Source organism: Nostoc sp. (genome assembly GCF_036917435.1).
Taxonomy (GTDB): domain Bacteria; phylum Cyanobacteriota; class Cyanobacteriia; order Cyanobacteriales; family Nostocaceae; genus Nostoc.
The window spans coordinates 1-97,113 of the sequence record NZ_JBALDM010000029.1 but is presented as its reverse complement, the minus strand read 5'-3'; the positions used below and the strand labels follow the sequence as shown (position 1 = coordinate 97,113).

Genomic DNA, 97,113 nt, shown 5'->3' with positions numbered 1-97,113 from the left:
ATAACAAATGGGTACGCCGAAATAACAAATGGGTACGCCGAAATAACAAATGGGTACGCCGAAATAACAAATGGGTACGCCGAAATAACAAATGGATACCCCGAAATAACAAATGGGTACGCCGAAATAACAAATGGGTACGCCGAAATAACAAATGCATACCCCGAAATAACAAATGGATACCCTGAAATAACAAATGCATACCCCGAAATAACAAATGCATACCCCGAAATAACAAATGTGTTTTAGCTTTGTCACGCTAGCGTAATGCAGCGCGAATCTTGGGTGGATGAAGTTTTTGCGACTTGTATCTACACCGTAGCTTCGCTTATAGGGAAGGGTGCTGGGGGGTTAGGTTCTTCACGGATGATAATGGAGGTTGAATGTTGACTGGTTCGGTGTAGCGATCGCCGTTGGGTTTTGCAGCAGTAGAGTAGAGCGATCGCAATAGCTATATTCCTAAGATTATGAAAGCTCATGCATGAGTCATGGATGCCAATGGTAACATTACCCTGGTAGCCCAAATATTTACAGTAAATCCTGTACGTTCCTGGTTATCATTTACCTCTTGTCATGTTTATGACTAAATCAACTAGGATTTTTGGCGCGAATTCTGTAAAAGCTAAAAGGCAAAAGCAATCTGGGCGTTGGGAGAAGAATAAGCTGGCTCACTTTTTACGTTTGCCTTTGTACTTCCTGATGGCTTTGCTATGCATCCTTGGTTCACCCGTGCTGGCAAAGGTTCCTAACTCAATTAATCCCTTATTTAAATTACCAATTAACAGTCAGACATCGCTGGCTATAGTCACCGATCCGACCTCACTACTAGATCAAGGTAAAATTTTATACGATACGGGAAACTTTGCCAAGGCGGTAGAAGTATTAGAACAGGCTGTCCAAGCATATAGACAGGATGGAGAAAGCCTTCCACTGGCAGCAACACTGAGTAATCTTTCTCTAGCTTATCAGCAACTCGGTGCATGGAATCAGGCACAGCAGGTAATTACAGAGAGCTTGAATTTACTCAAAGCACAAGATAAAAACCAAAATCTCCAAATATTTGCTCAAGCACTAGATATTCAAGGTCGTCTGCAACTGAGAACGGGACATGCTGAGGATGCTTTAACAACTTGGCAGCAGACAGAAGAAATTTACAGGCAAGTAGATAATCAAAGCGGTGTGGTGCGATCGCTAATCAATCAAGCACAGGCGTGGCGAAGCCAAGGATTTTACCCCCGCGCTATCAAAACACTCGATCGCGTCAGTCAAACATTAAAATCTCAACCAGACTCTAGAGAAAAGACAGTGAGTTTGCGATCGCTTGGTGATGCCCTTTTAGTAGTAGGCGATTTGAAAAGGTCACATCAAGCACTAGAAGAAAGTCTGACAACTGCTCGAAATCTGCAATCAACCGTTGATATTACCGCCAGTCTCTTCAGTCTGGGGAATCATGCCCGTCAAGAAAAAAATAAAGCAACAGCGATCGCCTATTATCAACAAACTATTGCAGCATCTCCCCCACCCTTAATAAAAGTTCAAGCGCAACTCAATCTCCTCAGCCTACTCATTGAAGATCAACAATGGGCAAAGCTTCAAACTCTTTTGCCATTGATTGAATCACAACTCAACCAACTCCCCCCTAGTCGTGCAAGTATTTACGCTCTAGTCAACTACTCACAAAGTATGACGAAAGTCAAGACAAGAGTATTGCAAGCATCAAGTAATATTTATTACTTTAAAAGTGGCATTCACGACTCAGCAACATTACTCGCCAGTGCCATCCAGAAATCTCGCAGTTTGGGTGACAAGCGGGCAGAAGCCTACGCACTAAAGAGTTTAGGCAGCTTATACGAAAAAACTGGACAATGGTCAGAGGCGCAAGAGCTTACCCAGAAAGGGTTAGCTCTGGCACAGAGCAGCAATGCACCAGAAATTACCTACGCCTTAGAGTGGCAGTTAGGTAGATTGCTGCGGGTACAAAAAAATATTAATGGTGCGATCGCAGCGTATGATGCTGCTGTGGATACTCTCCAATCTATCCGCAGAGATTTAGTAGTCAATAAAGATGTAGTAAACCAGGATCTGCAATTCAACTTCCGGGATAGCGTAGAACCCATTTACCGCGAGTCAGTAGAGTTATTGCTGAAATCCCAAGAAGGAAAATCAGACCAAAAAATCTTAGAGAAAGCACGCCAGAGGATTGAAGAACTCCAACTAGCAGAATTAGACGACTTTTTCCAGGAAGCTTGTTTACAAGGTCAGAAAGTACCCCTCGATCAAGTAGTAGACAAAGATAATCCCACGGCTGCCATCCTTTATCCAATTATTCTTCAAAATGAACTCCAGGTAATAGTCAAAATTCCCAAACACCCCCTAGAAAGCTACACTACTCCTATTTCCCACACAGCAGTAGAAGAACTCTTAGTAGACCTACGAAAAAATCTAGTCAACCCCACCGCTACGAAAACCGTCCAAAAACAGGCGCATCAAGTTTACAACTGGCTGCTTCAACCCATTGAGTCAAAATTGCAAAAAAGTGGGGTAGATACCTTAGTATTCGTCCTGGATGGCCCCTTACGCAACTTACCAATGGCAGCCCTCTATGATGGTAAACAATACTTGGTAGAGAAATATGCGATCGCTCTGAGCGTAGGTCTGCAACTCCTCAACCCTAAACCCCTCGTTCAACAGCAGCTAAGAGCGCTAACCGCAGGACTGACTCAGCCACCACCAGGTTTTTCCGAGTTTGCACCGTTGCTTGCAATCAAATCTGAATTTGACGGCATTACCAAAGCAGGAGTCTCGACAACTAGTTTACTAGATGGAGATTTTAAGAAAAAAAATTTAGAGAGTCAAATTAGTGGTGCTTCATTTAACATCGTGCATTTAGCAACCCACGGCCAGTTTAGTTCTCGCCTTGAAGACACTTTTATTTTGGATTTCGATGGTCAAATTAACGTCAAGGATTTTGATACTCTCTTCCGCAGCCAAAGTAAAACCATTGTAGAGCTATTAGTTTTGAGTGCTTGCCAGACAGCAGCAGGAGATAGCCGTGCAACACTCGGTTTAGCAGGAGCAGCTGTACGAGCCGGCGCACGCAGTACCATAGCCTCCCTGTGGCAGATTGATGATGAATCAACAGCAATGTTTGTTAGTGCCTTCTATCGAGAACTCAAGAGTGGCAAAATCAGCAAAGCCGAAGCTGTCCACCGTGCCCAGCTACAACTTTTGAAACATCCTAACTACAAAGCACCAAGCTTTTGGTCTGCCTATGTGTTGATTGGCAACTGGTTGTAATTTGCAAATTCCCAATTCCCAATTCCCCATTCCCCATTCCCCATTCCCAATTCCCAATTCCCAATTCCCAATTCCCAATTTTGTGGCATAAATTTAGTGAATCCAGATGATATGTACATAGCAGCATTGATCATTAAAGACTGACTTATGAGTAACTACGCCTATCAGCTAGACGATTTCGCTTTAAAATTGCCGATTTCCCAATTAGCTCGTAGAACTGCCCAGGAATTTGCTAACCAACAGCCAAATTCGGAAAAAGGAGAGCAAGTTCGGCTGAATACGCTAGCTGTATGGGTAGTCAATGACTATTTAGAAATGATGGATATTCCTACTAACCTCCAGGCTAGTGACAGTTGGAACCCCATCATGCGTCTCTGTGGAAATATCGCTGACTTAGAAGTACCCTCAGTTGGTCGTCTGGAGTGTCGCCCCGTCCATCAACATCAGCAGATATGTTCCATTCCTCCAGAAACTTGGGAAGAACGGGTGGGTTATTTAGTTGTTCAATTTGATGAATTGCTCCAAGAAGCAAGGCTGCTTGGTTTTATTCCCAGTGTCACAAGTGAAACACTTCCCTTAAAACAACTGCAACCATTAGAAGCCTTTATCGACCACCTAGATCAACTACGCCAATCCCCAGTTAGTTCACTCGTGAATTTAAGTCAGTGGTTTGCTGGTATATTTGAGACAGGTTGGCAGACTGTTGAATCGTTGTGGAACTTGCCGGAACTAAGACCAGCTTATGCCTTTCGCCGTAATGAAACTCTGGAACTTAATGCCCTCAATCGACCAGAATCAATTACTAAACGCGCAAAACTAATTGATTTGGGTATCCAAATTCTTAACCAACCCGTCATGTTGATTGTGGAAATCAGCCCAGAAAAGGATCAACAAACCACTATTCATCTGCAATTGCACGCTACGGGAAATCAAATCTATTTACCCCCAGGAGTTCATCTCACTGTTCTAGATAGTTCGGGAGAAGTATTTCTAGACGCTCAATCGAGAAAATCAGACAACTATATTCAGTTACAGTTTCGCGGTGAACCTACAGAGCAATTTAGCGTTAGGGTAGCCATTAATGATAATAGTATTACTGAACATTTTCAAATTTGAAATATCTAGCTATCTTCCCTCTTTGTCGGTAATTTAGTAAGTGCTAATTGGTTAATTAAAAATTAAAAATTAAAGTCTGCTTTTGGGGATTTTGAGAAAAGTCTGTAAAAGCTTGTGAAGCTTGTTATGAGACATTAGAACAGGGCATGATTTTGCACAGGGAGATAGCGACAGTTATGGGTAAGTTAGTGGTTCTGAAATTCGGAGAGGGTAGTTTTGAGCAAGGATTTGCTGTTACCCTCCAAATTGGTGAAGAACACGAGCGGGCTGCAACAGAAATTACAGGAAGACTACCTTCATTTCCCGAAATGCCTCTCTATTACAGTCATTGGCAGTCTAGTTATCGGCAGATAGGCAATCGTTATCGTCTCCATGCTGACAAAATGCAGGTGACGAATGTATCGATGGTTCAAGACTGCGAAAACACTTCCCATATCTTGCGGGCACGCTTTAATACCTGGTTGCGAGCAGAAGAGTTTCGCCCTTTGAGGGAAAAATGGTTAGAAAAATTGTCGTCCACAGAAGAAGTGCGAGTAATTTTGCAAACAGAAAATAGCCAATTGCAGCTATTACCCTGGCATCTGTGGGAGTTGTTAGAACGCTACCCCAAGACTGAAATTGCCCTTTCTTCACCATCCTACGATCGCATTCACAAGCCACGCACAAAAAATCCATTAGTCAATATTTTGGCAATTGTGGGCAATAGTCAGGGGATTGACACCGAGGCCGATAAAGCTTTACTCCAACAGTGTAATAACGCAGAAATCAGTTTTCTGGTAGAACCACAACGCAAAGAATTAACCGAGCATCTTTGGGGAAAAAACTGGGATATTCTCTTTTTTGCTGGGCATAGTTCCAGTAACAAAAATGGAGAATGTGGACGAATTTACCTGAATAAAACTGATAGTCTCACCATTGGCGAATTAAAATACGCTCTGAGGAAAGCCATTGAAAATGGCTTGCAACTAGCTATATTCAACTCCTGTGATGGATTGGGATTGGCACGAGAATTGGCTGATTTGCAAATACCTCAAATGATCATCATGCGTGAACCGGTTCCAGACCAGGTTGCGAAGGAATTTTTAAAGTATTTTCTCGAAGGTTTTGCTGGTGGGGAGTCTTTATATCAAGCGGTACGTCAAGCACGGGAACGATTGCAAGGACTTGAGGATCGATTTCCCTGTGCAACATGGCTACCAATGATTTGCCAAAATCCAGCGCAGATACCACCCACTTGGGAGGAATTAAGGACTACAACAAAAACTGAAGATAAACCGAATTTAGCTTTGTCTATCAGACGCAGATTAGCAACAACTGTGTTATCCAGTTTGGCAATTACAGCCTTGGTTTATGGGGTGAGATGGTTAGGATTGCTGGAAAGTATAGAAATTCCTGCTTTTGACCAGATGATGCGATCGCGCCCTGCGGAAGGACTAGATTCGCGTCTATTGGTAATCACAATTGACGATGACGATCTGGCAATTCAAAGACAAAATAATGAGTCCTTGATTGGAGCTTCTATTTCCGAAAAATCTCTCAATAAACTCCTGGCAAAACTGAGTCAATACCAACCCCGCGCCATCGGCTTAGATATCTACCGTGATTTTAATGCCAAACAGCCAGATTTAATTACTCGTCTTCAACAAACTCAGAATTTGGTTGGTGTATGTAAAGGAAGTGACGGCACAGAAAATATCACAGGTATTAAGCCGCCACCAGAAATCCCTAAAACAAATCTGGGATTCAGTGACTTTATTCACGATCCTGATGGAGTTATCCGTCGCCATCTCCTGTTCATGAACCAGGAGCCTACATCGTTGTGTCCTGCTACCTTTGCATTCAGTCTACAACTGGCCTCTCTCTATCTGCAACCTTCAGGAATTCAACCAAAGTTAACCCCTGAAGGGAATTTGCAACTCGGTAAGACTATTTTTCCAAATCTGAAATCTCGGACTGGCGGCTATCACGATATTGATGCTAATGGTGGTCAAATCTTACTTAACTACCGTTCTCCAAAACAGATAGCGCAACAGGTGAAGCTAACCCAATTTTTAACTAGTCCAATTAACCCCAGTGCGATCAAAGACAAGATTATTTTGATTGGTGTGACAGCAAAGGGAGATTCTCCAGACACCTGGCCTACACCTTATGGCGCTCCTTTAGATGAGCAAATGCCAGGAGTGTTAGTACAAGCCCAGATGATTAGCCAAATCCTCAGTGCTGTGCAGGATGGGCGGCCGTTGCTGCGGGTTTGGTCGCTGTGGTCTGAGGTGGCGTGGATTTGGGCTTGGTCTTTGGTAGGGGGAGTTTTGGCTTGGCGAAAGCTTTCTTTCCCCTGGTTGGCATTGGCAGTCAGTATTACCTGTAGTGTTCTGTATATAGTCTGCTTTGGTTTGTTAATTTCGGGTGCTTGGGTTCCATTTGTACCGTCTATTTTGTCGCTGGTAACTACCGTTAGTCTGATGTCAATTTATAATTCAGCAACAAAAGTTCAGGTGGAAAGTGGGAAATAGGGAATTGGGGATTGGGAATTGGGAATTGGGAATTGGGAATTGGGGAAAGATTTTTTTGATTAAATTTTTAATATCTAGCAGATAAACTTACAAGGTTTGCATACATAAAGGAAGGTTTTTATGAAGTCAAATTCACAACCAATAAAACTGTTTTTAGTAGTAGCTTTTAGCTGTACCACTTTACTAGTTAGCTTAACTCCAGTCGTGGCAAAACCAACTCTTGGTTTTTCAATTAGCGATCGCTCTAATGCTAAAATTCCCCTTGCTAAAACCAAAATTTTTAATCAACCGGCAATTCCACCTGGCCCTCCTCCTGGGGGTCGCGTTCGTGGTGGAGCGAAGCGTGGCGATTTTCCACCTACTAAACATGACCTGACTGCTTTAGTGCCCTTTACTAAGGAATCTAACTCAGTGATTAATGTCTGGGGACAGACAACACTAGAACACCCAAGTTGGTTTTTCTATGTGCCATATACCAAAGATTCGCGCTATGCAGTTGAATTTGTGCTGCAAGATCAAGACTCTAACGAGATTTATAAAAAAGCGATCGCTCTACCAGATAAACCAGGAGTCATCCGTGTGTCTTTGCCTACAACTGCTCCCGGCTTGCCGCTAAACAAACAATATCGCTGGTTTTTAACCATTAGCTCCGATCGAGAAAAAAATTCTCCCCCGACTTTCGTCGAAGGAGTAATCCAAAGAGTCGAACTCAACCCCGCCGTAGTCAAAGAGCTACAAACAACAGAGCTTCTAAAGCGCTATGCTATTTATGCCCAAAACGGGATATGGTACGAAGCACTGACAATACTGGCTCAACTACGCCAAAAAAGTCCTAAAGATACAGAACTGCAAGCAGAATGGCAAAATTTGCTAGCCAGCATCGACTTAGATGATATTGCCGCAGAACCGATTTTTTTGGAGGAACCTTAGAAACTAGGACTAGCCCTTTCAAGGTGGGTAAAATCTTTGGACAATATATTCCTCTTTTCTCTGTGTCCTCTGCGCCTCTGTGGTTAGAAAAATTGCTTTTAAACCGCAGAGGCACAGAGAAGCCAGTGCGTTGGGCGGGTTCCCCGACTTGAAGCAACTGGCGCAACGCAGAGATTTTAAGAGTCAAAATGATCAACAAGCGTTACAACTTTGTCCCACACTCAGCACAGAAGTTGTGGGTAGGAGCATTTTTTGCATTGCAATTGCTACAATACACTGGCTCTGATGCTGCTTTCGGCGATCGCTTCTGCAAGCCGACCATTTGAGCATTGCTCTTACCAGGAACTACCATTGGATAGCAGTTTTCGTCTCTGGTGACGTGGACATTTAAGATCACTGGGCCTTTGTGTGCCAGCATCTCGGCGATCGCATCTTTTAATTGACTGCGATCGCTGATTACCATTCCCTTAATGCCATAAGCTTTTGCTAAGAACTCTACGTCTGGCATCCCTACTTCCATGTTTGAGCATGAGTAACGCTCACCATAGAAGGCTTGCTGCCACTGGCGCACCATCCCTTGCCAACCGTTATTGATAATTATTATCTTGACATTTATCCCATATTGTGCAAGTGTTCCCAATTCCTGCAAACACATTTGGAAACTAGCATCACCGCTAATACAAATGACTTCTTCATCAGGAAAGGCGACTTTCGCACCCATTGCCGCAGGTAATCCAAAACCCATCGTTCCCAAACCCGCGCTAGAAATCCAGCGTCTTGGGCCGTTCTTGAGAAATTGTGCTGCCCACATTTGATGTTGTCCGACATCTGTGGTGTAGAAAGCGTTGGGTGCTTGGCTACTAACTTCTACCATCACTTCTTGGGGTGAAATGCTGTCGGCATGGTGCGGCACTATTAGAGGATACTCTTCGCGCCAACGGTTAACTAAATTTAACCACTCTTGGTTTTGATTCGGTGTAACCTTAACGCCTGTTTCTTTGCAGCGACGCAATAAGTCTACTAACACGTTACGCACATCGCCGACGATGGGCACTTCGGGAATGCGGTTTTTGCCGACTTCTGCCGGATCGATGTCGATGTGAATTACTTTAGCGCGCGAGGCGAATTCGTCTAATTTACCAGTTACGCGATCGTCAAATCTAGCGCCGACGCAAATTAACAAATCACAATCACTTACGGCAAAGTTAGCGTAAGCAGTGCCGTGCATCCCCAACATTCCCAAAGCGAGGGGATGATGTTCGTCAAATGCACCGATCCCCATTAAGGTTGTGGTGACAGGGATATCGAATAATTCTGCGAGTTCTTTGATTTCTTCGTGGGCACTAGCTGCGATCGCACCACCACCGACATACAGTAGAGGACGGCGACTTTCAGTAATCAACTGAATCGCGGCGTTAATTTGCCGGGGATTTCCCTTTACCGTGGGACGATAACCGCGTAACTTTACTGAACCTGGCTTTACAGGTACATAGTCAAATTCTTCTAAAGCCACATCCTTGGGGACATCAATCAAAACTGGCCCAGGTCGCCCAGTGCTAGCGATGTGGAAGGCTTCGGCGACAATTCGCGCCATATCTTTGGGGTCACGCACTACATAAGAATGCTTGACAATGGGTAACGTAATTCCGTAAATATCGGTTTCCTGAAAGGCATCTGTACCAATGGACGGACGCGCTACTTGCCCCGTCACCACAATCATCGGGATTGAATCCATGTAGGCGGTGGCGATCCCTGTCACCAAGTTAGTTGCTCCTGGGCCAGAAGTGCCAAAGCATACTCCTACCTTCCCAGTTGCACGGGCGTAACCATCTGCGGCGTGGGCTGCGCCTTGTTCGTGTCTCACGAGAATGTGCTTCATAGCACCAGTTGCTTCGACCTTATACAGGTCGTCGTAAATTGGTAGAATTGCTCCACCAGGATAACCAAAAATATAATCAACGCCGTGGCGATGAAGGCTGTCAAGCAAAGCAAAACCACCAGATGCACGTTTGGGCAGAACTGGCGGACTAGAAGCACGAGACTGTTTGTGATTCTCAGTTTGTGTGAGACTAATTGGGGAAAGCGATTCTCCTGCGGAGACACTTTGTGAACGCACGGTCAAACCTCAGACTATAGCTAAAGTTAATGCTGAATTCTGTATTTAAGATTTCATTTTAGTTGAAAACTTCAATCAAAATCTTATTAATTTTTATATTAAATATAAATCTAGATTATTAGCCTACATTAATTAAATTACATCTTGCAAGACATTGCGGGTATTTTTCCAAGCCCAAACACCGACAACTGCAACCACAATACTCATTGCCATAAGGACAATTCGCAAGCCAAACTCTTGATTTAACCAGCCTGTAATCGCCAGTGGTGCGGAAAGTGCGATGTTAACAGCATGATTTTGAAAGCCAAAAACCTTACCATGCATAATTGGTGGAGTCTGCTGTTGAATTAGAGTTTGCATTGGTACACCAATTAGGGAACCACTCACACCCAATAAGACACAAAATCCGATTGCTAGTACTTGACTATTGCTAAAGGGAACCAAAGCTAAAATCAGCGCCATACCTAAAAAGCCCATCAAAGGTAAAGGTTTGTGATGTGTTTTATCCCCCAAATGACCCAAAATGGCCGCACCAATTACTATACCGATTCCGACTGCGGCGATAAAGCGTCCTGATTGTTTGCCTTGTAAACCAAACTTTTCTGCTAAGGGAAGCGCAAGTACCATTAAAGCTGCAAAGACACAGTATAAAACTGTAGTTTGCAGCATCGCATTTAAAACCAAACGGTTTTTCTTCAGGTAGCGTAAGCCTTCTTTAAAATCAGCCCAAAGATCGATGCGATCGCCCAAGGCTTCACTCGGCGATTTTTTCTCCCCAAAGTGAATCGGGAGCATAACTACAGCCGAGAACAGGTATAGTAACGCCACTACTAACTCTGGGCCATACTCTTTAGCTATACCAGTTTCAGCCAAACTCAGCAGAGGATCTCCTAACAAAAAACCGACAATTAAAGCACCCATCATTGTGCTAGTAAACAGCGCATTGGCTGCTATTAAACCCTCTCGCCGCACCAGTAAAGGAATTGCAGCTTGTTCGGCTGGGGCAAAAAATTGGGTAATGGTGGAAACTCCAAAGGTAATGAGAAGAAGTATATGGAAATTCCTTGGTAAAAAGGCAAGTCCGATGACTAATAATCCGCGTAAGATATCAGAGCCTACCATAATTAGCTTTTTTGGTATGCGATCGACAAATACGCCTCCTGCCGAACCAAATAAAACGGCTGGTATAGTAAACGCCACCATCAAAATCGGGTACATCGATTCTTTCCCTACTCCCAAAGGAGGAAGGTAGATACTGTTTTTGTCTACTACCAGATCGACCAACATTAAAAAGAAGACTTTATCTGCTAACTGGGACACTAGTTGCCCAATCCACAGAAGCATAAAACCACGGTTTTTTAGCAGTGCGCCAAACCCGTTATTAACAGCAGCCGGTTCAGTTGGAAACATTAGATACTTTATTTGGGTAGATGGGGCATTGGGCATTGGGCATTGGGCATTGGGCATGGGGCATTGGGTATAGTTTTTATTGACTGTCCCCTGTACGCTGTCACCTGTAACCTCTTCCCTTCCACACTCCTAACTCCTAACTCATAATTCTATTGTCCGGACTAATTTGCTTCATAGCGCTTTAACAGCATAAGCAAAAACTCAGCTGCTGTCAGATAACCTTTGGGTGGATAAATTTCAATTAACGAATCTACCCACCAGCCTTGTACAGTTTGGAGGGTAGATGCAGAGGGGTTTTTTGTTAGACATTGCCACATAGACAAATGATCGACTGCTGGTTGTGCATAAAAGTTATTCTGCCCACAACCTAGCAAACAGGAACTCCAATGAGTGAAATAATCATGACTCATGCGATGAATCGGGAAATTACCCTGTAGTGGTACTCCCCATCCATCTATAGCAATAAATGCTTTGACAGAACCACCCAAGAGTTGCCACAAATGCGCTGCCCCGATCGCTCCAACTACGCCAGCACTAAAGCTAATAAATATAATTGGTGATTTTAGAGAGTTGATCGAGCGATACCTGCGGTGAGCTACGCTAACGCGCAAGAACTGCAAAATGTGCAAAGCTGATAAAACTAAAACATCTTTACCAGGATAAATCAGTATATTTGCGGAGTTGTAGGCGATCGCGCCATCAGCAACCATATCTAATAATCCGACTTTAAAGCTTTCAGTTAACTCTGGTTCATGAATTCCAGGGCAAATAATTATACTTATCTCTCTATTCTGAAAATTGCTCATTTGAAGATAAATCTTTGTACCTGAAAATTTAGATCCCCGACTTCTCAAAGAAGTCGGGGATCTATCTGGGCAGCAACTTTTGCGTAGGGTGCGTTATGCCAAAAGCTAACGCACCACCTCGAATTTTAGGTGCATTATCGCGTAGCGTAACACACCCTACATATACTTAGACTTTTGAAAAAATCAAATACTATTCCTATATACGGATGGCGCATTGATTCAATTTTCCATGCCTAATGCCAGACGAAAGTCTTACTTTTGATGTATTATTTGAATTTTCCCACCTATCCTATCCCCCTGGATGGGATAATAAGTTACAAGTAGGGAAAATGTGCAAACTATTCCCTAACTTTATATTTCTCTGCACTCTGGTTATATTGAGGAACTAATTGTGGTTGCCACGCCGGAAAAAGTACAACACACCCACGAGCATCTATCAGGTAAAGACCGTGTAGCCGTATTGCTCATGGGCTACGGCGAAGTCGAAAGCTACGAAGATTTCGCCAACTATAACGAACAGGCTTTAAATCTACTGACAGCAAAATTTGCACCAGTACCAACCTGGATTTATCCACCCCTAGCAAAGCTTTTGGCGCTATTTGACCGCCATGAGTGGGGACACACACATCACGATTTTATCTCCCCACACAATGCCATCTTTGAACAGCAACGTGCTGGAATTGAGAAGCATTTACAAGAAAAATGGGGTGAGAATGTTCAAGTTTTCAAAGCTTTTAACTTTTGCGCCCCTTTCTTACCCAATCAAGTCTTGGCAGAAATCAAAAACCAAGGCTTCGAGAAGCTGCTAATCTACCCGTTGCTGGTTGTTGATTCTATTTTTACTAGTGGGATTGCGATCGAGCAAGTTAACAATGCTCTCGTTGAGTTAACTGATGGTGAAGAACACTGGGTTAAAGCACAGCGTTACATTCCTTCTTTCTTCAATGAACCAGCTTACATCGATTTGATGGCTCATCTAGTTGAAGAAAAAATTGCTGAGTTAGGCGCAGCTTATCTACCTTCTCAAATCGGTATTGTGTTAATGAATCATGGCTGTCCCCATAAAGCCAAAGGCTTTACTTCTGGGATTGCCGAAAGTGAAGCAATGTACGATTTGGTTCGAGATAAGTTGATAAATCGTTATCCGTTAATCTCGGTAGGTTGGCTGAATCATGACACCCCCTTAATTGATTGGACACAGCCAAATGCAGAGCAAGCGGCAAATAACCTGATTCAATTGGGTGCAAAAGTGGTAATTTTTATGCCAATTGGCTTTGCCACAGAAAACCACGAAACTCTATTGGATGTACACCATATCATCCACGCTTTAGAAAAACAGCATCCTGGTACGAACTACGTGCAAATGGCTTGCGTCAACGATCGCCCCGAATTTTTGTCAATGGTGGCTCAATGGGCTGATGCTCATATTGCAGAGTTGTTGTCAGAGCAAGCTTTGACGGTTAATCCCCAACTCGCTGGCGATCGCCATCATCACCACCATCATCATTAAGTTGAGTTGACTTTAGTAGGGTGAGCAAAGTTTTGCCCACCCTATATTTCCGTACCTATGTACTTAAATTTACTTCTTATTCCAGAGGCTTAAAAATGCTTGAGAGATAGCCGGGGTAATCTGACTTTGTAAGTGATTTAGCGCATCACGATGATTTTGATTGTTGTCATCATAATAAGTGAACAAATTCGTCAGCTTAACAATCTCAGGATTTTGATCGTTCGTCCCTCTCCATTTGTTAGTAACTTTGTGTAAAACGTCCTTGGGTAGGTTTTGTTGTAAGTTATTTAACGCTGCAATGTAAGAAGGATTTTGAGGATTCTTTTTAAATTGAAAGCACAAATCTATCAGCTTGAGTTGTGCTTGTGGCTGGGGCTGGGGTTTATCTGTTAGGTTAGCTTGCTGTAGAATTTGACGCTGTTCAAAAGTGGCAATGCCATTCTCAGTTAAACCCTGAGATTTCTGAAATTTCTTGACTGCTGTATAAGTGGCTGGCCCATAAAAAGGCTTATCTGGAGGAATTTCGGCAGGGGTTGCGAAACCGTGAAACTTCAATCTATTCTGAAGCCCTTTGACTGTCTCTTCCATTAAAGCTCGAGTCTCGGTATCAGCGTTACCATTTACCCCAAGTTTTTGTGAGTACTGTTTCTGAAACTTTTTAATCGCCTCTTCAGTAAGATCGTCTGTCAATGAGTTGTTATTTCGCTTCCAGGGAGCGAATTTAGTCAGATCCGGCTTTGGATCGATCTCAGGGGCTAAATATCCCAACCCGATTAAGATATGACGGATGACTTCAGGACTACTAATAGCCATACTTTTTGGTTCCTTTGCGACTAAACTACCATTTAACGTATCTTGATTTACAAAAGTTAAGTAAGTATAAGTAAATAAATCTAACATATCTTATTTGCAAGGCGTTCTAAAAGTTAAGCGATGTGTAACAAGAGGGTAGAACTCTTTGAGACGTTCGGCGTAGGTGACTACACAGTGGTATATGACTTACGCAAAACTACAGGTTGTGAGGGCAATACCTTGCGGTAAGTAAGAAAGGGGGTTTTAAGGCTTGGTGAGCGATCGCTTATTCTTAACTATTGATGATACTACCTCGTAAGTATACACAGACGTGCATTGCTGCCAAATTATTTGATTGGCGGCGCTGGTATGAGTTCCCTTTACATGTCGAACATTATCTCACCATGACGTATCATTAGGAACATCTGTTTTCATTCGCCCCTAATCTATAAAATACTAGGGGACTTCCAAATAAAAAATATCCCAAATTTTCTTGTGGGATGGGCATCTTGCCTGTCCCCAATATTAGGACGGGCAAGATGCCCACCCCACAAGATTGGATAATTTATTTGTTAGAAGTCCCTAATATGTATTTCTCCAAGTATTATTATTGTGGAATCAAGTTATAGATTTGGTTTATGCAGACAAGAGCGCATCTATGCAGGGTAAAAAACGAATGTCCGTAGTTCAATGCTTTCCCGTGGAGGAGCATCTGCTGGGCTGCTGGGGTCTTCAAAAGCTGTGTGAGCCGCAAAACGTGCTATTCCCTCTTCGGCGGAGTCGAAACACTTAATAAATAGCGCTTCATCTCTGTTCATTTGCGGAAAATAGAACCATTGATGTTGGGAATTATACGTAACCGCGTATGTTTCACCCACGCGATCGCGGTACACTAAATCACCAGCTACAAGGTCTGTGGGGGCGATACTTTGGGCATTACACACTGCTAACGGTGATTCTTGAATAGGTTTAGCGTAGGCGTAGCCCGTCGTAGACATCGCTCGCCAAACATTAATAATGGCAAAGCGTTGTTGTAATAGAGTATCAATATTCTCTATTCCCCGCGCTGCTAATTCTCGACGGGCGCGAGTGTAGCCAGATTTAGCGGTGAAGTCGTTGTGTACGCGCTTGGCAGGTTCTTTAATATCATTCTCACCAGGCTTTGACTGACCAGCGTTACGCAAGGTGTGGTCGAATATCACCACCTGAGTTGCACCCGTCACATCTTTTAATAATTGCTCTGCTTCTGGGTAGTAGACACGATGTAGTTGGTCTTCGTCATAAAAGTTACTGACATTAGTCTGATGCTTAGTAAATGCAAATCCTTCTCGATCTAACAAGATATTTTCAGAGATAGAGCGAGCATTATAGATTGGCAATTTGTGTGTCTGATGAGTTCCATTCGAGCGGGGAATCCCTGCTGGTGGTTCATAAGTGTAGTTGATCGGTTTTTCTGCCATCGGAATTAGGTAAGTGAGGTTAGCCTCTACCGATGGCAAATTCTGAGAAATCGGTCTGTCGAGAACTTGGCTATCTACGCTCATAGTTTTTGTCCTGATTATTTGACCCAACTTTTAATAAATGTCGGGAAAAGGTCAATTTCAATTCTTTGTGTGTGTAAAACTATGCACCTTTCCCCACCTTCTGCCTTACTTTTGGGCAGCACCAACGGGGGTAGGTTGACCGAGAACTTTGGCAAATCTCTGCACATAGTAATCTACAGGATTTGCTACTGCTTGAATTGAATCGCGATCGCGTACAGCATTCCACCATGTTTGCAAACGGGGTGTTTCTGCTGGTAGGGCAAAACTACGGAAGCGATCTAAAACGGGTAAGCGTTCAAACCAAGGATAGAAGCTGATATCCACTAAACTAAACCGATCCCCCAACCAGTAAGGGCCATTCCCAGATAACTTGGCTAATCCTTCTTGCTCAATATATAACAGCGCTTCTGTAAACTCTCGTCGCCCTTGTTCTTGTTCTTGGGCATCTTTACCACGTAAGAACTTGCTAAACGCAGGTACAAAGCGAGTATTGGCGTAGTCAATCCAGATGCGGGCGACCGCCTTCTGTGCGGGATCGTGAGGTAATAACGATGGTTCTGGAAAAACCTCTTCTAAATATTCATTGATAATTGCAGACTCATAGAGTTCAACATCTCCATGTTTGATCGCCGGAACTTTGCCGTAGTGGGAAATCTGCGTGTAACCATCTGGTTTGTTTTGTAAATCAATTTCAATCGCGGTAAAGTCAATACCTTTTTCTAGCAACACGACACGGGTGCGTTGAGAGAAAGTAGAGGCTTTGGCAAAGTAAAGTTGTAAGTTGCTCATGAAATGCTTTCCCCTTTATAAAAAGATGTTGCCAACTCTTTCGAGTTCTAAGGAAGCGAAATGCTTTGATCTGTGGGATCGGACAAATAATTTGACTAGTATCTATTTATGCTAGATATATACTACGGTTTACCGCTAGACTTAGCGTACTCTCAAAGTATCATACAATCTTTCCGAAAAGAAAAGTTTTTCTGAACATAAATTTATCTATAGGACTAGTATTTGATTTTTGAAATATACGTAGGGTGCGTTAGCAAAGCGTAACGCACCAACAGCTTAGGATGGTGCGTTACGCTATCGCTAACACACCCTACAAGACTACCGAGATTTTTTCAGAAATCAAATATGATTCCTATATACCTAATTATTAGATTATCTAAATAAATATTTATACATAACATTACCTTTACTAATTACCAAAACTCCCTCTGATAATAGTGTGTAGGCTTTTATTGAAGGAATTATGAATTAATGCTTGTTTTTTAGCTTAATTGATGCATTAGGTAACAGTTTAATAACATCAATCTTTACATCTATCTTTGGGATGCTCTTTCTTTAGATTAAGTATTAACTCCCTAGAGATAGAGACACTTGTGCGATCTCAGAGGTTATTCTGATGATTACCAACAGTTGGGTAGCAAATAAAACTCAATATTTATCAGCAACATACATCTTTTAACTCATTAAAAACTCTTGTTCTTACAAAGCTTTAGTTTCTCAATATAGTATTAAGGAGTGAAATCAACAGCTATGTCTATTCCCAATGAACACGAAAGCAAAAAGAGTGAAGTCAAGCAAGAATCTTACACTGATACTAATGGTAACAATCACACTGATTTAACACGAACCACTGAAACAGTCAACGAAAGCACAGCTAATCCGAATACTTACCAAAACGGTTATGTAGAAGGTCGAAATAATGAGCGTAGATATCAGGAAGCCAATTTAGCCGAGCGTGATAATAACAATGCTAGTAGTGGTTTGATGTTGGGTATTATCGTTACTTCTCTACTTGGTTTGATTGTAGGTGGATTATGGTACTTCAACCAGAGTAATAAGGCAACAGTTGACAATACTGTGCCGGTTTCGGTTCCTAATAGCAGTCCAACTCCTAGTGCATCTCCTCAACCACAAACGACGATAATCGAAAGAACTAGGGAAGTACCTGTACCTGTAGCTGTACCTGTTCCACAACAGCAAGTTATACCGCCTGCATCTCGTCAACCAAACATTAATATTACTATTCCACCTCAGCAGCCTGCGGCAGAAAAAGCGCCTTCTGCAACCCAGCCAACCCCTAAAGCGACACAAAGCCCAGCGAGTAATACTTCTACTTTGGAAAACAAAGGCGGTACTTCTACTAAGACTGTCGCACCAAGTACCGAAAATGATACCTCAAAAACTACTCCACCTCAAGGAGTAGACCAGTCAACCGGTAAATCTAATAATGGTTCTTCTACCGCAGGTGATAGTACTACAGGCGGTTCTGGTCAATAACTGCTTGTGAACGAGGAGTGAGGTTCCACGACTGGGGACTGAGGACTAGGAATAGTTTTCTTCTCTACAAGACGCGCAACGGATAAAACTTGGTTGGGGTCTAAATCCCCAGTCCCTAATCCCCAATCCCCAGTCCCCGGCCCCTTGTTCAAAGAATCTCCCGCTTTGCCAGATATTGGTACATCTGCCAACGTGCATCTACCTCAGCTTGGGCTTGTTCTAATAAGTGCTTGGCAACGTCGGGTTTACTCTTGGTGAGCATTTTGAAGCGATTTTCTTGATACATTGAATGTTCTACCGGTTGTGTTGGCGATCGCATATCCAATTGCAATGGATTTTTACCCTGGTTAAGCAACTCTGGATTATGCCGATACAGCAACCACCGACCTGATTCTACCAGAGTTTTCTGATGATTCATCCCGGTGGTCATGTTTATGCCGTGGGCGATGCAATGGCTGTAAGCAATAATTATTGATGGCCCATCATAAGCCTCTGCTTCCAAAAATGCTTTGAGGGTATGTTCGTCTCTAGCACCAAGGGCTACACTCGCTACGTAGACATTTCCGTAGGTCATAGCAATCATCCCTAAGTCTTTCTTGGGTGCAGGTTTACCACTGGCGGCATATTTAGCAACTGCGGCTCGTGGCGTGGCTTTAGAAGATTGACCGCCTGTATTAGAATACACTTCTGTATCCATCACCAAGATGTTGACATTTCGACCACTGGCAATGACATGATCGATGCCGCCAAAGTCAATATCATAAGCCCAACCATCACCCCCAACAATCCAGACGCTTTTTCTTACCAAGTAATCTGCAAGAGATTTGAGAGTTTGGATTTGGGCATGGGGAATGGGGAATGGGGAATGGGAGTGGTAATTCCTTTTTTCTAACAGTTCATCTAGCTTTTGTTTCAACAGCGCTACTCGTTCTCGTTGTTCCCAAATATCAGCCTCAGTGTTTTGTTTGGCATTGAGAATAGACTGTACCAACTCGTGAGGTATTTCCAATTCCCCATGCCATTCGCCCCATTCTCCACTCCCCAACTGTTGCAACAATTCCCTCGCAAACTCAGCTTGTTTGTCGAGTGAGAGGCGGAAGCCAAAACCAAATTCGGCGTTATCTTCAAATAGATTATTAGACCACGCGGGGCCGCGTCCTTCGGCGTTTGTTGTCCAGGGAGTGGTGGGGAGATTGCCGCCGTAGATTGAGGAACAACCTGTGGCATTGGCGATGACGGCGCGATCGCCAAACAATTGTGTTAATAGTTTTAAATAAGGTGTTTCACCACAACCTGCACAAGCACCAGAGAATTCAAATAGGGGTTCTTGCAGTTGTTGTTGGCGAATCTGGTTTAATTTTAGCGATCGCCTGTCAGGATTAGGTAAACTCAAGAAGAAATCCCAGTTTTTCCGCTCTTGTTCTTGTAATGGCAACTGCTGCGCCATGTTAATCGCTTTCCGCAATGGCTCAGATTTATCTTTAGCAGGGCAAATATTTACACAAATAGTACATCCGGTGCAATCTTCTGGGGCTACTTGAATGGTAAATTTTTGATTGGCAAAGTCTTTATCTTTTGCGCCAGTTGATTTAAAGGTGACTGGGGCATTGACTAACTCATCGGCTTGATAAGCCTTGGCACGGATGGCGCTATGGGGACAAACCATAATGCACTTCCCACACTGAACGCAGACATCCGGCTCCCATACAGGTATCTCTTCGGCGACGTTACGCTTTTCCCACTTGGCAGTACCTACGGGAAATGTGCCATCAACTGGTAGTGTGCTAACAGCTAAATCATCACCTTCCCATACCATGATTTTGCCTAGCACTTCCCGCACAAATTCGGGCATGGGGAGTGGGGAGTGGGGAGTGGGGAGTGGGGAGTGGGGAATGGAGATTGTTTGTGGGACATCTACTTTATGCAAGTTGTCTAAGGTGTTGTCTACAGCTTGCAAGTTCATGCGGACAACTTCTGTGCCTTTTTTACCATAGGTTTTATCAATCGCTTGTTTGATTTTAGCGATCGCTTCTTCTTGCGGCAAGACTCCCGCTAAAGCAAAGAAGCATACTTGCATAATGGTGTTAATTCTGCCACCCATGCCACTTTCACGAGCAACCTGGCTAGCATTGATTACATATAACTTCAAATGCTTATCGATAATTTGCTGCTGCACCTTCAACGGCAGATTTTCCCAGACGCTATCTGCATTGTATGGACTGTTAATCAGCAAAGTTGCCCCAGGAATAGCAGCTTTCAAAATATCTATGCGTTCTAGAAATCCCCAATGATGACAACCAATAAAATTGGCTTGGTCAATCAAGTAGGTGGAGCGAATTGGCTCTTTCCCAAAGCGGAGGTGAGAGACAGTCATTGAGCCAGATTTTTTGGAATCGTAGACAAAGTAGCCTTGGGCGTAATTGTCGGTTTCTTCACCAATAATCTTGATGGAATTTTTGTTAGCTCCAACAGTACCATCCGCACCCAACCCATAGAACATTGCCCGAACAACATTATCCGATTCTGTAGAGAATTTGGGGTCAAACTTTAGAGAAGTATAAGTAACATCGTCATTAATCCCGATAGTAAAATGATTCTTCGGTTTCGCTTCGGCAAGATGATCAAAAATGCCCTTCACCATCGCCGGAGTAAATTCTTTAGAAGAAAGCCCGTAACGACCACCAATAATTTTGGGCAGAGGATAATCTCCCTTCCCATGCCCCATGCCCAATGCCCCATGCCCCATTTCCCAAGCTTCATGGATAGCAGCCACAACATCTAAATACAACGGTTCCCCGGCGCTACCTGCTTCTTTGGTGCGATCGAGAACTGCGATCGCCTTTACACTACTTGGTAAGGCTGCAACAAACCTTTGCACATCAAAGGGGCGATAAAGTCGCACTTTCACTACACCAAGTTTTTCACCACGGGCGTTAAGATAATCGACTGTTTCATGGACGGTTTCACAGCCTGAACCCATGAGAACGATAACGCGATCGGCATCCTTTGCACCGTAATATTCATAGATTTTATAATGCCTTCCCGTGCGTTCTCCAAACTCATCCATGATGCGCTGGACAATTTCTTGACAAGCGTTGTAGTAAGGGTTTGCACCTTCCCGTCCTTGGAAGTAAACATCAGGATTTTGGGCAGTCCCCCGCAACACTGGACGATCTGGGGTCAACGCCCGACTGCGGTGGGCAAGTATGAAACGATCGTGGATGAGCGATCGCAAATCTGACTCTGAAAGTAATTTGACTTTCTGTACTTCATGTGATGTACGGAAGCCATCAAAGAAGTGCATAAATGAGACTCGCGTCTCTAAAGTAGCAGCATGGGCGATGAGAGCAAAATCTTGACTTTCCTGCACCGAAGCGGAACACAGCAGGGCAAAACCAGTCGCACGAGCCGCCATCACATCGCTATGATCGCCAAAAATTGATAAAGCATGAGTAGCCAAAGAACGGGCTGCAACGTGAACCACGAAGCTAGTCAACTCACCAGCAATTTTGTAGAAATTGGGAATCATCAACAATAATCCCTGAGATGCCGTGAAGGTGGTACTCAGAGAACCTGTTTGTAATGCCCCATGCACGGCAGCTGCGGCTCCCCCTTCGCTTTGCATCTGCACGACGCTGGGAACAGTACCCCAGAGATTAGGACGACTCTCGGCTGACCATGCATCTGCCCATTCACCCATTGCTGAAGAGGGGGTGATAGGATAAATGGCGATCGCTTCATTTAGTTTGTAAGCAACACGGGCGACAGCTTCATTTCCATCAATGGTTGCAAAGGTTTTGTTCATAATCTAATTTTTTTCCCCGTCTTTCAACTGCACGATCGGAACACGTAAATAGAAGACTTAAAAATAGCCATAATCAGGTAGGCAGTGGCAAACAAGCAGTTTATTATGCGCTTTTCAGTTTAAATAAATACTGTATGTAGCGGTTCCCATTCAGATGGATTACATTATGCGAGGCGTAAGGGCACGGCAGTGCCGTGCCCCTACGGGTGTATCTCACTCAACGGAGAATCGCTTATATGAATATCTCATTTGAAATAACGCATCTATTAATATGTCTTAATCATGTACTCAATAGTCCAAGTATTGATTAGATAAGGCTTTGAGATAATTTATTCTTTTTTGTGGGGTATGGGTTCGGGAATCTTTTTGTTCACGAAATCCCAGATTAACTGCGATCGTTTTTCCATTAATATCTTGATGGAGAAAATCGTCAATCTGCATATATAGCGGTTCCCATTCAGATGCAGTATAAGATTATATTGCGAAGTGTAGGGGCACGGCACTGCCGTGCCCTTAACGGTGTACTTCACGTAAACAAAAGGAATTATAATTTTTTCTGGAATATAATAATCCGTGTGTTTCTTAATTAAGTAAAATTTATGCCTTATCGGAGAAAATTTTTAACAAGAGCAGGATACACAACCCTTTCTGCCTTGTTGACTATGGGTTTTTTACAAAAGGATAAGCAGAAGGAAGACGATAGTACGGATTATATTGCAGCAACTAATACAGATGTAAACTCTCCGCTTCGGCAAATAGCTGCTACTAAAAAAAAGCGTTATGGTGCAGCAGTTGATGGTGAATTTTTGTTCAAAGAAAAGGATTACGCTGACCTGATTGCTCGTGAATGTTCGATTGTGACACCCAATGGTGAACTAAAATGGAATGCCACTGAACCACAGCCAGGAAAATTTACCTTTGAATCAGCAGATGCGATCGCTAATTTCTGCCAAAAAAATAATATAGCATTACACGGCCATACCCTTTTCTGGCACATGGGAAACCCAGACTGGCTTCCTTATCCCCCCACTCTTGAGATGATCCAACGGCATGTTACAGGAGTTATGGGGCATTATCGCAATAGCCCCGTTTTAAAGTCTTGGGATATTGCCAATGAAATTATCGCTGACAATGAAAATGAAACTGATGATCCTACCTACGGTTTGCGTAGAGGGGTAAAACCAGAATTAATTCGAGACTTGTTTAAATTTGCCGCTTCCGTTGATCCCACTAAGAAATTTTACCTAAACGATTATGGCATCGAAGGCGCTACATGGCGATCGAGCCGTTTCTTAAAAATGGTCGAATATCTGAAGAATAGCGGCGCTAAAATTGACGGGGCAGGTATCCAGTCGCACCTATGGTTTTCTACTGCTTATGGTTTTGATGCGACAGGATTTAGTTCCGTCTTAAAACGGCTTAACGATCTGGGAGTCAAACCAGTAATTACAGAATTAGATATTATCATTGACACCCCATTACCCGATAGTATCCAAAAGCTAGATCAGATGGTAGCCGACGGTTACAAGCGATTTCTTGACATCTGCTTTGCGGCTGACGTTGATACTGTGATTACATGGGGCATTACTGACCGTCATACCTGGATACGTCATCCCGACTGGATGCCAAAAAAAACCTATAGGGATAATCCAAGTGTGTGGCAATTTCTGCGTCCCCTTCCCTTCGATGAAAACCTGCAACCTAAACTTGCCCGCAATGCTATAGCCCAGGCTTTTATGCAAGCACCTTAAGCAACTCGGAACTACGGTATACCACAAGTTATCCGATTCCCAAAACTTCTCAAAACCTCACCCTGTCCTATCTCTAATCCCTCTCCTTAGTAAGGAGAGGGACAGGTTTTACCTAGTAAAACCAGGGTGAGGTTTTCCGAGACTTAAGCGTAAATTGTCTCACCAAAGACTTCTGTGTACACCCTAGAATGCATCGGAGAAAGCACAGTAACTGTGGGAATCATAACTAAAATTATCTGCTCACTTAACTCCGAATGCGATCGCATGGTGGCGGATATGATCTTCAATAAAACTAGCGATGAAATAATAACTGTGGTCATAGCCTTGTTGATAACGCAAGTTTAGCGGCTGCTTAACATCTGCACAAGCTTGCTCAAACACCTCTGGCAGTAATTCTTCAGCTAAAAATTTATCAGCAGTCCCTTGGTCAATGAGAATTTGACTGTGATATCCTACTTGCTTGACTAATTCTGTAGCATCATAAGCACGCCAACTTTCTTGATTGTTGCCAAGATAACCACTAAAAATCTTTTGACCCCAAGGGCAACGCATAGGTGCTGCAATAGGCGCTAAGGCTGAGACTGATTTGTACAATTCTGGGTTTCTCATCGCACAGACAAGCGCCCCATGTCCACCCATCGAATGACCGAAAATACCTTGTTTATCAGGTTGGGTGGGGAAATTTGCGGTAATTAAAGCAGGTAATTCGTGGACAACATAACTATACATTTGGTAGTTTTTACACCACGGTTCCTCTGTAGCATCAACATAAAAGCCCGCACCTGTGCCAAAGTCCCAATTATCATCTTCACCTGCAATCCCAGTATTACGCGGACTAGTATCTGGTACAACCAGCATCAAACCGTACTCAGCCGCAAAGCGCTGCGCCCCCGCCTTTCCCATAAAATTTTCTTCAGTGCAAGTTAACCCAGAAAGAAAATAGAGAATTGGCACAGGTTTTTGAGTTGCTTGTGGTGGTTGATAAACAGCAAAGCGCATTTCACCCTTACAACTTGAAGAGGGATGACTGTAAAATCCGAGTTTGCCACCAAAGCTTTTATATTCTGAAATGAGATTGAGGTTAGGCATTGATTATATTCTCAAACAACCTGGTAATTAGAACTATAGGAATCATATTTAATTTTTGAACAAAATTAGTATTGTAGCGTGTGTTAGAACGGAGTTCGTAACGCACTATTATCAAGGGTTTGATGCGTTACGCTGTCGCTAACACATCCTACGTATATTTTCAGAAATCAAATACTAGTCCTATATATACCCCAGTTGCGTATGCAAAACCCACTATTCCCATCGCATCTCAATCAACCTTGCAACTAGTACAGCACAACGTAAATAAACCACCCTTATGCACTGCTAATTACGAATTACGAATTACATTACTAGGTAACTTAGTTCCGCACCTTTTACAAAACCCAGCATCTACATCATGGAAAGCTAAACCACAGCCTGAACAAACTGTTTCTATCTGATTAGCAGTTTTCACCACTCGCTTAATTAAATCCCCCACTTGCCAAGGAATCAGCGCAATTCCAGTGAAAATCATCAATACTGTTAGTAAACGCCCTAATTCAGAAATTGGAATAACATCGCCAAATCCCACAGTTGTCATAGTGACAACAGAGAAATAGAATGCATCTAAAAATGTACCGTAATTCTCAGGATTAACCGGATGCTCTACTTGGTAAATTAAACCAGAATAAATAAAAACAATTGCAAATAATGTAAATAAAATTCGCGCAAAAATCATTCCATCTTCGGTGCTGATAGTGGCGAATAAAAATTTTCTATCTATAAATCTGATTAATCGCAAAATCCGAAACCATCGTAGTAGGCGGATAAAGCTAATATCCACCATTCCTAGAAAGAATGGCAAAATCGCCATTAAGTCAATAATCGAATAAAAACTAAAAATATACTGAATTTTATTTTCCGCACTCCATAGACGAAGTGAATATTCCACCGCGAAAATGATGACAATGGCAGTATCGACTAAGTTTAATTGGAACCGCACAGAATCAGGAATATTATAAGTTTCTGCGACAAAAATTCCTGATGATATTAACACCATCGCGGCAAGGGTTAAATTAATCGCTTTACCTATTGGTGTTTCCAGGTCTTTTAAGTAGAATTCTGTTTCTTGTCTGCTCAGTAACATATTCGACCGTTAACTAATCTTAATTCCCAAGTTATAACATTAGAAATACGATATTATTAATTGTTATCCTTATGTTAACATCAGCTTATATGAACCCAGAATATTTTATGCATTTAGCTTTGGCAGAAGCAAAAGCAGGAGATGCGCCTTATGGTGCTGTGATTGTTAAAGATAACGAAGTCGTTGCTGTAGGACATAATACTGTTAGAAGAGACAATGATCCATCAGCCCATGCAGAAATCAACGTTATTCGGAGTTTAACAGCTAAACTTAAAAACTTTTCTTTAGAAGGTTATAGCATATATACAACTGGCGAACCTTGTCCGATGTGTGCAACTGCTTGTATTTGGAGTGGTTTATCAGAAATTGTATATGGTGCTTCAATTCAAGATTTAATATCGATAAATCAATCCCAAATTAATCTATCTTGTGAAGAGATAATTGCTAAATCATTTAGGAATATCAAAGTCACCAAAGGTATTTTAAAAAATGAATGTTTAGATTTATTTAAATAGGCTGTAATTTAATTCGACATTAGTACATCTAAATGTCAGTATTTTCTCACTAATGATTATAGAACCGCGTTGTAGGGGCAATTTATGAATTGCCCCTACAACAGATATGGTTTTTGAGATCATTCATATTTCGTCTTCTTTGTCAATATTACGAATTATTTAACTTGGCTCATTCAAATAAGATAAATATGTATTTGCCCAAATCGCCGCTTGAGTGCGATCGCGCAAACTTAACCGATTTAAAATATTCGTCACATGATTTTTGACCGTACCCTCAGAAATGTAGAGTTTTTGAGCAATTTCTCGGTTACTAGCACCTGTAGCAATTAACCGCAAAACCTCTTTTTCTCTAGGAGTAAGTTCAGCTAAACTTGATGGTACAGGAGGTGACTGGGTTGGTGTAGGATTAGAAAATTGAGTTAACAACTTTCTAACTATACCTGGGCCTAATTGAGTATATCCCTTATAAACAGCACGAATGGCAACAGCTAATTCTTCTGATGGTGTATCTTTCAATAAATAACCCATTGCCCCATTTTGCAACGCTGCTGATACATATTCATCATCATCAAAAGTTGTCAGGACTAATATTTTAGTTTTTGGAAAACGTTTTTGAATTTCTCGTGTCGCTGCAACTCCATCCATAATAGGCATTCTAATATCTAGCAAGACGACATCCGGCTGAAATTCAGCAACTAAATTAATCGCCTGTTCACCGTTTTCAGCTTCTCCCACTATCTCTAAATCTGATTCTAATTCTAATAACGCTCTTAATCCTTGACGAATTAAACCTTGATCATCTACCAACAAAACTTTAATCATTATCTCAACCTTAGTAACGGGATATTAACTGTGATTTTGCAACCACAACCGGGAGCGCTATTAATATTAAACTCGCCACCTAGTGCTAAAGTGCGATCGCGCATACTATGAAGTCCAAAACCAGTAGTATTTTGACTGAAATCAAAACCTCTACCATTATCTTGAATTATCAATCGTAAATTTCCTCTTGTCGTAGTGAGTTCTAGTTTAACCTCTGTTGCTGTAGCATATTTAGTTATATTTGTCAACGATTCTTGAGTAATTCGGTAAATCGCGGTATTAATTTCAGGTGGTAGAGGATATTCCAGATTGATTTGATAAATTGGTAAAATACCATTGGAGCGATGAAAGTTTTCTAAAAGACTAGCGATCGCACCATCTAAAGATTGGTCTTGTAAGGGATTAGAACGCATAGTAGAAACCGATTGACGGACATCTTTTAGCGCTTTAGAACCTAATTCCTTTGCGGTTGCTAGAAATGTTTCAGCCTTACCTGGGTTAGATTGCCATAGTTTTAAAGCAGTTTCTAATTGCAGATTTAAAGCAGTGAGAGAATGTCCTAATGAATCATGAATTTCACGAGCGATGCGATTACGTTCTTCTAAGGTAGCTTGATTTTCAATTCGCATAGCATATTCACGGAGTTTTTCATTAGCGATCGCTAGCTTTTCTCGACTGTGCCGTTCAGATAATACTGCATTCATCATCAACAACACAAAGACCAAACTTAAGCCGAATACCAGCGACCAATTTAAGCTAAGAAATCGAAAGCGATCTTGTGCCTGTAGGGAAGCTTGAAAACTGAATAATTGATATTTTAATTGTGTAGTCAATAGAAATAATGCAAAAGATAAACTTGTAAGAAATAAACGTCCAGGTAAGTTAAATATTAGGCAACTACGAGTAACTAAAATTATGTAAAGAAAGGGGAAAAGTCGAGCAAATCTTTCGCCAAAAAGTCCAGTTGTTAAAATTAACACAATTTCAATAGCTGTGTATATGATTTTAGATTTATTGCTCTTAATAGGTAAGATTAAGCCCATCAATGCAAAAACAATCAGACTATAAATTGACAGTTCTGGCAATAGATTGCAAATTGATAAGTCTGGGAATGTACCACAAATTGATGGTTCTGGAGGTTTGGGACGAAATCGCCGTAATGGAGGTGGTATAACTGCTATCAATGCAGTGATAGCTAGTAGTATCCACTCTAGATAAAGTAGAGATGGAAAAGGATGTTTGTTAATTTTTAGACTATTCATCAGTCATATTTCTCCAGTTGTGAATGAGTTAGGAGTTAGTAATTAAAATTTTTTGGCGGTTGCTTACCTAGTTTAAAATTTTCGATAAGTAAACGCAGGCTATAAAAACATTATGCAATATAGCGATTCCCATTCAGATGCAGTACAACATTAATAGCGAAGTGCAAGGGCATGGCACTGTCGCGCTCCTACGGGTGGGGTGTATCTCACTCAACCAAGAACCGCTATAAGCTAAATAAGGATTTATAAATCAATCATCATAAAAATCTCCATCATTTATAACTCCTAACTCCTAACTCCTAACTCTTAACTCCTAACTCCTAACTATTTATTGTTAATCAAATTTGTCAAAATTCAATCATGACTAAAGTCATGGGTAGAACCATGACTTTCTCCTCATGTAACTACTAAAGATAAGTTCTTATGATGGTGACAACCAACCAGGAAAAACCCACAAGCAAGAATGAAACTCAAAGTATTATCGCTAGTCGCTGGAGCAATTGCTTTAACTCTAACTGCAACCTCCTTTGCTGTTACCGCCCAAACAGCCTCTCCTTCACCCTTATTACTGGCGCAAACTCCACAAAAAGAAAGGGGCCCTTGGAAAGACTTAAATTTAACAGATGCCCAAAAAACCCAAATTCAGGCAATTCGCCGCGATAGCCGCACTAAATTTGAAACAGTTTTGACTCCAGAACAAAAAGCAAAATTAGAAGCAACGAAACAAGCACGTCGGGCTGAGTGGCAAGCACGTAAGGCTCAGGGGCAAACAGGTCAAGGTCAACGGCAAGCTGGCGAACGTCAACATAAGGGTCATTTTGCTGAGTTAAATCTGACTGAAGCACAAAAAACCCAAATGCGAGAAATCAAGGAGTCTGAGAAACAACAGATTCAAGCTGTCTTGACCCCCGAACAACGCCAAAAATTAGAGCAATTCCGTCAAAATGCTCCTTCACGCCGTCAGCAAGGCAATCCTCAATAATCTTTTAAAAAATAATAACTTTGGGGTGGGCAATACTGCCCATCTCATCGCTAAATATATGATGCAACCCTTTACCGCTTCCCCGAATCCCGCTCCTCGCCTGCAACAGATTTTAGATTTAATCGATGGCATGGCTGTAGCACAAGGGCGAGATGTTCCCCCAATTGTGGAAATTGAGAAATTGCGTTTACTCCCTACTGACACTTTTGGCAGAACTTGGGCAAATTTCCTGAATGAACAAAATTTACAACCTTTTACTACTGGTAGTCGCCGTAAACAACTCCATGATGGGATTCATGTCCTTACAGGCTATGGTACTGACTTGATTGGTGAAGCAGAAGTACAGGCGTTTTTATTAGGAACCAAATTTAGCATAACTAATTTGATGCTGGGGTTGGGACTATTGCGAGTCATCCATAAAAACCTAAATTCTCAACAACAATTTAGCTGGGATAGACTCTGGCAAGCATACCAACGCGGGTGTCATTCTCAACTTGACCCGGATACTTGGCAACCAGAATTACTGTGGTACTTACCCTTGACTGATGTGCAGGCATTGTTTTTCCCAGTCAAAAATTAACAGACTTCTTGCAGAAGATGCGGAAAGGGGAAAAACTTCATCCCCTTTCCCTTTCCCTATTTTAGGACTAGCCCTTTCAAGGTGAGTAAAAATTTTGTTGAATAGACTCGTCTTTAACCTCTTAACTCTGTGTTCTCTGCGCCTCTGCGGTTAAATAAAAGATTTTTTAACCGCAGAGAACGCGGAGGGCGCAGAGAGAAAAAAGAGATTTTACAAGTCACCTTGAAAGGGCTAATTTTAGGACTTACACGTTGACAGAAAAGACCAAATATGATTTGTTTGAAAAATCACATCTGTCGTAGGGGCAATTCACGAATTGCCCCTACGACAGATGCCCTATTTGGTAGACTTTCAAGATAGTTATGAGTTATGAGTTATTGAACCTCCTACCTTGATTAAAATGTCTCAAGAATTCGCAATTGGTAGTAAAGTGCGGGTTGTGGCACTACCGCCCTACGTCAAAACTGCCGATCCTATGCCTATGCTGCGCCCCCCTGATGTTATTCACATTGGTGAAGAGGGTATAGTTATTGACCGCCGTCCCGGTGGATATTGGGGTATTCGCTTCACTAGGGGATTCTTTCTGCTAGATAGCCAATACATCGAAAACATAGAGAAATCTCCCGAATCTCAGTCAGGGTGATATTTGCTGCAACCAAGAATTGTAAACTTGTGTAAAGTTGTGATTCTGGTTTGCACCATGATTTCTCGCCGCACTTTTTTTAATATATTATTTGCCAGCTGTATTTCTGTCATCAGCTGGCTGAACTTTACCCCTGTTGCTGATGCTCTTGGTGGTAAACTTCCTGCAATTAATCAACCCGCACCAGAGTTTACTTTGCCAACTAATACAGGTGATGGCAAAATTTCCCTCTCTGACTTGCGCGGTAAGTGGCTAGTCCTCTACTTTTATCCTAAAGATTTCACCTCTGGTTGTACTATAGAGGCTCGTCGTTTTCAGCAAGATTTACCTCAATACCTTGGCAAAAATACCCAAATTATTGGCGTAAGCGCTGATGATATTGATTCTCACGCCAAATTTTGTGATTCAGAGGGACTAAAATTCCCGCTTTTAGCTGACACTGATGGTTCTGTGAGTAAAGCTTACGGTTCGTGGCTCGGCTACTTATCGATGCGCCACAGTTTTATTATCGATCCTCAAGGTGTGTTGCGCGAGACTTTTGTCAAAGTCAATCCAACTGTTCACAGTTCAGAAGTGCTGGCAAGATTAGAAAAGTTACAGTCTACAGATTCTTAGATATCAATTACAGCAGTTTGTTATCAAAGTCAATTTTTCAACGTTCGCGGAGCGTGCCGGAGGCATTACCGCCAAGACGCGGAGGACGCAGAGAGAAGAAAGAAATGCTTAAGTCAAGCATATTATAGCGGTTATCGGTTGAGTGAGGTATGCCCGTAGGGGCACGGCAGTGCCCATTGGTGTCAACTTAACGTGAAACCCTTGTAAAAACTGAATGTTGAGTTTACTGACTACTAATTACGATCCGCGTTACCCCACCCTAACCCTCCCCTTATAAAGGGGAGGGAACTGGAAATATCATTTCCCCCCAATATATCGGGGGGATTAAGGGGGGTAAAACGTCTGTGGGACAAAGCTTTGAGCTTAAGTTGACACCAATGGGCACTGCCGTGCCCTTATACTTTTCGATTAATCTTGTACCGCATCTGAATGGGAACCGCTATACCTTATTCTTCAACGTACAATAAACCCATATTTTTTGAGTACAGTCTTGGCTTGACTATCAGATAAAAACTGGATAAATTCTTTGGCTGCTGGAATATTTTTACTGCTTTTAATTACTGCCATTGGATAGACAATTGGTGAGTGAAATTTATCATCAGCAGTAACTACGACTTTTACCTTGTTGGAAATTTTGGCATCGGTGGCATAAACTAAACCCGCTTCGGCGTTGCCACTTTCTACTGCTGCCAAAACTTGACGCACATTGTTAGCAAAGACTAATTTGGACTTTACGCGATCGTAAAGTTTCAATTTTTTTAAGACTTGCTCTCCATATTGACCGGCGGGTACACTTCTGGGTTCACCGATCGCAATTTTTTTAATTTTACTATCTGTTAAATTGTAGAAACTAGTGATGCCAACAACATCCTGAGCCACAATCAATACTAGACGGTTATTTGCTAAGTTAGTACGGCTACCTGCTACTAAAAGTCCTTTTTGTTCTAAAGCATCTACCTGCTTTTTGCCAGCAGAAATAAAGATATCGGCTGGCGCACCTTGCTCAATCTGTTGCTGTAAAGCACCAGAAGCCCCAAAATTATAATTAATGCTGATATCTGATTTACTTTGTTGGTACAAAGGTTTAATTTCTTCCAGCGCCTCTTTTAAGCTGGCGGCTGCGGACACCAGGATAGTGGCGTTTGACTGTGCTATTACAGGAGAAGGAGTAACTAACGGTAAACCAATTGCCAGCAACAAGCCAGCAAATACTATACCTAAAAAGCCAAAAATTTGTCTTCTTTTCATAGAAAAGGCGTTTGAGAAGTTTCTTCCATAAAATTGATGTTAGGTAAAATAGTACCAAAAATACCAACTTATAACCAACTATATCGGTAATTACTTCAATTCCTTAAAAGTCAGGGTTAGGTTTTGTCGGACTCTATTTGCCCATAGTCAAGTTTGATAATTCGGTTGGCTAAATGGAAATAGCGATCGTCATGGCTAATTACCAGTACTGTTTTGCCTCGCGATCGCAGTTCGGGTAGTAGCTGAGTGTAAAATATTTCTTTGAATACTGGATCTTGATCGGCTGCCCACTCATCAAATAGGTAAATTGGTCGATCTTCCAAGTAGGCTGTCAGCAAAGCCAGTCGTTTGCGTTGTCCTTGAGAAAGTGCTGTGGTGGAAAGTTGCCCATTTTCAACTTTCACTTTATGGTCTAGTTGCAGTTGTTTTAAATATTTTTTGGCTTGAGAATCCAAGTCAGCGTTTTTTAATCCCAAAAGTTCTTCAAATAAATAAAAGTCGGAAAATACCACAGAAAAATGCTGACGATACCATTCTCGATTCTGTTCGCTAATTAACTCATTATCAAACCAAATTTCACCATTATCAGGAATGTAAAGTCCGGTAATTAGTTTAGCTAATGTAGATTTACCGCTACCATTTCCACCAACAATAAATACTAATTCTTCAGGATAGAGTGTTAAATCGATAGGGCCAAAAATAAAACTATTGTCTTCTTGCTCTGTGTTGTAAGTGTGGGTAACACCTTTAAATTTTAAGCTGTGCCAGTCAGATTTCAGAGCAGGTGGAACAGTTGATATTTCAGTCCGACTCGCTAGAGATAAACCCAGTGACTCGATTTTTTGCAAGCCAATACTGGCTTTGCTTAATAGGGGAAGTTTGCTGATGATGTTATCCATTGGTAACACCAAGTAAGTGAAGGTTAAAATGTAGCCAGAAAGAGTTTCAGAATTGATGGTAAGCAGATTCGGCAACACGAACAGTACAAAACCAAGGGCAAAAAAGAATATGAGTTGCCCCCAACTGGAAGTTATGGCAAAAAGGGTCAGTCCTTGAACATTGTGATGACGAAACTCATTAGCAGTTGATTGCAGTTTTGCTTCTAAAAAGTCTTCACGTCGCCGATAATTTAATTTGAGTTCTTTGACTCCTTCGGTAATTGTGCGAAAATCTTTAAATAGCTGATCTTCATCGTCACGAGCTAAAGACAGCAATTTATTTCCCCTGTTGAGTAGCCACTGACAACTAGCGATCGCAACTACTGAAATTCCACACACCATCACCAGTACTAACCAAGACAGCCAAGTTATGTACGCTATGCAACCCAGGACGATGGCTAAATTAATAAAAATGAAAGGCATCTGATAAACAGCATTAGCAACCGCCTGAATGTCTTCTGTGAGAGTTGCCAATAATCGCGGATTCCCTAAGCGTTCTAGATGACTCAACTCAGAAGCGAGAATCTGGCGACTCAAACGCATCCGTAATTGCAAAACTGCATTCTGAGAAAGACGAATCAGCATCACTTGAGAAATGATACTGGTAATCAGTGCAACTATCGCTAGCCCCGCAAAACCCCAAATTATCGATGTCAGACGGGAATCAGAAGTGCTACTTGCAGCATGGCTAATTAAGGCAATCAAGCCAGCGCTACTACCGCCACTCAGGAACCCGGTAGCGATCGCGATCGCTACCATTCCCCACGAAGAACGCAAAACAAAGTAAATCAAATTCATGGCAGTGGCTTGCAAACTAATTCAGTTGCCCTTCTAGGAGAAATTTTATATCTTAACAGTTAAAAACTTCTGAAAGATCGCGCCAAGCTACTTATCACTGCGAGTTTTGTGATATTCCCGAATTATATGGCAACAGTCCCCGGATGAAAACACCAGAGCAAGTAGTTGCAGAGTTAGATGCAATGCGACAATCTGGCAATTTAGGGGCAGTGTATTTTGTCGATGATAACTTTGTTGGCGATCGCCGCGCTGCCATGAGGTTACTTCCTCATCTAATTGACTGGCAAAAAATCACTGGCTACCTGACAATAATTTGTACACGGGTAGGGGCACAACATGTTGTGCCCCTAGGATGATCTGTACCTCACTGTAATTAGTACAGGACTTACGCAAGAACTCTTTGAAACTCTTATTACTTTGTGTCCTTTGCGTCCTTTGCGGTTCGTTTTATCATAATTTTGCGTAAGTTCTATAGTATTACGACAATCATCAAGTAAAATCTGGAAATTGTATTTAATTTACTAATCGTGAATTATTTTTCTGATAAAGTTTACTAAAGTCAAGTTTAACTTCTTCTTTGTTTTATTACTAACACATCGTAATCATACCTAAAACTTTTGATTAATCCTCAGCGAGGAGAAGAGAGAAAAAACCCTGTATCCTTCAAATACAACGTGTAATTTAAGATAATTTTATCTTCGCTAGTTGGTGTTATTGCCGCAGTATTTTCTAAATGTTTTCCATGAGAACTGAGGCAGAGAGAATATATGTTTTTAGACATTTTAGCTAGCTTGCAACGGTTGTTTGTGGGTTACATTCCAGCCGCCGTGTTAGGTAGTTTTATCGGATACTTAATAGGTATGAATAGCATGGTATATCAGCTATTTAGGCTGATATTTCAGATACCACATAGCATCCCCCCTATAGCTTTACTACCTATTGCATTAATAGTGTTTCAAGAGAGCGAATCGGCTGCTACTACAGTAGTTTTTCTAGGAACTCTCTGGACGATGATTATTAATACGGCAATCGGGATGCAACATTTTCGCAGACAGAATAATAACTTTCGAGTAGCTATCTTCCATATATTTCATGCCTTGAAAGTTAGTATTTGGGTAGCCTGGTTTATAGTTATTGCTATAGAAATGTTAACAGGGCCAAAAGGACTTGGATTTACCCTTTGGGAAGCTTATAAAGCTGGTAATACCGATTACATAATTCAGGTGATCCTTTATATTGGTATTATTGGCTTTTTGCTGGATCAGTTACTAGATTTTGCAGCTTATATTCTCTCGCAAATGGTTTCAGATGGGAAGAAATCTTCCTAAATTTTATCAAACAGAATTCAGGAGTCAGGAGTCAGAATTCAGAATGAATTCTGTACGAGTGGCGGATTAATAAACGGGTTTAAGACCCCCACCAAATTTTAAATTTGGTGGTCAACACGACTGATTGATTCTGACTCCTGTTAGCGATAGCGGGGCGTTTAGCCCATTCTGACTTCTGAATTCTTCTTCAACTGGGCTTGCGGATTGTACCCTGCCAGCTAATAGTTTGCTTGGCAGAACGTATTCCCAAAGAACGAGTTGCTATGACTTCAATATCAACATTGACACCAGGGCGTAAAGCTGAATCAGGAATTTTTAGTTTCCCTAAAGCTAGAGTAAAACGGTTGTAGTCACGAGTCACAAGTTCGCCCTGAATATCTCCTTCATATTCAGTTTTGTAGCTAGAAGAACCATACAAGTTATCCTTGGCGCTAAATTTGACGCGAAACTGAGTATTAATCGCATCAGATTTTGCTGCCAAATCAACTATTTTTAAGTTAAGGTTTTGTCCAGATTCGGCGAAATCTGCTACAGCTAACCGGGTAACATCTTTTTTGGGAATGGCATGGTTAACAGTAAATGTTGTTAAGTTAGCCTCACTTTTGATGCTACCATCAACCCATAATTCCTCGGCAAAAGTAACTTCTACTTGTTTTTTGTCAGTTAAATTTAGTGTGACAGCTTGATTGCCAAAGCTGGTGATGGGTTGTCTTTCTTGCCAAACTATTTGAAAAGCCTCTTCTAAACGTTGTTCAAACTCTCGATAATCATCTGCGATCGCAGTTCCAGGCGCAAGTAGAGAAGTTGCCCCAATACGTTGATTCCACTTGTTCTTCGACAGGTTTATTGGTTTGTTTGCCAATTCCAAAATTGCTAGCTGCACCGTTGGATTATCAGCAGCTAAAGCTTCCTTACTATTGACAATACTTAAAGTTCCTAAGCGTCCTTGGCTACCATCCCTACCATCGCTACCGTCGCTACCATCTCGCCCATCGCTACATCGATAAGTCTTATCAGTACACTTATAATCAGGGCTACTGGGAGTACCTTTGCAAGTTTTTACTTCCCAACTTCGCCTGCGACAGTGACAACCTTTCGTTCCGTTCCCACCTCTACCGCCGCGTCCACCTTTCCCGCCAATTGCGCGAACAGAAACGTTTCGTAAGTCTGCCAAATTGCTGTAATACACTGTCAGGGAACCACCATTTCCCCCATCTCCTCCCTTACCACCGTTACCGCCATTGCCACCATTTGGTGCATTTATATTATGGCTGACGCGTTGCCCGTCATAGGCATCGCGTTGATAACCACAATCAGGGCGATCGCTATGTTCCCCATCTTCCCCGTCTTCACCATCTTTACCCGACAAGTCAAGATTAACGGTTGAACCATTAACAAAAATATTTTGGTTGTCACCACTACTACCATCTCTACCCGATCGCCCATTGGTTCCTGTGCGTCCATCTCTGTCATCATTTCTGGCTACTTTATAGTATTCGTCAGAGGCAAAAGCTGGACATAACACTGAACCAGAAGCAGGCAAAAAGCTTGTAAATAAGCAGAATGTCAGTAGTAGTGGGAGCTTACTTCTAAAACCATTATGCATTTAGGTATAACTAAAACCTTAATTTAATTATCTATTCCTGACGCTAAATTTCAACAATTTGCTCCGCAGTTTGCTATTTAAGTGAGGTACAAAAGGCAGGACTGATGCAATACTAATTGGCAAGTAGTGTAATTGCGATCGCTTTCCCAAAAACCCCACCCCGCAAGCGGGGCTACGGTATACACACAAGTCATCAAATCACCCAAAACAAAAGCCTCACGATCTCCTTAGTAAGGAGAGGGACAGGTTTTACGTAGTAAAACCAGGGTGAGGTTTCTTAGGGGCTACCGCAAATCGCTTCACCAAAGACTTGTCTATACACCGTAGGCGTGTGGGGTGCAATGAATGTGGGAATCCAATTATGCGGACATAATACAGCAGATTGCAACAGGCGTGAGGTACAGATCATCGTAGGGGCACAACATGTTGTGCCCTTACCCGTGTACTTCATTTACCCGCAATACGCTGTATTAAGCATTTTTCTCTTCTCTCTGAGTCTTCTGTGCCTCTGTGGTTTAATAAACGGCTTTAACTTTAACCGAACCGTATTGACTTTTAGCTGACTACAAAATTTACCAACTTTCCAGGCACAACAATTACCTTTTTAATCTCTTTGCCTTCGATGTAACGCTGGGCAATTTCTGATTCACGGGCGTATTTTTCCAACGCTGCTTTATCTGCTTGCGCCGGTACTTGAATCGCGCCGCGAGTTTTGCCCATAACTTGAATCACCAAAGTAATTTCATCAGCTACCAAAGCCACAGGGTCAAACAATGGCCAAGTTTGAGTGTGAACTGAATCACTTTCACCCAACAAATGCCACAATTCATCAGCAATGTGTGGTGCAAAGGGTGCGAGTAACATCACCAAAGTCCGAATACCTTCTGCGTAAATTGGTGAATTTTTGTCGGCATCAGTTAAAGCATTACTTAACTTCATCAATTCAGAAATAGCTGTGTTGAATTGATATTCGTCTTCCAAATCTTCTGTCACCGCTTGAATCGCCGTATGAATCGCCCGCCGCAATTCCTTTTCTACCTTAGTTAAATCAGATTGGGCTTTCTTACGAGATACCCCAGCAGCAATATAATCCGTCACCAAACGCCAAACCCGATTTAAAAAGCGGAATTGTCCTTCCACATCGGCTTCATCCCATTCCAAATCTTTTTCTGGCGGCGCTTTGAACAAGATGAACATCCGCGCTGTATCTACACCGTATTTTGAAATTACATCTTCTGGTGCAACACCATTACCCTTTGATTTAGACATGGTGGCGTAGAGACGTTGCAAAGGTTCACCCGTTTGAGGGTCGCGGGGGTCAGATGAATTTACCAGATTAGAAGGAATCCATTTATCTTTACCGCCCTTATTGGGGTTTAGGTAAGTTAAACCCTGTACCATCCCTTGAGTTAATAGACGTTGGAAGGGTTCATCAAAGTTCAGTAATCCTCTATCGCGCAGAACCTTAGTAACAAACCGCGAATACAACAAATGTAAAATCGCGTGTTCAATACCACCTACATACTGATTCACTGGCATCCAGTCATTAACTTTACTGGAATCAAAAACCTGTTGTTCATTTTTAGCATCAGGGAAGCGCAAGAAATACCACGAGGAATCAATAAAAGTGTCCATCGTATCAGTTTCTCGTTTCGCCGGAGTGCCGCAAGTTGGACAAGGCACATTTACCCAGCTTTCCAACTGAGTTAAAGGTGAACCACCACGTCCAGTAAATTCCACCTCTTCTGGCAACTGGACTGGCAAATCTTTGTCAGGTACTGGCACTATTCCACAGTTGGGGCAGTGAATTACAGGTATCGGTGCGCCCCAATAACGCTGCCGTGAAATTAACCAATCCCGCAAGCGATATTGCACCCGCACTTTACCAAAACCTTGTTTTTCGGCGTATTCAATTATTGCTTGTTTAGCATCTGCGGAAGCCATGCCAGTAAAAGCCCCAGAATTAATTAAAATTCCTGGTTCAGTGTATGCCTGCTTATAATCAACTTGGATGAATTGTGTGACTCCATCAATTTCTGATGCTGGAGTTAAGTCAAAACCTGCGACATCATCTGAGGAAGCGATGACAAAATTAATTGGTAAATCGTAATTTTTAGCAAACTTAAAATCTCGGACATCGTGTGCGGGTACACCCATCACTGCCCCAGTACCATATTCATACAGTACATAGTCAGCAATCAAAATCGGCACTTCTTCCCCTGTAAACGGGTTAATTGCCACCCCACCTGTAGGGATACCCCGCTTAGGTTTGTCTTCTGAAGTACGTTCCAACTCAGTTTGATTAGAAACCTCTTTAATAAAGACTTCTACTGCCGCAAGTTGTTCTTTTGTAGTGACGTGCTTTGTTAAGGGATGTTCTGGTGCTAATACTAAGTAGCTGACACCATAAACTGTATCTGGGCGCGTGGTATACACAGCGATTTTTTCATCTAACCCAATGATGGGAAATTCTAAATAAGCACCTGTAGATTTACCAATCCAGTTTGCCTGCATCAACTTGACTCGTTCTGGCCAACCTGTCAACTTATCCAAGTCATTGAGCAATTCTTCGGCGTAGTCGGTAATCTTAAAAAACCACTGCCGCAACAATTTGCGCTCAACTATTGCGCCACTACGCCAAGAACGTCCTTCATTATCAACTTGCTCATTTGCCAATACAGTTTGGTCAATAGGATCCCAGTTTACAGCTGCTTCTTTTTGGTAAGCTAACCCTGCCTGCAAAAACTGCAAGAAAATCCATTGTGTCCACTTGTAATAATCTGGTGAACAGGTAGCAAGTTCACATTCCCAATCAATAGATAAACCAAGACGCTGCAACTGCTGGCGCATCTGGGCAATATTCTGATAAGTCCACTTTGCTGGCGGCACACCACGGTCAATGGCGGCATTTTCTGCTGGTAAGCCAAAGGCATCCCACCCCATTGGGTATATTACCCGATACCCTTGCATTCGCTTCAGACGGGCAATCACGTCACCAATTGTATAATTACGGACGTGACCCATGTGTAGGCTGCCCGATGGATAAGGGAACATGGATAAAGCATAAAATTTTGGCTTGTTGCTAGCTGAAGGTGTCTTATCTAAGCCAAGTTCTACCCATGTTGTTTGCCATTTTTCCTCAATCGCTGCGGGGTTATATCGGGAATCCACCAAAAACTCTCCTAATGGGTCTGTCTAGGTTAACCTGCTATGTCAACCTATTAGAGTGAACTACTCAGACTTGCCCAAGGCTGAAGTCTGAGCTTCCCAATTCATCGGGGATAGCCTCAAAAACTCCGTAGTTTTTTTGGTCTGACATTCCCTCCAAGGGCAGGAGTCCTGGTTCCCAAGACCCAAATCTTTCTCTTGCAACATATACCTATTAGCTTGGTTTTCGCTTGCGGCATTGATGGCCAAGACATTGGTTATCTTACCAGAAAATTTTGGGAATTCGTCATACATCTAGAATTTCTTTTTACCGAGTAAAAAATCAATTCCAGATGCAATCCTCATTCCCCGCTCACAATCCCCATCTTAGGAGTAACTTGAAGATGGGGACTTACGCGATACGTTAACCTATATTGTAGGTCAACTAATCACAGATTTATATAATGAAGCATCAGCGAAATTATGCCTGAACTGCTAGTGTTTCAGGTATGGCAAGAATCATTTCGATAAACGCGTTAGATGCTTGAATCAAATATAAAATTTTCTGATTTGGTGCAGGTTTTTGTCTATGGCACGCTAAAACCAGGTGAAGTTAAGTATTAGGACGATCGCTTAAACTAAGCAGGGCTGAGTTTAAGCGATCGTCCGCGCCAACAGTACTGGACAAGTGGCATTGACTCTAACATAGTCAGATAACGAAGATCCGATGAGTCGATCTATATCAACAAAACTCTTAGCGATAGATGGACGACGATCTGGAGAACCGAGTAATAATAAGTCTATATTTAACTCTTCTGCGAACCGACAAATTTCTTCACCAGGTTTGCCACTGCTGATATAACAACGAGATTTTATGCCTTGTTTTTGAGCTTCTGCAACTGCGGCTGCTAAAACTGGATTTTTATCTGAGTTAACCTCGCTTATTTCCGATTTTTTACCGCCTAAATCTGTACTAACATTTGCCAAAATCAACTGGCCTCCCTGAATATCTCGCAGTAAAAATAGTGCCAATTTCAAGCAGTTTTTTGCAGAATCAGAGTTGTCTATTGCCACCATAATGCGCTTAATTCTTTTAACATAAATGTCATCTTTCACCAGCAACATGGGGCGAGAAGATAGCTGGAAAACATACTGACTGACTGAGTTTGATAAAATAGATTGCAGTCGCTTCAGTCCGCGTGAACCCATAACAATCAAGTCAGCATCGATTTCATCAGCTACTTGGCAAACTACATCTTTGGGGTCGCCTTCGCGCAAAATTGAAGAAACCTGACTAGGATCTAAGTTCAAAGTTTGAATGGCATTAGCCAGAATTTTACCACCATTTTCCCATTTAGTTGTCATGGTAGCAGCAGTATTTTGTGCCTGAACAACATGCAAAATTGTAACTTTTGCAGATTCAATTGAAGGGATTTCTCTCAGGGTTTTGAGCATTTCTTCTGCGTGTCCCAATCCTGATACAGTCAGCAAAATTTTGTTTATCATCTTACGTAATTGTTTTTAAGTTTACTTTTGTTTTCACTGTTAGTATTTGGCTTAGGTCGGATTTTCACCGCCTTACTCGATAACCTAGTAATAAAAAGTTTGTAGTAAGCATTTTAATGCTTAGAAAATCAGGATTGAAGTCCTTACCCAACGGGAAAGTTAGTCGCTTATGGAGGAAACCCCCAAGACTGCGCTAACTCACTACGAACTTTCTTGCCCATCAATTTAAACTTAACAGGCTACTGGTTAGGAAGTTCGCACAAATAAACTTTGTTTCTTAGCATTTAATACTTAAACAAATAGCAAAGTAAAAAAATCTCAACAAAAATTTAAGTTTATTTACACCTAGTTACTTAACTTCTTAACTAGACTCCAATTATTAAGCATACTCTCAATTTAGTCTGATTAACTTAATAAAATATGATGTTAGTTATCATTGTTAATCTATGTTTACTTTTTTTAATTATAAGTTAGTTAACTATTGCAAAGAAATTCCCAAATAACTCTTTAGAATAATTGATTGGCTGTAACCTTGAACAAGCGATCGCTTGCCGGTTGAATATTATAAAGTAATATTTTATACTAATAAAGACCTCTCCCTGGTTTTTCTACGTAAAGCCGTCCCTCTCCGAGTCGGAGAGGGAGAGACTTGAAATTTAGTTGAAGTCAGGGAGAGGTTGATAGAACTGACGTTAACTTAGTTGCGCTCCTGGTTGTCCGTTTTGGACTGTAAACGAAGCTAGGGTTTTGACAGAGGCATTTAAGTCAACGATGCTTGATACAGCGCGGTAGTCAGTCTGCCAGCGTTGTGGAGTAAGGTTGCAACGGACGTATCCTCGGTAAGCACCATCAAAGAACTTAGTATGGGGATTGTTGGGTAGAGCAGCTTGAACTGGAGCAATAAATGATGTGGGAAAGTCAGAGGTAATTGAGGTTCCGACGAACTCAGTGCCTACCGTTGTTGAGTTGGGGTTATTAAAATCAAGCTTCAAATCGTGTACCCAACTAGAATGGATATCTCCGCTAATCACCACAGGATTAGAAGGTTTACGTTGGTTGAGAAAACTCAAGAGCCGATTCCGTGCAGCCACGTAGCCATCCCACTGATCCATATTGAACACCCCGCCGGAGCCTGGAGTACTATTAAAATTGTACTGGCCGAACATCACCTGTTGAGCAATCACATTCCAGCGCGATCGCGACCGGTCTAAACCTTTTCGTAGCCACTGCTCTTGTTCTGAGCCGGTCATGGTAGCATTTATATCAAAAACTTCTGGGCAGAGAGGCTTAAGCCCATCATTACAAGGTTGATTAGTACGGTACTGCCTTGTGTCTAGCACATTGAACTCAGCTAAATTACCAAAGGTGAACCGCCGATAAAGCAGCATATCTGGGCCTTTCGGCAGCGAAGATTCACGTAGAGGCATGTGTTCGTAGTAAGCCTGGTACGCATTAGCTCGGCGTTTCCTAAAAGCCTCTTCGGTTTGGTTATCTTCGGGGGTTAAATTGGCATAGTTATTGTCAACTTCATGATCATCCCAAGTGACAATCCAGGGAAAAGCAGCATGAGCAGCTTGGAGACTCTGGTCTGTTCTGTACAGAGCGTAGCGATCGCGGTAATCTGCAAGAGTGATGATTTCTGGACTGTTATGCTGGCGTGGCCCACCAGATTGTGGCCCGTATTCATAGATGTAATCGCCTAGATGAACCACAACATCGAGGTTTTCATCAGCCAAATGCCGATAAGCCGTATAGTAGCCATTTTGCCAGTCTTGACAGGAGACAAAAGCAAAGTTTAGTTGTTGGGTATAGCTATAAAATGCTGGTGCTGTGCGAGTCCGCCCAATGGGGCTAGCTTCCCTACCCGTTTGAAATTGATACCAGTACCAACGGTTAGGATCTAGCCCACGTACATCAACGTGGACTGAGTGTGCTAACTCTGGCGTTGCTAGCACTGTTCCTTGACGTACAACCTGTCTCATGTTTTCATCAAGGGCAACTTGCCACCGCACTGGCACATTTACCAATGGCATTCCACCTCCAGAAAGTGGATTTGGAGCCAGTCGTGTCCAAATAACAACACCATCCGGCAAAGGATCGCCAGAGGCAACACCAAGACTGAACGGATAATCAGAAAACCTTGAGTTAGCTAATACTGGATGCCATTGGCTAGCGATTGTTAACCCCGTTAAGAATCCTCCTGCACCCAACAAAAAACTCCGCCGTCTGTACCGATTTGCTAGGAGGCCCTTGCCATCTATAAGTTCCATATTCATCTCTACCCAGATGTAAATATTAGGAACCTAGCAATCTATGATCAAGCAGAAATTAAGATTTTATTAAGTTTAACATTGGGAATTGGGCATTGGGCATTGGGAATTGGGCACTGGGAATTGGGCATTGGGAATTGGGCATTGGGAATTGGGCATTGGGCATTGGGAATTGGGCATTGGGTATTAGTTATTTATTCTTTCTCCCCCTGCTCCCTCATCTCCCTCATCTCCCCATGCCCCATGCCCCATGCCCCATGCCCCATGCCCCATGCCCCATTCAATTTAAAACCTGCCATTTCCCTGAACAATGTGCTTAACGGTGGTCAAAGTTTCTAGGCTGATAAATCCTCGGCGATGACCTTTTTGGTTAGACATGCCAAGAAATACTGAATCTCCCCGTGAGGGGTTGCGGGAAAAACGCGGGGAAGTGTTGATGTAGGTAGAGGCGCTGTTAACTCCTAAAGCAAACTGGCGGCTTTCTTGGTAAGATTCAGTAACGATGGAGTCGGCATGACCACTGCTGTGTTCATTAATCCACGCGATCGCACCCTCTAAGCTATCCACTAGTTTAAAAGCCACTGTCTTAGTTAAATAAGGGTTTCCCCATTCGCGCTCTTTCACTAGATGCAACTGGGGAAAGGCTTTTACTAGTTCTGCATCCCCTTTAATTTCAAAGCCTTTTTCCATCAAGCTGTTCCACAGAACTGCTAAGGATGATGGCAAGGCTTGACGATGAATGAGTACCTTTTCAATGGCGTTGACTTGATCAGGTTCGCTTTGATGGCTATCAAGAATTATCCAGCGCACCATTTCTAAGCTGGAATTTAGCGACCAGTAGAGGTAACAGTTACCCATCGCTGACTTTAAAACTGGGCAAGTTGACTGACGTACTACCTGCTGTACCAAGCTAGAACGTCCGTAGGGAATAACTAGATTCACGTACTGGTCTTGGGTAACTAAATCCCGAATTGAAGCACCATGTTCGGCTGCAATCAGTTCTACACAGCCTGGAGGTAGTCCAACTTCTGCGATCGCATTTTGCAATGCCTCAGCGATGACGGCGTTGGAATGGCTAGCTTCAGTACTGCCTTTGAGAATTATACTATTGCCAGTTTTGATGCAAAAACCTGCTGCGATCGCTCCTAAATCCGGGAACGCTTCATAAATAAATGCAATCACTCCCAAGGGCATTAACTGGGTGTAACTCTGGGAATCTCCTAGTTGATAATCAGCAGTTCTAACGCGCCGCAACGGATCTGATAATTCCCCTAACCGTTGTAAAACCTCTACTGTCATCTCTAGCCTTGTGGGAGTCAGCTTCAGCCAGTCCAATATCAACTCTGGCACTGCCATTTCTCGACTGGCTTCTAAATCCAACGTGTTGGCTTCTAGAATGTCGTCAAATGAGCGCTCAAGGGCTTGTGCCATCGCCAATACTGCACGACTCCGGTCTGCTCCCTTGGTGATCCCCAGCTTTAGGGAAGCTTGATAGGCTCGTTGGGCGCTAGTAATCGGTTCGGGGTGGTCATCTAAAACTTCAACAGTCATTGAGTTAACGTCTGTAGGTAAGCCAGACCATTAATGCTGGCAGAATAGCCAATAGTACCGCCACCATTGCCCAAGCAATAATGCTGGAACCATTTGCTAATCGCAGTGCTAATGGCAGCCATATAATCACTAGCACGAAAATAATGCCAAGTGCTATAGGCAGATAGCTTTCTCCCAAGCGGGGATGGACAACATGCCAACTATTTCCCATCCAACGCCAAGCCCGTTTGTAGGGATAGGTGGTGGAAAGCTGTTCTAGGACATGACCATTATCTTCTACTACAAAGATTTGCTGACAGCGATCGCAACCAAATGCTTCTGTCAACGTAATCGGAACTAACTGACCCCGGCGGCGACAGGGACAGGGGTATTCAGCATTAAAATCTATTTTTTCAGGTTTTTGAGATTGCACAAGCGTTCTAGTAACTTGAGCGTGTTTTACACGAACTACGACAATATAATCTTTTGGTAAATGCAATAGAAGCTTCTGCTACTAGATATTGCTCTCTTTGTATACATGGACTAACGACGCAAATATCGCTATGATTGCAAACAGTAGATGCAGCTGACTCTAAGTATCCTAATTTTAATATTAGTGCGGAGTTTCCTATTTGTAGTCTTTCCCCGGATCTGACTATCTTATTTAAACTTTCCTTCTACAGAAAATTTACACACTAATTAACGTTTTAGTGGGAGCATGGGAGCAGTTATCCCTTAACGTCAAAACACGATTTAGCTATCCGTGCATAAGTTTCGATATTATAAAAATCCGAAGCGATTCACAAGAATATAGCGCGAATCGCCAAAGACTTCAATGCACCCTAAAAATACTAAACCCCTTGAGGATTTTAACTTCAAGAGGTTTTAGTTGGAAGCGGGTGACGCGATTCGAACGCGCGACATTCACCTTGGCAAGGTGACGCTCTACCACTGAGCCACACCCGCAATCAATTGCCATATACAAATATCTCAGATTTATCCCTTATTGTCAACCCCTTTATTTAGTTTTGAGTGCCGAGTTTTTTAACTCATAACTCAGCACTCATCACTCAGCACTCATTTAGCCGAGTTCTTCTGACTCGGCCGTTAAATTGCCGATGCTGGCACTTTGAAACGAGGCTGGCAAAGACTGGCTATTACGAGAATATGGCTCTGCTAGACTAGAACGCAGTTGCCGCATCAGGCTTGCCATTTCTAGGGCATTTAGGGCATAATCCCAACCATGATTACCTTTGATGCCGGCCCGTTCTAAGGCTTGCTGCATAGTGTCTACTGTCAAAATGCCAAAAATTACTGGCACTCCAGTTTGAAAGCTAGCGGCAGCAATTCCTTTAGAAACTTCGGCGGATACATAATCAAAATGTGGAGTTTGCCCGCGAATGACTGCACCTAGACAAATTACAGCATCATAACGAAGGGAAAGTGCTAGTTGTCGAGCTACTAAAGGTACCTCAAAACTTCCCGGAACCCAAACATAATCTACCTGACTACCTTGGGGGTTAGGATCGACACCGTGACGTTTCAAGCAATCTTGACATCCCTCTAGCAGCTTTCCGGTAACTAGGTCATTGAATCGACCAATCACCACTGCAAACCGCAAAGGCTCCGTTTGGGTAAAAGTTCCCTCGAAAACTGCCATGACTGCCTCTTAATCAACTATAGTTCTGGTCAATATACATTTCTTATTAAAATGTAGAGGAGCAGGAAAGCAAGGTCATAAAAAAGGAAATAGGAAAAAATTTCTTCTTTTCTCCTTTGCTCAAAGACCATTGGCTTTTCTGCCCCTCTAGTTCTTATATTATGTGCCTGCGCCAGAGCGAAGCCGTCGCCTACACGACAAAAAAGTTTAACAAACCAACTAAAAATACCAAAGCAATCCAAACGCCGGAACCAACCCAGAGGAGTTTTTTAGATTCATTCCAATTTTGGGGAGTGGCGTAAGCAACCGGAACGCCCACAACTAGGACAAAGGACAATAGGACTAGACCTATCAAGGCAAATTGAAATATTATGGTCATTTTTGCTTCTCCCAATACAGCGAAACACTAAGGATAGAATATCCTAAAGGGCGACACTGACACTTTCTTATTATTTTTAAGCTAGCAGAAATTGCAACATTTTAGTCATTTGTCCTTTGTCTAAGTACCGATGACTAATGACTCTTAATACTATGGATTTAATTCTTTGCCACACGACAGCAGATTTTGATGCACTAGGGGCAGCAGTGGGGTTAACGCGCCTAATACCGGGAAGCAAGATTGTGCTGACTGGTGGTTCTCACCCTCCTGTACGGGATTTTTTGGCATTGCATCGGGATGAATATCCACTAATTGAACGCCGTTCGGTGAATCCTGAAAAAATTCGCTCTCTGACTGTGGTGGATACGCAACAGCGCGATCGCTTGGGTAAAGCTGCTGAGTGGTTAGATTTACCCCATCTTGGGGAAATTATAGTTTATGACCATCACTTAGGACAAGAGTCAGATATTCCCGCCACGCGATCGCACATTTCTTCAGTAGGAGCCACCACAACTTTAATTGTGGAGCAATTGCAACAACAGCAAATTTCCCTGAGTTCTGCCGAAGCAACTGTAATGGCTTTAGGTATTCACGTTGACACTGGCTCCTTAACATTTGCCCAGTCCACCCCACGGGATGCCTTAGCTTTGGCTTGGTTGATGCAACAAGGTGCTAGTTTATCGGTAATTTCCACCTACCGAGATCCTGGTTTGTCTTTGCAATTGCAGCAACTATTAACTGAGGCGTTGGAAAATTTAGAATATCTTTGTCTGCGTGGATATACGATTGCTTGGGTAACTCTGAAAACAGATGCTTTTGTGCCGGGGTTGTCGAGTCTGGCATCGCAACTAGTGGAATTAACCGAAATTGATGCCCTACTGTTGGCTAATGAGTATCTAGGTAAAGGGGATTCAAGCTTAAGTGTGATTGGGCGATCGCAAATTCCCAAAACGAATCTTAACCTATTATTCCAACTTCTAGAAGGCGGCGGTCATTCGCAAGCCGCGTCGCTAAATCTAAGAGGAGTTGATTCACAAGCAATATTAAAACAACTCCTTGACGGGCTAAAAGCGCAAATTCCCCACCCCCTCACCGCAAGGGATTTGATGTCATCTCCTGTCCGCACGATTTTACCTGAAACCACAATTGCTGAGGCACAGCGCATTTTATTGCGCTATGGGCACTCTGGTTTATCTGTAGTCGATACTCAAGGGCAACTAGTAGGTATTATTTCGCGCCGGGATATTGATATCGCCTTGCATCATGGATTTAGTCATGCGCCAGTCAAAGGCTACATGACAAGAAATCTGAAAACGATTACACCAGATACAACACTGCCACAAATTGAATCGCTGATGGTGACTTATGATATTGGACGCTTACCAGTATTGGAAAATGGGCAGTTAGTTGGTATCGTCACTCGTACTGATGTATTGCGCGAATTACATCAGGAAAGGGATGAAGACGGAGGAGAGCAAAAATTCAAAATTCAAAATTCAAAATTCAAAATTCCTCTCAGCACTGAGTTACAAAATAGCCTTGCTCCTCATTTATGGCAATTACTCACCATCGCATCGCAAGAAGCCGAAAAACGAGGTTGGCATCTTTATCTTGTCGGGGGTGCGGTGCGGGATTTGCTGTTAGCTGAGACAGCAGGTAGCTTGATGATTAAAGATATTGACCTAGTAGTTGATGGCTTTCACAAATCAGCAGATGTTGGCGCTGGTGTGGAACTAGCAAAAGCACTCCAACAACTTTACCCTGCGGCTCGTTTAGAAATCCACGGGGCTTTCCAAACTGCTGCTTTGTTGTGGCATAAAGACCCAGAATTAGATTCTCTTTGGGTAGATATTGCCACGGCTAGAACAGAGTTTTATCCTTACCCGGCGGCGAATCCAGAAGTTGAGGCGAGTTCCATTCGTCAAGACTTGTATCGTCGAGATTTTACCATTAATGCGATCGCTTTGCGGCTCACCTCTCCCCGCTCAGGCGAATTACTCGATTTCTTTGGCGGTTTACTCGATTTACAAGCTAAACAAATTCGGGTTTTACACCCCAACAGCTTTATCGAAGATCCCACCCGTATTTATCGCGGCGTGCGTTTTGCCGTGCGCTTCGGATTTGAAATTGAACCGCAAACTGAAGAGTTTATTCGCTATGCCATCAACAGTGGCGTTTACGATCGCACTGCTCAAGAGAATAGCAAAACTCCAGCCCTGCAAACTAGACTAAAAACAGAATTAAAACACATCCTAGAAGCCCCTTATTGGAAATCGGCTTTACAGTTACTCGATAACTTAGGGGCATTGCAATGTATTCATCCTACCCTCAAATTAGATGGGTCACTCCTGCGGCAATTACGTTTATTAGAACGTTGTTTACGACGATTTGATGCTGAACAAACTCTCATTCACTGGCAAATCCGTTTAGAAGCATTAATCGCCCACCTAGCACCTGAATATCGGGTTAAAGTAGCAAAAAATCTGCAATTACAAGACGATAGCATTGCTAGGTTGAAAAACTTAACCCAAAGCTATAGTCAAGTGGTAGAATATTCACCCACTTTTCAACGCCCCAGTCAAATAGCACAGTTGCTTCGACAGTATGACTTACCAATGCTGATTTTAATCGCTTTGCAAAGTCGGCGAGAGATTAGACATCAAATTTGGGAATATTTAACAGTTTGGACGAATGTGCAGCCACTGTTGAATGGCAATGATTTAAAGAAACTTGGTTACAAACCAGGGCCACAGTATCGGCAAATATTAGATAATGTAGTTGCTGCCACCTTGGATAGAGTGATTAAAGATAGGGCTGAGGCTGAAGAGTTTTTAGCCAAGCATTATCCCCAGTAATTTATATTTCCCAGATATGTTTTTTATGGAAACACAAACACACAAAAAATACTACACTCCAGAGGAATATTTACAACTAGAGGAGACATCAGAATCCAAAAATGAATATAGAGATGGAGAAATAGCTTCTATGCCTGGTGGTACAACTAATCACAACGAAATTGCTCTGAATTTTTGCACAAATTTTAAATTTACGATGCGGGGTAAAGATTATAAGATATACATGGGTGATGTCAAATTGTGGATACAGCGTTATCGGATTTACACCTATCCAGATGTGATGGTCATAGAATCAATCCGGCATCAGTTATTTATACGTTGATTTTAACAGAGTTGTAGGTAGCGATCGCGTAGCGTACCGTAGGTAATCGCCTATTTTTAGGGTAAGGGTAAATAAACTATTTTGTCTTGATATTCATCGTCTTCTGATGCCAAAGCAACTATTATAAGTTCTTCTATATTTTCACCAATACTTAAATTTGGATTGAGGATAAAAATTCCTGCTACGTGATGATTAACAGCAATATGGTCAGCTAAATGTACTGGCATAGAAGTTCGGTTATTTGTCACTAATATAAAATTATTATCTTCACACCAACATAGGATTTCTGGATCGAGTGTACTTTTTGGTGGAGTTCCTGATTCTCCTACCACTTTGATCGCAATCTCAGGTTCTCGTAGTCTAATTTGATTTGGATATATAGGATTGACATTTTCATCAATCAGATATCGCATTCTCAAGTTAGGCATAAAAAAGAGAGTGCGGTCTTATCTTTCTCACAAACAATATCAGATCCCCGACTTCTCAAAGAAGTCGGGGATCTGTTTCATTACGGTTTGATTAAAGATTCTTCAGACTGACGATATTTAGCAATTAACCTACCTCTTTTCAGGGGAGAATAAAGCAGCATGGAAAGTGCGGGTAAACTGCTTACCGTTAGTGCTAACAAAACTAATGGATTGAGAAAGCCTACTGTTATCCCAGTTCCTACACTAGCCCCAAATCCTAATGTTAGTAGTATTAGTACAATTGTAAATGAGTCTTCAGCCAAATTTATAACCCAATCCCTTACCACACCCACAGCCATACCCACAGTCATACCCACAGCCCCACCCACAGCCATACCCACAGCCCCACCCACAAACCCAACCACAGCCCCACCCACAAACCCAACCACAGCCCCACCCACAAACCCAACCACAGCCACACCCAACTGGGGAGTGTGGAAATAGAAAAGAGCGATCGCATCCTCGCTTTCCGAAATACCTTAGTGCTACACTGTAGTCAATATCAAACCTCATCACAACTCCAACGAGATAGCAGAAATGAAGTAGTACCAAAGACCTGTTGTGCCAAAGCAACAAATGTCAACGAAGAATAAACGCAACTAGTTTGACAGGGTTACTTCACATAGTCATGCACTAAAAATGTTGTCATTAATCCTATCTATATAGAACCGTTTGACGAGTGTCTGCGGCTGAGTTTTTTTGTGTCTAATCTACCCGTGATTTTTGGAAACACGCGGGTGGAAGTTTGCGAATTGAGGTTTGAGAATAATGCCGAAAAAATCAATATTGTTAGCTGAGAATTTAGCATATAAACTCAGCTTAGATAGAACTTTGTTTCAAGGAATTCATCTGAATATTGACGTGGGCGATCGCATCGCTTTGGTTGGCAGCAACGGAATAGGAAAATCAACCATACTCAAGATACTTGCAAGTCAACTCAGCCCCAATACAGGCTCAGTTTTGCGTAATGGTATTGTCTATTATTTGCCACAAATCAGCACTATCAGACAAGAGATTACAGCCGAGACAGTGCTTAATTTTTTGATTTCTATCTCTGATGAATGGTGGAATATTGAGGAAATTTTACAAACACAATTTCACACAAACCTTGACTTGTCACTACCAATTACTAACTTGAGTGGTGGAGAACTTACTAAACTATTTCTAGCAATCGGTTTAGCTCAAGAACCAAACTTGCTATTACTTGATGAGCCAACAAATCACATGGATTTGCAAGCGTTAGAAAGCTTAAAGCAGTTTCTTCAAGATTTTGCAGGTGCTTTTGTAATTGTCTCGCATAAGCCTTTTTTCTTAGACCAAGCGACAGATGTAACCTGGGAACTGACACCTGATGGTTTACAAGTATATGGAGGAAATTTTTCTCAATATCGAGAACAGAAAGAAATCGAATTAGAGGCAGCATTGCGATCGCACGAAGTCGCCAGAAAGGAACTCAAACGTACCCAAGCCACGGCTATCCAAGAACAGCAACGCGCAGACCAATCTAGCCGCAACGGTCGCGGCAAGTTTCTGAATGGTAGTATTGATAGAATGGCAGCAGGACTGATTAAAACCAAAGCTGAGGTGTCTACCGGAACTGCAAAAAAGAAACATGAGGTTGCAGTAGCCAAGGCTAATCAAAAGGTTGCAGAGACGAAGGTCAAAACTACAAAAGTCACAAGTATTCAGCTAGAGGAAAAAAATCAAAAGCGCCGAAATATAATTAATATCCAGGGTGCAAATCTTAGGGTATCAGAACGCCTGTTGATTCAAAATATTCAACTGCATGTCTCCTCTTGCGATCGCATCTCCATTATCGGCGCAAACGGTTCTGGTAAATCGAGTCTGGTAAAGGCTATTTTGGGAAGGGAAAACCAAACAGCAGTTTTAGAATCAGGTGAGGTTTTGCTTGCACCAGCGATAAAAGCTGTATATCTCGATCAAACCTACGAATTGGTAGATCGTCGATGCACAATTTTGGAAAATATGCAAGTTGCCAATCCTAATCTTAGCTATCAGCTTTTGCGTCAACAGTTGGGACACTTCCTTTTTAAATATGATGACGTTCATAAAAGCGCGTCTGTGCTGAGTGGGGGTGAGTTGGCAAGATTAGCGATCGCTATGATCAGCATCTCAGAAATCGATCTGCTGATTCTCGATGAGCCAACTAATAATCTGGATATTGAAACCGTTGAACAAATGGTAGTAGGTATCAATGATTACCAAGGAGCTATTTGGGTAATTTCTCATGATCTAGATTTCCTTAGCCGGATTAATATTACCCAAAGTTTCAAATTGAAAGAGCAAGCCTTGCAAATGACGACTTATTTACCAAGTACACCAGAGCAATATTATCGAGAATTGCTGGAATGTCACAATATATGTTATTAGAGACCGGTGTAACTCTTCTTTGTATGCCTGTAAACTCTGCGAATTATTGAATTGGCATATCGCTAACCCAAATCTCTAACTCCCCAACAGAAGCCGTAAAGCATACAGGCAAGTTATAATTCTCTTGCGGATCAACGTAACAAAAATTTATGAGTAACCCACTAGTACAAGCCTTTTTCGTAGGCAGAGCAGTAGCCGAAGTAGTGAATGAGCGTTTAGAAGTCGCCTTGACCGATGCTTTGAGCGATCTGGGCAAATTTGATGCAGAAGCTAGAGAGCAGTTACGCCAGTTTACAGAAGAAGTCCTAGAGCGGGCAAATCGGTCAGCAGAATCAGCTAATTCTGGTCAAGCTACTACAGGTAATGGACAAACCACTTCTGATTCAGGTGACTTGCAAGCAGATATTGATGAATTACGAGCAGAAATTGCGCTACTACGAACAGAATTGCAACATTATCGCCGAACTTCTGCGTAAATTTTAGTCATTGGTCATTGGTCATTGGTCAAAAATTATTTACAAATGATAAATGACAAATGACACTTAAGAAAAAACAGTTTAGGAATCAGAGTGTCTTTTCTTTCAAGTGATTCGGTTGCAAACCAACGGTACACAAAGGATATGGAACAAGGTTATTCAGAGAAGGCATACCGTTGGAATCGGGAAAAATACTCTAGCAGACGGCGTTTTGTGGACATTTGGTCTTTTGTCTTGACCTTATTGTTCAAACTTTGGCTATACAACAAATCTTGGAGTTATCCGGGTGGCGTGACTGAGGTAAAGCAAGCTGCAAGACGCAAAACCCAAGCGGTCTGGATTCGCAATACCCTGCTGGATTTAGGCCCAACCTTCATTAAAGTTGGGCAACTATTTTCTACCCGTGCTGATATCTTCCCTGGTGAATATGTAGAAGAACTAGCCAAATTACAAGACAAAGTACCAGCATTTAGCTATGAGCAAGTAGAAGCGACCATTGAGAAAGAATTAGGCAAAAAAATTCCTGAACTATTCCATAACTTTGAACCGATTCCTTTAGCTGCTGCTAGCTTAGGGCAAGTACACAAAGCTGTGCTGCATAGTGGAGAATCGGTTGTTGTTAAAGTACAACGTCCTGGATTAAAGAAGTTATTTGAAATAGATTTACAAATTCTCAAGGGAATTACCCGCTACTTTCAAAACCATCCCAAATGGGGACGGGGAAGAGATTGGTTAGGTATTTACGAAGAATGTTGTCGCATTCTTTGGGAAGAAATTGATTATCTTAACGAAGGTCGTAACGCCGATACTTTTCGCCGGAATTTTCGCGGCTACGATTGGGTGAATGTCCCAAGAGTATACTGGCGTTACGCCAGTTCCAGAGTGCTGACTTTAGAATATCTCCCTGGAATTAAAATTAGCCAATACGAAGCTTTAGAAGCAGCCGGTTTGGATCGAAAGTTGATCGCTCGTCAAGGCGCTCAAGCCTACTTACTTCAGTTACTCAATAGTGGCTTTTTCCACGCCGATCCTCATCCAGGTAATATTGCCATTAGTGCAAGTGGCGCTCTAATATTCTACGATTTCGGCATGATGGGGCGGATTAAATCTAACGTGCGCGAAGGACTGATGCAAACACTGTTTGGCATCGCTCAAAAAGATGGCGATCGCGTCGTGCAATCTCTGATCGATTTAGGCGCGATCGCCCCAACCGATGACATGGGCCCAGTACGGCGTTCCGTCCAGTACATGCTGGACAATTTCATGGATAAGCCCTTTGAAAATCAGTCGGTGGCGGCAATCAGTGACGACCTTTATGAAATAGCTTATAATCAGCCATTTAGATTTCCAGCAACATTCACTTTTGTGATGCGGGCTTTTTCTACCCTAGAAGGTGTAGGCAAAGGTTTAGATCCAGAGTTTAACTTTATGGAAGTTGCCAAACCGTATGCAATGCAGCTTATGACCGATATGAATGGTTCTGAGGGGAATACCTTTATTAATGAATTAAGTCGTCAAGCAGCTCAGGTAAGTAGTACTGCCTTTGGGCTACCACGTAGGTTAGAGGATACGCTAGAGAAGCTAGAACGGGGAGATATGCGCCTCCGCGTTCGGTCTATAGAAACTGAAAGGCTATTGCGGCGGCAAAGCAGTATTCAGCTCTCAATGAGCTATGCTCTGTTAATTAGTGGTTTCACACTTTCAGCTACGATCTTAGTGGTTGGAAATCATGTATGGTGGGCACTCCTGCCTGGTTTAATTGCACTAGGGATTTCAGCGATCCTGATCAGACTAATTTTACGCCTTGACCGTTACGATCGTATGCATTAATTGTTGCAAAAAAAATTTATGAAACTTAATTTCACGGGTTTTAGCGATCCGGGACTTATTCGTTCTAATAATCAGGATGCTTACCATGTCGATCCAGAAGGGCGGTTTTTCCTTGTCGCCGATGGAATGGGTGGCCATGCGGGAGGTGAAGAAGCAAGTCGCATAGCCACTGAAGAAATTCAGGCGTATTTGGTGGTAAATTGGGAATCTTCTAAATCTTCTCAAGAATTGCTAGAGCAAGCTTTGTGGGGTGCTAATGAAGCGATTTTGCAGGATCAGCAAAATCATCCCGAACGCGCCGACATGGGTACAACAGTTGTAGCAGTAATTTTTCGCTCTCCAGAGCCGCCCTGGTGCGCTCATGTTGGCGATTCCAGGCTGTATCGCTTCCGAGAGTCCCAATTAGAACAGGTAACAGAAGACCACACTTGGGTTGCACGAGCAATCAAAATCGGTGACATCACCTTTGATGAAGCGCGATCGCATCCTTTTCGTCATGTATTATCGCGCTGTTTGGGGCGTGAAGACTTGCATCAGGTTGATGTGCAACCACTAGATGTAAAAGTTGGCGATCGCTTACTGTTATGTAGTGATGGTCTTACAGAAGAACTTGTCGAACAGAAGATTGCTAGCTGCCTCCAAGATGCTCCTTGGCTTGATAAAGCCGCCATCTCTCTAATTGAGGCTGCTAAGGAGCAGGGAGGGCACGATAACATCACAGTTGTCATCGTTTCACTGGAATAAATAGTCATTGGTCGATGAGTAACTTAAACAAATGACAACTGACAACTGACAAATGACAATCTGGTAGATATACTCAGTAATTTGTTCAGTGTGAGCATTTTTCACTTTTACAATTTGATACAAATATTTTTAGCCTCTAAAAAGACCTAATGAGGCTGAATTTGCATAAAATAGATAAATTGACATCTTGCACAGGGTAAGGTAGAGCGATTATAATTCACGCTTATTACCATTCATTCCCAACCTGCTTAAAGTCCTAGCTTCCGAAGTTTCCTCTATATTTGGGGAGACACGATCTTTGTTTTTCTCAAACAGGGAACTATAGAAGTCAGTTCCAAATCTGCTCATCTCCTCAAAAGAGAGTTGTGCAAAGCAGAAAGGGGTGAGAGGTAGTTATATGTACCTTAGTTCAAGCAGAGCCTATTTTCTGGAATACTGCTCGACTGACTTGGGTAGTATATCAGTAGGATTAGGTGCAAGATATCATATCAAAAAAACCTACATTTAGGATGTGGGCAAATCTGTCAAACAATTGTTATCTTTCTTAATACGGAGGAACAAATGTTGGATAGGTATAAGTCCAATTATTATCCCATCTTGGACTTCTGTAACCGATATCACCTTTAAACGTTGTTTTTTCGGAGTTAACTATGAACCAACCAATGAAACTATCCTTGGAACAGCAATTCAGCATCTGCTCATTTGCCACTCAAGTACAAAATATGAGCCACGATCAAGCCAAAGACTTTTTGGTAAAACTCTATGAGCAAATGGTAGTACGTGAGGCAACTTATCAGGAGCTTCTTAAGCACCAGTGGGGCTTAGATTCCGGTTCCACTATGGCATAGAGTCGTTCTACTGTCGCAGTGGGCGACCTCCTTCTCTTGCTTGGTTCCAAGGAGGAAAAGAGCTGGGGATGTCGGGGCGTCAACTTCGATAACCAATTCCACAATAGCTACACAAGCATTCAACTCACAACTAGTAAACTTTTCGACAGCACATCTGCTTAAGTATATACATAACTTTAACTTTGCGGGCTAAAATTGCTGTTCAGTTTACCAAACTTCTTTATTGTTTCTTTCGTTTAGTGTGAGAATGATACCTGCGTAAATTTACAACTGACTTAAATATCCACACAAAAATATTCAGAGAGAATATAGATAGCCTTGATTCGACTAGCTTGTAATTTCACTCTTTATACATATAACTAGAACTTACATCTTTATATATATTTTGTTTATAAAAGTTTACATTCTTTGAGCTTGCACCCTTTAGTTACATATAAGACATGTAGCATTAAGAAATTATTCCTAACTGGAAAGATCGTATGGAGAATCCGTATCAATGCTTTCCAGTTTTGCCAGAATTTGAGGCTTAATTTTTTCGTACTCGCTTTTGAGTAAACTTTTACTCATTTGCGGGTCAGCAGAAGACATAAATGTGTTGCTCATTGCGACCCACTCTTGCAGTCGTTGGCGCTGGGCAGAAGCGACGCTTGAAGGCAATATATGGGTACAGCGATTTGGTGTTTCTCGTGCAAAGAACAACAGACGGTAATAACCTGTTTGCTGTAGTAACCGGGTAATTTCTTGACCAAGACTGGTTTTGAGATCGAGGTAGTAAGGCAACCATTTAGCACCATGTTTGCGGTTATAGATGACAGTAATCCATAGCAGCATGGGATGGGGAATAGAGATGAAAAGAAATTGGTTATAGCGGGTACAGAGTAAGCGCTTCTGAATTTCTTCTTGGGGTAGCATCACCCATAGCGCTGGTAAAATCTCCCCATTAGTGTGAATGGACTGAGGAAAGACAATATCGGCAATTGGTTTATTTTGGGGCCAGGAAATCGCACGAACGATTTCATCGTTAGACAAGGATGCCCGCAAATCGGCTTTAGTTTTCTGTTCAAGCTCAGAACTAGTGGTAGCAGTAGGAATTAGGGCATAGCTATCTTGCTTAATTTTGCGTGTATGCTCAGGCTTTTCCATAGATGCTAGAACTCTGAGGATTTCAGTGATACTTTGGGGGCGATCGCGTGCTACCTTAGCTAGACAACTCATCACCAAATTTTCGATTTCTTTGGGTAGTTCTAACCCAGGTGCAACTTCAGCAAAAGAACGTGGTTTTTGATAGTGATGTGTTTTATACCATGCTCCAAAAGAATGAGTTTGTGCCACCAGTGGCATTTTGCCTGTGAGCATCTCAAACATCATCACACCCAAACTATAAATATCAGCACGGTTGTCTAATTCTTTACCCTCCATCTGTTCGGGAGAAGAATAAGCCAATGTCCCCAAATAGAATTTTGTATGGTCGCCATCTGACTGCAACAACTTAGCAATTCCAAAATCTAGAACCTTGACCAATTCTCCGAAACTGGGATCTTGAATCACCAGCATATTACTTGGCTTGACATCCCGATGGATAATTGGACAAATTGCGCCATCAACTGGGATACCATCATGAGCGCACTGTAATCCCAGGCTGAGTTGACGCGCCATACTCAGAAATCTTGGTAAGGGAAGCCGTTGCTGACGAATAATATTGTTTAGGCTTTGTCCTTGTAGATATTCCATAACGTAGAACGGGGTGTCGTTATCATCTACGCCATAGTCCATAACTCTGACAATGTGGATACTTTTTTGTCCTAGCAAAGCACAAGTTTTTGCTTCTCGCTCAAAGCGGTCTTGCAATCGCATCTTTTCATTTTGGATTGATAGAGCAAGAAACTTAACCGCAACAGGTACACCTCCCAACAAAGTATCTTTAGCGCGATAAACTCGACCCATTGCTCCAGTACCGATTAACTCCTGGAGTTGGTAGCGTTTGCTGAGTAAGCGACCAATGTTGGGGTCTGACATAGAGAATTTGAATCCAAAAGCAGGTTGTAAGTGTTTAGGAGAAAGTTGTAAGTGTTTAGGAGAAAAGTGCATTCAAACTGAATATATGGCATTATTGCGCCTAGAAATGAATTTCTAGACCTGTTACCACAAGGCAAAAATGGAATTCAGAAGACAAAAGTCTTATAGACTAGGCTTTTGGAGGATTTCCAATCGTTGCTTTATCTACATGGTGCTGTGCTACTAAAGGCCGAAGCTTACCTACCTTTAACAAGAGGATTTTGTCCTAAGTCTTGTTAATTGAGATAGTAAGTGCATTTACGCAGTCTATACTAGCTTTTTTTAGCCCTCTTTTAAAGGATTGAAGCCATACTCGGTTATTACATCTGGTGTAATATTCCAAACCAAACAAGCAGAAAGAGTAGATAATCAAGCTTCATATAATCTTGCACTTTAATTGTGGTGTAATTTTAGTTTGCCCAATTTTGAGTAAATAGATAACTCTAGAATGATAAGAGTAGCCCTGTTAAGGTGACAAATAACCGGATAATAAAGCTATGCGATCGCAAGCAGTAAAGTGGAGAGGGTATGGTAAATGCTAGGTGCAGCCCTTTCAGGATGGACATCATAGTACAATGCCAAACTACAAGGTGTAGGGACACGGCAGTGCCCATTGGTGTCTAAACGAAAATCGCTATAAGTAAGTTGGCACAATAAAACCAAACTGTGTTAAGAAAAGTAAATAAGGCTCAAGCCTTTTTCCTCCAGCTAAGAGCTTCCTGCACCTACCTTATCCAAACAATAATTATTTACACCGACCTACTTATTGTTTGATCAAACTGTTGCACTACTAATTGGAATTCTTTCGTTTTTTGTGTAGATTATAAGAAATATCAAAAACTGATTTATTGCCAATTATATAGTATTGAATTCGACGTTTAATAATTTTGTTAAATCGAGAGATAAAAACAAAAAAAAAGTGCGGATTCTTCATTATTTCTGTTAATGCTGTTAACCATTTTCTTTGCTTTATAGGGATAACAACTTGAAAGTAAGCTAGATTTTTCTTATAGGCTGCAAGATTATTATACAGAGCCTGCATTAAAGCTGGATTTTTTTTCACAACATCTTGTTGCATGAAAGAATTAGTAGCTTTACAGTATTGATTTAGACGTGGCAATGGGCTTTGATAAACAAGAGAACCAGGGCGTGAGCGATAGAAATAATAGGGTTTTGGCTCAATAAAAAAGCGCGCTCCTTTGATTAAGCATTTCATGTCGAGCCAAAAATCTTGACCCATCGTGATGTCTTCATCATATTTGATGCCGTGGTTAAGCAAAAATTCTCGTTTAAATAGAGGCTTACTTAAACCAAAATGCAATCCTGGTTGCCCATAAACATCAGTTTCTACAAAATAAACGATATCAATTTGGATAATTTCATCTATACGTTCTCCACTTTCTTGAATCAATGTACTCCAAGGAGATATTGCACCATCTTTGATTAAATAAAGATCATCGGCAATCATGTCTGCATTTGTTTTTTCTGCCAGCAACACAAGCTTTTCTAGTCTTTCAGGAGCATACCAGTCATCTGAATCTAGAACAGCAACCCATTCTCCTTGGGCTGCTCTAAGGGCACGATTACGAGCAACAGAAGCCCCCAGGTTTTCTTGATTAACTATTACTTTGACACGTTGGTCGGCAAAACTTTTAGCGACTTCTAAAGTCTGATCGCTTGAACCATCATCAACGATGATAACTTCAATATTTTTGAGGGTTTGCTCTAAGGCAGACTTTATTGATTTTGCAATATACGCTTCGGTATTGTAAGCAGGGATAATAACAGAGACTTTAGGATTCATTAAACTGAACTTTAGGCTATATAGTTCCGTAAAAATGCTAAAAGAATAGCCTCGCATAGAATTATTATGAAAACTTGATTTTGTAGTTAGGGATAGTTACAAATCAGTTAATTATTATCTGACTATATTTTTACAGTTAAGGCTCCTTATCATAGGTAAAGATATATTTTTTTAGAAACCTGTGAGCGATCCTATTAATTAGGACCTTCTCGTTTTTTCTGTAGATTATAAGAAATATCAAAAACTAATTTATTACCCATGATATAGTATTGAATTCGACGTTGAATAATATTTTTCAATCGGGAAATTAAATCAGCAAAAAAGTAAGGATTTTTCCTGATTTCTGTTAATGCTGTTAGCCATTTTCTTTGCTTTAAAGGGATAACAATTTGATAGTAAGCTAGATTTTTATTATAGACTTCAAGATTATAAGACAGAGCACGCATTAAAGCTGGATTAGTTCTCACAACTCCTTGTTCCATGAAATAATTAGTAGTAATCAAGTATTGATTTAGACGTAACAATGGGCTTTCGTGTACAAGAGATCGGGAGCGTGAACGGTAGAAATAATAGGCTTCTGGCACAACAAAAAAACGAGCGCCATTAATTAAGCATTTCATGTCAAGCCAATAGTCCTCAGCTATGTTTATGGTTTCATCGTACATAATGCTGTGCTTAACTATAAATTCTCGTTTGAATATAGGCTTGCTTAAACCAAGATGCAATCCTGCTTGTCCATAAACATCAGTTTCTACAAAATAAATAAGATCAATTTGGTTAATTTTATCTATATCCTGTCCACTTTCTTGAATCAATGTACTCCAAGGAGATGTTTCACCATCTTTGATTAAATAAAGATCGTCAGCAATCATGTCTGCATTGTTTTTTTCTGCTAGAAATACAAGCTTTTCTAATCTTTTGGGATCGTACCAGTCGTCTGAATCAAGAATAGCAATCCATTCTCCTTGGGCTGCTATGAGGGCACGATTACGCGCAGCAGAAACCCCGAGATTTTTTTGATTAACTATTATTTTTAGACGTTGATCTGTAAAACTTTTAGCGACTTCTACAGTTTGATCGTTTGAACCATCATCGACCATGATAACTTCAATATCATTGAGCGTTTGCTCTAAGGCTGACTGTAGTGCTTTCGCAATATAGGCTTCACTATTGTAAGCAGGGATAATCACAGAGACTTTAGGATTCATAAAACTGAACTCCAGATTACATCGTTGCGTACAAATGCTAAGATACCGACGATGATTTGAAAACTTTTTTTATACTATAGAACATATAAAACTATAACTCAGAAGGTCGATGAAAATAAAAGATACTCGTTAAGCTCAGGTATGAGGCATTGATTGAAGGCTGAGAAACTAGTGCGTTAAAAGAAAGTTATTTAAACGAAAGACTTCCAATCTAGACTCATCGAAACAGTGCTGAGTAAAAAAGTAATAATTGCACGGGCTAAACGCCCCGCTATCCATGTACAGCACAAAAGGTCTGAGAGCAACTGCTTAAAAGTCATGGAAAAAAAATAAATATTTATTTCGTTAGCGTAGCGGCACGAAGTGCGATGCGTAGCGTATATTTAATACGTCCAAGATCAATCCCCTAGATTTATCTCTCTTGGCTACTGAGCACTCACAACTGGGCACTCAGCACTCCTGAAGGCAATGAGGCAATACTGCTTTTAGGTTGACTGACGCTCTAGGCTAACTTCCATTGTGTTAGTTAAAAAATGACCAGCCAAGATACCACTACTGAGATAATATTTATCTTCTGAAATTCGGTGTAGGGTTTCAAAGCCACTACGACGCTGGCGATCGCCTATTACCCAGTAACGCTGCACAATAGTGTCTAGACCAATCCAGCCTTCACCTTCAACTTGCCCCAAAATATTATGTTGTAACAAAAAAGTATACTGACGCTCTCCCTCATGCAGTCGTCCCTTGTATTGTAAAGAGATTTCTGAGCGATCGCTACCAGGAAATATCAGCTTAGTTGCCATAGTGAACCAGTTATCTCGATTCCAAGCTACCAAGGTCATCCCCTTAACGCTGATTGGCATACCATTACGTTCCAGCCAATTTCCTTGCATTGCCCAGCGTCCTGGTTCCAATAAAAAAGTATGAGCCACCTTATATATTCCCTGTCTCGCTTCAGTGCTACTAAGACTACAGTTATAGCAGTGGTGTACATGGGTAGGTGGCGTTTAGCCCGTGCTGAGTGAAGAATGAAGAAATTTCTGATCGTTTTTGTCTCAAGACTCAGGAGTAACTTTGATGAATTTCTCCCAAAAGCACTTCTTGAGGTGCGCCAGTAGCAGTAGGTAAGTTACCGGGAATACCCAAATGCCGCCAATAGGCTAAAATTGCAAAAGCGATCGCTTCTTTAAAATCTGCACTCAACCCAACTTCATCTGTAGTCAATACTGGGATTGATGGCAACAACAACTCTAATCGACGTTTCAAATAGAGATTGCGACTACCACCGCCACATAATAGTACCCGTTGTGGCATTTCCGGTAAAAAAGTGCGGTAACTATGAACAATTGAAGCAGCTGTCAGTTCCGTGAGAGTTGCCAGTATGTCAGCAGCATTGAGTTGATATGCTTGGGCATCTTTCAAACACTGATGCAGGTAAGTCACACCAAATAACTCTCGACCAGTAGATTTGGGCGGGGGTAGATGAAAATAGTCTTGGTTGAGCCATTGTTCTACCAAAGGATAGCAGGGAGTACCACTTGCAGCCCAATTGCCATTTTCATCATAAGTTTTAGCACCAGCGCTTAAATGCTCAACTGCAAGATCCAACAGACTATTTCCTGGGCCAGTATCCCAAGCGCGAATTTTTGAAAGCCAGTCGCCATGCTGAGGCGGAATATAAGCTACGTTACCGATGCCACCAATATTTTGAATACAACGCCCTTCTTCAAGATGACTGAGCAAATAAGCATCTACTCTGGGGACGAGAGGCGCACCATGACCACCAATAGCGATATCAGCAACACGAAAGTTGCTCACAGTTGTAATGCCCGTAAGATGGGCAATCAATTCGCCCCGCCCTAATTGAAGACTATAACCCAAGAGCGTGTTGTTAGCGGTAGCGGGACGTTTAGCCCGTGAGAAGTCAGAAATTAAGATTTCTCTCTTCCCCTGCTCTCCCTGCTCCCCTCTTCCCCCAGGTGGTCGATGATAAACCGTCTGACCGTGGGAACCAATGAGAGTGGCTGGCTGATGACCAATTTGGATATTTTGGGCGGCTTGGGCGAAGACTTGGGCGATCGCATCATCTATTTCTGCTAATTCTGCCATTGAGATGGCAACACCTGCACCAACTGCCAATATTCTTTCTCTGAGTTCTGCCGGATAAGGATACGTTTCCCCAGCTAGCAACTCAACTTTGAGATCCAATTCTTTACCGGAAATCTCTACCAATGCAGCGTCTATGCCATCTACGGATGTGCCACTAATTAAACCGATAACGCGAGTAGGGACAGCAGTTTCTTCAGTCGGATACATTGCTCAAGATTCTTTTGTTAATTGCAAGAGGTAGTTTAATTCATGCTACTACCGATGTCAAAAAAACTAAGGTGGCATAGTTGACTGGAGAAAGACGAATTGTCAGGGAAGGGGTGAGAGGCAGCTGAGAGCTACCTGTCAAAGAACGTAGAAAGAATAATTACGTTTGAAATGACAGCAATTTCAGAGTTATGAAGTGTATTAGAACTATCTACATGTATTGGGAAAATTGATGCAATCGTTTGTCATAAAAAGATTGTGAAGTTGATCGCACAGCAAAATGCAGGTTATGTAATTATCTTAAAGAATAACCAAGATAATCTTGGTCGTGAGTTTTAAAACCTATTCAGCCAAGGGGTAAGCACAGGTTTTCAAGGGATTGGTATAGCACAAAGCCTCATGTCTTCTTGACGTAGAACCCTAAAAATATAAACTGCCTGCAAATCAAAAATGGCACTTTTTCTAAATAAAGCTTGTTTACAATTTAGCACTGATAACTTCGCGCTTTCTACATAAAGCGATAGACATCACAGAAGATAACATCAGTGATTCTCCTCTAAATAAAGTCCAATAACTTACATTTTTATCTAGGTAGAATCAAATCATAAAAGTAGTAATCCCTCTGATGTTGGAATCTAGAAGCACATCGCACAATGAGGCTATGAACACGAAAGATTAAAAAACAAAAAGGGTTCCAAAATGAAAAATCTTTTAATTAAGTCCGCGATCGCTTCTGGTGTTGTTTTGTCCTTAGCTACTATTACCCGTCCTGCAATGGCTGCGTCTTTTGCAGTATCAATAGAAAATCCAACCGTACAAACTGCAAATTACTCAAATCTTGTTAATGCTCGTGTACAAAATTTTGATGCTTCAGCACTAACAACAGGTTACAGTACAACAGGCTTTGCATGGGCTGATGGAACAACAAATGTTGGTAATTATACGAACACTCTAATCGTGAATCAAGACCAATATGGTGGTGCTGGTGGAACAGGCAAATATTTTGATGTAGATACGAACAGATCGGGTGGTCAGCAAACGGTTTCTACCTTAAATTTGACAACCGCACAAAGTTACTTTGGACTTTGGTGGTCTGCGGGAGACGCTAATAACAAACTTACATTTCTTTCACAAGGTCAGGTTGTACAAACTATGACCACTGCTGATGTGGTTAGTTATATCGCAAAGCTACCAAATAAAACTAGCTACTACGGTAATCCTAATTCGCCAACTCAAAATACTGGAGAACCCTATGCGTTCATCAACTTCTACGATGTTGGCGGAACTTTTGATCAAGTTCAATTCACCAATGTTGGCGGAACTGGTTTTGAATCAGATAATCATACAGTTGCCACTAGCTATAAGAGTATCACCGGTAGCATTGTTACAGCAGCAGTTCCTGAGTCTTCTTCTGTATTAGGAATTTTTGTGATTGGTTTTGTGGGTGCTGCTTCAGTTATGACTCGTCGAGTTAATAAGAAGTCAGTTTTGCAATTGTCATAAGTGTAATGGCTTGTAAACAAGCCGATTTCTGGCTCAGATTAAAAGCCGCACTTCTGATAATCATTAAGGAAATGTCACTCTCAAGCGATCGCCATTTTAATAGCATTGTTTTAAAGCAGTGCTATTAAAGATACCAATTTTAGCTCAGTAAAATTTGCCTGGTTCTCTCTATGCCTTGCTTCCAGGCTCAACCTCGCGTAGCCTGCCGTAGGCAGGATTTCAGAAATTCTAACTAAAAGTCAATATTTGATACGAGTTAGGGCTAGTTTACTTAAGTAAGCTTGCCCTAATTGTTTTGCGATTTATTTTATCAACAGCCACTTTACACCACTTGGGAACAAGAATTAAATAACATACAGTTTATGTCCCTGGCTTACCTCACCCTCAATCCCTCTCCTTATAAAGGAGAGGGATCGTGAGACAGGATGAAGTTTTGCATTTTATTTAATCCACGTTACTTAGACAATGCCCGGATTGGCTTCAGCTTGGAGATGTGGGCATTGGCCTACAGACTTAACTTGGGATAGCGCCTAAAGCCCAGATTTTAAGAATCGATATGATAGAAAAGTAGATAAAACTTAAAAAATATTTATCGAATGGTGTTTCAATCATCTGGCTTGTCCAAGGTCAAAGACTCATTAACACAAAAAATCTTTTTGGGCAATGAACCCAATGCGGAGTTAATTGCAATTCTCACTGTTTACTTTGTCCAAGGAATTTTAGGGCTATCGCGTCTAGCCGTGAGCTTTTTCCTCAAAGATGAACTGCTGCTGAGTCCAGTCGAGGTATCGACGCTATTGGGAATTGTTTTCCTACCTTGGATGATTAAGCCGGTGTTTGGCTTTATCTCTGATGGCTTGCCCATATTTGGCTATCGTCGTCGTCCTTACTTGATTTTATCCGGGATACTGGGAACTGCTTCCTGGGTAAGTTTGGCCACAATAGTTAATACTAGCTGGGCAGCTACATTAGCGATCGCTCTTGGTTCTCTCTCTGTCGCCATGAGTGATGTGATAGTTGACTCGCTGGTTGTGGAACGTGCTAGAGGCGAATCGCAAGCAAAAGCTGGTTCACTACAATCTCTATGTTGGGGTGCTTCTGCGATCGGAGGTTTAATAACAGCATACTTTAGTGGTCTGCTGCTGCAATACTTTAGTACCCGTACTGTCTTTGGAATTACTGCGTTATTTCCTCTCATCGTCTCAGGGGTAGCTTGGTTAATTGCTGAGTCTCCCGTTAGCAAAGATGCTGAAGATAGTAATCACACCAACCCTTTACCAATCAAACATCAACTGAAGCAGTTACGCCAAGCCATTACCCAAAAAACAATTTGGCTACCAACGGCGTTTGTCTTCATTTGGCAAGCTACCCCAAATGCTGAATCAGCCTTTTTCTACTTTTCCACCAACGAATTACACTTTGAACCAGAATTTTTGGGGCGGGTAAACTTGGTGACAAGTTTCGCTTCTTTAGCAGGTGTTTGGATTTTTCAACGTTTCCTCAAAAGCATCCCTTTTCGCGTAATTTTTGCTTGGAGTACCGTCCTTTCGTCGCTTTTAGGGATGACGACGCTGTTGTTAGTGACTCACACAAACAGACTATTGGGTATAGATGACCAGTGGTTTAGTTTGGGTGATAGTCTTATTCTGACTGTGATGGGGAAAATTACCTTTATGCCAGTGATGGTACTAGCGGCAAGGCTTTGTCCCTCTGGTGTAGAAGCAACGTTATTTGCCTTGTTGATGTCGGTACTTAATTCAGCAGGAACAGTCTCTCAAGCATTGGGGGCATTACTCACCTATTGGCTGGGAATTACTGCAACTAACTTTGAGTCACTTTGGCTATTAGTGTTAATTACTAACCTCAGTACGCTGTTACCCTTGCCATTTATCAACTGGCTACCGGCTGCTGAAGAACAAACTGAGACATCCACGGATGGGGAACAAGAGTTTTTGCCAAATTTGATCTCTGAGTTGATAGTGAGAGAACCAGAGTCAAAAATAGTGGACTAGTGCAATAAATTCAAAGTCGAGTCAGTATGCTGCCTTCCCGGTTGCAGCAAAGTTGCAAAAAAATTCTTTTTAGCGGCTACATATTTTATTGCAAGATAACAATAAAAAACAAGGTATATGCAGAGTTTTAAAAGTGAAGAAAGCCCAGTTACAAAAAAATCTTATACTCGTGCAGATTGGCAAGGAGGATATCAATCTCTCACCCAAGAATTTGATTATTGGATTGATGATATAGAAGGGCAAATTCCTACAGATTTACAAGGTACGCTGTTTAGAAATGGCCCTGGTTTGCAGGATGTGAATGGTCAATATCTTCATCACCCGTTTGATGGCGATGGGATGATTAGCAAAATTACCTTTACTAATGGTCGTGCCCATTTTCGCAACCGCTTTGTCCACACAAGTGGGTATTTGGCAGAGCAAAAGGCGGGGAAAATTCTCTATCGTGGTACTTTTGGTACTCAAAAACCCGGCGGCTGGCTAGCTAATATCTTTGACTTCAAACTCAAAAATATCGCTAATACAAATGTTATCTATTGGGGTGGAAAATTGCTAGCACTATGGGAAGCTTCTGAAGCATATAGTCTCGAACCCTACACTCTTGAAACTTTGGGGAACGAATATTTTAACGGTGCTTTGTCAGTAGGTGAAGCTTTCGCTGCACATCCCCGCTTGGAAAACAATTGTGAACAAGATGGGGGTAAACCTTGCCTGGTAAATTTCTCGATTAAGCCGGGATTATCTACTACCATTACTATTTTTGAGCTAAACCCAGTGGGTGAAATTGTCAGACAGCAAGCTCATAAGATTCCAGGTTTCTGTTTTATTCACGATTTTGTGATTACTCCCAATTACTGCATCTTCTTTCAAAATCCTGTCACATTTAACCCTATACCTTTCGCCTTGGGAATACGTGCGGCGGGAGAATGTATCAAATTTCAGCAAAATCAGCCAACTAAAATTCTAATTATTCCCCGCTTCCCCAAAGAGGGGCAAGAAGAGGTAAAAACTCTGGAAAATCAGTCGGGTTTTGTCTTCCACCACGTTAATGCTTTTGAAGTAGGAGGGGAAGTTCTGATTGACTCCATTTGCTACCAAGATTTACCAGAAGTGGAACCTAAAAGCGATTTTCGACAAGTTGATTTTGAGGCATCTTCACCTGGGCAACTTTGGCGATTTTATCTGAATTTAAAAGATGGGACAGTCAAACGGGAATTGATTGATAGTCGCTGTTGTGAATTTCCTAGCATCCATCCGGCGAATGTGGGACACCCTTATCGATATCTATATATAGGTGCGGCTCATGGAGAGAGTGGTAATGCTCCCCTACAAGCTTTGTTGAAAATTGATTTAGAGTCTGGAGAAAGACAACTTTGGAGTGCTGCACCCCGTGGTTTTGTCGGTGAACCGATTTTTGTCCCGCGTCCAGGTTCCGAAAAGGAAGATGATGGTTGGGTATTAGCTTTGGTTTATGATGCTGCCCATCACCGCTCAGATTTGGTAATTTTGGATGCTAGCGATTTCTCTAAAGGGACAATAGCACGGCTACATCTCAAGCATCATATCCCCTATGGTCTACATGGGAGCTTTACTTCTGAGGTTTTTGTGAAAATTTGATTCTCTATTTGGGTGAAACCATTTTTTCGCTGGCAATGATATGCAAATCGATATTTTTGAGCAAGCGCACCAATTTTTGCGTCAAAGATCCTTTGAGGAACATTTGCCAGCGCGATCGCTGACTCTCTCCAATTACAATTTGAGTGATCCGATATTTTTCGGCAACTTCAGCGATCGCATTCGCTACGTTACTGTTGGTAATACGAAGAAAAGTACCTTCAAATTCGTTGCAGAGTTTTTCACAAGTGTGGATGTGTAGGCTTTCCTCTTTGGTGAGGAAGCGTTCTGGATTGGCAATGAACAAGGTATAAAGTGGGGCATTCATATAGTTAGCTATCCTCGCACCCCGGCGTAACAGCTGAACTGAGTTGGGATAAGTGGATACACATACCAAAACCCGTTCATGAATATTACACGATTGCCCATTGGGGGTAGTAGCGATCGCATTTCCTTCGACATTATCTGCAACTTCGCGTAAAGCCAATTCCCGTAAAGCAATCAGGTTACGGCGTTGGAAAAAGTTATCTAGGGATTGTTGGATTTTTTCGGATGCATAAATCTTGCCTTCTAATAACCGTTCTTGCAGAGTTTCTGGTGTGACATCCACTACTACTATTTCATCTGCATCATCCAGAATCCTGTCAGGAACTCGCTCACGGACTATCACCCCAGTAATTCTGGCTACTAAGTCATTGAGGCTTTCCAAATGTTGCACATTCATTGTGGAGTAGACATCAATACCTGCTGCCAAAACTACTTCTACATCTTCGTAGCGTTTTTCGCGTGGGGAACCAGGGACGTTGGTATGGGCAAGTTCATCAATTAAGGCTAATTGGGGCGATCGCTTTAAAATAGCATCTGTATCCATATCCGTTAGCGTCAACTCACCGCCAGGATATTGCTTACGCGGTAAAATTTCCAGTCCCTCTGCCTTCTCTGTTGTGTCCTTGCGCCCGTGGGTTTCCAAAAGCCCAACGACGACATGAATTCCTTCGTGTTTAAGTGCGTGTCCTTCTTCTAGCATCCGGTAAGTTTTGCCTACTCCAGGAGCCATACCAATAAATATTTTATGCTTACCGCGCCGTCGCGGGGGATAAAGTGAGTAAATTCCAGAATTTAAAGGTGCAGTGCCAGTCGAACCAGTATTATTATCTGACATTTCATTCTTGGTATCTATCGCAATCGAGTGGTGAGTGGTGAGTGCTGAGTTAGGAGTTAAGAGTTAGGAGTTATTAGGGATTTCTAAGAAATAAATTATCCCAAAAAACGAACCACAGAGGCAAGGCAGCGCAGTCTTGGGGGTTTCCCCCATGAGCGACTGCCGCGCAGAGAACACAGAGAGAGGAGAGATTAAGAGGATTTTTGCCTCAGTTTTGGAATATTTTTTTATTTGCAAGTCCCTTGTTCTCCTCCCAATGCCCAATTCCCAATTCCCCATTCCCCAATTTATTGATTTTGCTGACGATTGAAATCTTGCAAGTCAAGAGCATAATTCAATCGGAGAACATTGACTCCCGGCTCACCAAAAATCCATAAAAATCTGCCATCAGTATACTTATTAATTAAACGTACTACCTCATCTTCTTTTACTTTCCGCGCACCAGCAACCCGTGTCAATTGCTGCCGTGCTGCTTTGAAGGAAATATGCGGATCTAAACCAGAAGCAGACGTATAAATTATATCAGCGATCGGTTGGAGATTTTCGTCTCGCAATTGATTTGCCTCTTCTAGAATCCGCTTAAGTAGCTCTGGATTACTAGCAGCAAGATTACTAGCTCCAGATATGCCGGTTGGCTTGGCTTTTTTCCCTTGACTATATCTAACCGTACTGGGACGAGGATGGAAATATCGTTCAGATGTGAATAATTGACCAATCAAAGCCGAACCAATTGGTTCATTATTTAGATTCAGCATAATGCTGCCGTTGGCTTGATAGGGCAAAAAAACTTGACCCACTACCAGGATGATTAGAGGATAGATGATTGCAGTCAACAACCAAAGCATTAAAGTTATAAAAATTGCTCTGATAGTTTCTCGAATAATAGCCATAAAAAGTTTTCCAATTACTACTAAAAATTAAGTTTTAAGTTTTAAGTTTAATTCTTTTACCAAATCAGAACGAAATTTAAAGATGCTGTTGCTAACAGTATAAATAGCTGGGGCAATTACCACATTCAAGCACAGGAGGATAAAAATAGCGAGTGTTAAGTGATGTTTACGCCATTGCGACTAAACAAAGACATCGCTTGTATCATATCTATCGGCAGAAACTTCTCCCAAACATCGATCTGTTTATTCATATTCTTTTGCTTCCTTCTCTCAACAGGTAAAAGTAAAAATGTTTATGATTTTAGTTTGGTGAAGATGCACTTGTTTGGCAGCGTCTGTACTTTTGCTTTCCTTAAGCCAAACCCACAAGTGTAATCAGTAAGTCTATCAACTTAATGGCGATAAATGGCGCGATTACCCCACCTAAGCCATAAATTAAGATATTGCGTTGGATTAGCTGATTAGGTGTTAGTGGCCTAAACCGGACACCCTTCAATGCCAAGGGAATCAAAGCGGGAATAATCAAAGCATTATAAATCAGTGCTGATAGTACAGCAGAATTAGGGCTAGTCAAATTCATAATATTTAGACTTTGCAAATTAGCAGCGACAAATATGACTGGGATAATTGCAAAGTATTTAGCAATATCATTTGCGATGGAAAATGTCATCAAAGCCCCGCGAGTAATCAACAGTTGTTTACCAATACTAATGATATCGATTAGCTTTGTGGGATCGGAGTCTAAATCGACCATGTTGGCGGCTTCTTTTGCAGCTTGTGTCCCTGTATTCATGGCAACGCCGACGTTAGCTTGGGCTAATGCGGGAGCATCGTTAGTTCCATCTCCCGTCATGGCAACTAGTTTACCTGCTGCTTGTTCCTTTTTAATGACGCTGATTTTGTCTTCTGCTGTGGCTTCGGCAATGAAGTCATCTACTCCAGCTTCTTTAGCAATGACAGAAGCTGTAATTTCGTTGTCTCCAGTTAGCATGATGGTATGCACTCCCATCCGTCGCAGTTGCTCAAAGCGATCGCGGATACCAGGTTTAACTATATCTTTGAGATAAATAATCCCATAGATTTCGTTATCTAGGCTAACTGCTAAAGGTGTACCTCCGAGGCGAGAAACTCGTTCGTAGGCAGCATCTAATTCTGGCGTATCGCGTCCGTTGCGGTAACGGACAAATTCTTTAATGGCTTCTACGGCTCCCTTCCTGGCTTCATATCCACCAGGTAAGTTAGTTCCACTCATCCGGGTTTTGGCTGAAAAATCAATACCTTCCGCCTGGTTGGAGTCGAAATCAAACCTTGCGCCTAACTTTTCTGCCAGTCGCACAATAGATTTACCTTCTGGTGTATTGTCAAAGACACTAGCCGCCCACGCAACGTTAGCAATTTCTGACATTGAATGACCATTAATAGGGATAAAGTCTTCCGCCAAACGGTTGCCGAGGGTAATTGTACCTGTCTTATCAAGAACTAAAGTGTTGACATCACCACAGGCTTCGATTGCTCGTCCTGAAGTGGCAATGACGTTAAATTGGGCAACTCGATCCATGCCAGCAATGCCAATGGTACTGAGTAAGCCGCCAATGGTTGTAGGAATTAATGCTATTAATAGGGCAATTAAAACTGGCACGCTGACTGGACTGTTGACATAGTAAGCAAGGGCGGGCAAGGTTACTACAACTAACAAAAATATTAAGCTGAGAACTGCCAGCAATACTGTCAGGGCTATTTCATTGGGTGTTTTGCTACGTTCTGCCCCTTCTACTAAGGCAATCATCCGGTCAATAAAGCCTTTGCCTGGGTCAGTATTAATGCGGATAATTAGTTCATCTGAGATAATCCGCGTCCCACCAATGACGGAACTGGAAACGTCGGAGCCTGATTCTTTTAATACTGGTGCGGATTCCCCAGTAATTGCCGATTCATCTACTGAGGCGACACCCATAATTACCTCGCCATCGGCGGGGATGATATCGCCAGCAATGACATAGATGGTATCGCCCTGTCTCAGGCTAATGGATGAAACTTCGTTAAGTGTGCCATCGGGAGCGAGTTTTTTAGCGATCGCCTCTGATTTTGTTAATCGCAAGGCATCAGCTTGAGCTTTACCCCGCCCTTCTGCCACTGCTTCGGCAAAATTGGCAAACCAAACTGTAAAGAATAAAATTCCCGACAGCAAGGCGTTGAAAAGTTGCGGTTTTTTTTGCAAGGCTGGGCCAAATAAGTTGGGATCGATTGTTAGCAATAGGATGATGATTGTCCCCAGCCAAACCACAAATATTACTGGATTTTTGATTGCATACTTAGGGTTGAGTTTGACAAAAGCATCTCTAATTGCCCTTAAGTACAGCCATTTAGTAATTTTCCTCGCCTTCTTACGTCCTTGGCGGCGATCGCCAGAACGAGGATTTGGCCGTCTAGCTTTGAAGTTAGTTGCCACTTGATTTATGAATTAAATAATGGGAGGAGAGACGCGATTAATTGTGTCTGTTAGCAGTTTCCAATAAAAATAATATCCAACCTGTAGGGCACGTTACGCGATCGCTAATACAAGCCATTTTTTAGAATGGAGAGCGATCGCGTAGCGTTTCTGAGATTGAGTGTTGCGAACCTTCTTGCGGGTTCTACAGCACTGGTTTCCCTATAAAACCGGATAAGTTATTTATTTTTTGGTATTCTCTTAATTTCAGACTTATCACTCATAGATTTTCTAATTGCCAGATGCTAGTTTCAAACCCTCAGCTATGGGGCCTAAAGCTAGAACGGGAAAGAAAGTCAACACTCCCAAAACCAATGTCACTCCAGCAGTGATACCTGTAAATACTAGAGAATCAGTTCTTAGAGTGCCAGGGGTTTCTTGTACTTGTTGTTTGCGAGCCATGCCGTCAGCTAACAGCAGGATAGCAATTATTGGAATGTAGCGTCCTCCTATTGAGCTAACTAAAGTACTCAAGTTCCACCACAGGGTGTTATCCTTCAACCCTTCTAAGCCGGAACCATTATTTGCAGCAGCTGAGGCGTATTCATAAACTACTTGAGAAATACCGTGATAGCCAAAGTTGCTAATTCCAGAGAGGGAAATGGGATAAGCCAAAGCGATCGCACTGGGAATCAAAACTAGAATTGGGTGAATCAATAACACCACGCTGGCGAGGACGATTTCTCGCTTTTCGATTTTGCGTCCTAAAAACTCTGGGGTACGTCCCGCCATTAGTCCAGTTAGGAACACTGTAAGAATTAAGTAGATGAATAAGTAGGCTGTTCCAGTGCCTTGTCCACCCCAGATAACTCGGATAAACAAGTTGAAAAGAGTCGAAAATATTCCTGGGGGCATCAAAGAATCGTGCATCCCATTCACAGCACCAGACATAGTAGCAGTAGTCATAACTGCCCAAAATGCCGTTTGTGCCCAGCCAAATCGAACTTCTTTACCCTCCAAATTGGGCTGTTCTAATCCAAAGGCATTATTAACCAGGGGATTACCTTGCAGTTCTCCCACGGCTGTCACTCCCACCATAACCACAAAAATCACAAACACCATCCAAAAAAGTAGCCAAGCTTGTTTAATGTTGTTGGCAAATATACCGTAAGTGTAAATCAGGGCTGCTGGTATAGAAATCATGGCAATCATTTCTATCAAGTTAGAAGCGCCATTAGGATTTTCAAAAGGATGGGCTGAGTTTACGCCAAAAAAGCCACCGCCGTTTTCACCCAAAAGTTTGATCATTTCAAAGGATGCTACTGGCCCTCTGGCAAGATATTGCGTCCCACCTTCTAAGGTTCTTATATCCATCGTCTTCGCTAATGTTTGTGGAACACCTGTTATAAGCAAAGCGATCGCTCCGATAATTGAAATCGGTAGTAATATGCGCGTAATTCCACGGACTAGATCGACATAAAAGTTTCCCAGTCTTCTACCCGTCAACCCGCGAATAAAGGCAATTCCCACAGATAAACCGGTGGCTGCGGAGGTGAACATCAAAAAGCCTAAAGCCGCTACCTGGCTAAAATAGCTTAAGGTTGTCTCACCAACATAGTGCTGCTGGTCGGTGTTAGTTACAAAGGAAATAGTTGTGTGCAGTAATACATCCCAACTGGGCGCACCAAAGCCGTTAGGATTCCAGGGTAAGAGTCTCTGAAAGTATATCAGCAAATACACTGAAATTCCCATGACTAAGTTGCTGCAAAGTACAGCCCGGATATACTGCGAACCCGTCATATCATCTTTTCTGCGAACACCCGCTAGGACAAACATACTTCGCTCGATGGGGTTCATTAAAAAATCAAGCAGTGTTCTTTCCCCCAAGAAAACACGAGCTATATATCTACCCAGTAACGGAGTGATTGCTATGACAATACACAGCGTTAAGCCAATTTGCAAAAAACCTTGTCCCATATATTTCGCGCTCGATAAAATTTAAATGCTAGGAAGCCAATTATTAGAAATAACAGATTAACTGTTGAGGTGTTTGATTTGGAGGGATTTAGTAATATATAGTAGTCAGCTTTGATTGATAAGATCAAACCTCACCCTCAATCCCTCTCCAAAGTATCGGAGAGGGAAGCCGGAGGCAGGGTGAGGTATATTTAATTTGACCTACTTACTTAATGCACGAAGCGCTATAGGTAGGTAAGAGGCTATAGGCAACAAGAAAGAAGACTCTTCAAGTTGTACCCAACTTCGCAACAATCAAATAGTATTCCTATATCACCGCCATTTTTTAATCTGGATTTACTATTTTCAGTGATTACTATTTTGCAGATACTTATCAAAACAGAATTCAGGAGTCAGGAGTCAGAATTCAGCAATGAATTCTTTCCGACTGGCGGATGAATAAATGGGTTTAAGACCCCCACCAAATTCAAAATCTTGGTGGTCTTTAATCCTGCGCCGATCTGAATCCCCAACTGATTGATTCTGACTCCTGAATTCTTCTTCAATAAACTTTTTGTTAAAAATATTTGATCTTTACTTTTAATTCATCTATCTCGCTATTTAGTACTATTTGTTTATACAATACATTCTCGAAGTTTGCTACGTTCAAAGAATATAAATATTTAAGAGGATTTTATTAAAGGGATTACAGTATAGGAAGGTTTTGTTAGATACTCTGCCCCTTGTGGACAACTACCCAGTCCCCAATCTTCAATAGTGAGTCTCCGTTTTTACATCTCGACAATCATAATTTCGGGTTAATACTCAAGTTAATATTTGCAGATATAGATTGCAGATAAATCATAATCGCTGAATTAAATAGTTGTAAAGATAGTAGGATAACGATTTTTTAGATATGATATTAAGCCGATTAGTGGCTATGAAAGAGGCTATAAATGAGCGTCGGGATACTTATGGGCTAATAGCGATCGCCTTTGGGATCGTAATAGGCTTAGAATATTTGACACCACCAGAGTACGTATTTGGCTACCTCTACACAGGGACGATTTTGGTAGCAGATTCTCGATTGAATCGGCAAGCAGTATTGGGGATCACTCTGCTAGCCACAGGATTAACATTGTTAAATTTGTTTATCCCAGGGGGAGAAATGATTAATACCCCAACGGTGGCAAACAGGTTGATTGCAGTATTGGCTTTGATGGTAACGGGTTGGTTAAGCGATCGCAACCACCGCAATGAAGAAGCGATCGCTTATACTCAAGCACAATTACGCTCTCAAGAACAACTAGCTATCATGCGTGAAGATTTTGTATCTACCCTAACGCATGATTTGAAAACACCTCTATTAGGAGCAATTGAAACGCTGAAATATTTTCAAAACGAGCAATTTGGTGAAATCACGCCAATGCAAGCAAAAGTCCTGCAAACAATGGCTCGTAGTCATCGGAGTACACTGCAATTAGTCCAAACCCTGTTAGATGTATACCGCAATGATGCCGAAGGCTTGAAATTACAGATATCGCCCGTTAACTTGGCAACTGTGGCGGAGGAAGTAATAGCTACCCTAAGTGAACTAGCGAGAACACGTCAGGTTTATATTTCTCTGCACTATGGCGAATCAGATTTTCGGAGCTTTCTTTGGGTAGATGGCGATCCTTTGCAACTGGGGCGAGTCTTCACCAATCTCTTGAGTAATGGTATTAACCATACCCCCCGTGGGGGTAAGGTAGAAGTAGTGCTTGAAGGTTATTCTAGCGATCAAGTGGTAAGAATACTCGATACTGGTTCTGGCTTTACCGAAGAAGAGTTACCCCACTTATTTGAGAGGTTTTATCAAGGACATAGCGATCGCCACGTCTCAGGATCTGGACTAGGACTTTATTTAACTAGGCAAATTATCGCTGCTCATGGGGGTACAATTTGGGCAGAGAATCGCTCACCACGAGGCGCACTGTTTGGTTTTCGCCTCCCAGCTTGTCCACCACCGGGGAGAAAAATCAATTAAAAATTGAAAATTAAAAATTAAAAATTAAAGAACTTCTGCCTCCTCTTTCCTAATGACCAATGACAAATGACCAATAAAAAATGACAAAAATCTTACTCGTTGAAGACGATGAATTGTTTCGGCTTGGTCTGCGGATGCGGTTGCAGCAAGAAACTACTTTGGAGATTGTCGCAGAAGCAGAAGATGGAGAACAAGCTGTAGAATTAGCAAATCGCTATCCCTTAGATTTGGTCTTGATGGATATAGGTTTACCCGGTATTGGTGGAATTGAAGCTTGTCGCCAAATCAAGCAGAAGCACCCAAATTTACCAGTTCTCGTTTTAACATCTCGTTCTGAAAAACCTCTGATTTCAAAGTTAATTGGTGCTGGGGCGCAAGGTTACTGTCTGAAAGGTATTCCTGCTGAGTCTCTAATATTGGCAGTGCGATCGGTTGCAGCCGGGGCTTCTTGGTGGGATCAAACGGCAACAACAGAGATTAGAGCAGCTTTTGAGGGTAGTTCTAATGTGGCGCTACCGGCAAAAACTGAGGGAACCCTAGAAAATCCCTTAACGAAGCGGGAGCAGGAAATTTTGGCACTTGTAGCAACTGGCAAAAGCAATCAAGAAATTGCTGAAATTCTCTACATTGCCCCTGGTACAGTGCGGGTTCATGTCCATGCTATTTTACAGAAACTAGAAGTACGCGATCGCACTCAAGCCGCAGTCTTAGCTATCCAAAAAGGATTGGTAGCACCAGAATTGTTAATTAACTAAATTAAGAGACTTCCAACAAATAAATTACCCAATTTTGTGGGGTGGGCATCTTGCCCGCCCATATACAAAGGCGGGCAAGATGCCCACCCCACAAGAAGTAGTTGAGTATTTATTTATTTGGAAGTCCCTAAACAAGATTTTTCAATCTTTTACCCTGTAAAATCACATAATATTTAATGGGTCTACATCGATTGTCAAACTAACAGATGAAGGACAAAGCGATCGCACTTCTTCCCAATCTGGCAATTGTGGCAATGCATCGGGGGCAAATTTAATCAATATCTGCCAGCGATAACGATTAGCTACCCGTAAAATACTCGCTGGTGCTGGGCCTAATATCTCGAATTCTTCTTCTGTACTCAAGGCTGTGGCGATGATTTGCGCGGTATTTTGCACTTGAATGGGATCGAGACTACTTAAGCGCAACAAAATTAACCGCCCATAAGGGGGATAGTTGAGGGCTTGGCGTTGTTCTAACTCAGCTTGGGAGAAAGTGTGATAATCGTGCGATCGCACTGCTGCAATTACCTGATGTTCTGTAGTGTAAGTTTGTATAATCACCCTCCCTGGATCGTCACCTCTCCCAGCACGTCCGGCGACTTGAGTCAAGGTTTGAAATGCCCGTTCACTGGCGCGATAATCTGATAAATTTAGCAATCCATCGGCAGCGACAACGCCCACAAGTGTCACCTGTGGTAAATCCAAACCTTTGGTGAGCATTTGCGTACCCACTAATAAATCCGCTTCGCCGTTAGCAAACTGCGTGAGTAGAGTCCGGTGTGAGCCTTTGTTACGGGTGGTATCGCTATCAAAACGAATCAAGCGCAACTCTGGGAACTGTCGCGCTAATTCCTGGGTGACTCGCTGAGTCCCGCTACCAAAAAATTTCAGGTAAGGGGAACTACAATCAGGGCAGAATTTGGGATGCGATCGCGCATAGTTACAATAATGACAGCGCAATAATTCCGGCGCTTTTTCTTCGGTGTGGTGATACGCCAGCGAAACATCACAGTACGGACATTCCAACACATATCCACAACTGCGGCAAGATACAAAAGTACTGTGTCCCCGGCGATGAATAAATAAAATTCCCTGTTGTTTTCTCTCTTGTAACTGTTGCAAAGCTTCTTGCAGCGATCTACTAAATATAGAACGATTTCCCTGCTGCAACTCTTGCCGCATATCGACTATTTCCACAGGCGGTAAAGGGCGGGAATTGACACGTTCCGGCAGACTTAAGTAATAACTTCTGCCTCCTAACTTCTGATTTAGGAGTGATGAATTAAGATTTCTTTCTTGTCCCCCCTCTCTGCTTGCGGAGAGGGGGCTAGGGGGTGAGGTTCCGACGCTTATCCAACTCTCCAACGAAGGCGTAGCGGAACCCAAAATCAAGGGGCAATTTTCTAATTCTGCTCGCCATTGGGCAACGGTGCGGGCGTGGTAGGTGGGTATGGGTGAGTCTTGCTTAAAGCTGCTGTCGTGTTCTTCGTCTAAAATAATTAAACCCAGGTTGGGCAAAGGGGCGAAAACGGCGCTACGAGTACCAATGACAACTTGAGGTTCTCCTGTAAGCATAAGCCGCCAAGTGTCGTAACGTTCGCCATCGGAGAGGGCGCTATGATAAACGCTGACTTTATTGCCAAAACGGGCGCGAAAACGATCGGTTAGCTGGGGTGTGAGTCCAATTTCTGGGACTAAAACGAGGGCGGATTTGCCTTGATTGATGAGAGGTGCGATCGCTTGCAAATATACTTCGGTTTTTCCTGAACCTGTTACCCCATGCAATAAAACTTCAGCAAATCCGTCTAGTGTTTGGATTGTTGCTAAGGCGCTAGCTTGGGCAGTAGTTAAGGATTTAGCGCGATCGCCGGCTAATGCTGGCCCCTGTTCGGTTCGCAACACTTCTCGTTCTTCAATGACGATGTAACCCTTTTGTCCCAAGGTTTTGAGAATAGAGGAACTAGCATTACAAATTTGCAGTAATTCATTTTGCCATAACTCCCCACCATGCCGCCGCAGCACTTCTAAAATCTCTCGCTGACGAGTCGTTAAGTCGCTATCGATTGTACCTGTGAGCGTGACTGCTTTTTGCAGCTTTGGTCGAGTCAGACGTGGCGGTTCCAAGTAACTTTGTACTAAACCGAATCGCAGTAACTCCCGAATTCCCCGATAGGCAGATTTGACTTTTTGTTGGAGGTAAGCGAAACTATAATCCCCCGCAGGCTGCCCTTGCAAAAGTTCCCAAACTTGCCGCGCGGTTGGAGTCAAAAAAGCTGAAGGATTAGAAGATCCCAGTAAATAACTACTCCCCCCTGCCCCCCCTCCTCTAACAAGGCGGATACGACGTTGCGATCGCCCCAGTAACCCTGGTGGGAGAGCAACCCGGATTACTTGAATCAGAGGCGTATAGTAATATGCGGCAACTCGATTGAGTAATTCCCAATAAGCACTTGGGAAAAATCCAACGCTGACTATATCTTCTACCTCGCGGATTTTTTCTGGTGCTAAATCGATATTTGGTTGTGCCAGTAACCGAATTGCGATCGCTCCTAATTGTTGCGCCCCAAATGGCACACTCAAAATATCCCCTGGTTTTATTTCTAACTGGGGTGGTAATCGATAAGTAAATAATCCTGTACTTCCTGGACAGTCTACCAATACTTCAACCCACCTATTAAGAGTTGCACCTGATTGGTATGATTCACTAGCTTGGGCCACCACTAAAGGAGAGAAATTTATGTCGTTAATATACATAGTTGCTGATTTTATAGTTAAAAATTCTCCTCACATAGCTGGCCAAAATTAACCTAGCTAAATAAACTCTAATTTTTTGCTTTCTTAAATTTAAATAGTATTTCTCAATACTGTTATTCTTCATAATACTTGATAAGTTTCCTCTTATGTAATCTACTAGACAAATTCGTATCAACTATACATGCAATAAATATTTGGTACTCACTATACAAATAAACGCATGTCGGCACTTGCTGCAACAGTTGCTCTATCTACTAAATAGGGAGTAGCCTTTTTCCGCCTATCGATAGATATTCAACCCTTTCTGCTTATGAGATGCTTTTATACAAGTAAGATCGTACCGAAATTAAGCTGCGATTATTGTAATTTGTCTCATCTGGGTAAATTGAAAATGGTAATTCATAATCCCATCACAGGTTTTGAATTTATCCAGTGAGTTCCAATACCTAAACAAAAAATATATATTTAGAAAAATATATGAAAGTTTAAGAAATTTGGATGGTTAGCTGAGGTTTTTATGCTTGTTCAGGTTGAGAAAGTTTGAGGGGGGTTTGACATATTCGCTAATTAAGAAAAAAATGAAGAATATAATCTGTTGGAAGCCTGAGAAGAAAGTTTTGTTGGGTGCTAAGGTTAGTTTCGTTATAAATTGTATCTAACTGTAACCTGTCGGTTCTAGGTAGATACAGGTTTTTATTATTGAATAGAAATTAGCAGAAGTTTCTATTTCGCTATATAAACGGGTGCATTCGTCCATTAGGGAAAACTACCAAGCCTCAAAGGAGTAGCTGAAACTAAATTATGTACCAAACAAAACAACAATCCCTAAAGGAAACTATGAATATTGTTGAATTGGGAAAAATGGAAATACTGGAGAATGCTGCTGATATTGAAGAACCATCACTCGATAGTTTAAATGCAGTGGCAGACGAAGAACCTCCAATTGTAGTAGAAAATCACGAATCAGATGAACGCGATGGGGATGACATGGCTGCGGCCCGTCCTTCGGGATACAATAAAACCGAACATGATGATGCTGTTGGCGCATTTTTTAAAGAAATGGCGCGTTATCCACTTCTAAAAGCTGATGAAGAAGTGGAATTAGCGCGGCGAGTTAGATTTCTAGAAGAAATTAGGGAATTACAAGCTGCTTTAAACTTAAAACTGGGACAAGAACCTAGCAAACTAGAAGTAGCTTCCGAGCTAGAAATGACCGAAAAGCAACTAGAAAGTCGGTTGTATCAAGGTAGAGTAGCGAAACGCAAAATGATTCGCTCTAACTTAAGATTGGTAGTTTCTATTGCCAAACGATATCTAAATCGGGGAGTGCCTTTTCTGGATTTAATTCAGGAAGGAGCAATGGGTTTAAATCGCGCTACAGAAAAGTTTGATCCTGATAAGGGATACAAGTTTTCTACTTACGCTTATTGGTGGATTAGACAAGCTATTACCAGGGCTATAGCTAACGATGCGCGGACAATTCGGCTACCTATTCATATTGTTGAAAAGCTTAACAAGCTGAAAAAAGCCCAACGGGAACTAAAGCAAAAACTCTGTCGTAATCCTACCGAAGGTGAAATGGCAGAAACTTTAGAAATTAGTGTTCAACAACTACGCCAGCTACAACAGCTACGCCGTCAAGCCCTTTCTCTCAATCACCGTGTCGGTAAAGAAGAAGACACGGAATTGATGGATTTGCTAGAAGATGAAGATAACCTGTCTCCAGAAGCAAAAATGAATGAAAACATGATGCGTCAGGAGATTTGGGAAGTTTTAGGGGATGTGTTAACTCCACGCGAGAAAGATGTGATTTCTCTGCGCTATGGTTTGACAACCAGCGAACCCTGTACTTTAGAAGAAGTTGGCAATATGTTCAATCTTTCGCGTGAGCGAGTGCGTCAAATTCAAAGCAAAGCAATGCGAAAATTGCGCCGTCCTCACATAGCCAAACGCTTAAAAGGTTGGCTAATTTAGTTACATTTACGAAGATAGAGATGCAATACCCGACTTAATTAGTTTCACGAATGAATATGGATAAAATAAAGTGCAAAACTTTAAATTTCGTAGGGTGTGTTATCGCGTAGCGTAACGCACCATCATCAATTTTAGGTGCGTTAGGATAAATGTTCATAACACACCCTACAAAACTTGCTCTTTATTAAATCCACATTCCTAACGAATGAAGGTGAGCTATCTATATATTTCTTGAACTTCGACTACTGCAATTCACAAAAACAGGGCGTTTTGTACCTTTTTTCGGCTTTTATTTAGTCATTGCTCAAAAAAATTGCACAGTTACCTATAGACTATGGACTATAAACTATGGAATATAGACTAATGACTTCGTGTAGCAATTTGATTGTGCGTTTTGCTGAACCAACTGATTACAGCGTACTATTTAAATTAATTCAGGGGCTTGCTGAGTATGAGAAATTATCTGATGCTGTCACTGGCGATGCTCTGGCACTGAAGGAGCATTTATTTGGTTCGCACAGATATATAGAAGCGATTTTAGCAGAATCTGCCGGTCAAGCTATTGGTTTTGCCCTATTTTTTCATAATTATTCAACATTTTTGACCAAGCCAGGAATTTATCTGGAAGACTTATTTGTTTTACCAGAATATCGTAGACAAGGTATTGGTAAGGCTCTTATTACTAAAGTAGCCCAGATAGCTGTAGAACGTGACTGTGGGCGGTTAGAGTGGAGTGTGTTGGATTGGAATGAGCCAGCCAAAGCATTTTACCGCAGTATGGGAGCATCTATATTAGATGATTGGCGAATTTGTCGTGTTACAGAAGATGCGCTTACTCAGTTAGGAACTATTAAATAAAAACAAAGGATGAAGTATAAAAGATGAAATGAGATAATTTTGATCTTGAATATTTCATCCTGAAATGAATATCACTTTTTGGTTATAAAATACTAAAATTTATATAAAAAAATTGCATTTTCATCATCAGCGTCAATGAAAAGCAGTTTGTCGTTAAATATGACTCTGTACTAAAACCTAAAAAATTCAAAATTTAAAAACTTTAAAGCGAAGTTTGACAGCCTGTCGTTTGACTATAGGAGCGGCGCAACTGACAATTATGAAGGATATTGCACCGAATAAGCCGTTATTCCAGAGGGAACACGAAATGAAAAAATTGATTACAGTCATGCTGTTAGGCATAGCAATCTTCACCTTTGCCTTCAGCAGCCCAGCTTTGGCAGGAGATGCTGTTAGTGGAGCCAAAGTATTTAGTGCTAATTGTGCTTCTTGTCACGCGGGAGGTAAGAATCTAGTTAATGCTGCCAAAAGCCTGAAGAAGGCAGATTTGGAAAAGTATAGTATGTACTCAGCAGAGGCGATTATTTCTCAGGTTACAAAAGGTAAAGGTGCTATGCCCGCCTTCGGCAAACGTTTGAAAGCTGACAAGATTGAAGATGTAGCTACTTATGTGATTTCACAAGCAGATAAGGGCTGGAAGTAGATTAAAATCTAACTTCAAAAATTAACAGTTTGCGGGGCTTTTTGTCCCGCAAATTTTAGAATTGCCGAAATTGTCAAATAGGATGCTTGTCAGGGCTATTTCATTCTCATCTAGCCCGCCTCAGAATGAATTATGAGTCTAATAGCAAAAGTCGTCATTTACGCGACTGAGAAAAAATTATAGTCCGTTTTAACGGACTTTCGCTAAAAGCCTGTGAACTTTAGTTCTGGGCGGTTTATGTCTAAAACGCAATAGTTCTGGGATGCTTATACCAATTTTGGATTTTGGATTAAGAGTCTTGACAAAAAGACTGTTCCAAGAATATCAAACAATACTACCTATCTTAATTTGGTACTATGGGTAATTTCTGGCGATTATTTGTCAGTGTAATTATTGCTTTACCTCTGACTTTTTTGACTTTATCTGCACATTCAGCACCTGTTTTTATTACCCAAATTACAGCGAGCAATTTTTTGGAATTGGGTGTAGATAAGATGCGGCGCGGTAATTATCAGGAAGCAATAGAGAATTTTAACCAGGCAATTGAAGTTGAGAAGGATTTTGCTGTAGCTTATAGCGATCGCTGTCTTGCTTATCTCCAATTACAAGATTACCACCAAGCGATCGCAGATTGTACCCAAGCGATAAATTTTGCTCCTGATGACTCTGAGGCTTATCTGAACCGGGGTTTGGCACTCTACAGAGAAGGAGATTATTCGGCTGCCATCGTTGATTATAATCGAGCGATCGCACTTAAACCTTCCGATTTTCGAGCTTATTACAACCGAGGGCTAGCCCGTGCTGGGGATGGGAAAGACTCAGAAGCAATTCTTGACTTTAATTTAGCTTTAACTCAAATTCCCCGAATCGCTAGCTTACTGCTTGCAGATATCTACAATGACAGAGGTTTAGCGCATTTTATTTTGCAAGATACCCAAGCAGCGATGCTCGACTTTAATCTAGCAATTCGTCTTAACCCTAACGATTATCGAACTTATTTTAACCGGGGTTGTGCTTGCGGGCGAAATAGAGATGACTTTGGTGCAGTGCGTGATTTTTCTCAAGTTATCAGACTTAACCCCAGTAATGCTCAGGCTTACGTTAATCGGGGAGTAGCCCGTTATCGCTTAGGATATCATTTGGGAGCGATCGCTGATTTACAAAAAGCATCTAAGTACTTTGACAATCAAGGGAAGAAAGTTGCTTACAAAAAAACTCTAGATTTATTGAAGAATCTGCGACAACAAATTTCGTCTGTAACTGAAATCGCTCTTTTATAAGGCTGTCAAGACTATACATTTTTACTTTTTACTTTTTACTTTTTACTTCTTAAAGCAGCACAGGTTAATGGTTGTTGCACCTGAGTAGGAGATTTATCTGCAACTAACTCAATTTTTCCTTGGGCATTAAGATGCCAGCCTGTAGCTTGGATAAGGATTTTTGGGGAAGTGGGTATTTGTGCCGTAACTGCATCAGTTTTGCGGTATGCAAAGATATCACGAATATCAGACCAAGTGCGATCGCTTCTCAATTCTTGAGTAGGATTTTGCGGTATTCCACCTCTTCCTGTTGCCACAAAACTACTACCAGTATTTGCAGAACAGCCTGTAGCTATTTGTTGTGATGAATCGGTGAGATTTGTTTGCAGTTCGACTAAACCAGAACTGGAATCAATCGCTAAATTATTGATTGTTACATTTCCATTCACCCCTAGTCGGGAACTCACCGTAATATCACTTTCTGATGTCAATTGCGATCTTGGTTGAATACCAATCAGACCTTGGGTGCTAATTTGAATATTGCCCCCATTACCATCAAAAGCATTAGCAATGATGTCGCTATTTTCTAGCCCAACGATGAATTTAGCATTGATATCAATGTTGCCGCCATTGCCTGTGCTGCGAGACTCTGCCGAAATTCCACTCCCGTGGCGGGCAAGAAGAATGTTTTCAACCTGTAGGTTAATGTTCCCCCCTTGTCCAGAAACTGTGGAAGCTGAAATCCGTCCGTCGTCTAAAGTCACCATCTGCGACTGGATTGATAACTGCCCTGCGTTGCCCGTACCTTCATGAGTAACGTTAACTACTCCACCATCACGTACAATTAGGCGATTGGTGCTGATATTTAACCTGCCAGTATCGCCTGTGGGAACATCCGGCAGACCATAAAATTGACGAGTAGTTTCATTGAAGATAATGGCGCTAGCATTGATCGAAGAAGGAAGACCATTTTGACCCTGCACCAGGATGTCATTTGCTTGGATTGTCAGAGTTCCTGCATTGCCAGTACCTGCGGTCAAAGCGTTAATGTTTCCACCATTCTGCACCACTAATTGATTGACTTGAATCTTTGTATCTCCGCCATTACCACCACTTGCGGCACTTGTCCCAACGACACTGGGTAGTAGGGAGGATGAATTTATGCCACTGACCTCCATCCGGTCTGCCACATTCAACATGACATTGCCTCCATTTCCTACATTATTGGATTGGGTGCGATCGCCAAAAATGGAAGCGACTGAGACGGTGCTAGAAACCAAAGAAGCTCCCGCTTGCACCGCAAGATTTGGGGTAGTGACGGTCACGTTGCCTGAATTGCCTAACCCAGTTGTAGAACTACCCAGAAGGCTTGTGAAGGATGGATCGAAGGTGACAAAGCCAAAAATTTTGACTGCTTGGTTTGCCGTGACGCTTATATCTCCAGCATTCCCAATGCCTGTACCAGGTACTCCAGCAAAGCGACCAACAAAAGTCCTAATGCCTCCTCCATCTAAAAGATTGACCGTATCTCCAAAGACATGGATGTTGCCGCTATTGCCCACTCCCAATGTGGTGGTACTAATCCCACTACTACTACTAGTTAAGGGACTAGCCCCGATCGCTGAAATATCTTCTGCCACATTAACAGAGATATTGCCTCCACGCCCAGTGGCTCCAGGAAAAACTGTTGTTGAGATTGTGGCGCTTTGTTCAAGACTAACTTGTCGAGCTATTATGTCAATGTCACCCCCTGCCCCTGATGTATAGTTTGTACTGGCAATACGGCTGCTGCTGGTAGTAGCTAGAGGCGAACTGATGGGAACCGTATCGCTTGCGAAAATCTTGTCTGCGATTACTGTCAGCTTGCCTGCATTGCCCCCTCCAAAACTCAGCGTTTCAATCGCCGCCCCATCTTTCAGAGTCATGTTACCTGCCTGAATATTCACTGCTCCCCCGTTCCCCGTTGCGCCTGGTACTACCTGATTGACAATCCAGGCGCTGGGAGCTTGAGCATTAGCATTGACTCCACCCAAAAACAGCGATCGCCCTGCATTCACTGTAATATTACCCCCTTGCCCAGTCCCTGCCGTCGCTGCGGCAATTTGCGATTGATTCAGGGTAATATCCCTTCCCACTACTTGAATACCCCCAAACGGATTTCCCACAGGGTAGGGATTCCATAGGGACGAACGCTCTGTGAATTTAATATCTCGAAAATCTTCAACTTGTGTATAACCTAACTGCCATCCGGCAGGTATGGGAGTCAGACTCACCGTCCCACTACCTACTGCACCAACTTCAATTCGACCCACAGGGGCAGTAATTACACCACCTGTAAATGTGATATCTCCCCCAACTAAGGCAAAGGTCTTTCCGGGACTAGTGATGATTCCCAAGTTACTGGTAGGCACAATGCCATCATTGCCTTTACCCTGTACCTGAATCGGACTCGCAGAACTACCCAGTTGCAAACCAATGGGGACACTCATTGTTAATAATGGTGGTGCTGCGGAATTTACGGCACTAAATTCTGTCCCATCGGCAAACTTGATGCTATTCGCTGTCGTCCCCACAAAGGAACCACCAATATTCAACGCGGCATTTTTCCCAAACACAATCCCCGCAGGATTCATTAAAAACAAACTTACCGGGTTGCTACTATTTATTTTGCCAATTAACCCATCAATATTAGAAACATTTCCACCTGTAACCCGACTAAATATAGTTGTAATATTTGGCGTATTTACTAAATCAAAGCTTGCCGAACCCCCAGTAGGCACAGAAAAATTACTGAAGCTATGAAATAAATTATTACCTTTGTCAATCCCGTTAAGAATATTAAAGTTATTACCGTTTTGATTGACAATAGTGTTCGTAGTGCCATCGGATGTTATCTGAGCTAAAGCTGATCGCATCATCCCTGGAGTTAACAATCCACTTACTAATAAAAATATAAAGGGTACAACTCTCATCACCAAAAACTTCCTTTACCTGATTTCAAGTTATAGTTCCCATTCCGGGCATGATTTGTCACATAATCTATTTATCAATTAAGTAAGTAGGCGTAAATAATTAAAGGTTTGTAGTAAGGGCTTTAGCACTATTTTCAGGGCTAAAGCCCTTACTACAAGCCAATTTAATTAATTTTATATTGTGTAACATAAATCTAAAATTGCGATGAGAGCTAAAATCGACAATCAAATACTTTTTATCCACCACGAAGATTTGCCAGAGTTTAAAAAGGGTGGTTCTGTGGTGAGAAACTCTTATTTTTGGGCACTACGTTCAATTGCTGGTAAAGCTTCGCGTTATCGTGATTGGGAATACGAACCGGAGGTTTGGCTAGCACTTTCACGAATGCTTTTGTCTTTTGCTGAATCTGGGTATTTGGGTTTTAGAGAAACTTTGCTGGAGTTTCCTTTCTCTCAAGGAGAAATTCCTAGTTTGCTGCGAGATGTGTCTACTTTTGAGTAAGTCAAATGACCTTTTGCTTAGGGAAAACACCAAAATGAGTAAGTCAAATGACCTTTTGCTTATAGAAAACACCAAAATGAGTAAGTCAAATAAGCTTTTGCTTGCGGAAAACACCAAAATGAGTAAGTCAAACTAACTTTTGAGTAAGTCAAATCAGCTTTTGCTTGCGGAAAACACTAAAATGAGTAAGTCAAACAAGCTTTTGAGTAAGTCAAATCAGCTTTTGTGAAAACATTTCAGTATTTTAAGAAAGTAATTAGGTATTTTTGATAAAGTAATCAGCAAATATACTTGATAATTCAATACAGTTTAGTTAAGGTTAAAACTTTTTGCCAAAGTCAATTTTTTTAACGTTCGCGGAGCGTGCCGGAGGCATTACCGCAAAGGACGCAAAGGACGCTAAGAGAAGAAAGAAATACTTAACTGAACCGTATTACTTGACAATTAACAATTACGGCTGCCTACTATAGGACTAGTGTTTGATTTCTGAAAAGATACGTAGATTAACGCACGATTATCAAGGGTTTGGTGCGTTACGAACTGCGTTCTAACACACCCTACAATACCTAATTTTGTTCAAAAATCAAATATGATTCCTATACTGTAATTAATATTACATACAAAAATAATCCTTGAACTCATCGGGCACTCATAAGAGGTTCAATCCGTCACGATTAGTCATCATAGACAAACCCTCGTTAACACTAGGGCTAGTTTTGATAAAACAATTAACATGGAACAGTTAGTGTAGGAAAACAACGTGAAAATAGCGATTATTACTAAAACATTAATTACATCTATCGGTTTGTTGACTTTATTTGCCCCAAGTCAAGCATCGGCTCAACTTATACCGCAACCTTGGATTTCAGTCGGTGGAAAAGATGGTGATGTAACCTATGCTGTAGGCGCTAGGGCTTTGAATTTCGGGGTTGAGGTAGGAGTTGGCCCTGATGGTGCTACGGGAGTAGATGTTTTAAAGTTTATTAGTTTACCTGTCATTTCACCCTATGTAGGAGTTGGACTTTATTCTGAGGATAAAGGTGTTGCGGTTTCAGGTGGCGTTCAGGTAGGTGCTACTGATAACGTTTTTGTCGGTGCTGGTTACAATTCTATTCGTGGCTTTAACGGGCAACTGGGAATCAGATTTTAACTAGCAGGGGGAGTAACTGAAGTTGAGATTAGTTCTCTGACATGCTCTGCGGAATCTTGTTGTAATGCTGATGCTACGATCGCTTCACTCTCAACTATACTCAACCGAGCGATCGCCTGTTTGACTCCAGGTATACTTTGAGGATTCACGCTCAACTCAACCAGCCCTAAACCTAATAAAATTGGTGTTGCTAAAGTATCTGCTGCCAATTCTCCACATAATCCTACCGAAATCCTGGCAGCATGAGCAGCTTGGATAGTTTGCTGCACCATTCGCAATACGGCTGGATGTAGGGCATCAACTAAGTTTGTCACGCGGGGATTAGTGCGATCGCTAGCCATGATATATTGACTCAGATCGTTAGTACCTATCTATATACGTGCTTTCCTGCCTTCACATCAAGATAGGCGGTTATGGCCAGTGGTAGTTTTTCACTCAATCTCATCCCCCGACGTGCTGCGGCAATTGCCGCAGCACAATCATAGGTAATTTATTTCTTGGAAGTCCCTAAGTAGACCAAATTAAATATCAAACCTCACCCTGCCTCCGGCTTCCCTCTCCGATACTTTGGAGAGGGATTGAGGTTGAGGTTTGATCTTATATTTAATTACATCTACCTACTTACAATTGCAACTGCCCGAAAATATTCCGGTCTTTCCAGCTAGAAATCCGAATAGAATAGCCTTCTTTTACAAAAATACGTGGTGTCCACTCATAAACACCATCCCTAGCAGTACGGGAAGAAATGTTTTGGATAAGTTTGTCTCCATCCTACAATTTAATGGAGATGTCGCCGTTAAGATTATCCCGCCACAATATTAAAAAATATTAAATAAGAGATGATGACTCAATTTGAATACAGCACTCTCGCCCATCCACAGGATATCAAGCAGCTGAAACATATCCTTGAGCAATGTTTCATCAGCGCCCTTGATGGCGAGGAAGCTTATATTAACCAGATTGGCGTAAAAAATTTCCGCATTATTCGGCGATTAGAACAATTAGCTGGTGGATTAGCAACTCTTGACATGGGTCAGTGGTGGGGTGGTCAACGTGTACCCATGACAGGAATTGCCGCAGTAGGCATTGCTCCAGAATATCGCGGTTCAGGAGTTGCGATCGCTCTCATGCAAAACACCCTCAAAGAACTTTACGATAGAGGTATACCAATTTCTGCTCTTTATCCCGCCGTTCAAACTTTGTACCGAAAGGTAGGTTATGAGCAGGGAGGTAGCTGGTGTATTTGGCAAGTTGCTACCCAGAATATCCAAGTGCGGGAGCAACCCCTACCTTTCCAATTAGTAGGAAGCATCAATCATGAAGTCTTTCATGAGCTATATCAGCAGCAGGCAAGACAAACGCATGGATATTTAGACCGACATCCAGCAATCTGGCAGCGAATAATCCAAACAAATGAGAAGGAAATAGTCTATACCTATTTGATTGGTAATAAAGACGAACCCCAAGGCTACATCATCTTTACTCAAGAGCGCACAAATGATGGCGAAATCCTAGTCGTGAAAGATTGGGTACTGACTACAGTTGCTGCGGTACAAACCTTCTGGTCTTTTCTAGCAAATCATCGCTCTCAAATTCAGCAGGTGCGATGGAAAAGTTCTGCAATTGATTCCTTGACATTGCTGCTACCAGAGCAAACTGCCAAGATTAAGACTACGACTCGTTGGCTGCTACGGATAATCGATGTAGTTAAGGCGCTGGAATTGCGTGGTTATCCACCGGGAATCCAAGCTGAACTACACTTAGAAATTCAAGATAATTTACTAACTGGAAATAATGGTAAATTCATTCTTTCTGTTGCCAACGGACGTGGAGAAGTCACAAGAGGCGGAAAGGGTGAGTTGCAGCTAGATATCCGGGAATTAGCCCCATTGTATGCAAGCTTGTTTACCCCCTACCATTTGCAAATAGCAGGAAAACTGGATGGGACAGAAACGGCTATTTTAGCAGCTACGCAAATATTTGCAGGTGCTTCGCCTTGGATGGCTGATTTCTTTTAAAAAATTGGGAATTGGGAATTGGGAATTGTTTAAAAAGGCGACCAATTGCTGCTTTTCATCTTAGGATATTTGAATGTCACTACATCAAAGTTCTGGTCGCTGGCGCTTAGGGCTAGCATTATCACTATTGACAGTCTTATTATGGGGAATTTTACCTATTGCTCTGGCGATAACTCTGCAAGTGCTTGATGTCTATACCGTTATTTGGTTTCGCTTTTTAGTATCATTTTTATTACTTCTCCTGTACTTAGGAATACGTGGTAAATTACCAAAGTTAGAAAAACTGCATTCTGCTTCTTGGAAACTATTAGCGATCGCTACACTATTTTTAGGGATTAATTACTTTTTTTTCATGCAAGGTTTAGCACTAACATCACCTGCTAATGCTGAAGTTCTGATTCAATTATCTACCCTTCTATTAGGTTTCGGAGGGTTAGTGATTTTTAAAGAACGTTACCATTTGTATCAATGGATTGGTGTTAGTGTAATGATTTGCGGTTATGTTTTATTTTTTCACGAACAACTAACAAATTTAATTACAGCACATGGCACATATATACTAGGTAGTATTTTGATTGCTCTAGGAGCAACGGCTTGGGCAATTTATGCTTTGGCACAAAAGCAGTTATTACAATCTTTGTCTTCCCCCAGTATCATGCTGATCGTTTATGGGGGGTGTGCTTTATTATTCACTCCTCTAGCCAGAGTAAAATCAATTTTTATACTCGATCCTTTCCATTTAGGAATATTGGTTTTTTGTGCTTTAAATACTTTAATCGCTTACGGTGCTTTTGCCGAATCATTAGAACATTGGGAAGCATCACGAGTAAGTGCAGTAATAGCTTTAGCTCCCATTGTGACATTAATATTAGTTGCAGTTATATCAAGTGTTGTACCTAATTTGATACCTTCAGAACACTTCAGTTTTGTAGCAATATTCGGAGCGGCTTTAGTAGTGACAGGCTCAGTAGCGATCGCACTGGTAAAAGCTGATTAACAGTAATAATTTCCAGCATTTTTACTGATTGTTTTTATTTAGTAAATTCGTGCCATCTTTAAAGCTACAACATAAATACTGAGGCAGAGGATTTTTTATTTGTTATGATTTGATAGTGAAGGCAAACTACGGGAGTCAATCTCTTGTAATATGGATAATTTACCTATCTGTGTGACTCTGTAGTATCTGATTTTTGACTTTATAGCCGAGATAAAAATTCTTGAAGAAGAATTAAAAAAGCAGAATTTAGGAGTCAGACAAAGCTTTCTATATTCGCAAGTCAGACACAATTCATACTGAATTATAACCACTGACTCCTAAATTCTGTTTTTAGAAAATTGAGGCTAAAAACTTTAAGTAAACCAAGCAGGGTGTCCGAATAACTACCAAAGCCAACACCTGATAAAACAAGATCACCGAAACAGTTGAGCGATGAATAGTTTGTTTGGTAATTGGGCCAGCAGCCTCCGAAAAAATTCCCTATTGCTGGTTCTTTCAACACTGCTGCCAATATTTGGAATTAGTAATTCTGTCTTGGCAGCAGAGCGGATTTATGCATCTTATTCAGCTTTGGAGCTTTCCATTTCAGTTAATACTTTAGAAAACTATGCCAAAACAGGCGTAATTAACCAAGATTTGGCAGCGTATCAGCAATATCTGCCTCTAGAACAGCTTCCAGAATTACGGCGGATTTTACTTAATCGTGTAAAAGTTAGTCCGGTAGTACTTTCGCAGCTTCTCTACACACCGCAAGGAGAATTTTTACTGCATCGGTTGGCGCAAGTGATTATAAGCAAATCTTCTCAACCAAAACTTGGTAATTTGCGTTCAGCGCTAATTTCAGCTTCTGCTGAATCGGGAGGCTTGACATTTTTGAATGTGTTGCGTAAGTATCCTAGCAGCAGTATTCGTCTTGATGTTGCCGAGACTTTGGAAATTGCTACGGAATTGGAGAAACTTGTTAACCAAACTCATCGGGCGATCGCAGCAGTTTCTCAAGAGTCTAAAATAGAAGCTGCTACCATTTCACAACCAAATTTCTCACAATTGCCCGATTTAAAGGTTCCGGGAAAGTTTAAGTCGCAAAAATATACCCTAAAGTTTTTCGACTCAAACCGCAATCGGCTTTTATTAACTGATGTTTACATTCCCAATGTCCAGAATAATGCACCCGTAATTGTGATTTCTCACGGCTTGGGTTTAGATAGTAGCAACTTTCAATATTTAGCCACGCACCTATCTTCTTACGGATTTGCCGTTGTCGTTCCCAATCATCCTGGTAGTGATGCTAGACAATTGCGTTCTCTACTAAAGGGACACGCCAATGAAATAGCAGAACCAGGTGAATTCAAAGACCGACCAATGGACATAACATATATACTGAATGAATTAGAAAAAGATAATCAATCTGATTCACGGTTTAAAGGTCGCTTAAATCTGCAACAAGTCGGAGTCTTTGGTCAATCTTTAGGAGGCTACACAGCCTTAGCCCTAGCAGGCGCTAAAATTAACTTTGAGCAGCTAAAACAAGACTGTCAACCAGCAGCACTGCAAAAAACCTGGAATATGTCTTTACTGCTGCAATGTCGCGCTTTAGAATTGAGCATCAGCAAGTCTGGCAAAGATTATAACCTGCGGGATGAGAGAGTGAAAGCTGCGATCGCAGTTAATCCCATTACTAGTTCTATTTTCGGCAAAGCTGGCTTAAGTCAAATCAAAACTCCAGTGATGATTGTCAGCAGTAGTGATGATACAGTCGCACCAGCTTTATCTGAGCAAATTTTACCTTTCTCCTGGTTTGCAAATTCACAAAAGTATCTCGTCACCCTTGAAGGTGGCACTCACTTTTCCACCATTGGTAATGGTAATCCTGCAAATCAACAAGTAGCATTACCTGCCGATATGATTGGTGATGCTTCTCAGGCGCGTCGTTACATGAATGTTTTAAGTTTACCTTTCTTCCAAACCTACGTTGCAAGAAGGGCGCAATACACCCCATATCTTAACGCCGCCTACACTCAAAGTATTTCTAGTAAGTCTCTTGGTTTGAGTCTCGTTCAGTCATTGAATACAACCGAATTAACACAATTACTGGATATAAAAGGAGCCAAACCCGAAAAAAAAAAGTTCCCAACACCATAGTCAGCTTCGGATTTTGGATGTTGGATATTGGTGTTGCATTGCTGCATGTGATGATTTTTATTTGATTTGAACAGACGTAATTAATTACGTCTGTGAAATTTATTGCTCCAAAAAATATTTAAAGAACCAATCACACATGCTGTATTGCGAACAATAATTAGTCTTTACGTACCTATTGCTCTGGCTACTATTTGCCGCAGAGTGGTATGTGAAGTACCCCTTTTTGCTTCGCTGAAAAAGGGGCTTCCAATTTCAACTACAGCAATGACGGTCTTATTCGTCTCTTGGGTTTCCCGTATCT

The 97,113-nt window shown here is 41.8% G+C and carries 74 protein-coding genes, 1 tRNA gene and 2 pseudogenes; 38 read left to right on the top strand and 39 right to left on the bottom strand.

Annotated features, from left to right (window positions below):
* Positions 1-311: 311 nt before the first annotated feature.
* A complete protein-coding gene (locus V7K98_RS12100; RefSeq protein ID WP_335021997.1) occupies positions 312-479 on the bottom strand; it encodes a hypothetical protein in 168 nt (55 codons plus the stop codon).
* Between the two features lie 94 nt (positions 480-573).
* Between V7K98_RS12100 and V7K98_RS12095 the strand changes: the two genes are divergently transcribed.
* From V7K98_RS12095 to V7K98_RS12080, 4 genes are all read left to right on the top strand, one after another.
* The gene (locus V7K98_RS12095; protein WP_442940416.1) at positions 574-3,297 is read left to right on the top strand and encodes a CHAT domain-containing protein; all 2,724 of its coding nucleotides are present in this window, start codon (positions 574-576) and stop codon (positions 3,295-3,297) included.
* 147 nt (positions 3,298-3,444) lie between these two features.
* On the top strand, positions 3,445-4,413 hold the full coding sequence (locus V7K98_RS12090; protein WP_335021992.1) for a DUF1822 family protein: 969 nt from the start codon (positions 3,445-3,447) through the stop codon (positions 4,411-4,413).
* 176 nt (positions 4,414-4,589) lie between these two features.
* A complete protein-coding gene (locus V7K98_RS12085; RefSeq protein WP_335022013.1) occupies positions 4,590-6,926 on the top strand; it encodes a CHASE2 domain-containing protein in 2,337 nt (778 codons plus the stop codon).
* A 120-nt stretch (positions 6,927-7,046) separates the two neighbouring features.
* The gene (locus V7K98_RS12080; protein WP_335021990.1) at positions 7,047-7,856 is read left to right on the top strand and encodes a DUF928 domain-containing protein; all 810 of its coding nucleotides are present in this window, start codon (positions 7,047-7,049) and stop codon (positions 7,854-7,856) included.
* 202 nt (positions 7,857-8,058) lie between these two features.
* On the opposite strand, the gene ilvB is transcribed toward V7K98_RS12080, so the two are convergent.
* The 3 genes from ilvB to V7K98_RS12065 all read right to left on the bottom strand — a co-directional run bounded on the left by ilvB (position 8,059) and on the right by V7K98_RS12065 (position 12,164).
* Entirely contained in the window at positions 8,059-9,972 is a 1,914-nt protein-coding gene (gene ilvB / locus V7K98_RS12075; protein WP_335021988.1) for a biosynthetic-type acetolactate synthase large subunit, read from the bottom strand.
* 132 nt (positions 9,973-10,104) lie between these two features.
* The gene (locus V7K98_RS12070) at positions 10,105-11,382 is read right to left on the bottom strand and encodes an MFS transporter (RefSeq protein WP_335022011.1); all 1,278 of its coding nucleotides are present in this window, start codon (positions 11,380-11,382) and stop codon (positions 10,105-10,107) included.
* 161 nt (positions 11,383-11,543) lie between these two features.
* A complete protein-coding gene (locus V7K98_RS12065) occupies positions 11,544-12,164 on the bottom strand; it encodes a hypothetical protein (RefSeq protein ID WP_442940417.1) in 621 nt (206 codons plus the stop codon).
* 415 nt (positions 12,165-12,579) lie between these two features.
* On the opposite strand from V7K98_RS12065, the gene V7K98_RS12060 reads away from it, so the two are divergent.
* A complete protein-coding gene (locus V7K98_RS12060) occupies positions 12,580-13,698 on the top strand; it encodes a ferrochelatase (protein ID WP_335021984.1) in 1,119 nt (372 codons plus the stop codon).
* 69 nt (positions 13,699-13,767) lie between these two features.
* Here V7K98_RS12060 and V7K98_RS12055 read toward each other — a convergent pair whose 3' ends face one another.
* The 3 genes from V7K98_RS12055 to V7K98_RS12045 all read right to left on the bottom strand — a co-directional run bounded on the left by V7K98_RS12055 (position 13,768) and on the right by V7K98_RS12045 (position 16,823).
* Entirely contained in the window at positions 13,768-14,598 is an 831-nt protein-coding gene (locus V7K98_RS12055) for a peptidoglycan-binding domain-containing protein (RefSeq protein ID WP_335021982.1), read from the bottom strand.
* A 548-nt stretch (positions 14,599-15,146) separates the two neighbouring features.
* On the bottom strand, positions 15,147-16,034 hold the full coding sequence (locus V7K98_RS12050; protein ID WP_335021980.1) for a CmcJ/NvfI family oxidoreductase: 888 nt from the start codon (positions 16,032-16,034) through the stop codon (positions 15,147-15,149).
* A 105-nt stretch (positions 16,035-16,139) separates the two neighbouring features.
* Positions 16,140-16,823: a glutathione S-transferase family protein gene (locus tag V7K98_RS12045; RefSeq protein WP_335021978.1), complete on the bottom strand. Its 684-nt coding sequence runs from the start codon at positions 16,821-16,823 to the stop codon at positions 16,140-16,142.
* A 735-nt stretch (positions 16,824-17,558) separates the two neighbouring features.
* On the opposite strand from V7K98_RS12045, the gene V7K98_RS12040 reads away from it, so the two are divergent.
* Positions 17,559-18,320, top strand: a complete 762-nt coding sequence (locus tag V7K98_RS12040; protein ID WP_335021976.1) for a hypothetical protein — start codon at positions 17,559-17,561, stop codon at positions 18,318-18,320.
* A gap of 148 nt (positions 18,321-18,468) precedes the next feature.
* Here the strand turns inward: V7K98_RS12040 and nifJ are convergent, their stop codons facing one another.
* Together nifJ and V7K98_RS12030 are read right to left on the bottom strand one after the other, a co-directional pair.
* Positions 18,469-22,125 carry a pyruvate:ferredoxin (flavodoxin) oxidoreductase gene (gene nifJ, locus V7K98_RS12035; protein ID WP_335021974.1) on the bottom strand — a complete coding sequence of 1,219 codons (3,657 nt, stop codon included), beginning with the start codon at positions 22,123-22,125 and terminating at the stop codon, positions 18,469-18,471.
* A 288-nt stretch (positions 22,126-22,413) separates the two neighbouring features.
* Positions 22,414-22,566 carry a hypothetical protein gene (locus tag V7K98_RS12030; RefSeq protein ID WP_335021972.1) on the bottom strand — a complete coding sequence of 51 codons (153 nt, stop codon included), beginning with the start codon at positions 22,564-22,566 and terminating at the stop codon, positions 22,414-22,416.
* A gap of 221 nt (positions 22,567-22,787) precedes the next feature.
* Between V7K98_RS12030 and V7K98_RS12025 the strand changes: the two genes are divergently transcribed.
* Positions 22,788-23,876, top strand: coding sequence for an endo-1,4-beta-xylanase (locus V7K98_RS12025; protein WP_335021970.1), 1,089 nt, complete (start codon positions 22,788-22,790; stop codon positions 23,874-23,876).
* Between the two features lie 240 nt (positions 23,877-24,116).
* On the opposite strand, the gene fghA is transcribed toward V7K98_RS12025, so the two are convergent.
* Entirely contained in the window at positions 24,117-24,965 is an 849-nt protein-coding gene (gene fghA / locus V7K98_RS12020; protein ID WP_335021968.1) for an S-formylglutathione hydrolase, read from the bottom strand.
* A 289-nt stretch (positions 24,966-25,254) separates the two neighbouring features.
* Positions 25,255-26,052: an ion transporter gene (locus V7K98_RS12015; RefSeq protein WP_335021966.1), complete on the bottom strand. Its 798-nt coding sequence runs from the start codon at positions 26,050-26,052 to the stop codon at positions 25,255-25,257.
* A gap of 89 nt (positions 26,053-26,141) precedes the next feature.
* Between V7K98_RS12015 and V7K98_RS12010 the strand changes: the two genes are divergently transcribed.
* Positions 26,142-26,567 carry a nucleoside deaminase gene (locus V7K98_RS12010; RefSeq protein ID WP_335022009.1) on the top strand — a complete coding sequence of 142 codons (426 nt, stop codon included), beginning with the start codon at positions 26,142-26,144 and terminating at the stop codon, positions 26,565-26,567.
* Between the two features lie 159 nt (positions 26,568-26,726).
* On the opposite strand, the gene V7K98_RS12005 is transcribed toward V7K98_RS12010, so the two are convergent.
* Together V7K98_RS12005 and V7K98_RS12000 are read right to left on the bottom strand one after the other, a co-directional pair.
* Positions 26,727-27,389 (bottom strand): response regulator transcription factor, encoded by a 663-nt coding sequence (locus V7K98_RS12005; protein WP_335021964.1) that lies wholly within the window; start codon positions 27,387-27,389, stop codon positions 26,727-26,729.
* A complete protein-coding gene (locus V7K98_RS12000) occupies positions 27,389-28,651 on the bottom strand; it encodes a sensor histidine kinase (RefSeq protein WP_442940415.1) in 1,263 nt (420 codons plus the stop codon). The genes V7K98_RS12005 and V7K98_RS12000 overlap by 1 nt, the downstream gene beginning before the upstream one ends.
* Positions 28,652-29,114: 463 nt before the next feature.
* Here V7K98_RS12000 and V7K98_RS11995 point away from each other — a divergent pair, with 463 nt between their 5' ends.
* From V7K98_RS11995 to V7K98_RS11980, 4 genes are all read left to right on the top strand, one after another.
* A complete protein-coding gene (locus V7K98_RS11995; protein WP_335021962.1) occupies positions 29,115-29,633 on the top strand; it encodes a Spy/CpxP family protein refolding chaperone in 519 nt (172 codons plus the stop codon).
* Complete coding sequence (locus tag V7K98_RS11990; protein WP_335021960.1) at positions 29,596-30,213, top strand: Coq4 family protein; 618 nt, start codon at positions 29,596-29,598, stop codon at positions 30,211-30,213. Before V7K98_RS11995 ends, V7K98_RS11990 begins: the two co-directional genes overlap by 38 nt.
* 400 nt (positions 30,214-30,613) lie before the next feature.
* Positions 30,614-30,856 carry a regulatory protein SipA gene (sipA, locus tag V7K98_RS11985; RefSeq protein WP_335021958.1) on the top strand — a complete coding sequence of 81 codons (243 nt, stop codon included), beginning with the start codon at positions 30,614-30,616 and terminating at the stop codon, positions 30,854-30,856.
* A 57-nt stretch (positions 30,857-30,913) separates the two neighbouring features.
* Complete coding sequence (locus V7K98_RS11980; protein WP_335021956.1) at positions 30,914-31,471, top strand: peroxiredoxin; 558 nt, start codon at positions 30,914-30,916, stop codon at positions 31,469-31,471.
* Positions 31,472-31,924: 453 nt separating this feature from the next.
* Here V7K98_RS11980 and modA read toward each other — a convergent pair whose 3' ends face one another.
* Both modA and V7K98_RS11970 read right to left on the bottom strand, forming a co-directional pair.
* Positions 31,925-32,719 (bottom strand): molybdate ABC transporter substrate-binding protein, encoded by a 795-nt coding sequence (gene modA, locus V7K98_RS11975; protein ID WP_335021954.1) that lies wholly within the window; start codon positions 32,717-32,719, stop codon positions 31,925-31,927.
* Between the two features lie 116 nt (positions 32,720-32,835).
* Positions 32,836-34,455 carry a cyclic peptide export ABC transporter gene (locus tag V7K98_RS11970; RefSeq protein ID WP_335021952.1) on the bottom strand — a complete coding sequence of 540 codons (1,620 nt, stop codon included), beginning with the start codon at positions 34,453-34,455 and terminating at the stop codon, positions 32,836-32,838.
* A gap of 143 nt (positions 34,456-34,598) precedes the next feature.
* Between V7K98_RS11970 and V7K98_RS11965 the strand changes: the two genes are divergently transcribed.
* Both V7K98_RS11965 and V7K98_RS11960 read left to right on the top strand, forming a co-directional pair.
* Complete coding sequence (locus V7K98_RS11965; RefSeq protein ID WP_442940414.1) at positions 34,599-34,811, top strand: hypothetical protein; 213 nt, start codon at positions 34,599-34,601, stop codon at positions 34,809-34,811.
* Positions 34,812-35,222: 411 nt separating this feature from the next.
* The gene (locus V7K98_RS11960; protein ID WP_334855930.1) at positions 35,223-35,783 is read left to right on the top strand and encodes a nitrate transporter; all 561 of its coding nucleotides are present in this window, start codon (positions 35,223-35,225) and stop codon (positions 35,781-35,783) included.
* Between the two features lie 187 nt (positions 35,784-35,970).
* Here V7K98_RS11960 and V7K98_RS11955 read toward each other — a convergent pair whose 3' ends face one another.
* The 4 genes from V7K98_RS11955 to V7K98_RS11940 all read right to left on the bottom strand — a co-directional run bounded on the left by V7K98_RS11955 (position 35,971) and on the right by V7K98_RS11940 (position 44,312).
* Positions 35,971-37,389: a collagen-like protein gene (locus V7K98_RS11955; protein ID WP_335021950.1), complete on the bottom strand. Its 1,419-nt coding sequence runs from the start codon at positions 37,387-37,389 to the stop codon at positions 35,971-35,973.
* 555 nt (positions 37,390-37,944) lie between these two features.
* Positions 37,945-40,560 (bottom strand): leucine--tRNA ligase, encoded by a 2,616-nt coding sequence (gene leuS, locus V7K98_RS11950; protein ID WP_335021948.1) that lies wholly within the window; start codon positions 40,558-40,560, stop codon positions 37,945-37,947.
* A 630-nt stretch (positions 40,561-41,190) separates the two neighbouring features.
* On the bottom strand, positions 41,191-42,042 hold the full coding sequence (locus V7K98_RS11945; RefSeq protein ID WP_335021946.1) for a universal stress protein: 852 nt from the start codon (positions 42,040-42,042) through the stop codon (positions 41,191-41,193).
* A gap of 692 nt (positions 42,043-42,734) precedes the next feature.
* A complete protein-coding gene (locus V7K98_RS11940; RefSeq protein WP_335021944.1) occupies positions 42,735-44,312 on the bottom strand; it encodes an alkaline phosphatase D family protein in 1,578 nt (525 codons plus the stop codon).
* 158 nt (positions 44,313-44,470) lie between these two features.
* Between V7K98_RS11940 and V7K98_RS11935 the strand changes: the two genes are divergently transcribed.
* Positions 44,471-44,632, top strand: coding sequence for a hypothetical protein (locus tag V7K98_RS11935; RefSeq protein WP_335021942.1), 162 nt, complete (start codon positions 44,471-44,473; stop codon positions 44,630-44,632).
* Here V7K98_RS11935 and V7K98_RS11930 read toward each other — a convergent pair.
* The 5 genes from V7K98_RS11930 to psbZ all read right to left on the bottom strand — a co-directional run bounded on the left by V7K98_RS11930 (position 44,598) and on the right by psbZ (position 47,881).
* A complete protein-coding gene (locus V7K98_RS11930) occupies positions 44,598-45,863 on the bottom strand; it encodes a glutamate-5-semialdehyde dehydrogenase (RefSeq protein ID WP_335021941.1) in 1,266 nt (421 codons plus the stop codon). The genes V7K98_RS11935 and V7K98_RS11930 overlap by 35 nt on opposite strands.
* 4 nt (positions 45,864-45,867) lie before the next feature.
* The gene (locus tag V7K98_RS11925) at positions 45,868-46,275 is read right to left on the bottom strand and encodes a hypothetical protein (RefSeq protein WP_335022005.1); all 408 of its coding nucleotides are present in this window, start codon (positions 46,273-46,275) and stop codon (positions 45,868-45,870) included.
* Positions 46,276-46,736: 461 nt separating this feature from the next.
* Positions 46,737-46,808 (bottom strand) — tRNA-Gly (locus tag V7K98_RS11920).
* A 115-nt stretch (positions 46,809-46,923) separates the two neighbouring features.
* Positions 46,924-47,502 carry a 6,7-dimethyl-8-ribityllumazine synthase gene (gene ribH / locus V7K98_RS11915; RefSeq protein WP_335021939.1) on the bottom strand — a complete coding sequence of 193 codons (579 nt, stop codon included), beginning with the start codon at positions 47,500-47,502 and terminating at the stop codon, positions 46,924-46,926.
* Between the two features lie 190 nt (positions 47,503-47,692).
* On the bottom strand, positions 47,693-47,881 hold the full coding sequence (gene psbZ / locus V7K98_RS11910) for a photosystem II reaction center protein PsbZ (protein ID WP_335021937.1): 189 nt from the start codon (positions 47,879-47,881) through the stop codon (positions 47,693-47,695).
* 152 nt (positions 47,882-48,033) lie between these two features.
* Between psbZ and V7K98_RS11905 the strand changes: the two genes are divergently transcribed.
* Both V7K98_RS11905 and V7K98_RS11900 read left to right on the top strand, forming a co-directional pair.
* Entirely contained in the window at positions 48,034-50,736 is a 2,703-nt protein-coding gene (locus V7K98_RS11905; protein ID WP_335022003.1) for a CBS domain-containing protein, read from the top strand.
* 25 nt (positions 50,737-50,761) lie between these two features.
* Positions 50,762-51,028, top strand: a pseudogene (locus tag V7K98_RS11900) (Uma2 family endonuclease); the annotation flags it as partial.
* A gap of 86 nt (positions 51,029-51,114) precedes the next feature.
* Here the strand turns inward: V7K98_RS11900 and V7K98_RS11895 are convergent.
* Positions 51,115-51,486, bottom strand: coding sequence for a DUF5615 family PIN-like protein (locus V7K98_RS11895; RefSeq protein ID WP_335021935.1), 372 nt, complete (start codon positions 51,484-51,486; stop codon positions 51,115-51,117).
* Positions 51,487-51,566: 80 nt separating this feature from the next.
* Positions 51,567-51,944, bottom strand: coding sequence for a hypothetical protein (locus V7K98_RS11890; protein ID WP_335021933.1), 378 nt, complete (start codon positions 51,942-51,944; stop codon positions 51,567-51,569).
* A gap of 15 nt (positions 51,945-51,959) precedes the next feature.
* Here V7K98_RS11890 and V7K98_RS11885 point away from each other — a divergent pair, with 15 nt between their 5' ends.
* The 6 genes from V7K98_RS11885 (at position 51,960) to V7K98_RS11860 (ending at position 57,814) form a co-directional block, all read left to right on the top strand.
* Positions 51,960-52,118 (top strand): hypothetical protein, encoded by a 159-nt coding sequence (locus V7K98_RS11885; RefSeq protein ID WP_335021931.1) that lies wholly within the window; start codon positions 51,960-51,962, stop codon positions 52,116-52,118.
* Between the two features lie 175 nt (positions 52,119-52,293).
* Positions 52,294-53,916 (top strand): ribosomal protection-like ABC-F family protein, encoded by a 1,623-nt coding sequence (gene abc-f, locus V7K98_RS11880; protein WP_335021929.1) that lies wholly within the window; start codon positions 52,294-52,296, stop codon positions 53,914-53,916.
* A 149-nt stretch (positions 53,917-54,065) separates the two neighbouring features.
* The gene (locus V7K98_RS11875; RefSeq protein WP_335021927.1) at positions 54,066-54,392 is read left to right on the top strand and encodes a DUF6825 family protein; all 327 of its coding nucleotides are present in this window, start codon (positions 54,066-54,068) and stop codon (positions 54,390-54,392) included.
* Between the two features lie 144 nt (positions 54,393-54,536).
* Positions 54,537-56,222, top strand: a complete 1,686-nt coding sequence (locus V7K98_RS11870; RefSeq protein ID WP_335022001.1) for an ABC1 kinase family protein — start codon at positions 54,537-54,539, stop codon at positions 56,220-56,222.
* 18 nt (positions 56,223-56,240) lie between these two features.
* Complete coding sequence (locus tag V7K98_RS11865) at positions 56,241-56,966, top strand: Stp1/IreP family PP2C-type Ser/Thr phosphatase (protein ID WP_335021925.1); 726 nt, start codon at positions 56,241-56,243, stop codon at positions 56,964-56,966.
* A gap of 650 nt (positions 56,967-57,616) precedes the next feature.
* Positions 57,617-57,814 carry an NblA/ycf18 family protein gene (locus tag V7K98_RS11860; protein ID WP_041565841.1) on the top strand — a complete coding sequence of 66 codons (198 nt, stop codon included), beginning with the start codon at positions 57,617-57,619 and terminating at the stop codon, positions 57,812-57,814.
* A 462-nt stretch (positions 57,815-58,276) separates the two neighbouring features.
* Here V7K98_RS11860 and V7K98_RS11855 read toward each other — a convergent pair whose 3' ends face one another.
* The 6 genes from V7K98_RS11855 to V7K98_RS11830 form a co-directional block, all read right to left on the bottom strand.
* Positions 58,277-59,830 carry a serine/threonine-protein kinase gene (locus V7K98_RS11855; RefSeq protein WP_335021923.1) on the bottom strand — a complete coding sequence of 518 codons (1,554 nt, stop codon included), beginning with the start codon at positions 59,828-59,830 and terminating at the stop codon, positions 58,277-58,279.
* Between the two features lie 534 nt (positions 59,831-60,364).
* The gene (locus V7K98_RS11850) at positions 60,365-60,523 is read right to left on the bottom strand and encodes a hypothetical protein (protein ID WP_335021921.1); all 159 of its coding nucleotides are present in this window, start codon (positions 60,521-60,523) and stop codon (positions 60,365-60,367) included.
* Positions 60,524-60,659: 136 nt separating this feature from the next.
* Positions 60,660-61,673 (bottom strand): glycosyltransferase family 2 protein, encoded by a 1,014-nt coding sequence (locus V7K98_RS11845; protein WP_335021919.1) that lies wholly within the window; start codon positions 61,671-61,673, stop codon positions 60,660-60,662.
* A 194-nt stretch (positions 61,674-61,867) separates the two neighbouring features.
* A complete protein-coding gene (locus V7K98_RS11840; protein ID WP_335021918.1) occupies positions 61,868-62,881 on the bottom strand; it encodes a glycosyltransferase family 2 protein in 1,014 nt (337 codons plus the stop codon).
* Positions 62,882-63,366: 485 nt separating this feature from the next.
* A complete protein-coding gene (locus tag V7K98_RS11835; protein WP_335021916.1) occupies positions 63,367-63,813 on the bottom strand; it encodes a hypothetical protein in 447 nt (148 codons plus the stop codon).
* 130 nt (positions 63,814-63,943) lie between these two features.
* Positions 63,944-65,197 carry an anhydro-N-acetylmuramic acid kinase gene (locus V7K98_RS11830; protein WP_335021914.1) on the bottom strand — a complete coding sequence of 418 codons (1,254 nt, stop codon included), beginning with the start codon at positions 65,195-65,197 and terminating at the stop codon, positions 63,944-63,946.
* A 699-nt stretch (positions 65,198-65,896) separates the two neighbouring features.
* Between V7K98_RS11830 and V7K98_RS11825 the strand changes: the two genes are divergently transcribed.
* The 3 genes from V7K98_RS11825 to V7K98_RS11815 all read left to right on the top strand — a co-directional run bounded on the left by V7K98_RS11825 (position 65,897) and on the right by V7K98_RS11815 (position 70,329).
* Entirely contained in the window at positions 65,897-66,700 is an 804-nt protein-coding gene (locus V7K98_RS11825; RefSeq protein WP_335021912.1) for an Npun_F0296 family exosortase-dependent surface protein, read from the top strand.
* Positions 66,701-67,296: 596 nt separating this feature from the next.
* Positions 67,297-68,712, top strand: coding sequence for a folate/biopterin family MFS transporter (locus V7K98_RS11820; protein ID WP_335021910.1), 1,416 nt, complete (start codon positions 67,297-67,299; stop codon positions 68,710-68,712).
* Between the two features lie 117 nt (positions 68,713-68,829).
* Entirely contained in the window at positions 68,830-70,329 is a 1,500-nt protein-coding gene (locus V7K98_RS11815) for a carotenoid oxygenase family protein (protein ID WP_335021908.1), read from the top strand.
* Positions 70,330-70,333: 4 nt separating this feature from the next.
* Here the strand turns inward: V7K98_RS11815 and V7K98_RS11810 are convergent, their stop codons facing one another.
* On the bottom strand, positions 70,334-71,488 hold the full coding sequence (locus V7K98_RS11810) for a universal stress protein (RefSeq protein WP_335021906.1): 1,155 nt from the start codon (positions 71,486-71,488) through the stop codon (positions 70,334-70,336).
* Between the two features lie 151 nt (positions 71,489-71,639).
* On the opposite strand from V7K98_RS11810, the gene V7K98_RS11805 reads away from it, so the two are divergent.
* Positions 71,640-71,798, top strand: a complete 159-nt coding sequence (locus V7K98_RS11805; RefSeq protein ID WP_335021904.1) for a hypothetical protein — start codon at positions 71,640-71,642, stop codon at positions 71,796-71,798.
* Here the strand turns inward: V7K98_RS11805 and kdpC are convergent.
* The 3 genes from kdpC to kdpA form a co-directional block, all read right to left on the bottom strand.
* Entirely contained in the window at positions 71,776-72,378 is a 603-nt protein-coding gene (kdpC, locus tag V7K98_RS11800; RefSeq protein ID WP_335021902.1) for a K(+)-transporting ATPase subunit C, read from the bottom strand. The two genes, V7K98_RS11805 and kdpC, sit on opposite strands and share 23 nt — an antisense overlap.
* 352 nt (positions 72,379-72,730) lie before the next feature.
* A complete protein-coding gene (gene kdpB / locus V7K98_RS11795; RefSeq protein WP_335021999.1) occupies positions 72,731-74,836 on the bottom strand; it encodes a potassium-transporting ATPase subunit KdpB in 2,106 nt (701 codons plus the stop codon).
* Positions 74,837-75,097: 261 nt separating this feature from the next.
* Positions 75,098-76,783: a potassium-transporting ATPase subunit KdpA gene (gene kdpA, locus V7K98_RS11790; RefSeq protein WP_335021900.1), complete on the bottom strand. Its 1,686-nt coding sequence runs from the start codon at positions 76,781-76,783 to the stop codon at positions 75,098-75,100.
* A 919-nt stretch (positions 76,784-77,702) separates the two neighbouring features.
* On the opposite strand from kdpA, the gene V7K98_RS11785 reads away from it, so the two are divergent.
* Complete coding sequence (locus tag V7K98_RS11785; protein ID WP_335021899.1) at positions 77,703-78,788, top strand: sensor histidine kinase; 1,086 nt, start codon at positions 77,703-77,705, stop codon at positions 78,786-78,788.
* Between the two features lie 80 nt (positions 78,789-78,868).
* Positions 78,869-79,543 carry a response regulator transcription factor gene (locus tag V7K98_RS11780; protein ID WP_335021897.1) on the top strand — a complete coding sequence of 225 codons (675 nt, stop codon included), beginning with the start codon at positions 78,869-78,871 and terminating at the stop codon, positions 79,541-79,543.
* A 162-nt stretch (positions 79,544-79,705) separates the two neighbouring features.
* Here the strand turns inward: V7K98_RS11780 and priA are convergent, their stop codons facing one another.
* Positions 79,706-82,297, bottom strand: coding sequence for a primosomal protein N' (gene priA, locus V7K98_RS11775; protein WP_335021895.1), 2,592 nt, complete (start codon positions 82,295-82,297; stop codon positions 79,706-79,708).
* An 801-nt stretch (positions 82,298-83,098) separates the two neighbouring features.
* Here priA and V7K98_RS11770 point away from each other — a divergent pair.
* The 4 genes from V7K98_RS11770 (at position 83,099) to V7K98_RS11755 (ending at position 87,052) form a co-directional block, all read left to right on the top strand.
* Positions 83,099-84,271, top strand: a complete 1,173-nt coding sequence (locus V7K98_RS11770) for an RpoD/SigA family RNA polymerase sigma factor (RefSeq protein ID WP_335021893.1) — start codon at positions 83,099-83,101, stop codon at positions 84,269-84,271.
* A gap of 363 nt (positions 84,272-84,634) precedes the next feature.
* The gene (locus V7K98_RS11765) at positions 84,635-85,129 is read left to right on the top strand and encodes a GNAT family N-acetyltransferase (RefSeq protein WP_335021891.1); all 495 of its coding nucleotides are present in this window, start codon (positions 84,635-84,637) and stop codon (positions 85,127-85,129) included.
* Positions 85,130-85,436: 307 nt separating this feature from the next.
* Positions 85,437-85,772 (top strand): cytochrome c6 PetJ, encoded by a 336-nt coding sequence (gene petJ / locus V7K98_RS11760; protein ID WP_335021889.1) that lies wholly within the window; start codon positions 85,437-85,439, stop codon positions 85,770-85,772.
* 356 nt (positions 85,773-86,128) lie between these two features.
* Entirely contained in the window at positions 86,129-87,052 is a 924-nt protein-coding gene (locus V7K98_RS11755) for a tetratricopeptide repeat protein (RefSeq protein ID WP_335021887.1), read from the top strand.
* A 35-nt stretch (positions 87,053-87,087) separates the two neighbouring features.
* On the opposite strand, the gene V7K98_RS11750 is transcribed toward V7K98_RS11755, so the two are convergent.
* On the bottom strand, positions 87,088-90,003 hold the full coding sequence (locus tag V7K98_RS11750; protein WP_335021885.1) for an S-layer family protein: 2,916 nt from the start codon (positions 90,001-90,003) through the stop codon (positions 87,088-87,090).
* A gap of 205 nt (positions 90,004-90,208) precedes the next feature.
* On the opposite strand from V7K98_RS11750, the gene V7K98_RS11745 reads away from it, so the two are divergent.
* Both V7K98_RS11745 and V7K98_RS11740 read left to right on the top strand, forming a co-directional pair.
* The gene (locus V7K98_RS11745) at positions 90,209-90,505 is read left to right on the top strand and encodes a hypothetical protein (protein WP_335021883.1); all 297 of its coding nucleotides are present in this window, start codon (positions 90,209-90,211) and stop codon (positions 90,503-90,505) included.
* Positions 90,506-91,265: 760 nt separating this feature from the next.
* On the top strand, positions 91,266-91,655 hold the full coding sequence (locus V7K98_RS11740) for a hypothetical protein (RefSeq protein WP_335021881.1): 390 nt from the start codon (positions 91,266-91,268) through the stop codon (positions 91,653-91,655).
* On the opposite strand, the pseudogene V7K98_RS11735 reads toward V7K98_RS11740, so the two are convergent.
* Positions 91,652-92,026 (bottom strand): annotated as a pseudogene (locus tag V7K98_RS11735) (putative PEP-binding protein); the annotation flags it as partial. The gene V7K98_RS11740 and the pseudogene V7K98_RS11735 overlap by 4 nt on opposite strands.
* Positions 92,027-92,494: 468 nt before the next feature.
* On the opposite strand from V7K98_RS11735, the gene V7K98_RS11730 reads away from it, so the two are divergent.
* From V7K98_RS11730 to V7K98_RS11720, 3 genes are all read left to right on the top strand, one after another.
* Positions 92,495-93,673: a GNAT family N-acetyltransferase gene (locus V7K98_RS11730; protein WP_335021879.1), complete on the top strand. Its 1,179-nt coding sequence runs from the start codon at positions 92,495-92,497 to the stop codon at positions 93,671-93,673.
* Between the two features lie 73 nt (positions 93,674-93,746).
* Positions 93,747-94,670 carry a DMT family transporter gene (locus tag V7K98_RS11725; RefSeq protein ID WP_335021877.1) on the top strand — a complete coding sequence of 308 codons (924 nt, stop codon included), beginning with the start codon at positions 93,747-93,749 and terminating at the stop codon, positions 94,668-94,670.
* 432 nt (positions 94,671-95,102) lie between these two features.
* Positions 95,103-96,812, top strand: coding sequence for an alpha/beta hydrolase (locus V7K98_RS11720; protein WP_335021875.1), 1,710 nt, complete (start codon positions 95,103-95,105; stop codon positions 96,810-96,812).
* Positions 96,813-97,113 lie beyond the last annotated feature (301 nt).

Excerpts from the sequence above, each read along its gene's own strand:
- V7K98_RS12070 (WP_335022011.1), bottom strand. The coding sequence starts at position 11,382 with ATGTTTCCAACTGAACCGGCTGCTGTTAATAACGGGTTTGGCGCACTG.
- V7K98_RS11720 (WP_335021875.1), top strand. The coding sequence starts at position 95,103 with ATGAATAGTTTGTTTGGTAATTGGGCCAGCAGCCTCCGAAAAAATTCC.
- V7K98_RS11780 (WP_335021897.1), top strand. The coding sequence starts at position 78,869 with ATGACAAAAATCTTACTCGTTGAAGACGATGAATTGTTTCGGCTTGGT.
- V7K98_RS11830 (WP_335021914.1), bottom strand. The coding sequence starts at position 65,197 with ATGTATCCGACTGAAGAAACTGCTGTCCCTACTCGCGTTATCGGTTTA.
- fghA (WP_335021968.1), bottom strand. The coding sequence starts at position 24,965 with ATGCCTAACCTCAATCTCATTTCAGAATATAAAAGCTTTGGTGGCAAA.
- V7K98_RS11870 (WP_335022001.1), top strand. The coding sequence starts at position 54,537 with ATGGAACAAGGTTATTCAGAGAAGGCATACCGTTGGAATCGGGAAAAA.
- V7K98_RS11945 (WP_335021946.1), bottom strand. The coding sequence starts at position 42,042 with ATGATAAACAAAATTTTGCTGACTGTATCAGGATTGGGACACGCAGAA.
- kdpC (WP_335021902.1), bottom strand. The coding sequence starts at position 72,378 with ATGGCTATTATTCGAGAAACTATCAGAGCAATTTTTATAACTTTAATG.
- sipA (WP_335021958.1), top strand. The coding sequence starts at position 30,614 with ATGTCTCAAGAATTCGCAATTGGTAGTAAAGTGCGGGTTGTGGCACTA.
- V7K98_RS12085 (WP_335022013.1), top strand. The coding sequence starts at position 4,590 with ATGGGTAAGTTAGTGGTTCTGAAATTCGGAGAGGGTAGTTTTGAGCAA.
- petJ (WP_335021889.1), top strand. The coding sequence starts at position 85,437 with ATGAAAAAATTGATTACAGTCATGCTGTTAGGCATAGCAATCTTCACC.
- V7K98_RS12080 (WP_335021990.1), top strand. The coding sequence starts at position 7,047 with ATGAAGTCAAATTCACAACCAATAAAACTGTTTTTAGTAGTAGCTTTT.
- V7K98_RS11930 (WP_335021941.1), bottom strand. The coding sequence starts at position 45,863 with ATGACTGTTGAAGTTTTAGATGACCACCCCGAACCGATTACTAGCGCC.
- V7K98_RS11895 (WP_335021935.1), bottom strand. The coding sequence starts at position 51,486 with ATGCCTAACTTGAGAATGCGATATCTGATTGATGAAAATGTCAATCCT.
- V7K98_RS11815 (WP_335021908.1), top strand. The coding sequence starts at position 68,830 with ATGCAGAGTTTTAAAAGTGAAGAAAGCCCAGTTACAAAAAAATCTTAT.
- V7K98_RS11875 (WP_335021927.1), top strand. The coding sequence starts at position 54,066 with ATGAGTAACCCACTAGTACAAGCCTTTTTCGTAGGCAGAGCAGTAGCC.
- V7K98_RS11755 (WP_335021887.1), top strand. The coding sequence starts at position 86,129 with ATGGGTAATTTCTGGCGATTATTTGTCAGTGTAATTATTGCTTTACCT.
- V7K98_RS11860 (WP_041565841.1), top strand. The coding sequence starts at position 57,617 with ATGAACCAACCAATGAAACTATCCTTGGAACAGCAATTCAGCATCTGC.
- psbZ (WP_335021937.1), bottom strand. The coding sequence starts at position 47,881 with ATGACCATAATATTTCAATTTGCCTTGATAGGTCTAGTCCTATTGTCC.
- V7K98_RS12015 (WP_335021966.1), bottom strand. The coding sequence starts at position 26,052 with ATGTTACTGAGCAGACAAGAAACAGAATTCTACTTAAAAGACCTGGAA.
- V7K98_RS11770 (WP_335021893.1), top strand. The coding sequence starts at position 83,099 with ATGTACCAAACAAAACAACAATCCCTAAAGGAAACTATGAATATTGTT.
- ribH (WP_335021939.1), bottom strand. The coding sequence starts at position 47,502 with ATGGCAGTTTTCGAGGGAACTTTTACCCAAACGGAGCCTTTGCGGTTT.
- V7K98_RS12095 (WP_442940416.1), top strand. The coding sequence starts at position 574 with ATGTTTATGACTAAATCAACTAGGATTTTTGGCGCGAATTCTGTAAAA.
- V7K98_RS11990 (WP_335021960.1), top strand. The coding sequence starts at position 29,596 with ATGCTCCTTCACGCCGTCAGCAAGGCAATCCTCAATAATCTTTTAAAA.
- V7K98_RS11995 (WP_335021962.1), top strand. The coding sequence starts at position 29,115 with ATGAAACTCAAAGTATTATCGCTAGTCGCTGGAGCAATTGCTTTAACT.
- V7K98_RS11745 (WP_335021883.1), top strand. The coding sequence starts at position 90,209 with ATGAGAGCTAAAATCGACAATCAAATACTTTTTATCCACCACGAAGAT.
- V7K98_RS12055 (WP_335021982.1), bottom strand. The coding sequence starts at position 14,598 with ATGTTAGATTTATTTACTTATACTTACTTAACTTTTGTAAATCAAGAT.
- V7K98_RS11730 (WP_335021879.1), top strand. The coding sequence starts at position 92,495 with ATGATGACTCAATTTGAATACAGCACTCTCGCCCATCCACAGGATATC.
- V7K98_RS11940 (WP_335021944.1), bottom strand. The coding sequence starts at position 44,312 with ATGGAACTTATAGATGGCAAGGGCCTCCTAGCAAATCGGTACAGACGG.
- V7K98_RS11750 (WP_335021885.1), bottom strand. The coding sequence starts at position 90,003 with ATGAGAGTTGTACCCTTTATATTTTTATTAGTAAGTGGATTGTTAACT.
- V7K98_RS11825 (WP_335021912.1), top strand. The coding sequence starts at position 65,897 with ATGAAAAATCTTTTAATTAAGTCCGCGATCGCTTCTGGTGTTGTTTTG.
- V7K98_RS11865 (WP_335021925.1), top strand. The coding sequence starts at position 56,241 with ATGAAACTTAATTTCACGGGTTTTAGCGATCCGGGACTTATTCGTTCT.
- abc-f (WP_335021929.1), top strand. The coding sequence starts at position 52,294 with ATGCCGAAAAAATCAATATTGTTAGCTGAGAATTTAGCATATAAACTC.
- V7K98_RS11855 (WP_335021923.1), bottom strand. The coding sequence starts at position 59,830 with ATGTCAGACCCCAACATTGGTCGCTTACTCAGCAAACGCTACCAACTC.
- V7K98_RS12030 (WP_335021972.1), bottom strand. The coding sequence starts at position 22,566 with ATGCAGATTGACGATTTTCTCCATCAAGATATTAATGGAAAAACGATC.
- kdpA (WP_335021900.1), bottom strand. The coding sequence starts at position 76,783 with ATGGGACAAGGTTTTTTGCAAATTGGCTTAACGCTGTGTATTGTCATA.
- V7K98_RS11820 (WP_335021910.1), top strand. The coding sequence starts at position 67,297 with ATGGTGTTTCAATCATCTGGCTTGTCCAAGGTCAAAGACTCATTAACA.
- V7K98_RS11970 (WP_335021952.1), bottom strand. The coding sequence starts at position 34,455 with ATGAATTTGATTTACTTTGTTTTGCGTTCTTCGTGGGGAATGGTAGCG.
- V7K98_RS11725 (WP_335021877.1), top strand. The coding sequence starts at position 93,747 with ATGTCACTACATCAAAGTTCTGGTCGCTGGCGCTTAGGGCTAGCATTA.
- V7K98_RS11980 (WP_335021956.1), top strand. The coding sequence starts at position 30,914 with ATGATTTCTCGCCGCACTTTTTTTAATATATTATTTGCCAGCTGTATT.
- modA (WP_335021954.1), bottom strand. The coding sequence starts at position 32,719 with ATGAAAAGAAGACAAATTTTTGGCTTTTTAGGTATAGTATTTGCTGGC.
- V7K98_RS11955 (WP_335021950.1), bottom strand. The coding sequence starts at position 37,389 with ATGCATAATGGTTTTAGAAGTAAGCTCCCACTACTACTGACATTCTGC.
- priA (WP_335021895.1), bottom strand. The coding sequence starts at position 82,297 with ATGTATATTAACGACATAAATTTCTCTCCTTTAGTGGTGGCCCAAGCT.
- V7K98_RS11805 (WP_335021904.1), top strand. The coding sequence starts at position 71,640 with ATGAGCGACTGCCGCGCAGAGAACACAGAGAGAGGAGAGATTAAGAGG.
- V7K98_RS12000 (WP_442940415.1), bottom strand. The coding sequence starts at position 28,651 with ATGAATAGTCTAAAAATTAACAAACATCCTTTTCCATCTCTACTTTAT.
- V7K98_RS12045 (WP_335021978.1), bottom strand. The coding sequence starts at position 16,823 with ATGAGCAACTTACAACTTTACTTTGCCAAAGCCTCTACTTTCTCTCAA.
- V7K98_RS11905 (WP_335022003.1), top strand. The coding sequence starts at position 48,034 with ATGGATTTAATTCTTTGCCACACGACAGCAGATTTTGATGCACTAGGG.
- V7K98_RS12010 (WP_335022009.1), top strand. The coding sequence starts at position 26,142 with ATGAACCCAGAATATTTTATGCATTTAGCTTTGGCAGAAGCAAAAGCA.
- V7K98_RS11960 (WP_334855930.1), top strand. The coding sequence starts at position 35,223 with ATGTTTTTAGACATTTTAGCTAGCTTGCAACGGTTGTTTGTGGGTTAC.
- V7K98_RS12100 (WP_335021997.1), bottom strand. The coding sequence starts at position 479 with ATGAGCTTTCATAATCTTAGGAATATAGCTATTGCGATCGCTCTACTC.
- V7K98_RS11965 (WP_442940414.1), top strand. The coding sequence starts at position 34,599 with ATGAAAACACCAGAGCAAGTAGTTGCAGAGTTAGATGCAATGCGACAA.
- nifJ (WP_335021974.1), bottom strand. The coding sequence starts at position 22,125 with ATGAACAAAACCTTTGCAACCATTGATGGAAATGAAGCTGTCGCCCGT.
- V7K98_RS11785 (WP_335021899.1), top strand. The coding sequence starts at position 77,703 with ATGAAAGAGGCTATAAATGAGCGTCGGGATACTTATGGGCTAATAGCG.
- V7K98_RS11765 (WP_335021891.1), top strand. The coding sequence starts at position 84,635 with ATGACTTCGTGTAGCAATTTGATTGTGCGTTTTGCTGAACCAACTGAT.
- V7K98_RS11845 (WP_335021919.1), bottom strand. The coding sequence starts at position 61,673 with ATGAATCCTAAAGTCTCTGTTATTATCCCTGCTTACAATACCGAAGCG.
- V7K98_RS11810 (WP_335021906.1), bottom strand. The coding sequence starts at position 71,488 with ATGTCAGATAATAATACTGGTTCGACTGGCACTGCACCTTTAAATTCT.
- V7K98_RS12005 (WP_335021964.1), bottom strand. The coding sequence starts at position 27,389 with ATGATTAAAGTTTTGTTGGTAGATGATCAAGGTTTAATTCGTCAAGGA.
- V7K98_RS11840 (WP_335021918.1), bottom strand. The coding sequence starts at position 62,881 with ATGAATCCTAAAGTCTCTGTGATTATCCCTGCTTACAATAGTGAAGCC.
- V7K98_RS12050 (WP_335021980.1), bottom strand. The coding sequence starts at position 16,034 with ATGAGCGTAGATAGCCAAGTTCTCGACAGACCGATTTCTCAGAATTTG.
- V7K98_RS12025 (WP_335021970.1), top strand. The coding sequence starts at position 22,788 with ATGGGTTTTTTACAAAAGGATAAGCAGAAGGAAGACGATAGTACGGAT.
- V7K98_RS12090 (WP_335021992.1), top strand. The coding sequence starts at position 3,445 with ATGAGTAACTACGCCTATCAGCTAGACGATTTCGCTTTAAAATTGCCG.